The sequence below is a fragment of the Micromonospora sp. NBC_01412 genome (assembly GCF_045040215.1).
GTDB classification, from domain to species: Bacteria; Actinomycetota; Actinomycetes; order Mycobacteriales; family Micromonosporaceae; genus Micromonospora; species Micromonospora rubida.
Genome location: NZ_CP109528.1, coordinates 519,045 through 634,387, shown reverse-complemented (window position 1 = coordinate 634,387; position 115,343 = coordinate 519,045). Strand labels below are relative to the sequence as shown.

At 66.9% G+C, this 115,343-nt stretch carries 74 protein-coding genes and 26 pseudogenes (2 of these 100 cut by a window edge); 59 read left to right on the top strand and 41 right to left on the bottom strand.

The window, feature by feature from the left end:
• The 6 genes and pseudogenes from OG617_RS02655 to OG617_RS02630 form a co-directional block, all read left to right on the top strand.
• Positions 1–10,222, top strand: the 3' portion of a protein-coding gene (locus OG617_RS02655) for a protein-glutamine glutaminase family protein (RefSeq protein ID WP_405098352.1). It extends 3,572 nt beyond the left edge of the window; the window shows 10,222 of its 13,794 coding nt (coding positions 3,573–13,794); the start codon falls outside the window, past its left edge; its stop codon occupies positions 10,220–10,222.
• A 536-nt stretch (positions 10,223–10,758) separates the two neighbouring features.
• A pseudogene (locus tag OG617_RS02650) lies at positions 10,759–11,540 on the top strand (transposase family protein).
• Positions 11,541–11,946: 406 nt separating this feature from the next.
• The gene (locus OG617_RS02645) at positions 11,947–12,783 is read left to right on the top strand and encodes an IS5 family transposase (protein ID WP_405098350.1); all 837 of its coding nucleotides are present in this window, start codon (positions 11,947–11,949) and stop codon (positions 12,781–12,783) included.
• Positions 12,784–12,828: 45 nt separating this feature from the next.
• Positions 12,829–12,954, top strand: coding sequence for a hypothetical protein (locus OG617_RS02640; protein ID WP_405098348.1), 126 nt, complete (start codon positions 12,829–12,831; stop codon positions 12,952–12,954).
• 231 nt (positions 12,955–13,185) lie between these two features.
• Positions 13,186–13,572, top strand: a complete 387-nt coding sequence (locus tag OG617_RS02635; RefSeq protein ID WP_405098346.1) for a peptidase inhibitor family I36 protein — start codon at positions 13,186–13,188, stop codon at positions 13,570–13,572.
• Between the two features lie 53 nt (positions 13,573–13,625).
• A complete protein-coding gene (locus OG617_RS02630; RefSeq protein ID WP_405098344.1) occupies positions 13,626–14,591 on the top strand; it encodes a hypothetical protein in 966 nt (321 codons plus the stop codon).
• A 300-nt stretch (positions 14,592–14,891) separates the two neighbouring features.
• Here OG617_RS02630 and OG617_RS02625 read toward each other — a convergent pair.
• The 3 genes and pseudogenes from OG617_RS02625 to OG617_RS02615 all read right to left on the bottom strand — a co-directional run.
• A pseudogene (locus tag OG617_RS02625) lies at positions 14,892–15,522 on the bottom strand (IS630 family transposase); the annotation flags it as partial.
• A gap of 9 nt (positions 15,523–15,531) precedes the next feature.
• Positions 15,532–17,313 carry an ISAzo13 family transposase gene (locus OG617_RS02620; RefSeq protein ID WP_405098342.1) on the bottom strand — a complete coding sequence of 594 codons (1,782 nt, stop codon included), beginning with the start codon at positions 17,311–17,313 and terminating at the stop codon, positions 15,532–15,534.
• Positions 17,314–17,368: 55 nt separating this feature from the next.
• A pseudogene (locus tag OG617_RS02615) lies at positions 17,369–18,146 on the bottom strand (IS256 family transposase); the annotation flags it as partial.
• 416 nt (positions 18,147–18,562) lie between these two features.
• Here OG617_RS02615 and OG617_RS02610 point away from each other — a divergent pair.
• Positions 18,563–21,487 carry an ATP-binding protein gene (locus tag OG617_RS02610; RefSeq protein ID WP_405098340.1) on the top strand — a complete coding sequence of 975 codons (2,925 nt, stop codon included), beginning with the start codon at positions 18,563–18,565 and terminating at the stop codon, positions 21,485–21,487.
• A gap of 414 nt (positions 21,488–21,901) precedes the next feature.
• Here OG617_RS02610 and OG617_RS02605 read toward each other — a convergent pair.
• Positions 21,902–23,279, bottom strand: a pseudogene (locus tag OG617_RS02605) (IS1380 family transposase).
• A 224-nt stretch (positions 23,280–23,503) separates the two neighbouring features.
• Here OG617_RS02605 and OG617_RS02600 point away from each other — a divergent pair.
• Complete coding sequence (locus OG617_RS02600; protein ID WP_405104079.1) at positions 23,504–26,329, top strand: AAA family ATPase; 2,826 nt, start codon at positions 23,504–23,506, stop codon at positions 26,327–26,329.
• A 73-nt stretch (positions 26,330–26,402) separates the two neighbouring features.
• Here OG617_RS02600 and OG617_RS02595 read toward each other — a convergent pair whose 3' ends face one another.
• Positions 26,403–27,089 carry an IS6 family transposase gene (locus tag OG617_RS02595; protein WP_405104069.1) on the bottom strand — a complete coding sequence of 229 codons (687 nt, stop codon included), beginning with the start codon at positions 27,087–27,089 and terminating at the stop codon, positions 26,403–26,405.
• Positions 27,090–27,502: 413 nt separating this feature from the next.
• Positions 27,503–27,862, bottom strand: coding sequence for a hypothetical protein (locus OG617_RS02590; protein WP_405098338.1), 360 nt, complete (start codon positions 27,860–27,862; stop codon positions 27,503–27,505).
• Positions 27,863–28,150: 288 nt separating this feature from the next.
• Here OG617_RS02590 and OG617_RS02585 point away from each other — a divergent pair, with 288 nt between their 5' ends.
• Positions 28,151–28,849, top strand: coding sequence for a recombinase family protein (locus tag OG617_RS02585; protein ID WP_405098336.1), 699 nt, complete (start codon positions 28,151–28,153; stop codon positions 28,847–28,849).
• A gap of 196 nt (positions 28,850–29,045) precedes the next feature.
• Here OG617_RS02585 and OG617_RS02580 read toward each other — a convergent pair whose 3' ends face one another.
• Entirely contained in the window at positions 29,046–31,085 is a 2,040-nt protein-coding gene (locus OG617_RS02580; RefSeq protein WP_405098334.1) for a glycogen debranching N-terminal domain-containing protein, read from the bottom strand.
• Positions 31,082–31,459 carry an SCP2 sterol-binding domain-containing protein gene (locus OG617_RS02575; protein WP_405098332.1) on the bottom strand — a complete coding sequence of 126 codons (378 nt, stop codon included), beginning with the start codon at positions 31,457–31,459 and terminating at the stop codon, positions 31,082–31,084. Before OG617_RS02575 ends, OG617_RS02580 begins: the two co-directional genes overlap by 4 nt.
• A 208-nt stretch (positions 31,460–31,667) precedes the next feature.
• Here OG617_RS02575 and OG617_RS02570 point away from each other — a divergent pair, with 208 nt between their 5' ends.
• Positions 31,668–32,045, top strand: coding sequence for an SCP2 sterol-binding domain-containing protein (locus OG617_RS02570; protein WP_405098330.1), 378 nt, complete (start codon positions 31,668–31,670; stop codon positions 32,043–32,045).
• A complete protein-coding gene (locus OG617_RS02565) occupies positions 32,042–34,102 on the top strand; it encodes a glycogen debranching N-terminal domain-containing protein (RefSeq protein WP_405098328.1) in 2,061 nt (686 codons plus the stop codon). The genes OG617_RS02570 and OG617_RS02565 overlap by 4 nt, the downstream gene beginning before the upstream one ends.
• Before the next feature lie 47 nt (positions 34,103–34,149).
• Here the strand turns inward: OG617_RS02565 and OG617_RS02560 are convergent.
• From OG617_RS02560 to OG617_RS02550, 3 genes and pseudogenes are all read right to left on the bottom strand, one after another.
• Positions 34,150–34,239, bottom strand: a pseudogene (locus OG617_RS02560) (DNA-binding response regulator); the annotation flags it as partial.
• A 48-nt stretch (positions 34,240–34,287) separates the two neighbouring features.
• Positions 34,288–34,380 (bottom strand): annotated as a pseudogene (locus tag OG617_RS02555) (recombinase RecB); the annotation flags it as partial.
• Between the two features lie 51 nt (positions 34,381–34,431).
• On the bottom strand, positions 34,432–34,743 hold the full coding sequence (locus tag OG617_RS02550; protein ID WP_405098326.1) for a hypothetical protein: 312 nt from the start codon (positions 34,741–34,743) through the stop codon (positions 34,432–34,434).
• Positions 34,744–35,690: 947 nt separating this feature from the next.
• On the opposite strand from OG617_RS02550, the gene OG617_RS02545 reads away from it, so the two are divergent.
• The 3 genes and pseudogenes from OG617_RS02545 to OG617_RS02535 all read left to right on the top strand — a co-directional run bounded on the left by OG617_RS02545 (position 35,691) and on the right by OG617_RS02535 (position 38,563).
• A complete protein-coding gene (locus OG617_RS02545; RefSeq protein WP_405098324.1) occupies positions 35,691–36,080 on the top strand; it encodes a hypothetical protein in 390 nt (129 codons plus the stop codon).
• Positions 36,081–36,144: 64 nt separating this feature from the next.
• Entirely contained in the window at positions 36,145–37,395 is a 1,251-nt protein-coding gene (locus OG617_RS02540) for an IS4 family transposase (RefSeq protein WP_405098322.1), read from the top strand.
• A gap of 273 nt (positions 37,396–37,668) precedes the next feature.
• Positions 37,669–38,563: pseudogene (locus tag OG617_RS02535) on the top strand (IS256 family transposase).
• Positions 38,564–38,607: 44 nt separating this feature from the next.
• Here OG617_RS02535 and OG617_RS02530 read toward each other — a convergent pair.
• The 4 genes from OG617_RS02530 to OG617_RS02515 all read right to left on the bottom strand — a co-directional run bounded on the left by OG617_RS02530 (position 38,608) and on the right by OG617_RS02515 (position 44,179).
• The gene (locus OG617_RS02530) at positions 38,608–39,510 is read right to left on the bottom strand and encodes a DUF5996 family protein (protein ID WP_405098320.1); all 903 of its coding nucleotides are present in this window, start codon (positions 39,508–39,510) and stop codon (positions 38,608–38,610) included.
• Between the two features lie 755 nt (positions 39,511–40,265).
• Positions 40,266–41,090 carry an alpha/beta fold hydrolase gene (locus OG617_RS02525; protein ID WP_405098318.1) on the bottom strand — a complete coding sequence of 275 codons (825 nt, stop codon included), beginning with the start codon at positions 41,088–41,090 and terminating at the stop codon, positions 40,266–40,268.
• Between the two features lie 23 nt (positions 41,091–41,113).
• Positions 41,114–41,812: an alpha/beta fold hydrolase gene (locus OG617_RS02520; RefSeq protein WP_405098316.1), complete on the bottom strand. Its 699-nt coding sequence runs from the start codon at positions 41,810–41,812 to the stop codon at positions 41,114–41,116.
• Between the two features lie 99 nt (positions 41,813–41,911).
• A complete protein-coding gene (locus OG617_RS02515) occupies positions 41,912–44,179 on the bottom strand; it encodes an ATP-binding protein (protein ID WP_405098314.1) in 2,268 nt (755 codons plus the stop codon).
• 70 nt (positions 44,180–44,249) lie between these two features.
• On the opposite strand from OG617_RS02515, the pseudogene OG617_RS02510 reads away from it, so the two are divergent.
• A pseudogene (locus tag OG617_RS02510) lies at positions 44,250–44,890 on the top strand (IS30 family transposase); the annotation flags it as partial.
• Between the two features lie 122 nt (positions 44,891–45,012).
• Here OG617_RS02510 and OG617_RS02505 read toward each other — a convergent pair.
• The 6 genes and pseudogenes from OG617_RS02505 to OG617_RS02480 form a co-directional block, all read right to left on the bottom strand.
• Positions 45,013–45,462: pseudogene (locus tag OG617_RS02505) on the bottom strand (IS3 family transposase); the annotation flags it as partial.
• A 29-nt stretch (positions 45,463–45,491) separates the two neighbouring features.
• Positions 45,492–45,818: a transposase gene (locus tag OG617_RS02500; protein ID WP_405098312.1), complete on the bottom strand. Its 327-nt coding sequence runs from the start codon at positions 45,816–45,818 to the stop codon at positions 45,492–45,494.
• A gap of 174 nt (positions 45,819–45,992) precedes the next feature.
• The gene (locus tag OG617_RS02495) at positions 45,993–46,367 is read right to left on the bottom strand and encodes a transposase (protein ID WP_405104078.1); all 375 of its coding nucleotides are present in this window, start codon (positions 46,365–46,367) and stop codon (positions 45,993–45,995) included.
• Positions 46,368–46,414: 47 nt separating this feature from the next.
• A pseudogene (locus OG617_RS02490) lies at positions 46,415–46,735 on the bottom strand (transposase); the annotation flags it as partial.
• A gap of 20 nt (positions 46,736–46,755) precedes the next feature.
• Positions 46,756–47,019, bottom strand: coding sequence for a hypothetical protein (locus tag OG617_RS02485; RefSeq protein ID WP_405104132.1), 264 nt, complete (start codon positions 47,017–47,019; stop codon positions 46,756–46,758).
• A 19-nt stretch (positions 47,020–47,038) separates the two neighbouring features.
• Positions 47,039–47,182: pseudogene (locus tag OG617_RS02480) on the bottom strand (DUF6444 domain-containing protein); the annotation flags it as partial.
• A gap of 363 nt (positions 47,183–47,545) precedes the next feature.
• Here OG617_RS02480 and OG617_RS02475 point away from each other — a divergent pair.
• The 6 genes and pseudogenes from OG617_RS02475 to OG617_RS02450 all read left to right on the top strand — a co-directional run bounded on the left by OG617_RS02475 (position 47,546) and on the right by OG617_RS02450 (position 55,563).
• Complete coding sequence (locus OG617_RS02475; RefSeq protein WP_405098310.1) at positions 47,546–51,667, top strand: S8 family peptidase; 4,122 nt, start codon at positions 47,546–47,548, stop codon at positions 51,665–51,667.
• Between the two features lie 528 nt (positions 51,668–52,195).
• The gene (locus OG617_RS02470; protein WP_405098308.1) at positions 52,196–53,272 is read left to right on the top strand and encodes an ISAs1 family transposase; all 1,077 of its coding nucleotides are present in this window, start codon (positions 52,196–52,198) and stop codon (positions 53,270–53,272) included.
• Positions 53,269–53,508: an integrase core domain-containing protein gene (locus OG617_RS02465; protein WP_405098306.1), complete on the top strand. Its 240-nt coding sequence runs from the start codon at positions 53,269–53,271 to the stop codon at positions 53,506–53,508. Before OG617_RS02470 ends, OG617_RS02465 begins: the two co-directional genes overlap by 4 nt.
• 17 nt (positions 53,509–53,525) lie before the next feature.
• Positions 53,526–53,738, top strand: a pseudogene (locus tag OG617_RS02460) (NUDIX domain-containing protein); the annotation flags it as partial.
• Between the two features lie 36 nt (positions 53,739–53,774).
• Entirely contained in the window at positions 53,775–54,296 is a 522-nt protein-coding gene (locus OG617_RS02455; RefSeq protein WP_405098304.1) for a SigE family RNA polymerase sigma factor, read from the top strand.
• On the top strand, positions 54,289–55,563 hold the full coding sequence (locus tag OG617_RS02450; RefSeq protein ID WP_405098302.1) for a rod shape-determining protein MreC: 1,275 nt from the start codon (positions 54,289–54,291) through the stop codon (positions 55,561–55,563). Before OG617_RS02455 ends, OG617_RS02450 begins: the two co-directional genes overlap by 8 nt.
• Before the next feature lie 192 nt (positions 55,564–55,755).
• On the opposite strand, the pseudogene OG617_RS02445 reads toward OG617_RS02450, so the two are convergent.
• Positions 55,756–56,010: pseudogene (locus OG617_RS02445) on the bottom strand (transposase); the annotation flags it as partial.
• Positions 56,011–56,296: 286 nt separating this feature from the next.
• Here OG617_RS02445 and OG617_RS02440 point away from each other — a divergent pair.
• The gene (locus OG617_RS02440) at positions 56,297–57,661 is read left to right on the top strand and encodes a transposase (RefSeq protein ID WP_405098300.1); all 1,365 of its coding nucleotides are present in this window, start codon (positions 56,297–56,299) and stop codon (positions 57,659–57,661) included.
• An 86-nt stretch (positions 57,662–57,747) separates the two neighbouring features.
• Here OG617_RS02440 and OG617_RS02435 read toward each other — a convergent pair.
• Positions 57,748–58,209, bottom strand: a pseudogene (locus tag OG617_RS02435) (transposase); the annotation flags it as partial.
• Positions 58,210–58,284: 75 nt separating this feature from the next.
• On the opposite strand from OG617_RS02435, the gene OG617_RS02430 reads away from it, so the two are divergent.
• Complete coding sequence (locus OG617_RS02430; RefSeq protein WP_405098298.1) at positions 58,285–59,160, top strand: ISL3 family transposase; 876 nt, start codon at positions 58,285–58,287, stop codon at positions 59,158–59,160.
• Complete coding sequence (locus tag OG617_RS02425; RefSeq protein ID WP_405098296.1) at positions 59,142–59,366, top strand: hypothetical protein; 225 nt, start codon at positions 59,142–59,144, stop codon at positions 59,364–59,366. The genes OG617_RS02430 and OG617_RS02425 overlap by 19 nt, the downstream gene beginning before the upstream one ends.
• Positions 59,367–59,471: 105 nt before the next feature.
• Here OG617_RS02425 and OG617_RS02420 read toward each other — a convergent pair whose 3' ends face one another.
• The gene (locus OG617_RS02420) at positions 59,472–59,648 is read right to left on the bottom strand and encodes a hypothetical protein (RefSeq protein ID WP_405104131.1); all 177 of its coding nucleotides are present in this window, start codon (positions 59,646–59,648) and stop codon (positions 59,472–59,474) included.
• Between the two features lie 104 nt (positions 59,649–59,752).
• On the opposite strand from OG617_RS02420, the pseudogene OG617_RS02415 reads away from it, so the two are divergent.
• From OG617_RS02415 to OG617_RS02405, 3 genes and pseudogenes are all read left to right on the top strand, one after another.
• Positions 59,753–59,959: pseudogene (locus OG617_RS02415) on the top strand (hypothetical protein); the annotation flags it as partial.
• Between the two features lie 663 nt (positions 59,960–60,622).
• Complete coding sequence (locus OG617_RS02410; protein ID WP_405098294.1) at positions 60,623–60,859, top strand: hypothetical protein; 237 nt, start codon at positions 60,623–60,625, stop codon at positions 60,857–60,859.
• A gap of 145 nt (positions 60,860–61,004) precedes the next feature.
• A pseudogene (locus tag OG617_RS02405) lies at positions 61,005–61,606 on the top strand (IS6 family transposase); the annotation flags it as partial.
• 99 nt (positions 61,607–61,705) lie between these two features.
• On the opposite strand, the pseudogene OG617_RS02400 reads toward OG617_RS02405, so the two are convergent.
• The 6 genes and pseudogenes from OG617_RS02400 to OG617_RS02375 form a co-directional block, all read right to left on the bottom strand.
• A pseudogene (locus OG617_RS02400) lies at positions 61,706–61,975 on the bottom strand (AAA family ATPase); the annotation flags it as partial.
• Positions 61,976–62,132: 157 nt separating this feature from the next.
• Positions 62,133–62,570, bottom strand: a pseudogene (locus OG617_RS02395) (transposase); the annotation flags it as partial.
• Positions 62,571–62,724: 154 nt separating this feature from the next.
• The gene (locus tag OG617_RS02390) at positions 62,725–63,402 is read right to left on the bottom strand and encodes a hypothetical protein (RefSeq protein ID WP_405095772.1); all 678 of its coding nucleotides are present in this window, start codon (positions 63,400–63,402) and stop codon (positions 62,725–62,727) included.
• Positions 63,403–63,562: 160 nt separating this feature from the next.
• Positions 63,563–64,681 carry a hypothetical protein gene (locus tag OG617_RS02385; protein ID WP_405098292.1) on the bottom strand — a complete coding sequence of 373 codons (1,119 nt, stop codon included), beginning with the start codon at positions 64,679–64,681 and terminating at the stop codon, positions 63,563–63,565.
• Positions 64,682–64,717: 36 nt separating this feature from the next.
• A complete protein-coding gene (locus OG617_RS02380) occupies positions 64,718–65,029 on the bottom strand; it encodes a hypothetical protein (protein ID WP_405098290.1) in 312 nt (103 codons plus the stop codon).
• 420 nt (positions 65,030–65,449) lie between these two features.
• The gene (locus tag OG617_RS02375) at positions 65,450–66,046 is read right to left on the bottom strand and encodes a hypothetical protein (protein ID WP_405098288.1); all 597 of its coding nucleotides are present in this window, start codon (positions 66,044–66,046) and stop codon (positions 65,450–65,452) included.
• Here OG617_RS02375 and OG617_RS02370 point away from each other — a divergent pair.
• A complete protein-coding gene (locus OG617_RS02370) occupies positions 66,039–66,656 on the top strand; it encodes a response regulator (protein ID WP_405098286.1) in 618 nt (205 codons plus the stop codon). The two genes, OG617_RS02375 and OG617_RS02370, sit on opposite strands and share 8 nt — an antisense overlap.
• Before the next feature lie 89 nt (positions 66,657–66,745).
• On the opposite strand, the gene OG617_RS02365 is transcribed toward OG617_RS02370, so the two are convergent.
• Positions 66,746–67,669 (bottom strand): LysR family transcriptional regulator, encoded by a 924-nt coding sequence (locus OG617_RS02365; RefSeq protein ID WP_405098284.1) that lies wholly within the window; start codon positions 67,667–67,669, stop codon positions 66,746–66,748.
• A 70-nt stretch (positions 67,670–67,739) separates the two neighbouring features.
• Between OG617_RS02365 and OG617_RS02360 the strand changes: the two genes are divergently transcribed.
• The 12 genes and pseudogenes from OG617_RS02360 to OG617_RS02305 all read left to right on the top strand — a co-directional run bounded on the left by OG617_RS02360 (position 67,740) and on the right by OG617_RS02305 (position 81,995).
• Positions 67,740–68,780, top strand: coding sequence for a YeiH family protein (locus OG617_RS02360; RefSeq protein ID WP_405098282.1), 1,041 nt, complete (start codon positions 67,740–67,742; stop codon positions 68,778–68,780).
• Between the two features lie 111 nt (positions 68,781–68,891).
• Entirely contained in the window at positions 68,892–69,860 is a 969-nt protein-coding gene (locus OG617_RS02355) for an HAD domain-containing protein (protein WP_405098280.1), read from the top strand.
• 822 nt (positions 69,861–70,682) lie between these two features.
• Positions 70,683–72,251: an ATP-binding cassette domain-containing protein gene (locus OG617_RS02350; protein WP_405098278.1), complete on the top strand. Its 1,569-nt coding sequence runs from the start codon at positions 70,683–70,685 to the stop codon at positions 72,249–72,251.
• A complete protein-coding gene (locus OG617_RS02345) occupies positions 72,248–73,522 on the top strand; it encodes an MFS transporter (protein WP_405098276.1) in 1,275 nt (424 codons plus the stop codon). The genes OG617_RS02350 and OG617_RS02345 overlap by 4 nt, the downstream gene beginning before the upstream one ends.
• A gap of 275 nt (positions 73,523–73,797) precedes the next feature.
• Positions 73,798–74,705 (top strand): annotated as a pseudogene (locus OG617_RS02340) (IS3 family transposase); the annotation flags it as partial.
• A 281-nt stretch (positions 74,706–74,986) separates the two neighbouring features.
• A pseudogene (locus OG617_RS02335) lies at positions 74,987–75,673 on the top strand (transposase); the annotation flags it as partial.
• Positions 75,674–76,399: 726 nt separating this feature from the next.
• Complete coding sequence (gene ltrA, locus OG617_RS02330; protein WP_405094407.1) at positions 76,400–78,148, top strand: group II intron reverse transcriptase/maturase; 1,749 nt, start codon at positions 76,400–76,402, stop codon at positions 78,146–78,148.
• 72 nt (positions 78,149–78,220) lie between these two features.
• Positions 78,221–78,737, top strand: a pseudogene (locus OG617_RS02325) (IS30 family transposase); the annotation flags it as partial.
• Positions 78,738–78,741: 4 nt separating this feature from the next.
• A pseudogene (locus tag OG617_RS02320) lies at positions 78,742–79,035 on the top strand (integrase core domain-containing protein); the annotation flags it as partial.
• Between the two features lie 557 nt (positions 79,036–79,592).
• Positions 79,593–80,135: a hypothetical protein gene (locus tag OG617_RS02315; protein ID WP_405098274.1), complete on the top strand. Its 543-nt coding sequence runs from the start codon at positions 79,593–79,595 to the stop codon at positions 80,133–80,135.
• On the top strand, positions 80,132–80,494 hold the full coding sequence (locus OG617_RS02310) for a transcriptional regulator (protein ID WP_405098272.1): 363 nt from the start codon (positions 80,132–80,134) through the stop codon (positions 80,492–80,494). Before OG617_RS02315 ends, OG617_RS02310 begins: the two co-directional genes overlap by 4 nt.
• A 337-nt stretch (positions 80,495–80,831) precedes the next feature.
• Positions 80,832–81,995, top strand: coding sequence for an IS110 family transposase (locus OG617_RS02305; protein WP_405098270.1), 1,164 nt, complete (start codon positions 80,832–80,834; stop codon positions 81,993–81,995).
• A 283-nt stretch (positions 81,996–82,278) separates the two neighbouring features.
• Here OG617_RS02305 and OG617_RS02300 read toward each other — a convergent pair whose 3' ends face one another.
• The 5 genes from OG617_RS02300 to OG617_RS02280 all read right to left on the bottom strand — a co-directional run bounded on the left by OG617_RS02300 (position 82,279) and on the right by OG617_RS02280 (position 86,059).
• Positions 82,279–82,752: a GNAT family N-acetyltransferase gene (locus tag OG617_RS02300; protein WP_405098268.1), complete on the bottom strand. Its 474-nt coding sequence runs from the start codon at positions 82,750–82,752 to the stop codon at positions 82,279–82,281.
• 57 nt (positions 82,753–82,809) lie between these two features.
• Positions 82,810–83,646 (bottom strand): PfkB family carbohydrate kinase, encoded by an 837-nt coding sequence (locus OG617_RS02295; RefSeq protein ID WP_405098266.1) that lies wholly within the window; start codon positions 83,644–83,646, stop codon positions 82,810–82,812.
• A gap of 370 nt (positions 83,647–84,016) precedes the next feature.
• Positions 84,017–84,586 carry a 2'-5' RNA ligase family protein gene (locus OG617_RS02290; protein ID WP_405098264.1) on the bottom strand — a complete coding sequence of 190 codons (570 nt, stop codon included), beginning with the start codon at positions 84,584–84,586 and terminating at the stop codon, positions 84,017–84,019.
• Positions 84,587–84,719: 133 nt separating this feature from the next.
• On the bottom strand, positions 84,720–85,532 hold the full coding sequence (locus tag OG617_RS02285; protein WP_405098262.1) for a hypothetical protein: 813 nt from the start codon (positions 85,530–85,532) through the stop codon (positions 84,720–84,722).
• The gene (locus OG617_RS02280; protein ID WP_405098260.1) at positions 85,526–86,059 is read right to left on the bottom strand and encodes a helix-turn-helix domain-containing protein; all 534 of its coding nucleotides are present in this window, start codon (positions 86,057–86,059) and stop codon (positions 85,526–85,528) included. Before OG617_RS02280 ends, OG617_RS02285 begins: the two co-directional genes overlap by 7 nt.
• A gap of 1,247 nt (positions 86,060–87,306) precedes the next feature.
• On the opposite strand from OG617_RS02280, the gene OG617_RS02275 reads away from it, so the two are divergent.
• The 4 genes and pseudogenes from OG617_RS02275 to OG617_RS02260 all read left to right on the top strand — a co-directional run bounded on the left by OG617_RS02275 (position 87,307) and on the right by OG617_RS02260 (position 99,558).
• Positions 87,307–89,178, top strand: a complete 1,872-nt coding sequence (locus OG617_RS02275; RefSeq protein ID WP_405098258.1) for a BTAD domain-containing putative transcriptional regulator — start codon at positions 87,307–87,309, stop codon at positions 89,176–89,178.
• Positions 89,179–89,571: 393 nt separating this feature from the next.
• Positions 89,572–98,148, top strand: coding sequence for a DNRLRE domain-containing protein (locus OG617_RS02270; RefSeq protein WP_405104077.1), 8,577 nt, complete (start codon positions 89,572–89,574; stop codon positions 98,146–98,148).
• Positions 98,149–98,476: 328 nt separating this feature from the next.
• A pseudogene (locus tag OG617_RS02265) lies at positions 98,477–98,825 on the top strand (transposase); the annotation flags it as partial.
• 34 nt (positions 98,826–98,859) lie between these two features.
• Complete coding sequence (locus tag OG617_RS02260) at positions 98,860–99,558, top strand: hypothetical protein (protein WP_405098256.1); 699 nt, start codon at positions 98,860–98,862, stop codon at positions 99,556–99,558.
• Between the two features lie 80 nt (positions 99,559–99,638).
• On the opposite strand, the gene OG617_RS02255 is transcribed toward OG617_RS02260, so the two are convergent.
• The gene (locus OG617_RS02255; RefSeq protein WP_405104076.1) at positions 99,639–99,884 is read right to left on the bottom strand and encodes an ATP-binding protein; all 246 of its coding nucleotides are present in this window, start codon (positions 99,882–99,884) and stop codon (positions 99,639–99,641) included.
• 208 nt (positions 99,885–100,092) lie between these two features.
• Positions 100,093–100,299, bottom strand: a pseudogene (locus OG617_RS02250) (hypothetical protein); the annotation flags it as partial.
• A gap of 171 nt (positions 100,300–100,470) precedes the next feature.
• Here OG617_RS02250 and OG617_RS02245 point away from each other — a divergent pair.
• From OG617_RS02245 to OG617_RS02190, 12 genes and pseudogenes are all read left to right on the top strand, one after another.
• Entirely contained in the window at positions 100,471–100,815 is a 345-nt protein-coding gene (locus OG617_RS02245; protein ID WP_405098254.1) for a transposase, read from the top strand.
• Positions 100,812–101,237: a transposase gene (locus OG617_RS02240; RefSeq protein ID WP_405098252.1), complete on the top strand. Its 426-nt coding sequence runs from the start codon at positions 100,812–100,814 to the stop codon at positions 101,235–101,237. Before OG617_RS02245 ends, OG617_RS02240 begins: the two co-directional genes overlap by 4 nt.
• A 31-nt stretch (positions 101,238–101,268) precedes the next feature.
• Positions 101,269–101,610: an ArsR/SmtB family transcription factor gene (locus OG617_RS02235; RefSeq protein ID WP_405098250.1), complete on the top strand. Its 342-nt coding sequence runs from the start codon at positions 101,269–101,271 to the stop codon at positions 101,608–101,610.
• A 3-nt stretch (positions 101,611–101,613) separates the two neighbouring features.
• Positions 101,614–102,120 (top strand): SRPBCC family protein, encoded by a 507-nt coding sequence (locus OG617_RS02230; protein ID WP_405098248.1) that lies wholly within the window; start codon positions 101,614–101,616, stop codon positions 102,118–102,120.
• Positions 102,120–102,785, top strand: a complete 666-nt coding sequence (locus tag OG617_RS02225) for a dihydrofolate reductase family protein (RefSeq protein ID WP_405098246.1) — start codon at positions 102,120–102,122, stop codon at positions 102,783–102,785. Before OG617_RS02230 ends, OG617_RS02225 begins: the two co-directional genes overlap by 1 nt.
• Positions 102,786–102,984: 199 nt before the next feature.
• Positions 102,985–103,685, top strand: a pseudogene (locus OG617_RS02220) (transposase); the annotation flags it as partial.
• Between the two features lie 213 nt (positions 103,686–103,898).
• Entirely contained in the window at positions 103,899–105,578 is a 1,680-nt protein-coding gene (locus tag OG617_RS02215; RefSeq protein ID WP_405098244.1) for an ABC transporter substrate-binding protein, read from the top strand.
• The gene (locus OG617_RS02210; protein WP_405098242.1) at positions 105,565–106,494 is read left to right on the top strand and encodes an ABC transporter permease; all 930 of its coding nucleotides are present in this window, start codon (positions 105,565–105,567) and stop codon (positions 106,492–106,494) included. The genes OG617_RS02215 and OG617_RS02210 overlap by 14 nt, the downstream gene beginning before the upstream one ends.
• Positions 106,491–107,477, top strand: a complete 987-nt coding sequence (locus OG617_RS02205; RefSeq protein WP_405098240.1) for an ABC transporter permease — start codon at positions 106,491–106,493, stop codon at positions 107,475–107,477. The genes OG617_RS02210 and OG617_RS02205 overlap by 4 nt, the downstream gene beginning before the upstream one ends.
• Positions 107,470–108,504 carry an ABC transporter ATP-binding protein gene (locus tag OG617_RS02200; RefSeq protein ID WP_405098238.1) on the top strand — a complete coding sequence of 345 codons (1,035 nt, stop codon included), beginning with the start codon at positions 107,470–107,472 and terminating at the stop codon, positions 108,502–108,504. The genes OG617_RS02205 and OG617_RS02200 overlap by 8 nt, the downstream gene beginning before the upstream one ends.
• Positions 108,501–109,289, top strand: a complete 789-nt coding sequence (locus OG617_RS02195; protein WP_405098236.1) for an ATP-binding cassette domain-containing protein — start codon at positions 108,501–108,503, stop codon at positions 109,287–109,289. Before OG617_RS02200 ends, OG617_RS02195 begins: the two co-directional genes overlap by 4 nt.
• Positions 109,290–109,410: 121 nt before the next feature.
• A complete protein-coding gene (locus OG617_RS02190) occupies positions 109,411–110,286 on the top strand; it encodes an alpha/beta fold hydrolase (protein ID WP_405098234.1) in 876 nt (291 codons plus the stop codon).
• On the opposite strand, the gene OG617_RS02185 is transcribed toward OG617_RS02190, so the two are convergent.
• Positions 110,244–111,206 (bottom strand): LysR family transcriptional regulator, encoded by a 963-nt coding sequence (locus OG617_RS02185; protein WP_405098232.1) that lies wholly within the window; start codon positions 111,204–111,206, stop codon positions 110,244–110,246. The genes OG617_RS02190 and OG617_RS02185 overlap by 43 nt on opposite strands.
• Positions 111,207–111,300: 94 nt before the next feature.
• On the bottom strand, positions 111,301–112,659 hold the full coding sequence (locus OG617_RS02180; protein WP_405104075.1) for an IS4 family transposase: 1,359 nt from the start codon (positions 112,657–112,659) through the stop codon (positions 111,301–111,303).
• 115 nt (positions 112,660–112,774) lie between these two features.
• Here OG617_RS02180 and OG617_RS02175 point away from each other — a divergent pair, with 115 nt between their 5' ends.
• Complete coding sequence (locus tag OG617_RS02175) at positions 112,775–113,728, top strand: hypothetical protein (RefSeq protein ID WP_405098230.1); 954 nt, start codon at positions 112,775–112,777, stop codon at positions 113,726–113,728.
• 85 nt (positions 113,729–113,813) lie between these two features.
• Here OG617_RS02175 and OG617_RS02170 read toward each other — a convergent pair.
• Positions 113,814–114,035 (bottom strand): annotated as a pseudogene (locus OG617_RS02170) (transposase); the annotation flags it as partial.
• Positions 114,036–114,350: 315 nt separating this feature from the next.
• Here OG617_RS02170 and OG617_RS02165 point away from each other — a divergent pair.
• The gene (locus OG617_RS02165; RefSeq protein WP_405098229.1) at positions 114,351–114,839 is read left to right on the top strand and encodes a hypothetical protein; all 489 of its coding nucleotides are present in this window, start codon (positions 114,351–114,353) and stop codon (positions 114,837–114,839) included.
• A gap of 315 nt (positions 114,840–115,154) precedes the next feature.
• Positions 115,155–115,343: the beginning of a hypothetical protein gene (locus OG617_RS02160; protein ID WP_405098227.1), read on the top strand. The gene runs 1,560 nt beyond the window's last position; 189 of the gene's 1,749 nt are visible here — the first part of the coding sequence; the start codon lies at positions 115,155–115,157; its stop codon lies beyond the right edge, outside the window.

Here is a 115,343-nt window from a genome sequence, read left to right as displayed (position 1 = left end):
CGACCTAACCAAGCCAAACGCCGACCAGCAGCCCCTCACCAACCCGGTCCTCGCCAACCTGGCCGACTCCTACCGCCGCAAAGCCGCCACCGAGATCCACCGACTATACGAACGCGACAGCGCACCCACCTGGCTCACCCGTGAAAAGACCGCCGGGGATGCCTTCGCGGAGACCGCCAACCCCGACACCGTGACCGCCGACGTGGTAGACCTGGACCACCAGGGCAGAAACCTGCCGGCAGCCGGGCCCCTCATCCTAGAGAACAACGGCCCAGGAGTCGCCCGAACAGAGCGGAACAACTCCCCGACCGCGGAACCGCGCTTGAACGCCGGAACACGGCCGGACAGGGACCAAACCGCCGCGACACCGCTTGGCGTCGACAACCGGTACGAGGAGCACCTGCGCTCCGCCGCGCCGGTCGCATCGGCGCTACCGACGGTTGATGCCATCAGTCGCGGCGTACACGCGGCGAGTGAGTGGTTGGACAGGTTGCGCCTGGTCCATAACCCGGACGAACTGAAAGACACGCTGTTGGATCTGATGGGTGACTCATCCGTTAACGTTCGGCTGACTATCGCGGCGACCTACCTTCTTCCGACGCTCGCCAACCTGACTGAGGGACAGGTGGCAGCGATCGACCAGGCGATCGAGGACGAGGGGCCCGCCGTCGACAAGTTGGAGGAATTGTCGCGGCTAGGGGTTCCCACGGAGCACGCGCGATCGATCCAGTTCCTTCTGGCATTGGTCGAGGATACGAACGAGCGCATAACAATGCGTGAAATAGTTGAGGGCGTTGCTCGGCTTCATTCCCTGGTTTCCAATCATTTCCACGACGAGCTTGTGACCGTCTTGCGTGGGGTGGTTCATGATGCTTCTGCTCTGTCATCGCGGTTAACAATGGGGTTGAATATCGGGTGGCTCATCTCGGCGGCTGGAATTCCGATTGAAAATGCCAATCCCGCTTTTATGTTACTGCGACTGTTCGAAAATGTAGAGGATGGACAACAGCTCGATCTGCGTGGCCTCGCTGATCAACTGACTAGATTGAGGGCCGTTTCCGATGGATCGAACGCTATGTTCGCCGCGCTGCGTGCCGTGCTATCACGTGATTCGTATTCGAATACTGTGGGCGTTTATCTGACGAATATGGCGACGGGCCAGCTACCTGATGCCGTCAGATACGAGCTCATTTCTGCGGTGATCGGGTTGGTGGCCTCGTCGTCTCCGGAGCTCAGAGCTGATGCAGCCCGCCGAGTCGCCAATGCCGTGAATCTGCTTCCCGAGGGTGAGGCGGATTTTTCGGATCTCTATGAAGCAATATCGGATGTGCTTCCAGTAGCGCCTCACCGCGCCTTGCAGAGCTGGTTTACGCCGGTCGTGTATGGAGTCGACCTCGGGTCGGGGGCGGCTTCGATGATGCAGCATGCGATTGAAGTGGCTGCGGATTCTAGTCAGCCTTTCAGCGACGTTGACGTTGTGGATGTGTTTCGGCGGGCTCGTCAGGTGCTTCCCGATCGCCTCCAGAAGGGCGTTGTTGATGGGGCGTTGGATCTGGCCAGATCTTCCGATCAGGAGCGGTTAGCCCGGGCGTGGGTGTTGAGCGCGGTGTCGAAGGCGGATCCGCTACACGCAGCGCTTGAGCCGGTGTTGGCTGGTGGTGACGCAGGAGGAGAGCATCTGCCTCCAGGACTGACCTTTGCCCTGACGTCGGCGTCGGGGGACTCGGCGCGCATGGTGTTGGGTGCGCTCCGACAGGTCGACTCATCGCAGGCGGCGCAGACGGCTGCGGCCTATGTCATGAATCGGCTGGCGTTACCTGCGGGTGATCCGCGCGCGGGGAAGGTTCGCAGCCTGGTGGCTGACGTGGTCGGCGGCGATGCCCATCCCGTACTCGATCAGGGCTCGGCAGCACAGATAGCGGACCGGCGGGGGGCGTGGCGGAAGCTTCGGGATCAGCTATCGGCTGCCGAGTTGGCCAGGTTCGAAACGGCGGTACGGGATGCGCTCGACAGCCGTGACCATGCGAAGCTGATCTCGGTCCTCGCGCTGGAGCTGCAGGGTTCAGTGTCCTCTTCGGCACAGGAGGTGCTACAAGCGGCACTGGATGAAGGCATATCCGTGGAAGACCTAAAAGAAATGGCGAGACGGAGTTCGGAGGACCTGCCGCAGGTCGCCGAAGCGCTGGTGATGCTCGCCGACCAGATTTCCCCACGGCGGCTGAACCTGATTGGCGACCTGTTAGGCAGAATCTCGGATAAGACAATACCGCACATTACCGCAGCGCGATTGATCAGTCGTTTGAAGCTGTGGGCGGATTCGCCGATGGGTTCGCCGGACGTCGTTACGTTGCAGAACGTGGTTACGAACATCTTCGACGAGTCGAAGTCTGTCGACCGTATAGCCTTGGACCTCAACACGCTCTCGAGGGCGGTAACACCGGACGAGATCTGGGAGGCCATCCGGTTGGTGGACGCCGTCCTTCCGGCACGACGCCGGGTGGTGTTGGTGGCGGCCTGGCTCGCCTCTGGCATCGGCCTCGTCGGGACCGCGCACCTTGGCCTGCTGGAACAAGCACTACAGGCCATCGTGGCGAACCCGAGAGACCTGCGCCAGGTCGTCACGGCCCTCGGTGATCTCGCGGCGATCGGCCAAGGTGCGGGCACGCAGCTTCAGCGCCTCGGCGAGCTCCTCGCGGGGATGCTTCCTGCGGAATGGCTGGTGGGAGTGCCGGAAACCGGGCGGGTGATTCGGGTTGATCTGCTCCGTCATCTGACGCCTCGCCTGACAAACGACCTAGCCTTGCAGACGTCGGTGTACAAAATCCTGGACCGGGTGGAGAGGGATGGGTTCGACGGTCAGGCGATGCGCAACGCGGCCGAGGAGCTCGAGTCACTGATTTCAAACCGTCAGATGCCCGGCGGCATAGCGACGGCCAGTCCGGCCGATCTGGTGATAGGTGAAGTGGCCGAGAAACTCGAAGCCATCATATCGGGCCAGCAGCCCGAAGACGTCTCCGGAGTGCCTTGGTACATTCTGCGGACGAGTACGATGGATAGGGTAAGTGACCATTTTGCGTCACTTTCACAATCATCTACACGTACACCCCTGGAGATTCGTGCCTCGGCTGGCATGGACCTGCGCAAGGCCGTCATGGACAACCAGCTTGTGGATCGCGGGACCCGGGAAGCGGTTGCCGGGCTACGCGACCGGCACTATGAGGCTCCGGCTGGCCAAACCGGTTGGTCCGACAACTCGAAACCTCTGCCTGCCGAATGGTGGCAGGAGGACTGGCAGCAGCACAGGAGGCTGCTGCCAGTGCAAACCGTCAATACTATGTGGGCGACACCGACTCAGGTCTGGGACAGGGGTGCCTCAGAGACACGAGCGACCTCCACGCTGGTTGGCCAAGTATACGCGTATGATCTTCGGCGTGGTTGGGTGAGGCACCCCGAAACACACGAGATGCAGGTGGTGCGCGAATATACCATCAGACTCTATTTGCAACCGGAAGATGAGACGGTCACGGATGACCAGCTCGGGAGAGTTAGACGCACGACGGCTGAGGCGCTGAAGAAGTTCAACGTGGGCAGATTCTTCAAGCCGGTCGACTATCTGGGCGCGCGTGGTGACGAGTTCCGGTTAAACGTCGAATTCGTCGACGCCCCCTACAAAGCCCATCAAACGATCTTCGTCATCGATGGTGGCCCCTACAACGGCGCATCCCAGAACAAGTGGCCTGCGGGTGCTAGCCCTGACACGATCGCTCACGAACTGTTGCATTACCTGGGCCTTGGAGAGGAGTACGATAACCACGGCGCCGGTGCCATTATTTTCCAGGCGCCCTCTCTTGCATCGGTGAGTATGGGGCTTAAGGAAGCAGGGATCGACCGGCTGTTTGACGAGACGTGGTCGTCGCAGCCGCGTCCTGAGGGCGGCCGGAGCTGGACTCGGATCAGAACCCAGCGGGTGTACCTTCGACCGGACCCCACGCTGACACCGGACCAGAAGGAGCTGGTGCTCCAAGGCGCACGCCAAACTGTCGAAGACGGGTTGGCACAGCTCAACCAGCGTCTGAGCGTATCGTCACGTCTGAGGGAGGTTAGCAACGAGACCGAGACCGATTTCCACGAGCAGCGCTTGGACAATAGACCGTTCGCGGGGGTCACTCTCCGGGCCGAGATTGAGATTGTCGAGGATCCGTCTCAGTCTCACCTGATGGTCAGAGTTAAGCCCGGAACAGGTATGCCAGGTAAAGGTACCTGGTATGAGTGGTACTCGGAATCGGACCTGGACTCTTTTAGCAGGGAACTGCAGCAGCGGATCTTCCCAAACCTCCTTAGACGGGGAGCGCGAGGCGCCGCCCACTACGATGATTCGCTCATGTCCAACCTATTTGGAGTCGAATCCCATTTCAGGCCACGGCACCTGTGGCGTATCGACACAGCAATGCAGGGCGCAGTGCTGCCCGATGTGGCACCGGCGGGTTGGGAGACCGCAAACGGTGTCGCAGAGCGGATCGGGCACCTGGAGCGGAAGCTCGCCATATCGTCCACGATCGCGTTGGCGTCAGATGAGCTTACCCAGGATTCCAGCGGCGACGTTGGGAGTGATGCCAGCGATCGTTTCCGCCTGCGTGTCAAGCCGTTCGCTGAAGCGCTGGGTGAGTTCGCCGTCCTGCACAGCCATCTCGGCAATTGGGTTGACCTTGAGATCAAGACGCATTCAAGTATCGAGGGTTCACTTGCTGTCAATCTCGTGGAGCGAGCTCTCGGTAGCGAACTGTATGACAAGCTGACGGCGATAAATCCGCACGTCGACTACCAGTCGGACCTGATTGTCAGTCGCCGTTCCGAGACAGAGGACACCGTGGCTGAGGGTGTCGTCGAACTAGCTGTCTCGGTCGAAGTGGCGTCGACGCAGATCGTTGACGCGACTCAAAATCGCCTCAATAACACCGAAGATGCTGACGAGAGAACTGCGGATCCGTTTTACAGCGACATCGATTTGGACATCATTTTAGAAATCGAGGGCCTTGCCGATTCCGATGATTATTGGGAAGGCACTCAGGCGTGGAGTTCGAACAACTTGGTCCTTCCAGATCCCGGGGTGGACATCGACGCCTCCGCAGCGGATGCCGACGGGGTGATCACGCTAGAGCCGGCGGGACGACGCAACACGCAGGAGATGACGCCCGCCGAGATCCTGGTGGACCTGGATCACCCGGGCGGAGACCTGCCGGTAGCCGGGCCGCTCATCCTGGAGGATAACGGTCCAGGAGTCGTCCGAACAGAGCGGAACGACTCCCCGGTCGGGGAACCGCGTTTGGATGCCGGAACGCGGCCGGCCGGGGATCAGGCCGCCGCGACGCCGCTTGGCGTCGAGTTCGACCGCGGTGGGCTTGTGGTCCCGACAAGCGACGGATCGCATGTGCGGTGGGACGCAGGCAGGCTAGCGCAGTATGTCGAGGACAGTGGTTTCCTCGATCGGGTGGTCGAGCTTCATCCGATGGTGGGCGTGGGCGCCGAGAATCCGGAAGCGTTTGCCCTGCGGTTGGACGAGGAACTAGCCCGGCGCGATTTCGCGCGTGCCGCTGCTGAGGGACGGTCGATTCTGGCGGACCGGTCCTGGCTCCGGCGTGCTGATCTCACCGCGGATTGGTTTGCGCCCCAGGCCAGGCTGGATGAGTCGCTGTGGGCTGGCCTGCGATCTACCGCACCGCGGCGGATGGTGTCGACCGAACTGGCGGAGACGCTGGACACGGTCGATGAAGGAGGGCGACGGCTTACCCGGGCGGTGGACGTGCACTACGACATCCAGCAGTTCCGAGTGGCTGATCCGGCTACCGGGCTGGTCTCCCGGGTGCGGGAGCGCACGTTGCGGCTGGACGTGCGGCTGGGTGAGGGAGTGGACCACGCGGCGCTCGGCGGTGTGCGGGACAGGCTGCGTGAGGTTCTGCACCAGATGAACGCCGGCTACCGGTCCACCGATGGTGCGGTGGCCCACTTCGTGGTGGACATCGACGCCTCCGCAGCGGATGCCCACGGGGTGATCAGGCTAGAGCCGGCGGGACGACCCAACACGCAGGAGTGGACCGTCGGGATGACGCCCGCCGAGATCCTGGAGGAGGTGCTCCACCGCTTCGGTATCCGCGAGGAGTACTACGACCGGCCGGGTGGTGACGTGCTGCGCCAGCGGCGGATGCTCCCGGTAGACACCGGTTCACCAGCGACGGGTGACCCGCGTCGCCACGGTGACCGCAACCGGATCTTCCCTGCTACCGCGGCCGGTCGCTTCCTCGACGGTCAGGCCGTGCTTGCCCCTCGTCATCTGTTCGCCATCGATGAGATCGAAGTCGGGCAGGTGCTCAGCGGCGGCGACCTGATCCGGCGGCACGGTGCGGCGGAGCGCGGACCGGTCAACGACGACCGCCCGACCACCCGGGCAGGGTTCAATTCGCGGATCCCGGACGAGGGCGGCCCGGCACAGACAGCACCAATCGGCGACACTGACGGCCCGCCCTCATCACCGCAGGATGTGGCGCCGGATCAGAACCCGGCGGGACAGGCGGAGCCCGCACAGGAATCGACCTCGGCGGTCGCAGGGCCAGTCGATCCGAAGGTCGCGATTCCCGCCAGGCTCGAAAGCGACCCGAACCCGGATGTTATTCCGAGGCCCGACTTTCAGATCGACCCCGACTGGAACGGGCAGGAGCTTCCCACCGCGACTGAACCACTGATCGTCTTGGCCCCACACAGCCGGATAGTCGGGGAAATCTACCTGGCGGCCGGACTCTTCTGGGACGACACGCAGGAGAGGGCGGTCCACAGCTCCCTTGTAGATCGCTTTCGGGCAGCGCCCGACCGCTACCGTCATCTCGTCAACGGCGGGTATGGAAATGTTGATTCCCACCCCGATGACTTGCTCCTCGAGGAGATCGATCGGCGAGCGGTGGAGGACCTGCAGCATGGCCTGATGGTGACCGCGACGCCCCAGCTCGTGTACGTCCTGGTTGCTGAGCTGAACGACTGGAACCTGCTCTACATGGGCGAGGGCGAGGATGTTCCCGACGTGGTGACCGACACGCTGATCGTCCTCGATCGCCCCGACGGCAGTCATCGGTACGAGTTCGCGTCAGCCACTCCAGAATCGACCCGGTCGCTCGACTATTTGCTGAGCCAGGAGCTTTCCAGTTCTGTGGTCGACGCAACAGTGGTAATCAGCCTGTTGTACCGGGCCCACGCGATCTCTGTCACCGAACCTCCGTCATTCCGGGAGACCGTCCACAAGCGCATCTTCTCGGCGGTCGAGGAGGGGCGTATTGCTTTCGGCGGCGGTGATGCCCTGAATAGACTGGTAGACCAGAGGCCCGCAAAGCACGCGGGTTACGCACTGCCAAAATTGTCCGGCGCGATGGTGCTCGACAACCTGGAGAGTGGGCACCCCTCGGTGCACCTGCATGGGCACCCGGTAGTCCTGAAATGGGCCGAGGAATTCAAGCAGGTCGTCAACGGTGGACCGCGCAGATATCTGCTGAACTCCATGTTGGATGAAATGGCGGTTAACCGGCGCCAGGCATGGGCCATCAACGATGCCTACCGGCTGATGTCCGGCTCGCCGCTGCGAGAAGATCTGTTGGGCGTCGAACCATCAGCAGGCATCGTGTTGGACTACGCGCTTGAGGTGCCCAGGCAGGTCGCGCTTTCGCAGGCCGAAGCGCACCGGGCAATCGATGGCCTGGTGGACATGAAGACCTTCCACCTCCACCTCCATGATGGCGAATTTCTAGGGGCCTGGTCGGGACTCGGGAACTGGATGCTCGAGCGCGGATCCCATCTTCGCGCTCACCTGTGGGCGATGAGATTACTCGAAGGTGGCGTGACCGCGAGCAAGGTGTTCGCCACGGCCGGTTCGAACGGGGGAACGACCACTCTTTACTTCGAGGGCGGCGGCGACGGTCTTCCTCCCCACAAGAAAGTGGAATGGGAAAGCCATGCGGCGGTTGCGGTCAGCGTTCTCGGTTCCGACCGCCAGATCCGATTGATGGTATTGGACCCCTCGCTCGGCCTGCGCTCACCTGTGCCGATAGAGGAGTGGGCACAGCGGCTTAGCATTCCCACGGCCAGAACGATCCAGGCAGACACTGCGGCCGAGTTGGCGGCGCTGCTCGTGGAAGATCGAGCGAGTCACCCGACCAGTTGGGGAGCTGGTGGTGCCCCGGTGCGTCCGACGATCTTCATTGCCAGCATCGATGCCTATGACACGCCCTCACCGAGTCGACGTCCTCCGCAGTCGTTGCGGGAAACCGACTTCCGGGTTCGGAGCAATGTGCATAAGTTGGCGTACTACGAAGCCATGTCCGGGGTCCGGGAAGCAGCCACGATAGTGGAACACTGGATGCAAGCGGCGGAAAGCGCGTTGAGGAACGAAGATCGGATAGCCCTGGGCGAGCAGGCCAATCGGATCGAGGCGTTTCTCGAAAGTAAAAATGGGGTCCGACAGGGGCTCCTTGGGGAAGTCGATGGCCTCAAGGGCCGACTGGCCATGATTTTTATGGCGGCTGAAAATGAGGTGGCTCTCAGCCGGATGTTGAAGGATAGCTATCAGCCTTTGCGGCTGGTGGACCCGGACGTGCCAAAGTATTCGGATGACACTTTTCCGGGAATTGCTGACGTTGTTACGAGGCTGCACCAGGTGCTCAGCGACAGGGGCCCAGATCAGGCGATCATGGCGCTGGCGGGCGTCGAGCGTGATCCGGTAACCCTCGCTCAGCTGAACGAATCCTATGGGCTTCGGTACGGCAGATCCCTGTTCGAAGAGATTCCCGACGTACGGACAATGCTTGTGGCTAGTCCGACGGATGGCGGCGGCTCGATTGACGAGATCTATCGTATGATTGACGCCCTGCCCGACCAGGATGCGGCCAGTATTGAATTCACTATCGGTGTGAGACCTCCCGACAGCGTTGGCCTTGCTGAGACAGGTCATGCCAGTGTAGGATTTCGGTTCCCGATCGGCGATCTCGCCGCGCCATTCGCACTGGGGCGCAAGTTGACGTTGGGCTTCTATCCGACGCGGCCTCAAGGATTGTCGCGGTCCGAGTTTGTCAGGCGGTTTTTCAGCGGCCATGACTTCGCGCCTCGAATTTCCTCACCTGATCCGATTCCGCCGACGCAGACGCTGGCAATCAAAGTGAGCGGACGCCAGTTGAAGCGTGGGTTCGAATTCCTCCACGAAGCGATGGAAGCAAACTTCAATCTCTACCGAAATAACTGTACCGTATTTGCGAACCGCTTCCATCAGGCGGTCGTCGGTGAGCGGATATCGGCTGGCTCTCTCGTCATGCGCCCGACTGCCATGGCTGACACGATTGTCCGGCTAAACCGGAAGGACGAGTTTGTCAATTTTCGCGGAGGGATCCCGCGGCATGCTCCCGATGGATTGTCGATTTCCCTCTTTGACTCGATCGCATGGGTGCGTGACGCCGATGTCAGGGATGTGCCCACCAACCTCCTTGCCAAGGTCTTCGAGTTGGCTGATTCCGAGGGGCGGGTGATTGTCATCGGTTCTCCGGGAGCAGGCAGGCCGGTGACTCCGGCCGATGTCCAGTCGTGGCTGCCGGCGTTCAACGAGAGTGACGGCCCAACCGGGGTGGTGGTGCTGCAAGAGGATGCCCACGAGTTCGCGGCGATCCTCAACCGTCGGGTCACGGGTCCGAACGGGTTGCTGACACGGGAAGCGGACGGCACCTACCTGGCTCAGCGCAAGGTGCCGGAGGACGGCCAGTCCTGGGCTCCGATGGCCCAATGGCTGACCTGGTCGCCGGGAGAGAACGGCAGCGGGCAAGCCCGGGCGCAAATCAGGGAGGTTTTGCCAAGTAGCCGGTGGCTCGAGCGGGGGTCAGAGATCGAGCCGCTCCTGCCGCAGGTCCTGGTGCTCAACGGCGGCTTTGTCGCCGAGGTGATCCCCGCCGGGCTGCTCCTGCGGGACAACCGGGTGACTGGGCCGGAGAGCGAGATCAGGTCGAATCTCAGGAACGCGGTTCCGTTCGAGACCGGGCCCGTGCTCCTCATCGGCGATGTAGACAGTACTTTCGAGTCGATGGATCTGTTGGTCGCCGCGGCCGATACTATGAGGAAGGCGTTGCGGTTCGCCGACAGCGTCGTGCTGCACACGATCATGACCAGCGACCTGGCACGGTGGGGGGAGATTCAGGAATCTTAGTAGTGTTTGTTAGGTTGGTACTAGTTCATGGCAGGTTGGTGGCAGAGGGGGCACAACCCGAGCCAAGTCGCGAGCTGGTCGTGCAGGTCCCGGAGGGCGGTGTACAACCGCGACACCGTGATAACCGTCGACGCGCTGCACTGCCAACGCGACCACGTCACCTACCTCGCCGAACGCGGCGCGCACTGGATCCTCACCGTCAAAGGCAACCAGCCCCGCCCGCACACCCAACTCGCCCGCCTGCCATGGCATAAGCGGTCCCGGACGCTACCCGCGACACCGACCGCGGACACGGCCGCCGCGAGATCCGAACCCTCAAGATCCTGACGATCTCCACCGGGATCGACTTCCCAAACGCCGCACAGGCACTACAGATTCGTCGCCGCCGACGATGCCTCGACCAACCGAAACACTGAGCCCTTTTCATCGTGATGTGCCTGGTCGCGGTGGGCGCGGAGGAGAGCTGGTGTCGACATAGGGGCTCCCGGTAAGACAGCAGTCGACCAAGATCCGATGCCCCAACCGGGAGCCTCGCTGTGCTGTCTTACCCGTCCGCGGTCGCGCTGTCCAGCCGCGCCCTGAACCACCTGGTCGATCTCATCCGCGCCGAACGCGCCCGGCGTCGGGGCCGGTGGTGGCGCCTCGACGCCGGCCGGCAGGCCCTACTCGCCCTGGCTCATCTCCGCAATGGTGACACCATCACCCGTCTGGCCTGCGGCTTCGCGGTCAGCGTCACCACTGCTTGGCGGTACGTCCGGGAAGCCATCGACCTACTCGCCGTACACGCCGAGAACCTGAACGCGGCCCATACGGCGCATCGGCCGGCTCGCGTACGCGATTCTCGACGGCACTCTGATCCCGATCGAACGGGTCGCGAATCAGAGGCCGCACTACTCCGGAAAGCACAAGCGCCACGGGGTGAACGTGCAGGTCATCGCGGACTGCAAGGGGCGCCTGATCTGGGCATCGCCGGCCCTGCCCGGCACCGTGCACGACCTGACCGCCACCCGCACCCCCGACCTGACCGCCGCGCTGACCAACGCGAACGTCATGACCTTCGCCGACAAGGCGTACCAAGGCGCCGGCGGCACCGTTCGTACGCCGTCAAACGCCGTCCGCACCGGCCCCGACTGTCCCGCCGGCAGAAGACCGTCAACCGCCACCACGCCAAGATCCGAGCCGTCGGCGAACGCGCCGTCGCCACCCTCAAGGGCTGGAAAGTCCTGACACACTGTGCTGCTGCCCCCGACGCGCCACCACAATCGTCCAGGCCATCCTCGTCCTACATCACGTCCAGACCAGCCGAAACCCACGATGAAAAGGGCTCACTTCACCACCGAGACCATCTACGCCATCACCGGCCTGCGCATGCACGACACCAAACCCGCCCAGCTGGCCGGCTAGATCCGCAGCCACTGGTCGGTCGAGAACAAGGTCCACCGGGTGGGGGACGTCACCTACGACGAAGACCGCTCCCAGATCCGCACCGGCACCGGACCTCACTGGACGTTTGTTTCTCCTTCGCGCCAGTAGTGGCCGATTCACGTCTCGACCTCGGTAGCGCAAGATGTCCGACCCAACCCAGAACGAACACATCCCGCCCGAGGCAACCCTGACCGGAATCGGCGCGTTTCACCCCGCGATCGTGTCTGGTTCACTTTCACCCCGACATCGACGGACATGATGTCCGTCGCGCCGGCGCCCGGACGCCGTACGCCTGCTCCATGACCGAACGACGCGCCTATCTGTCCGACCTGTCCGACGCCCGGTGGGCGCTGATCGCGCCCCGCCTGTCCGCCTGGCGGCAGGCCCGCACCGACGCCGGCGTCAGCGGCCGCGCCCCCACCCACGACCTCCGCGAGATCCTCAACGCCATCCTGTACGTCAACCGCACCGGCATCGCCTGGCGCTACCTGCCCCACGACTTCCCACCCCACGCGACGGTCTACGGCTACTTCGCCGCCTGGAGCAAGGAAGGCATCTTCACCGAGCTGAACTACGACCTCACCGGCCTCGTGCGCGACCACCACGGCCGCGGAATCAGTCCCACGGCATCCATCATGGACAGCGAGAGCGTGAAGACCTCCACCAACGTCCCACCGTCCACACAAGGCATCGACGCCGGAAAGAAGATCGTAGGCCGCAAACGCGGCATCATCACCGACACCCTCGGCCTACTCCTCGCCGTCGCCGTCACCGCAGCCAGCACCAGCGACAACACCATCGGCATGAACCTGCTCGACCAGGCCACCACCACCCACCCCACCCCGACCAAAACCGGGGTCGACGCCGGATTCAAAAACCGCGTCATCGAACACGGCGCCCAACTCGACGTCGACGTCGAAATCGTCACCAAGAACCCGGAAGCCAAAGGCTTCAGCGTGGTCAAACGCCGATGGGTCGTCGAACGCACCCTCGGCTGGCTCACGCACCACCGCCGACTCGTCCGCGACTACGAAGCCCGACCCGACAACTCCGCCAGCATGATCACCATCGCCATGATCGACAACCTCGCCAAACGCCTCACCACCGAAACCACCCCAACCTGGCGACACAGCTAAACCCAATAACCGGCAAAATACGTGAATCAGACGTCCTCTCAGGTCATGGCAGCCCTGGGCAACGCCGCCATCGACGCACCCCGCATCACCGGCATCATCAACATCGCCGCCGCCAACCGCCACCACGCCCGCGACAGCACCCGCCCCCTGGCCCTGCTCGGCAGCACCTGACGACTTTGCCGGGGCCCTGGGTGTTCAGGAGGCATGCCTACCACCCTAGGCGTTGCTCCAGCTCGTCGGGAATACCACCGAAATTGGCTGCTACCCCTCATAGCGGCTAATCCTTTCGGTTCGCCTCCGAAAACCCTTCGCAATCTTAGGTGTGCTTCCTGTGGATCCAGGCCTCGCGTGTGCGTATGCTGCGGACACTGGTGATCACGACGATCCGAAAAGGAGCTAGCTATGTTATCCAAGCGTCGCCTTATCTCCCTTCTCTTGGCCGCGTTCTGTGGGTTGTCGGTCTCCGTTGTCGGTGCTACCGGTGCGCAGGCTGCTAGTCCCGGTGCGGAAACCTGCTGGTCTTACAACGTCTCCTGCTTGTTTGAGCACAATGACTGGCAGGGAAGTTACACCATGCTGCACCAAAACACCCCGGATCTTGGGGGCTGGAACGATCATACTTCCAGTGTCATTAACGACTCGTGGTACGTCAACTGCTACTACGAGCACGCGAACTACAATGGTTGGCGGTTGGTGAGACCTCGTGGCACCTGGTGGACGTCGATGGGGGATTACAACGATCAGATCACCTCGGTGCGATTCAGTGGCCGGTGGGACGACAGCTGCTGAAGGCTGAATCCACTAAAATCGGTGTGCCATGACGTGGCTCATCAGGCTGCGTCATGGCACCCGGAAAGATCGCGAAAATGCCCATCGGGGTGCGGGAGGATGGCATGACAGCGAGATTTTGGGTAGGGCGAGCGGCGACCCTGGTCGCATTGCTGGCATTGGGGGGGTGCGGTGCCGACAGCGGTGGAGTGTCGGTGGGGCCGCCGGAACTGAGTGAGGTGCCGGTACTGAAGACCGCCGACAACCTGGTCCTTCCCTTGGACGCCTACGTGCTGTCCGGGGACGAGCGGGTCGTGGTCAACCGTGCTGAGGCGGCCTTGGCAGAGGATTGCCTACGCCGATTCGGGATCTCGGAAAAGCTTCCAAATTTCTCCTCGGCGCAAGGTCCCTCTGAGGGGCGCTATGCACGCCGTTACGGCCTACTGGACATGGCGTTGGCGACAGCCAACGGTTATCGCCCTGCCAAGGAGGAAGCCTCGACAGAGTCGGACATCCAGCAACGACCAACGCTGTCTGCCGAGGCGGTTACCGTCTATACGGGAAGAGGTCCGAGCCACGTAAATGGAAAAGTGGTGCCGCAGGGCGGATGTCAGGGCGAGGCGCGCGAGAAGCTGGACGACGGACCGTCCCGGGCAAGAGCGGGTTCGCTCGTTGAATTGTTGGACAAACAAGCCAACGATAGCGCGGAAGACGACAAGCGGACGCGGGACGCCATGCTGCGATGGGGTGAGTGCATGGCGAAGGCGGGTTTCCACTACAAGGATGTTTGGGGACCCAATGGCGATCCCGCATGGCGTGAGACCACCGAGCCGAGCTCTGAGGAGATATCCATCGCCAGAGCCGATGTCGCGTGCAAGCACGAGGTCAATCTCGTGGGTGTTTGGCATGCTGTTGAAGTCGCCTACCAGAACCAGGCGATCAAGCAAAACCGGGAGAAGCTGGATGCGGAACGGATGCGCTTGACGGGTACCGTGGAGTTGGCCAGGGACGTACTCAAGGAGCGCCATCCAGAGCGCTGAGACGATCGTTCCAGCAGGGCACTCAGCGTCTCGTATTTGAGGTCTTCACCTGCCGTTGTTGGTGTAGGTCTGTGGGCACAGCCGGGCCCGGCTGGGATTCGTTGGTGGTGGCGGTGTGATGAAAGGTGGGGCGGCGGGGACCTACCAGCGCGGGCCGTCACGAGCCCAGCGGAGCACTTCTTCCGGCTGTCGAACTGGGCGTCAGCCGTTAGGCGGCGATCGGGGTGGGATCGGCTTGATCGGTGTCGTGTTGGTCGGGTTGGACGATGTCGAGGCGGGCTTTGGCAAGGATTTCCAGGCCCGTTGGTAGTCGTGGGTGCGGCGCTCGGGCATGCCGGGCATCATCGGTAGGACCGGCTGGGAGCGTTCCAGGGCCTGGATCTGGGATTTCTCGTCCACGCACAGCACCACGGCCCGTTCCGGCGGGTGGTGGTACAGACCGACGACGTCGACGACCTTCTCGATGAACTGCGGATCGGTGGACAGCTTGAACGTGTCGGCCCGGTGTGGCTTGAGGCCGAAGTCGCGCCAGATCCGGCCGATCGTCGACTTCGACAGCCCCGACTTCTCGGCCATCGACGTCCGTGACCAGTGGGTGGCGTTGCGCGGGGTCTGCTCGAGGGTCGCCACGACGACTTCTTCGACCCTGTCCAAGGCGATCGAGGGTGGCCGGCCGGGACGTTGCTCGTCGATCAGGCCGTCGAGACGATCGGCCAGGAACCGCCGCCGCCATTTGCCCACTGTAGATCAAGTGAACACGCAGATCTGTTGCCACATCAGTGTTCGAGGCGCCTTCGGCGCACGCCAGGATAATCCTCGACCGCATCGCGAGGATCTGCGCGGACTTCGCCCGCCGCGCCCAGCGGGTCAATGTCGTGCGTTCCTCGTCGGTCAACACCAGCGGTGCGGTGGGGCGCCCTGTTCGTGCCATCGCCCCACCCTACACCGACTTATAAGGCGAATTTCCGGCGCGGCACACTAGGTCTGCAAGCTCTGCCCGGCTCATCCCGGTCAGGGACGGGTGGGACAGCGTGTGGGGCAGGTCGGGCCGCGGCGTTGCGCTGCTGTCGCTGCTCAGGTAGTCGGTGATGGCTTGGACTGTGGTGAAGCGCAGGGTGGTGGCTGTGATGGTGTGACGCTGCTGGTCCAGGAGCCTTGTGGTCTCGGCGATGGCCTTGCTGATCGAGTTGGGGTTGATCTCGAGCATGTTCGATAGGACGCGCTGGGTGCAGCTCTGGCGCAGGTAGACGACGGTGATCAGGAGCCGGTCGGCGGGGCTGAGCAGAGGTCGGGCGCCGGCTCCCGGCGCGTTGATGCGGCGTCGCCCACGCTGCTCGTAGCAGCGCTGTTCGTCTTGAGCGGCTTGCAGCGAGGCCAACCGGGCGGCCAAGGCATCAAACTGCTGCCGGGTCATCCCGGTCAGGGCCGGGTGCGCCAGGGTCTGTCGGGCCTCGGCCCGTGACTGCGCACGGCTGGCGGACGTGCTCTGCTCGTCGGGAGCGGGCAGGGCCGGGACGATGGTGTAGTTCCAGGCGCCGCGATGCTGGTGCGGTCGGATCGGCAGAGCGTTCATGCGCTGCTTGCTGATGGACAGGCCGGTGGGATAGGCGCCCGTGTCCAGCTCGGCCCCCACCTGCAGGCCGGTCGCGGTCCGGGTGGCGGCGATCGTGTTGACCACTACTTCGTGGCTGGTCAGTGGCCTGCCGCGCCAGTTCATGGTGATGTGGGAGAACAACCGGTGCTCGATCTTGTTCCACTTCGAGGTGCCCGGCGGGAAGTGGCATACGGTGATCTCCACGCCTGCTTCGCCGGCGAAGTCTGCCAGCTCGGCCTTCCACAGCCGGAAGCGGTAGCTTTTGGACCCGCCCGCATCCGCGGTGATCAGCAGCCGTCGCGCCTGCGGGTAGTCGTGTCGGCCGCGGGCCTGCCACCAGCGGCGGATCGACGCGACCGCGAACGCCGACGTGTCGTGGTCGACTCCGACGTTGACCCAGCCCGTGTTGGCGGTGACGTCGTAGACCCCGTACGGGATTGCGTGGTCGGTGTCGGACCCGCTGAAGAAGCTGTGATCCTCGACCTGCACCGGTTCGCCTTTCGGGCGCCACTCCCGTCCTGCGGCAGGCAGGAGGCCGAGTTGCTCCTTCTTCTTGGCGTCCACGCTGATCACCGGTTCCCCGGCCGCCTGGTGCTCCTTGATCTGCTCGTTGATATACCGGAACTGGTCGTCGCGATCGGGGTGCTGCCGTCCTTCCAGCGTCTTGATGTTGGCCTGCAGGCTGAAACCGTTGGCCCGCAACAGACGCCCGACGGTCGGAGCCGACACGCTGTGACCCTGCCGCGCAAGCTCCGCGGCCAGGTGCCGCAGCGACTTCGTGGTCCACCGCAGCGGTGACATGGGATCGCCGCGCTCGTCCGGCTCGACCAACGCCAGCAGCGCAGGCACCAGGCCAGCGTCCAGGTCCTCGGCGCGCATCCGACCTCCGCCAGGCCGGCGCACCCGCCCGTCCGGCAGTGGATCGGCTGCCTGCTCCAACTCGAACACGCCCTTGCGGACCGTCGTCTCGCTCACGCCAGCCACTTCAGCGACAGCCCGCACACCGCCATGGCCGACCAGCCGCGCCTCCGTCGCCACCAGCAGGCGCCGCTGACGTTCGTTGAGATGCGGAAACAACACCTGGAACCTCAACGCGATGCGCCCGCGGGCCGCGCTCGGGATCGACATACCACACCGACGCGCCCATGAGCCGAAAAGATCAGTTTGTTTCTTTACAGCTTCAGTGGGTGCGGCAGCGCTGCCACGCGGCGCCGGGCAGGGCGGCGCCGATCGCGGCGACGAGGCCGGCGTGGGCGTCGGAGATGACCAGTTGGACGCCGGTCAGACCGCGGGCGGTCAACGACCGCAGGAACGCCAACCAGCCGGCGCCGTCCTCATCCGAGGCGACGTCCAGGCCGAGAACCTTGCGTTGGCCGTCGGCGTTGACCCCGACCGCGACCAGCGCGTGGACGTTCACGGTGCGGCCGTGTTCGCGGACCTTCATCGTCAACGCGTCCATTTACACGAACGTGTAGTGGGCGGTGTCCAGGGGCCGGTTGCGGAACGCCTCGATCTGGGCGTCCAGACGCGTGGCCATCTCCGAGACCTGAGACTTCGACAACTGCCGGATGCCGAGCTGCTCGACGAGTTTCTCCACCCGGCGGGTGGACACCCCGAGCAGATACGAGGTCGCCACCACCGAGGCCAGGGCCTGCTCGGCCCGCCGGCGGTGCGTTAGCAGCCAGTCCGGGGAAGTAGCTGCCGGTGCGGAGCTTCGGGATGGCCAGGTCGATGGTTTCGGTGCGGGTGTCCCACTCCCACTCCCGGGGCCGGTAGCCGTTGCGGGAGTTGATCCGCTCGTCGCTGCGCTGCCCATACCCGACGCCGCAGATCGCGTCCGCTTCGGCGGACATCGACGCCTGCGCGAACGCGCGCACCATCGCCTGCAACACGTCCGGCGACGCGCCCTCGATCTGCTCGCGCAGCAGGTCAACAGGGTTCCCACTCTCAGGTGCGGCCATCGCGTTCCTTCTCCTTCTCTGACTTGGTCGTCTTGAAGGATCACGCGTTGGCCGTCTCCCAGCTATGCAACAGGCCCATCACGGGCACGTCGCACACCACGTCCATGGACGCAACCTGGTCAAGGGCGAACAACGGCGGAGCACGTCGCGCCCGTACGACCAGGCCCGTCATCATGCGGACGCCGAGGAAGATCGAGCTGTAGGGCTTGGCAAGGCGACCCGCCCAGCGGACAGCGCGGCGAACGTACCCACACGCCACTGCCTCGATGAAACGGGCCGTTCGGATGATCTTACTACGAAGCAGAGACCGAGAAGATGAGGCACAGCGGCCGTGAGGACGTCGGTCTACCTGGACCAATACGACCCCTGGCCGGCGGGTCCACCACTCGCCGCATTCGAGCATCAGGAGCGACGCCATGGTGGGGGAAGCCAACACACACACCGTCACACCCGCCGCCGTGCCGTGCATGCCTGCGGCGAGGTCCAGCGACGCGGTGGCGGACATCGGGCGGGAGACCCTCGTCGGCCGCGAGCTCGAACTCCGACGCGCCGACGAACTACTCGCCGCCGGTCAGCTGGGCGAGGGTAGGCTGCTGATCATAAACGGTCTCGGGGGGGGCGGCAAGACGGCACTGCTGCGCAGTGTCAGACGGCGTGCCGCAGCGCTGGGCTATCTGACACTGTCCGCGTATTGTGATCCACTTGAGACCGACTTCCCTTTCGGTGTGGTGCGGCAGCTACTGGACCGCACCGTTCATGATCACGCCGCCGTCGACCTGCCCCTGTGGCAGGGGCCGGCCGCGATGGCCAGGAGTGTGTTCGACCTACGCACGGCGGCCGACCTCAGCACCTCCGTCCATGAGGCGACGATCTTCGCCAGCCTGCACGGTCTGTACTGGTTGGTGGCCGATCTGGCCGCCAACCGTCCACTGCTCCTCGCCATCGATGACGTCCAGTGGATAGACAAGCCTTCCTTGCGGTGGCTGCGGTACCTCAGCAAGCGGCTCGAAGGTCTACCGGTGGTCATTGTCGCCACCCATCAGGGTGGTGACAGTGTCGGAGAGCTGGAGCAGCTAGGCGGCGTCACCATCAAGATCGACGGGCTCGACCAGGCGGCGGTCGCCGAACTCGGCAGACGTACGCTGGGTGCCACCGGGGCGCCAGAGTTCTGGGCCAGCTGCCACGCCACGACCGGCGGTAACGCCTTTCTGGTGCACGCGTTGCTGCGCGACTGCCTGGCTAAGGGAACTCAGCCCACTAGCGTCTCTGCCACGCACCTTGGCCAGTTCGGGCTTGTCGAGGTGCAACAGTTTATCAGAGAGATCCTGTCCTCATCGGACCCGCTGGCGGCGGGGGTGACCGCAACGTTGGCGGTACTCGGCGAGCGAGTCTCGGTGGATTTGCTCGCCGAGGTTGCCAACCTGCCGCAACCCGAGGTTGTACGCCTGGTAACCATCTTGACCCAGCAGGACATCCTGCAGACGGATGCGGCCGGACTTGTCTTTTTCTCCCGTGCCATCGTTCGCGCGGCGATTCTCGCCGAGGTCGCCCAGCGTAGCCGAACCGAGCTACACCTGCGCGCCGCGCGCATCCTGCACGAAGCCGACGCACCGGTCGAACGCGTCGCCGCGCACCTGCTCGCCGCGCCGGCTTCATCAACGGCCGACACTGTGGACATCATGTGTCAGGCCGCCGAAGTCGCGATGCGTCGGGCGGCTCCCGAGAGCGCCGCACGCTACTGGGCCCGGGCGCTGGATGAGCCGCTGAGCCAGCGACGCCGCAACAACATCCTGCTCAGTCTCGGCCGAGCAGAGCTGAGCATCGACCTGCCGGCGGCGATCACCCGCCTAACCGCGGCGCTGGCCGGCGACCTGCAACCCGCCAAACGCGGTTACGCGGCCATCGATCTGGCCCGCGCCTATTGTGTCGTCGACGACTACGATCGAGCGATCGCCGCGTTGCGGCAGGCCCGCGACCAGATCCGCGATATCGAGCCCGAGCTGGCTTTCCGGTTGGAGGTCGAGGAGCTATACCTCAGTCTCCTGACGAACGGCGCCAGTAGCACCGCGACCCGGCCAAGATTGCGATCGCTGCAGTTGTCCGAGGCCGACGGCACCCGGACTGAGAACGCCTGTGCGGGTCTGCTGGCTCAGCGCGAGGCCGCCCTCGGGGTATCCCGCGCCGACACCCTCGCCCACGCCCGACGCGCACTACGATGTGGGATCTTCCCGTCCACCGACGAGTCCTTTGTCTTCAACGGCGCGCTGATCTCGATGATCGTGGCGGGGGCGCCGAATGAGGCATTGTCCCTGTGCGACGCGGCGGTCGCCGAGGCGACCCGGCATGGCTCTCGATTCAGCATCGCCGTGGGCCACACCCTGCGCTGCGAGGCGTACTTCCGGTTGGGTGACATCCGGCGTGCTCAGATTGAGGCCCAGGCGAGCCTGGAACTACGTGACGCACTGCAAATCGAACACAGCCTTAGCCACGCCATGATCACCCTTGCCCGCTTCGTCGACACGCTGGTCGAGCAGGATTCCGTCGAGCAGGCCTGGCGGATCGTCGACGGCGCCAACCTGTGGGGCGACCTGCCTGACCACCTGTTCTTCACTTGGATGTTGATGGCCCGGGGCCGGCTGCGGCATGCGACGGGCTGCATTCATGAGGCACTGGCGGACTACCTCGAATGCGGACGACGGTTGTTGTCCGCCGGCTTCGAAAACACCGCCTACTTCCCGTGGCGCTCACACGCGGCGCGGGCACACCGCGAGCTTAACGAGCACGACCGGGCCCGCGCGCTGGCCGGGGAGGATCTGGCTCTGGCCCGGCGGTGGGGCACCCGGGAAGCCGTCGGTATCGCGCTGAGTGTTAACGGTCTCCTTGCAACCGAGGGCAGATTGGAACTGCTGACCGAAGCCGTCGACCTCCTCGCCGCATCGCCTAGCCGGCTGGAGCACGCCAGGGCCACGCTGGAACTGGGCAGTGTGACCAGGGCAACGGGCGACCTCCAGCGGGCCAGACGCCAGCTCCGCACCGCTGCGGATCTCGCGGTGACGTGCGGATCCACCCGCCTGTTAACGGCTGCTGAGGCCGAACTCCGCGCGGCCGGGGCCCGTCCGCGTAGCCGCGCCTACTCCGGAATCGACTCCCTGACTCCGAGTGAGCGCCGGGTGGCGATGCTGGCGGCACGCGGCCACACCAACCGCAACATCGCTGAGCAGCTCTTCGTCGGCACCCGGGCCGTTGAGATCCACTTGACCAACGCCTACCGCAAGCTGCACATCTCCCGCAGAGGAGAACTCGTGTCGGTCTTCGACCCTCAGTCTGGCACCACGACATAGGAGCCGAGCAATTCGGTGGTGGCATTCCGTAGCGGCGTTGCGGGCGGGGCGCGAGCCTCTGACGCTGGCACTTCAGCGCTCGAAGGTCTGTGCGGGGAAGCTGCAACGATGATCTGCTACCCCTTCTGCGCCGATCGTGCAGATTTGGTCGGCACCGCTGCCCGGTCGGCTGGGCCGCTACTCCCTGCTACCACCGGAAGGGAGGCAGAGCCGAATGTGTGAGACAGAGCCGAAATCTACGCAGTCCCCGACGAGGGACCGAAGCTAACCTCGGTCTTTCATGTGAGCGCCTCCTAATAGTTGGCTCTCGATGAAGTGGTTCTTAAGGGTTTTCGCTGGTTTGTTGGCATGCTGATGGCCCGGCGCGGGGGCGGGGTTCTTCCGTGTAGTTGGTCGGGCGTGAGGCTACTGGGGTCAGCTGGCAGGTCTCGGTAGTTCGGTGAGGCGGTTGAACGCGTTGGTCAGGGCGCTTGTCCAGGGCCAGTCGGCGGCGATGGCGAGTCGGGTTTGTCGGGCGGTGCGGGCGGTGCGGGTGATGTGGGCGGCGACGTGTAGCAGCCGGTAACGCCCTTTCTTGGGTTCAGCGCGGGCGAGGTCACCGTCCAGGAGCAGGGTCTGGGTCCAGGCGAGCAGGTCGACGCCGGTCAGGGCGAGTTGCAGCCAGGCTTGGTTGATCGCGAGGACCCGGGACGGGAACCGTCCGAAGCCGGTGTCCTTGCCGGTGCGGATGCGGTCCTCGACCCGGGCATGGGCGCGGTGCCGGGCCTCCAAGTGCTGGACGCTGCTTTGCCCGTGCGGGGTGTCGGGGGCGACGACCGGGTGCCGCCAGCCTTCGATGGTGTCGAACAGCGACAGTTGAGCGCCGGGGTGCGGGCGTTCCCGACGGACCAGGAACCGGGTCCCGTCGGGCCGGCCGGGCGCCTCGAACAGGCCGGTGATCTCGCAGATCTCGGCGTGTTCCCGCAGGTCACCATCGACATCGACGGCAGGAACCCAGCCGGTCGCTGCGCGGATCGCTGCGCGGAGCGGTTCGGTGATCGGGGCGCCGACCGAGAACCGGATGTCCAGGTGATGCTGGCGCAGACCGCGGATGTGGGCGAGGAAGCCGTGGCTGGAACCGGCCGAATCACTGCGGAGCAGGATCGGGGTGCCGTGCCGATGCGGGTCGGGGATCTGGGCGAGCGCCTGGTCGAGGACCGTGATGTGGTCGGCGGTGGTGTTCGATCCGGCCCGGCCCTCACGCAGCAGGCCGGACAGCGCTTCGCCGGTGTTGTCCAGGAAGCAGAGCAGCGGGTGATATCCGAACGTCTTCTTCCAGGTACGCGTCGCGGCCTCCTTCTCCGAATGGCAGATCACGATCGACGCGTCGATGTCCAGGACCAGGCCCTGGACCTGCCGGCCGGCCACGCTCACCACCGGCAGATCCCCGCGGGTCTCGGCGTGCTGGGCCCAGGCCACCTCGCGAGCGTGGGCCCGCGCGGCCCGTAGTTCGGCCAACATCGTCTCGTCCAACTGCGACAACAGCCGCCACGCTGTCGGATCCGAGGCGACCGGCCCGAACAAGCCCGGCTGGTCACGCAACACCCGCCAGATCCGCGATGGCCTCGCCACCGTCGGCGAGCATCACCGCCACATCCACGGCGATCCGGCCCGGGTCGTGCCCGCCCTGCCGCTGCCGCAACCCGCCCAACGCTTGGCTGAACGCGCTGGTTAGCCCGGTCGCATCGGCAAGATCGGCGAGTAGCCGGGCACCTGCGTGACCGACCACGCCCCGCCCGCCACCGGTCACCATGATCTTCGGACGTGTTGCGGTAACCCTCACCCAGCAAGTACCTTCCGTGACAGGAACATGGGACTTTCGACAAGCCCTATTTTCCCTGATTAGAAGGCACTTCTTTGTTTTCAGCCCACTCCGTGGACAGCCCTTAACGAAGGGCCGAGGCTAGTCTCTCGGTCAACTTTTCGGTGCGCTGATGACTGGGCAGCTATTCGGCACGGAAGACTCTCGTAGTGCTGATGCAAATTGGGTCGTTCGGAGGACTGGACAACATGCTCGTCGGCCGTGATGCGGAGCTAACCGCGCTGCGCACCGTGCTCACCGGTGATCGGCAACTGACGGTGATCGAGGGTGAGTCGGGCATCGGAAAGTCGGCCTTACTGGCGCGCGCCCGTATGCTCGCCGAAGAGCAGGGCTTCACCGTCCTATCGGCCCGTGCCGACGCCCTCGAGCAAGATTTCGCGTTCGGGGTCGTACGACAACTGCTCGAGCTGCCACTGCACCGGATACACGGTCCTGGCTTCGCGCACAGGCTGGCTGGCCCGGCCTCGCTGGCCGCCACCGTGTTCGACCTGACGGCCGGGGTGGACACCGGTGGCGCGACCTACCCTGTCCTGCACGGGCTCTACTGGCTCGTGTCAGACATCGCCGCGAACAACCCGATGTGCCTGCTGGTCGATGATCTGCACTGCGCTGACGCAGCCTCACTGCGGTGGCTGCGATACCTGGTCCGCAGGCTCGAGGATCTGCCCGTCGCCGTCCTGGCAACCGTCGGCACGGGCGAGGTTCTCAGCGTCGAGTGCGCCGCCCTCGGGCGGCTCGCCGCCACCCGGATCACGCTCGGTGGAGTGGACGTGTCCGCCTGCGCCGAGATCGGCCAGGCGATACTGGGCGAAGCCGGGCATCCGGAGTTCTGGCAGCGGTGCCACGCAATGGCCAATGGCAATCCCCTCCTGTTGACCACGATCCTACGGGGATTCGTGGCAGCGGGGATGCACCCCACTGCACAGGCGGCGGGCGAGATCAACCGGTTCGGGCACGCGGAGGTCCGCAGGATGACGCGAAGCGCTCTGGCGGGGTACGGGGAGGTGGCACACCAGATCGTGACGGCGCTGGCCGTGCTGGGCGAGCAGGTCGACCTGGAGATGTTGGCCGACGTGCTCTCGGTCGAGCGCCCGGAACTCGACGACGTGCTGACTCGCCTGAACCACGGTTGGCTCGTCGACGCGGGGGACGGTGTGGCGTCGATCGGGCATCCCATCGTCCGCGAGGTGCTGACAGCAGACCTTCCCCGGCCGGTAGCCGACCAATTACACAAAGCCGCCGCCCAGGCACTGCGACAGCGGAACGCGACGCCCGAACGGATCGCCGCCCACCTGGTGGCCACGGATCCGGTCGGGGAGGCCTGGGCCGGCGAGGTCCTTCGGATGTCGGCCATCGAGGCGACCAGGCGAGGTGCGCCGGAGAGCGCGATCCGCTACCTCGACCGTGCGTTGGCCGAGCCCATGGATCCCCCATCGCGCGCCGCGCTTCTCGTCGAATTAGGCGAGATCGAGCGGGCGGTCGACCCCGCGTCGGCGATGCGCCGGCTCAAGGAGGGGCTGGACGGGCCGCTGCCCGCGCCGTTACGTGCCCGCGCTGCCCTCGACCTGATGCACCTCTGGAGCACCAACAATAACGAGAGCATCAGTCACCACGTCAACGCGCTTCGCCCGATACAGGCGATGATCCTGGCAGAGGATCCTGGTCTTGCCCTGCTACTCGAAGTCGAATGGATCTACGCCGCGACCGCGTCGGCGACGCTGCTGCCCGCGCTGTTGCCCCGGCTCAAGGAACTGACCCTTACCGACGGCAGGGGCACCCCGGCCGAGCGTTCCCTGGCGGGGCTGCTCGCGTACCGGGGTGTGATGTTCGGCGCGGACCGCGACGCCGCGCTAACCTGCGCGAGGATCGCGCTCCTACCAGGCCGCTACTTCGGCGATCAGGCATACGTGCGCAACCGGGCGCTGCTTTCCATGGCTGTTGCGGGTGAGCCGCTGACGGCGCTCGACCACTGCGACGCCATGACCGAGGAAGCCCAGCGCCACGGCTCACCTCAGTACTACGACTTCGCACGCACCATGGCCGCGGAGGTGAACTTCCGGCTCGGCAGACTCGACGACTGCCTGGCCGACATCAGGGCGGTGCAGGCGATCCGAATACCCGACCTGATCGACGCCGACTGCATCACCGCCTGCCGCGAGGTGGACACGCTGATCGAGCAGGACCGGCTCGAAGAGGCGGTTGCGCTGTTCACCAGCTTTCCTGAGCCTCCGAATGAGGACGACGTGCGTACCGGGCCGTGGTTGCTGTTCACGCAGGGAAAGCTGCGGGTGGCCCAGGGCCAGATCCGGGCCGGCCTTGACGACCTGCTGTCCTGCGGCGAGATCCTGCAACGGAAGGCACATCATCCGAACGTCGCGCTGTTTCCCTGGCGAGCGGAGGCCGTACGCGCGTATCTCGCAATCGACGATGTCGAGCCCGCCCGGGAGTTGGCCACGTCGAATCTCCAGCTGGCTGAGCGGTGGGGGTCGGCGGAGGCGATCGGCGCCGCGCTGCGCGCGATGGGCACGGCGACGCCCGGACGGCGCGGCCTCGACCTGCTCCAGGAATCCGTACGGGAACTGGCGAATTCGCCAGACCGGCTGGAGCACGCCAAGGCACTGATCGACCTCGGAACTGCCCTGCACCGGGCCGACCAGATCGAGCAGGCCCGGCTCGCCCTACGTCAAGCAATCGACCTTGCCACCACGTGCGCGGCGCACGGCCTGATCCGGCGGGCCGCCGATCGTCTACGCGCGACCGGAGCCAAGCCTAGGACTCGGCGGTTCACCGGGCTGGACGCCCTGACGCCAACCGAGCGCCGGGTGGCACGGATGGCCACCGAGAACCTGACCAATCGAGAGATCGCCCAACAGATATTTGTCGGCGTACGGACGGTCGAGATCCACCTCACCCACACCTACCGGAAGCTCGGCATCTCGGGACGGGCGGAACTTAGCGCAGCACTGAAAGGGAATCGATAACGCGGAGCCTTTCCAAGCGGCGCTGTTGCGTTGACGGTCGGGTGGGCGCGCTGAGCCGAGTCGGCGCTACTGTTCAGATTGCTTGGGCGAGTTCGGTGAACGCGGCGGCCACCCGCCTCGCTCTCGGGATGTCGGTAGTGAGTTCGTAGTGTCCGCGTCGTAGGTTCTGGATGAAGGCATGTCCGGTGATGATCGTCTGGGCGGTGCGGTCGGTACGTAACCCCCGCATCGGTCTGAGTCGGTGCTTGAGCTGGCTGTGATCGGCCTCGATCGGGTTGTTGGCGTGCCGCTCGACGTGATGCCACGCCGACGGGATCAGCTCGTCGAGCACCTTGGGATAGGCGGGCGCGGCGTCGGTGACCACCTCGCAAGGCGTGACCTTCAACGTCCTCAGCGCCCGTTGGAAGAACCGCCGGGCTGCGGTTGCGTCCCGACGTGCTGAGACGAGTACGTCAATGACCTGCCCGTGCTGGTCAACGGCCCGGTAGACGTACCGCCACACACCGTTGACCTTGACGTACGTCTCGTCGACATGCCACCGGTCGCTGGGTGAGTGGCGGGCGAAGGGGGCGGCGTCGGCCAGCAAAGGCGTGAAGCGCTGCACCCACCGGTAGGTGGTCACGTGATCGACTTCCACACCGCGTTCGACCAGCGGTTCCTCCGCATCTCGATACGAGAGGTTGAACCGTAGATACCAGCGAACCGCGAGAACGATTACCTCGGGCGGGAACCGGAAGCCAGCGAACGCCGACGGTGGCAGCGACCAGGACCGGACACCAGACGACGGCCTCACCGGCCCAGCTCACCACATCAGTCAAGCCCGTAATCGATCAAGCCCACGCTCAACGCAACAGAGCCCTGACCTGGACGCCAGGGATGACCCGTCGGGCACCGCGGCAGTGTGGGACTTGGGCGTGCACTCGGCGGTCGCCGCGGACGCGGTCCTGGCCGTGTTGGCCCGGCTGGTCACCCACCCGCCGACGACCTCGCCGCGGCGGTGGACGGGCTCGACGCGGCGATCGCGCTGCTCGTGCACGTCGGCCGTGCCGCCGCTGCGCTGCGCGAGCAGATCGGCATGGATCCCGCCTGCGTCGAAACCGCCTGAGAGGCGACCGGTCCCGCCCCCAGCAGGGGCGGGGACCAGTCGAGTATCAGCGGGTACGACGGGGTTTTCTAGGAGGGATGCGGGCGTTGCTCGACGTGCTGGCTGACCCGGTCGGACCAGTTCTCCCACCGGTCGAGCGCCGCGAGTAGGCGGGCGTCGCGAATGCTGGCTTGGTCGGCCTTGTCGATGCTCTTGGCGGTCTGCTCGGCCCGGTCGCGGGTCTCCTCGTAGAAGATCGGGCCGTCCCACGGCGTGCCGCCGGGGGCGCCGCCGGCCAACGTGAGCAGCACGATCCCGTCGTCGTCGGCGATCCAGCCCAGGACGAGCCGGACCGGGTCGGTGGTCAGCTCGAAACGGGCCGGGTCGTCGGCCCTGTTCAGCGGTACGGCGTAGAGCGGGTACGGCTGGGGCGCGAAACTCGCGGTCAAGATGAACGCCTTTCGGGTGAGGGATCGGCGATCCACAGTAGCCGGTGGTGACCGTGTCGACACGCGACGTCTTGCTCGGTCAGTGGCCGCGTTGGGCGGGGCAGCTGCACCTGCAGGACGTGGGCGAAGTCGCGGCGCAGGTCGGCGTCCCGGAAACGCTCCTTTGCGGGACGACTGACCAAGATTCGCAGTTGCCTGCGTTCGCGCAGGACGGCGAGTCCCGCAACCCGTCCCAGAACCGGCGTGTCAGAACCGGGATTACGGGACGTTTCCGGGACGATCAGCGGCGTGACTCCCGCCCCCGCTCGTACCGCCGCCGTGCCGCCGCGGCCGCACAACCGGATCCGCGTCGGCTACGCCCGGGTCAGCACCCGCGACCAGGGCCACGACTCCCAACTCGACGACCTGAACGCTGCGCACTGCCGCGAGATCATCATCGAGACCGCGAGCACCCGCGGCGACCGGCCCAAGCTGCGCGCCGTCCTGGACACCCTGCGCCCCGGCGACACCCTCGTCATCCACCGCCCCGACCGGGTCGCCCGCTCCATGAAGGAACTGCTCGTCTTCCTCGAAGACGAACTCCACGCCCGCGACATCACCCTGGAAATCCTCGCCGGGATCTGCGCCGGCGTGCACCGCCCCGGTGGGGCCACCCTCGCCGACCGGCTCCTGTTCGCCGTCGCCGCGCTCGCCGCCGAGATGGAACGCGAACTCATCCGCGAGCGCACCCTCGACGGACTACGCGCCGCGGCCGCCGCCGGCCGGCACGGCGGACGCCCCACCACCGTCACCGACGATGTCCTCGCCGTCGCCCGCGCCCGCCAGGCCCGCGGCGAGTCCGTCACCGCCATCGCCCGACACCTCGGCGTCGGCCGCTCCACCCTCTACCGGGCGCTGCAGCCCCCCGACGACCAACCCGATCCGCCCGCCACCAACCCGGTCGCGCCGCGCGCCCGCGCACCGCGACCCGACGACGCTGGAATATAGGCATGACCCCCGACGAAATCGACACCGAACCGCGGGGTGGGCGCTGGCCCGATCCCTCGCCCGCGACTTCTGGGCCGACGTCCGGCACCCCACCCCGATGACCGGAGGCGCGGCGGCACCGGGTGCGGCGCCTCGGGGTCCAGCCAGACCGCGAGGATCGAAACCGGCCCGGGGGCTTGGCGGGCACTCGCCGCGGTCAGCGTCGCTCTGGGTGGGCGCGTCCGAGGGCACCGGCCCTGCCCCACCGTCCGGGGATGTTGAGCAGTTCGATCCGGCCCATGCTGTGGGGTACGGCGGGTCTGGTCACCAGGTGCTCGCCGTGTGGCTCCATGCCGAGCATGGTCCGCAGCAGTAGTAGGGGGGTGCCGGTGGACCATGCCTGTGGGCTGCATGCGGTGGGGTAGAGCACGGGGTATCTGGTCAGCTCGCGGTCGTAGCCGCCGAACGCCTCGGGCAGGCGCCCCTGGAAGTGGTGGGATGCGTCGATGATTCCCTCGGCGATGCGTCCCGCCTGGTCGGTGAAGCCGTAGCGGCGCAGGCCCCAGGCGATGAACGCGTTGTCGAACGGCCAGACGGTGCCGACGTGGTAGCCGATGGGGTTGTAGCGTCCCTGGCCGGTGGCGAGGGTCCGCACCCCCCAGCCGGAGAACAGTCGGGGGCCGAGCAGGTGTTCGGCGATCTTCGCCGCCCGGGATTCCTCGACGATGCCGCTCCACAGCAGGTGGCCGATGTTGGAGGAGAGGGCGTCGACCTGGCGGCCGTCGCCGTCGAGGGCGAGGGCGTAGTACTCGCCGTCTTCGACCCAGAAGTCCCGGTTGAAGCGTTCCTTGAGTTCGGCCGCTTCGCGTTCCAGCCGGTCGGCGTAGGCGGGGTCGTTCCAGAACTGGCGGGCCAGCCGGGCGCCGCGGATCTTGGCGTCGTAGGCGTAGCCCTGTAGCTCGCAGGTCGCCCGGGGCAGGCTGGGCAGCCGGCCGTCCCGGAACGAGATGGAGTCCCAGGAATCCTTCCAGCACTGGTTGTCCAGCCCGGTCTTCTCGTTGCGGCGCTGGTACCAGACGTAGCCGTCGCCCATGATGTCGCCGTACTCGTCGATCCAGTCCAGGGCGGCTCTCGCGGAACGTTCGAGAGACCGAACCGTGGCGCTGTCGCCGGTCCACCGCTCGTACTCGTCGAGCAGGATGACGTACAGGGGTGTCGCGTCGGCGCTACCGAAGTACGGCGCATGCGGCTGTTCCTCGAACCCGGTGCTCTCCCCGTACCGCATCTCGTGGAGGATCTTCCCCGGCTCCTCCTCGCGGAAGTCATCCAGGACGGCCCCCTGCCTCAGGCCCAGCTGGCGTAGCGTGGTGGCGGCGAGGTCGGGCGCGAACGGCAGCGCCTGGATGCTGGTGAGGATGCTGTCCCGGCCGAAGATCGCCATGAACCACGGCAGGCCGGCGGCGGGGATGGCATGTACGCCGGCGCCCAACGGCCCGAGACGCAGCGCGGAGAGGTCAGCCAGGCTGCGCCGGTAGGTCATCGCCAACGTGGGGGAGCCGCAGGTCAGGCGGGGTGCCTCCGCGAGCCAGTCGTCCAGGTCCCGCCGTATCTGCTCTCCGGTCCGACCGGGTATGCCTTCCAGGCTCTCCCGAAGGTCGCGCCCGCCCAGGCCCAGCGCCCGCACGTGCAGGTCGGTGATCCACTGGCCGTGCGGTCCGAGCCGAACGTGGTACGTCAGGCCCCGCTCGTCGACGTGGGCCGGCGTAGTGGACGAGATCAGGGTCTCCCGGCAGTACCCCTCCCGCCGATAGCCGAGACGCAGGGATCCGTCGTCGATGCGGGTGTAGTACGTCCCCTTCTTGTTCCGCACATCCTTGATTTCGAAAAGGTCGGCGAAGTCGCTCTCGACGTCGATCCGGATCCGCAGGTCGACGGGCTCGGGTTCGTGGTTGATCACCGTCAGCCGCTCGGTGAAGCTACGGCCGATGGAGCGGTCGCGAATGGCCGAAACGCTGACGTCGAGCAGCGGAGTGGGCAGGGTCGGGACGACAACCATTCGGCACTCGAAATATTCGATCTCCTCGACGGTGAGCGCGTTGACCCGCTGGTCATTGATGGACAGGATCCATTTCGACAGGAATCGGGTGTCGAAGGAGAAGAAACCGGTCGGGAAGGTGGGGGACGCGGCGATGTCACCGGTCCCCTCACTGACCACGAACGTGTTGCCGTCCAGCAGCCGGACGAGACCGTCGCTCATGCCGCACTACTCCGCTCGCGGGCGAAATCCCGAGGGTGATGGGCTCCGGGCGCCCCCGGCACGAGCCGAAGGAAGATACGGGCCAGCCGGTTATCGCCCTCCGTTCTGACCTCGTTTCGCAACCACGCCGGGTAGAGCTGCGACTGGCCGGCGAAGACCCGGTCGAAGGTCGCCCGGCTGCCGCGGAAGACGCAGTCGGCCTCGCCCCCGTCCCGCGACACGCGGACATCGCCCCGTTCGATCGCCACGAACCAGCGGTCGACGCCCTGCTCGTGCGTGAGGTCGAACCGGATGGTCCCGGTGGCCTCCTCGAGAAGGGCTTCGTGGCCGCGACGGCTGAGCGCCTCGAAGAAGCTCGTGGTCGGATTCGACATGTCCGCCTCCCTCCGATGGGTCCCGAACGCGGATGAATCGCCCACCCAGAATGACGGGGAGCGAGGCGTTGCCGCATCACCCGGATCGGATGAGTTCACCGCGCCGCCCGCGGCCGCCAGCCACATTCATCCGTTCCGGGTGAGGTCGCGGCACCCTGACCCGAGTGATGCTGCCCCTTGTCCAGCGGATTTCTGCGGGGGTGGTGCCATGTCCGAGGAGACCAGGAAGTTCTTCGACGCGCTCGAACGCCATGGCCACGAACGTCTGCTGAAGAAGACGAACGGCACCATACGCTTCGACCTCGAGCACGACCACGAGATCGACCACTGGTTCGTGGAGATCCGCGAAGGTGCCGTCCGGGTGTCACAGCAGAGCAGCGACGCCGACACCGTCATCCGCTCCGACAACGCCTTGTTCGACCGCATGGCGCGCGGCGAAGTCAAACCGCTCCCGGCGTGGCTGCGGAACGAGATAACGACCGAAGGAGAACTTCGGTTCCTCGTCCTGTTGGAGCGGCTCTTCGCGCCGCCGCCCGGCGCGCGTCACCCGCGGATCGCCGCCCGTGACCGGGGGAGGCAGGGATGAAGACCGACCTCGTCAGGATCCTGGATGGCAACATCTTCGTGTTGAGCGACGGCAGTGGCGACATGGAGGCGACGCCCAGCGTCCCGGTTGGGTACTTCTCGTTCGACACCCGGTTCCTGTCGCTGTGGCGGCTGACCATCAACGGCGAACGGGTGAGCACGCTGGCCATGGACGACCCGTCGTACTTCGAGGTGCGGTTCTTCCTGGTGCCGGGGGCTCCGACGCACTACGTGGATGCCAAGGTGTCGGTGATCCGGGAACGGACGGTGGCCGGCAGCTTCGAGGAGCGGTTGACGGTGCTCAACCATTCCGGGGAGTGGGCCGAGTTCACGGTCCGGGTGGACGCCGCCTCTGACTTCACCTCGTTGTTCATGATCGGCCAAGAACGCACACCAGCCGGCCGGCTCTACCAACGCGTCGAGAACGGGCGCCTGCACCTCGGCTACGTGCGGGAAAAGTTTCACCGCGAGACCCAGATATCCACGACTGAGCCGGCACAGGTCGACGAGCAGGGGCTGACCTACCACATCCAGATCGAACCTCACGGGCAATGGACCACCACGCTGCATGTCCGCGGGCTGGTGCTGCGCCCGGACGGTCAGGACCTTCGAGAACACGTCTATCCGCGCCCTGACCGACAAGGCAAGTCGTGGCTCGAGAGCGACCTGCGGCACTGGCTCGGCCAGGCCCCGCAGCTGACCTGCGACTGGGAGCCACTGGAGCGGACCTACCGGCGTAGCCTGGTCGACCTTGCCGCCCTGCGGTACCCGGTGCTGGCGCTACGGGGCAAGGCGATGCCCGCGGCGGGCCTGCCGTGGAACGCCAACCTCGCCGGCCGCGACCCCATCCTCACCAGCCTGCAGGTCTTGCCGTTCACACCGGATCTCGCCGTCACCACCCTGCGCATCCTCGGCATGGTCCAGGGCGCAGTCCTCGACGATTTCCGGGACGAGGAGCCGGGCAAGATCCTGCGCGAGTGGCGCTACGGCGAACTGACCGCGTTCGAGGAGTACCCTATGTCGCCGTATTACGGTGCCGCCGACACCACCCCGCTCTACGTGATCCTGCTAGACGAGTACGAGCGATGGACCGGGGACGCCGCCGTGGTGCGCGAGCTCGAGGACGAGGCCCGCGCGGCCCTGCACTGGATCGACGAGTACGGCGACATCATGGGCGACGGCTACATCTGGTACCAGCGCCGCAACGAGCGCAACGGCCTGGACAACCAGTGCTGGAAGGAATCCCCGACGGCCATCTCGTTCCGGGACGGCCGGCTGCCCAGCCTGCCCCGGGCGACCTGCGAGCTACAGGGCTACGCCTACGACGCCAAGATCCGCGGCGCCCGGCTGGCCCGCCAGTTCTGGAACGACCCCGCCTACGCCGACCGGCTGGAACGCGAAGCGGCCGAACTCAAGGAACGCTTCAACCGGGACTTCTGGGTCGAAGACGGCGAGTACTACGCCCTCGCCCTCGACGGCGACGGCCGCCAGGTCGACGCCCTCTCCTCCAACATCGGCCACCTGCTGTGGAGCGGCATCGTCGAGGAATCCCGGGCGGCGAAGATCGCCGAACACCTGCTCGGCCCCCGACTGTTCTCCGGCTGGGGGGTGCGGACCCTCGCCACCGGCCAGGGACGCTACAACCCCATCGGCTACCACGTCGGCACCGTCTGGCCGTTCGACAACGCGTTCATCGCCTGGGGCCTGCGCCGCTACGGCTTCACCGACCAGGCGGGACGCATCGCCGAGGGAATCATCGACGCATCCCACCACTTCCAGGGGCGCCTGCCCGAGGCGTTCGGCGGCTACGACCGCGAGCTGACCGGGCACCCCGTCCAGCACACAGGAGCGAACAGCCCGCAGGCCCTGGCCACCGGAGCGCCCCTGCTGCTGGTGCGCACGCTGCTCGGCCTCGACCCGTACGGAGAGGATCTAGTGGTCGTGCCGGCACTGCCCGAACGGTTCGGCCGGATCGAACTGCTCGACATTCCCGGGAGGTGGGGCCGGGTCGACGCCATCGGGACCGTGGCAGAACAGGAGCCGGGAGCACGCCGGTAGGTGACCGAGCCGGCCTCGCCGCGCTGACCACACACAGGACGAGGCCATCACTGGCGGGGCCGGACCAGCCCCGTCTCGTACGCCAGCACCACCGCCTGCACCCGGTCCCGCAGCCCCAGCTTGGTCACACCAGCACCTCCCGCTCCCGCTCGGCCAGCCGAACCCGGCCTCCTCCGCGAGGCGGATCACTCATCCGTCCCGGGGGCGACCGGCCGGGACCGGGCGTCGGTCAGCGGGTCGACCGGACCGGTCACCGGGAACGGCGGCGGGGTGCCGCCGGCCCGTTGGAACGGCACGTCGGCGTGCACGGCGGCGGCCACGTCGGCAAGTCACCGGTCGAGAGGAGCACGCCAAGTGAGTGACTGGACACCGCTGTATTCGTCGAAGGGATAGCCGTTGATCCTGCGGTCCCGGGCCAGCGCGTCGAGCGGTAGGTAGAGCTCCAGCCTGTCGATGCCCTCATACCGGGATGAAAAGCCGCCACAGACCACCCGGTCGCCGGACGGCAAAGTCAACGTCCCGCGTAGGTGGCCGTGCTCGTGTAGCGCGGCCCCGCCCAGCTCGACGTCGATGAATCCGGACTCGTCGGACCCGTATACACGGCACTCCTGGACACCTGCGGCGCACCACAGGGACCGCACGGCCCGGTCGAGCCTGGCGTCGTCGGGTGCGCCGAGGACCAGGGACAGTTCCTACGTGGACAAGCAGCGGCCCCAAACAAGCAGGCTGACGCGGAACCCGGCCCATCACCGTGGCGAGGAACTGCACCGTCGACAGCTCCGCATCCGTCACCGAATCCGGGATCACCAACAGCGAACCCCGCTCGGCCCGATCCCGAGCCCGCTGGCGATTCCGATCGGGACGCTTCCGGCCGGCACCCCGGCCCCGAGAAACTGGCATGCACGGAAAGTGCCGGCCAAGTCGGCAAACGTGTCCAACCCTGACCAGCCGAGTCATGCCGGCCCGCAATCAAGGCTTAGCGCCGGATCCACTGAGGTGATCTCGTGTGTCCTGAACGCAAGGAGGAGCCGGTGTAGGTCGGGTTCTTGATGTGGTGCTGCGTGGGAGATGAAGGTTTGGCCCTTCGGAGCCATCCTGCGGAGGGAGGCTCCAAACCGCCTCATGCTGCGTTGGTTGATGACCGTCGTGGTGAGCGATGAGGAAAAGGCGTCGTTGAGGCGTCAGGTGGGGACCGGGAAGGCGAGCGCGAGCGAATCGTTGCTGACGTGTCGAAATCTCAACAGGTGACATCAGAACCGGGGCGTGAGATCAGTTCCGGGATGAGTCTGGCGGGTGTTCCGCTTATTGGCCAGGCGGTGTCCGGCATGTAGACGGCGCGAGTCCGGTCTGCGGCTTCCATGTGGAACAGGAGAAGGCGTGCCTCGACACTGCTTGCCCGGGTATGGGTAGGTGATAGGGAGTATCTCGAAGCGGGAAGACCGTGAGGGAGTGAGTACCGTCGCGGGGCGCGCTGGCGGACCGGTTCGTAGTAGCGGTGAAGGTTCTGTAACGGGACTGGAGCGAAGGGGCCGGGTTGTTCGTGGCTGTGTTCGTTCGATCAACCGGGCGGGAGCCCGGGAGGAGTCGCGTGGACGAGTTGAAAGCATCGGGCAAGTCGTTCGATATTTCGAAGCGGACTGTCTGGCAGGCGTGGGAGAAAGTCAAAGCGAACAAGGGTGCACCGGGTGTGGACGGGCAGTCGATCGCGGAGTTCGAGTCTGACCTCAAGGGCAACCTTTACAAGGTCTGGAATCGGATGTCGTCTGGGTCGTACTTCCCGCCGCCGGTGCGCGCGGTGGAGATCGCGAAGGCGCACGGAACGGGCACCAGGATTCTGGGGGTGCCCACTGTGGCCGATCGGGTCGCGCAGACGGTGGTAGCCGGGCAACTGGAGGGCAAGGTCGATTCGATCTTCCACCCGGACTCCTACGGCTATCGCCCGAAGCGCTCCGCTCTTGACGCAATGCCGTTCAGATAGGGCTTCGGCGCTGGTCAGGGTGGCTGGCTGAGGGCTGGGCGTGAGACCAGTACGGTTGCCGGTCGTGGCGTCCTCTGTGTCTGAGTCGTTGCCCCAGCTGTCGGGTCGGTTGATCGACCACATCGGGTTGGGGGTGTTGTCCGCCCGGTTCGATCGTGACCTTCTCGAGGAGGTGATCAACCGGACCGGGTGTCGGGAGAAGCGGTCCCGCCGGCTGCCGGCGCACGTGATGATCCGCTACGTGATCGCGATGGGCTTGTTCTTCGACGAGTCGTACGACGAGGTGATGCGTCGGCTGGTCGGTAGTCTGCACCGGTTGGGGTCGTGGGTCGACGACTGGCAGGTGCCCACCGCGTCGGCGATCACCCAGGCGAGGACCCGCCTCGGCGTGGAACCGGTGAAGGCGCTGTTCGAACGGGCGGCGGTGCCGCTGGCCGACCCGGGCGCCAAAGGCGCGTGGCTGGCACGCCGCCGTCTCTGCGCGATCGACGCGACCAGCTTCGACGTGGCCGACACTGCGGGCAACGTGGAACGGTTCGGACGGGCGGGGTCGGGGCCGAAAGCGTCGGCGTATCCGAAGCTGCACGTCGCCGCGTTGGCAGAGTGCGGCACGCACGCGATCGTGGGAGCGGTGCTGGGGTCGTGCCGCACCGGGGAACGGACCCTGGCCGCCGACCTGGTGACCGCCGTGGACCCGGACATGCTGGTCCTGGCCGACGCCGGCTTGTTCTCGTGGGAACTGTTCAACCGGTACGCCGACACGGGCGCCGACCTGGCGTGGAGGGTCGGCGCGTCGGTGTCGATCGGTCACGTCCGCTGGCTGACCGACGGCTCCTACCTCGCCCTGGTCTACCGGCCCGGCCTGACCGCCGACCGGCGCCGCCGTCTGGTCGCACAGGCCCGTGCCGGCGGCGACATCGGCGCCGATGCGGCCCGGGTGGTGCGGGTGGTCGAGTACACCGTCCCGGACCGCAACCCCGACGGCGAACTGATCGCCGTGGTCACCACCATCCTCGACCCGCACGAGGTGCCCGCCCTGGACCTCGCCGCCGCCTACCAGCAACGCTGGGAAGAGGAGTCCGCTCTCGGCGAGATCAAAACCGACCTACGCGGCCGAGGCGAAGTCCTACGGTCGAAGGCCCCCGACCTGGTCGAACAACAGATGTGGGGGCTGCTGCTGGCCCCCTACGCCATCCGGGCCCTGCTCGTCGACGCCGCCGACCCCGCCGGCTACGACCCCGACCGCATGTCGTTCACACAGGGCATCCGCGTCGTCCGCCGCCAGGTCACAGACCAGGCGGCCATCACCCCCTGAACGCCTGAACACCGCCCTGACCGACACCATCACCGAACTCCTGCACCACCGGCTACCCCCACGGCGGCACCGCACCTGCCCCCGCACCATCAAACGCGCCCGCCACAACTCCTACCGCGTCAAACGCCCCACCGACCGCAACACCCGCCGCCCCGGACCACCCACACCCCGACTGGCCAGCCCAAAGACCCTTAACTGAAGGGCATTGGGTCAAGCCCCGTTGCGTTGAGAGGCGCACGGCGGGTTCGGCGAGCGGTCCGCAGAAACGGGCCGGTGGCAACACCGGAACCGCGCTGCGGGCCGACTCGACTCAGTGCTCACTTCGCGGAGATCTACGGCGCCTCTGTCAGCAAGGAGACGATCTCGCGGAGCACCGACAAGGTGATCGAGGAGATGACCGACTGGTCGCACCGGCCATTGGATGAGATCTACGTGGCGGTGTTCATCGACGCGAAAGGTGCGAGATGGTCAGTTCGCGAACCGGCCGTTCTACGCCGCGATCGGGGTCACCCTCGACGGGGAGAAGGACATCCTCGGCTTGTGGGCCGGCACGGGTGGTGAGTGCGCGAAGTTCTGGATGAGCGTGCTGACCGACCTGCGCAACCGGGGCGTCAAGGACGTGTTCTTCCTCGTCTGCGACGGCCTCAAGGGGCTGCCGGAGGTGGTCACGAACGTGTGGCCCCGAACGGTGGTGCAGACCTGCATCATCCATCTGATCCGTAACACGTTCCGGCTGACCTCACGGCGGTACTGGGACGAGTTGAAGCGGGACATCAAGCCGATCTACACCGCCGTCAACGCCACCGCCGCCAGGGCGGCGTTCGACGACCTGGCCGACAAGTGGGGCGGCCGGTATCCGGCGGTGATCCGGTTGTGGGACAACGCCTGGGCGGAGTTCATCCCGTTCCTCGACTACGACCTGGAGATCCGCACCGTCATCTGCTCCACCAACGCGATCGAGTCATTGAACGCCCGCTACCGCAGGGCGGTGAAGGCCCGCGGCCACTTCCCGAACGAGCTGGCCGCGTTGAAGTGTCTGTACCTGGTGACCCGGTCCCTGGACCCCACCGGCGCCGGCAGAACCCGATGGACGATGCGCTGGAAACCCGCGTTGAACACCTTCGCCATCACCTTCAGCGACCGCTTCCCAGCCGCTGAAACCTACTAACCAAGATCGCCGGAAACACCCTTAGCGAGACGGGCCCTGCCGGGTCAGGGTGCGTACTGGGTGCGCAGTTTGCTCGTGTCCCAGCCGGCGCGGCGGGCACCGGCCTGGTAGGCGCTCTCCAGGAAGGTGAGGACCGTCGCGCGCGGGTCGGCGGCGGTGCGGGCATCGTCGTACGTCAGCAGCGCGAGGTGTGCACCCCGGTTTTCGATCCAGTGCGCCTGCGCGGGTCGCAGCGGTTCCTCGGTGAGGCCGTCGGGCTCGGGCGCGGTGTAGGAGTAGAAGGCTGGTTCGGGGACGTTCTTGTCGCCGAACCAGAAGCCGGCGCTGATCACCTCGTGCGAGTACGCTTCCCGGGTCACCGGGTCGACGGTGTCCGACTGCGGCACCTGCCGGCCGGAAAACCGGGTGACCGCGATGTCGAAGGTGTGCCAGAAGTGGTGCACCGGGCTGGTCTTGGCGTTGCACCGGGCAGCGTACTCCTCCAGCACCAGCCCCACCTGGCCGAGGACCTGCCAGTACCGGTTTACCCAGTACGGGTCGTACGCGGCGTGCGTGGTGTCCTCGGCGAACGGGATGCTGTCGGTCAGATCGTAGGGGCCGGCGCTGATGTGGACGCGGATGCCGAGGTACGAGAGCGCGGTGAACAGTCGCTCGTGGAACGCCGCGACGGACAGGCCGGGCAGCGGGAAGGAGACCGTCCGGCCGGCCAGGGTGTTGATGACCAGCCGGTGGTCGACGAAGTCGAAGTCGATGGCGAACACGACATCCCGGCCCATGGGCCGCGACGTGATGCCGCGGCCGGTCAGATGGAACGGCACGTGCCACCAGTGGTTGCGCGGCGGTGCCTGGTCCAGCCGGATCTTGCCGACGATCTGCGCGAACCGGTGGACGGTTTCCTTCGAGTCCGCCCAGGCGGACAGCGGGATCGGCGGGAACAACTCGGTCATCCGGACTCCTCCGTGCCATGCACCATTCTGGCCATCGTCGGCATTCTTCCCGATCCGCTGGCTGGACGGGCGCAAACCTCGCGTTTTCATGAAGCCTCGCCGTGGGGATCTGCGAGATTACCGGCAGGGTTCCCGCCGACGGCTACCCGGCAGGGCTGTCGCCGAGCACCCTCGTACACGTTTGCTGTCAAGGCCCGGACGCCGCCGGAAACACCTCTGCGGCGTCCTATCCGGTAACGGCGTCGGCATCGTTACCGTCCGTCAGTTTCCTGCGTTCGCCGCGAATCCATCATGGCCCGACGCGGCGGCTGGCCTGCGCCGGCGGGAGCCAGACAGCTCCGTGAACGTCGAGCAACTACCCACGTGGCGACTGGTGAAAGGGGCCATAGCTGCTCTTGCTGGTGGACGACTTCGACATTGTGGCCGATCGTGATAGCCCGCGTACGCCGCTCATGCCGTACCTGGCACAGGGTGCCGGCATCGGCCTGCACATGTGTTCACCCGAGGTACGACGTCATGCGCCTGTCGATCGATCCGCTATTCGGCGGCAGGCCGAGGCCAACGCGCCGGACGTGCTGCTGTCCGGTCCGCCCGGTCGGGCGCTGTTGGGCACTCGATGCGGCGGACGACAGATCCAGGCGGTACGCGCTGGACGAGTGACCGCAGCGGCTCAGGGCCCGGCGGTTGGAGTTGCCCTGCAGGGCCCCGAGGAGGACAGGGCCCCGCGTCTCATGGCTGGTTCCGGACGGATCGGGTCAGCGGGTGCCTCGGTCGGCGTCGACGATGAGCTGCGTCACGAGATCCGGGTGGCTGACCATGGCCACGTGGGAGGCGGCGACCTCGACGGTCTGTGAGCCGGCGCGCCGGTATTCGTAGCGCTGCAGCGCGGGCGGGATGGCCTTGTCGTCGGTGGCGATCAAGCCCCATGACGGGATCGTGTGCCAGGCAGCGGCTTGGGTCAGGTCGGTGAAGCAGGTGGCACTGAACGGCCGCTGCGTCGCCGCCATGATCTTCGTGGTTGGTGCCGGCAGGTCGGCGGCGAAGACCTGGCGAAGCTTGTCGGCCTGGAGGTACAGGTCGGTGCCGGTGGTGCCGTCCGGGTTCGGGTACGGGACCGGGTTGAGGGCGGCCTGGATCTCGCTACCCGGGTACTTGGTGATGAGCTCGCCGAGGGCCTCGCCGGTGTCTGGGACGAACGCGGCAATGTAGACGAGGGCCCTGACGTCGGGCGCGCTGGCGGCGGCGTTGGTGATGACCGCGCCGCCGTAGGAGTGGCCGACCAGGATGACCGGACCATTGATGCTGTGCAGCAGGCTGGCGATGTAGGCGGCATCGGAGGGCAGGCTGCGCAGCGGCGTCGCCGGTGCGATTACTGGATAGCGACGCTCTTGTAGCCGTTTGACGACGCCGCTCCAGCTGGCGGTGGCGTCGGCGAAACCGCCGTGGACGAGCACGACGGTGGGTTTGGTCGGGCGGTTGCGGCCGGCTGCGGCCGGACTGGCTGCCATCGCCATCGCGGAGGTGGCTACCGCGGCGCTGGCGCCGGCGATGAACGTACGCCGGGAGACGCTGGCAGGCATGAAAGCTCCTGACGTGGTGGTGATCAGTAGGTGGCCGATGCGGCGGCTTGACGGATGAGGTCGGCGACCGCGGCCGCCTGGGAGGCGTAGATGGCGTGGCTGCCGATCGCCTCGATGACAACGGCGCCGGCTCGGGTGGCCATCGTCCGCTGCGCGGCCGGCGGGATCATGCGGTCCTCGGTGGCGACCAGGTACCAGCTGGGCTTGTGCCGCCACGCCGGTTCGGTGACCGCACCGGCCAGTGCCCCGACGCCCCACGGCACCTGAGAGTCGGCCAGGAAGGCAGCCTCGTCGGCGGGCAGGTCACCGGCAAACGACGCGTGGAACTTGTCCCGGTCGAGGAACAGGAACCCGTCGCGGGGCGGCAGGATCGGCGGAACCGGGGCGCCGGGCGGTGGGTCGGCGATCAGGGTATTGACGGACTCGCCCTTGTCCGGGGCGAACGCCGCGATGTAGACGAGTGCGGCGACCCTTTCATGAGCGCCCGCTTCGCTGATGACCGCGCCGCCGTAGGAGTGGCCGACCAGCACGGCCGGGCCGTCGAGCCCGCCGAGGATGTAGCGGGTCGCGGCGACATCGCCCTCGAGTGACAGGGTGGGGTTCTGCACGACCTTGACGGTGAAGCCGTCCCGGGTCAGCAGGCGATGCACGGCCTGCCAGCCTGATCCGTCGACGAAGCCGCCATGGACCAGAACCACATTGCGGATGGTTGGTGTGCTCATGGAACGCTCCCGAGTACCGGGGCGGGCGGATCGCCCGCCGCTTCGCAGTCCATGCAAGCCGTAGCGCAGGTGCTGGAACAGGCAGAGCAGCATGCAGAACTACCTGCCGCTGCTTGCTCCTATCGCCGCGGCTCTGGCACGGCAGTGGTTGGCGCGGTCGTTCTGCCCGACCGACTCGTACAGGTCGGCCGCCTGTAGCAGGCTGGCTCGCGCTTGGGCGGCGTGATCCTCGTCGTAGAGTTCCTCGCCCAGTATCCGCAACCACGCCGCCTGCCCCATGAAGACCTGCAGGCGGCCGAAGAGATCCACCGCGCGCAGCATCATCGGTACGGCTTCGTCGCGGCGGCCGACGCGTCCAAGCGCCCGGGCGGTGAGGCCGAGGACATGCGGGAGTTCCGCTTCGGCGATCTCCGCTGTCATGCCGGAGGCGGGATCTTCCACCAAGGCCAGCGCACGCTGGTAGGCGGCAAGCGCTTCTGCCACGTCACCAAGGTCGAAGGCGATGGTGCCGCGGGCCAGCAATGCCTGGTTGACATCCCGCAGGTTTCCGCCCTGATCCAGCACAACGGCTGCTTGGCGTACCGCGGTCAGCGCGGCCTCGAGGTCGCCCATCCCACGGCGGGCGGCCGCGATGTACGTCAGAGCCCATCCCTCCTGCCGGACGTCGCCGGCCTGGCGGGCCAAACTCAGCGCCCGCTGCGCATAACCCAGTGCGGTTGGCATGTCCGTGCGCCACGGCAACGTGTGGGCCCAGGCAATGTGATTGAGGAATTCGGCCTGAAGTCCGGCGTCGCCGAGCGCGACCGCCGAGTCGAAAGCGAGCGTGAACACCTCGAGCCAGCGGGGCCAATGCACCCAGTGTTCGGCGAACCAGTGCAAGGCACCGGCGGCGCGAACCACGGCGTGGTGGTCCCCGTCGACCGCAGCGGCGCCGAGCGCCGGGAACCAGTGTTCCGCCTCGATGCGTATCCAGGCCTTGGCCTCCTCAGCCGAGGCGAAAACGGGATCCGCGGACCGCGCTGCGTCCGGCCCGAACCATCCCCCGGCGGAGGTAACGGTCGCTAGCAGCCAGGCGACCATCTGCCGGCGGACAGCAATCACACTGTCGGCTGAGTCCTCTTGCTCAAGCCGCTGCTGCGCATACAGCCGCACCAGGTCGTGGAACCGATACCGGTCGCCCTCCGCGATCCCCATCAGGCCCAGATCGACCAGATCGTCGAGCTGGTCCTCGGCGACCGGCACGGCGACGCCGCCGAGCACCGCCGCCAGGGCGGCGCTGTAATCCGGCCCGGGCACCAGCGCGGCGCGGCGAAACATCTGCCGCGCCGCGTCCGGCAGTTGCTCGTACGACATCTCGAAGGCCGCCGCGACCTTCAGGTCACCCGTGCTGAGCTGATCCAGCCGCCGCTCGTCGACCGACAGCCGCGCGACCAGCTCGCCCGCACTCCAGATCGGCCGCGACACCAGCCGGTTTCCCACGATGCGTACCGCCAGCGGCAGCCCGCCCAGCAAAGTCACCAAGCTCTGCAAGTCGCGGTCATCCGGCACGTCCGCCCGCTCGGCGAGGATCCGCCTGAGCAAGTCGGACGCGTCGGCCGCCGGCATCGGATCCAGATGAAGCCGGCGTACGCCTTCCAGCCCGGCCAGCAGACGCCGGCTGGTTACCAGGAGCTGGCTGTGCCCACCACCGGGTATCAGCGGGCGCACCTGTGCCTCTGACGCCGCATCGTCAACAACCACGAGCACACGCTTTTCCCGGAGCAACTGCCGGTAACGCCCAGCACGCTCGGCTGCGTCCTCCGGAATCTGCTGATCCCGTACGCCCAGCGCCCGCAGCACACGCGCCAGGACCTCGTCACTGCCGACTGGGCGCGCACTCATCCCCAGCGCATCGAGGAAGTACACCCCGCCGGGGAACCGGTCACGCAGACGGTGCACAGCCCGCACCACCAGGGTCGTCTTACCCATCCCGGCACCACCGGAGATCACCGCCGCATTGGATCGGTCGGCCGACTCTTCCAGCGCATCCACCAACCGGAAGATCCACGCCAGCTCGGCCGCCCGGCCAGTGAAATCCCCAATCGATCCCGGCAACTCACACAGGCCCGGCGCGGCGGCCGCGTACGCCGGCCGCGTACGTCCGGCCTTGGCGAGTGCGACGAACTCGTCCCGGCGAACGCCGCCAAGCTTGAGCGCGTCGGCGATCAGCGCCACCGTCCGCCGCTGTGGTCCAAGCGCCCGCCCGCGTTCCATGTCGCTCAACGCCCGCACGCTCACACCAGATGCCTCAGCCAACTCCTCCAGCGTCAGCCCAGCGGTATGACGCGCCAAACGAAGCGTCGCCGCGAACGAACCCTCGCCACTCATCCCACCGTCATACACCGCCCGGCCACCCAAACGGGGCAGTCGCGCCGGTCAGATGGCTGCTGGGAGCCACTGCGATGAGATCGCACGGCGGCTCGGCCGAGACCCGTCGACGGTCTCGCGGGAGTTGCGGCGCAACGCCTCGACCAGGACATACCGGTTGGACTACAAGGCCACGACCGGGCAGTGGCACGCCGAGCGTCGAGCCCGCCGGCCGAAGACCGCGGCTGCTCGTCAATGATCGGCTCCGAGAGTACGTCCAGGAGCGGCTCTCGGGCGCGATCCGGACCGCGGACGGCGTCCCGATCATCGGACCGCAGGGCCCGAAGTGGAAGGGCCGCAACAAACCCCACCGTGGCGACCGGGCATGAACTACCGGATGGAGTCCGGAGCAGATCTCCCGAAGACTCAGAGCCGAGTTTCCGGAGGATGAGTCGATGCACATCAGCCATGAGGCGATCTACCAGGCGCTCTACGTCCAGAGCCGCGGTGCCCTCAAGCGCGAACTCGTCACCTGCTTGCGGACCGGGCGGGCGCTTCGCGTCCCCCCGGGCACGCGTGAAACACGCGCGTGGGCGTACGTCACCAGCGACACGCTGATCAGTGAACGTCCCGCCGAAGCCGCGGACCGTGCCGTCCCCGGGCACCGGGAGGGGAGATCTGATCATCGGTATGCAGCGTTCCGCGATCGCAACTCTGGTCGAGCGGACGAGCCCTCGCCGAACATCTACAATCGCTCCAAGAACCCAGTGTTGCGACGACCAGTTGAATCCGCCCTGAACTCCGTGATCCGAGTGAATGATCGTGCCCGGTTGCGGTTGGCGGTTGCCGATCGCTATGCCCAGCGCGTTGGTGACCAGGGTGGCGGTCTGTGTGGCGTCGATTGACCAGCCAACAACCTTCCGCGAGTAGGTGGCCAGCACGACCGCGCAGTAGACCTTGCCCTCCCTGGTCGGGTGCTCGGTGATGTCGGTAACCCGGAGCCGGTTGGGCTCCCCACGGCTGAAGTCGCGGTTGACCGGGTCCGCCGCGGTCGGAGTTTGATGCTTCGGCCGGGGACGCCGTCGGTGGGGAAGGCCTTTGATCCCGGCCCGCCGCATCAACATCTCCACCGCGTTGTGGCCGACAACGATCCCCTGCCCGAGCCTCAGCTCCGCGTGGACCCGGCCTGCGCCGTACACGCCTCGCGACGCGACGTGGACCGCGCGGATCCGTTCGATCAGCCAGGCGTGCCGCAACGCCCGCGCCGACAGCGGTCGGCCGAGCCAGGCGTAGTAGCCCGACACGGACACCCTCAAGACGCGGCAACACACGTTCACCGGCAACCCTCAGCGGCCAGCTGTTTGATGGCCGCGTACCGGCCTTTTGGGGGCACCGCCTCCTTGAGCAACTCGGCGGCACGACGGTGGACCGCGAGTTCGGTCTCCAACTCGGCGATACGACGCCGCGCGGCGACCAGCTCGACCTGGTCCCTCGACGCGATCCCGGGTAGCCGCCCGGTGTCGATCAACTCCTGGCGGCGCCAGGTATAGACGGTCTGGTCGCTGATCTGCAGGTCCCGGACCAGGTCGGCCACCGATCGGCCAGCCTTCAGTAGATCAAGGACCTTGCGGCGGAACTCGGGTGGATAACTCCTCGGCACGTCACTCCTCAACGAGCGAAACGCGCGAAAGTCAACCAAACCGACTCCACCGAACCCGGGGAACATCACCCGCGTCAAAGGCATGTGCGACGCGGCCGAAGCCAGGGTCGCCTTTCCGCCGCCAACTACCCAACTACGGCAAGATCGCCCGTCGTACCCATCGATGGCACGTATTCAGCTTGAGGCAGCCGTTTGGGGCAACCATGGCCCGGTGCTGAATAGCTGCTTGAGCACGTCGAGGGCATCTACGCCGTGCTTGGCGGCGGTGGACAGGTAAGAGCGCAGGGTGGCGAAGTCGGCCAGGCCCCGCAGGGTGCGCCAGGTCGCGGAGATCTTCTGCTGGAGCTTGACAGGGCATAGGTCGCGTTCGGCCTGGTTGTTCGTGAACGGCACGGCCAGATCGACGGTGAACCGCAGGATCATGTCCCGGTGCGTGGCGAAACGTTCGACCAGCGTGCCGGCCCGCGACAGCCGGCCGTCCCGGTTGGGCGGGTTCTGTTCGCGGCCGTAGGCCACCGCCCCGGCGTAGCAGGCCCGGATGTGACGGATCTCGTCCGCGGTGAGCGTGTCGTGCCCGGCGGCGACAGCATGTTCGGTCAGCTGTTGGCCATCAGCAGGGTGCCGGCCATCACCTCGGCCCAGCCCTGGCCGGCCGGGTCCTGCTCGTGCACGCCGCGCAGGTCACGGATCAGATGCGCGCCGCACCAGGCGTGCTCAGCCTCGGTCAGATGCCGGTAGGCGGCGTAGCCGTCACGGACCAGGGTGCCGGTGAACCCGGGCAACACCCCACCGGCGTCGAGGTCGGCCGCGGACCGGCCCCCGACGTGGAACAACGTCAACCCGGGCGTGCAGGCCACGTGCACGTACTTGAACCCGCCGCCGACCCGCGCCGGGGTCTCATCGGCATGCAGCACATCCTGCACATGCAGCAGCGCGGTCAGCCGGGAGACGAACGGGCCCAGCCGCCGCGCCGCCTCGACTCGACCGCGATCAGCTGGTACTCGGTGACCACCGGCTGCGGATCCGGCAGCTCGACCACCTGCCGGCGCTGCCGCCCGTACTCGCGGCCACCGGACAGGTCGGCGCCGCAGGCAGGGCCGGCACACCGATCCGGCCGATGCTGCACCACCCGGTCCGGGTCCGCGACCCAACCCCAGCGGCGCCCCTGGCTGCTTACCCCGCCGCCGGCCACTGCCCTCACCCTTGCCCGGCTGCGGACGCGGCCGGGCCAGCCCGTCCGGCGCCGGAGGCTTGGAGGAGTTCGACGAGTTCAACCCCAGCCGACGCCGCAGTTCGGCGTTCTCGGCCCGCAGCCGCGCGTTGTCCGCCCGCCGTCGCTCAACCTCGGCCCGCAGCTCAGCCACCACCGCCACAAGCTGCTCAACCGAGGGAAGCTGCGGGCCCGGCTGCACGGCCAAGATCACGCCAGCCCCAGCTGCCACAGTGGACGGCAGCCCTGCTCAGCCGAGCATCTCAAGCTGGATACGTACCATCGATGGTCGGCTATTTCAACCCCGATCTGGCTAATTTGGTCAAACACACGTCGGTGCGGCGCAACCCGAACGGTGCCCGTCACACCACATCAGACGGTTCCTCGAAGAAGCCGCACCCATACGCTGTCCGTGCTTTGAAACTGGTTCTGACCAGCCCGACGAGCTGGAGCTCTTCCTGCCAAAAGAACGTCGTCATGATCAATTTGTCCCGGAAACCCGGGCTAGAGGAGCAACATGAGTAGTCGACATTGGCGGCGCCTAGGTGCTGTCACAGCGGTGCTGGCGGTCGCCGCGGCAGCCCCCACCGGGCTGGCCGCGGCGGCCCCCGGCGCGGGTCTTACCGGTGCTGCGGTTCCAGCGACACCGCTGAACCCGGTCACCCTCGGCGGCGCTGCTGGGGCGGCGGTCACTCCGGTGGAGCTCGCCCAAGGTTCGCTCTCGGGTGCGACGAAGGTGACGCTGGTAACCGGTGACGTGGTGTCGTACCTGGCTGATCCTGCGGGTGGTGCTCCGCAGGTGCAGGTGACTCCTGCGCCGCGGGCGAACGGGCGCCTGGTGGCGTTCACGCAGGTGAAGGACGGGGACGCGTTCTACGTCATCCCGTCCGACGCGCGGGGACTGTTGGGGTCAGACCGCCTGGACAAGGGCCTGTTCGACGTGGCGTACCTGGTGAATAACGGGTATGCCGACGACAAAGCCACCCAACTGCCCGTCATCGTGCAGTACCCCACGAGGACCTCTTCGGACGCGAAGGCGCTGTCCACCAAGGCCGACGCGCTGCCGGCGACGGCCAAGGTCACCGCACTGCCGGCGGCGCGTTCCGCTGCGGTGAAGGTGTCCAAGACCCAGGCCCGCGCGTTCTGGTCCGGTGTTGACGCGGTGAGCCCGACCTCGACCACGCTGGACGCGGGCGTGTCGAAGATCTGGCTGGACCACCGGACCAGGGCCACCCTCGATGTGAGCGTGCCGCAGATCGGCGCGCCCGAGGCGTGGCAGGCCGGCTACGACGGCACCGGGGTGAAGGTCGCGATCCTCGACACCGGTATCGACGAGAGCCACCCGGACTTCGCCGGGAAGATCATCGAAGCCCGCAGTTTCGTCGAGGGTGAGACCGCCAGGGACGGGCACGGCCATGGCACGCACGTCGCCTCCACGATCGTGGGTTCCGGTGCGGCGTCGGGCGGCAAGTACAAGGGTGTCGCCCCGGGGGCGAAGCTGCTGATCGGCAAGGTCCTCGGCGACGCCGGTACCGGTTCGGACACGGAGATCATCGTTGGGATGCAGTGGGCCGCCGAGCAGGGCGCGAAGATCGTCAGCATCAGCGTCGGCGGCGCGTTCTCCGACGGCACCGACCCGATGTCCCAGACGGTGAACGAGCTGTCCGCCAAGTACGGCATGCTGTTCGTGATCGCGGCGGGCAACAGCGGCCGCAGCGGCCCGCGCACGATCGAGGCGCCGGGTGTGGCCGACGGGGCGTTGACCGTCGCGGCGGTGACCAAGCAGGACGAGATGGCCGACTTCTCCAGCCGCGGTCCGCGGCTGGGCAACTTCGGTCTGAAGCCGGACATCGCCGCGCCTGGTGTGGACATCACCGCGGCGAAGGCCGACGGCACCGCCCTCGGACCGGTCGTCGACGACAGCTACACCACCATCTCCGGTACCTCGATGGCCACCCCGCACGTCTCTGGTGCCGCCGCGATCCTCGCCCAGCAGCACCCGGACTGGTCCGGCCAGAAACTCAAGGCGGTGCTCACCAGCACGAGCAAGGACGACGGGTTCAGTTCCTATGAGCAGGGCGCCGGCCGGGTCGACATTGCCCGTGCCCGCAGCCAACTGGTCCACGCGACCAACAACGTCGACTTCGGCCGGGTCGTGTTCCCGTACACGACCCCGGTGGGCAAGACCCTCACCTACGTCAACGACGGCGACGCACCGGTCACCCTGAGCCTGACGAGCAGCCTCACGCCCAACGGCGGCGGGACCGCGCCCGAGGGGATGCTCACCCTCGACCGCGACACCGTCACCGTCCCCGCGCACGGCAGCGCCGACGTGACGACGACGTTCGACGCCACCAAGGGTGGCGCGACCACCTGGTACGGCGGCGCGGTGGAGGCGATCGACGCGGCCGGCGCCGTTCGGGTGCGTACCGCGGTGGGCGCGTACAAGGAACCGAAGATGTCGAACATCACGACGCGCTGGGTCGACCCTGCCGCCGCCAACGACATCCAGTACTTCGGCATCCTGCTGCTGCGGCTCGACGAGGCGCCCGGCGTCGACAGCAACTTCGTGTCGCTGCCGGCCAAGGAACACACCGGCCGGATCCCGGCCGGCACCTACGCCGTCGCGTCCGACGCGAGCTGGCTCGACGCGAACGGCCAGCTCAACTACGCGATGGTCGGAGAACCCACCGTCGTCGTCAACGGCGACACCACCGTCACCTTCGACCTGCGTAGGCTCAAGCGGGTACAGGTCACGACCCCGAAGAAGTCCGTCCCCTACGAGATGCTGGTCGGCGCCAAAAGCGCCTCGGAGAACGCCAAGTCCGTCATGCAGGACTTCTGGAAGGTTCCCTACGGCAACGACCAGAACATGTGGACGTTGCCGTCGAGAAGCAAGGCCACGCTCGGCGATTTCACCTACTACAGCGAGTTCTTCCTCGGCCCCGACCCGGTCACCATGACGGTGCCCGGCCGGCGCGGCAGCAAACCGATCCGGCTGCACCCGAAGTACGCGAGTATTCACGCGGACAGCTACGGCCAGCCGGTGGCCATGCTCGACAGGCGGGGGTCGTTGCCGCTGGTCCACGCCGGACACGGGCTGCCGGAGGACTTCGCGAACGTCGACGCGCGCGGCAAGCTGGTGCTGCTCGACCTGTCCGACATCTGTCCCGCGGATGCCGAAAAGAACTTCGGCTTCCCGTGCGAGACCGGTGGTCTGGACCGGGTGGAGAACGCCCAGCGGGCCGGCGCTCTCGGGGTACTCGGCTACGGCGAGGTCGGGCGGTCGTTCCTCGGTGGGCTCGGCCGCAACGGCTTCTACCTCGGCTGGGAGCTCTACCCCATCCCGACGATGGGCCTGATTGCGGACGAGGGCAGGATGCTCGCCGACCTGCTGTCGCGGCAGCCGGTCACGCTCGATGTCACCGCATCGTCGACCACGCCATATGTCTACAACCTGTTCTACACCGACACCACGCGGTTCCCCTCTGCAGTCAACTACAGGCTCACCGACCGGCAGCTCTACGCGATCAAGAACCGCATGCACGGCGATGCTCCCGGCGAGGCGGGTCTGAGTTGGACGCCGAACACGGACAGGGGCCTCATCCTGCTGGGAGCGAGCCTGTCCCTTCGCGGCCAGAGCGCCGTCACGTCCTACCTCGGCCCGGTGGGCAGGGACCTCGGGTGGAACCGCGCGGCCGGTTATGTGTACGACACCGGTGGGCAGGCGTGGAGCGCCAGCACGAGCGATCGCCTCACCCGGGCGGGCAGCCGGGTCCAGGACTGGGGCGAGCAGCCGCTGGTGCCCGCGGTCCAGCGGATCGACCCGAAGCAGACCCGGCACGGCCTGTACTTCTGCACGTCATGTCGGTCCGGGGACATGTTCAACCCCGCACACGTCCTCACCCGCGACGGCGAGGGCGGCGGCCTCGCCCCCTACCGAACCAACGCGAACCAGCCGGAGTTCACAAAGGTTCGCCTGTACAAGAAGGACGGCATCGAGATCCCGCGCAAGGACGGGCTTTGGTTCTTCTTCCTCTCGGGTTTCCTGAACCCGTACTTCGACCTGCCGGCGGAGAAGGCCGAGTACCGGCTGGTCGAGCGCTTCGAGACACCCCTCGATCAGCGCTACGCCCGCACCGTCGACACGACCCGCACGTTCACCTCGCAGCGGGGGACCGGGGGCATCGTCGGACCGCGCAACGTCGAACGCGGACTGAACTGCTACTCGTGGTTCACCTACCTCCGCAACGCCGACGGCACGTTGAGCCCGCCGTCGGGAGAGAGTTGTCAGCCGAACAGGGAGTTGTACCTCGGGTACGACTTCGACCTGGATCTGGACAACACCCTGCCGGCGGAGAGCAAGCAGAAGTTCACCATCAACGGCTACTACAGCCCGTACCTGACGAACGCCCCGAGGATGACGTCGCTGAAGCTGTGGATTTCCACTGACGACGGCGCGCACTGGACCGCCATCCGGACCAAGGCGGCCGGAAACGGCACCTTCATCGGTACGGTCACCCACCCCGCACTGTCCCAGACCACCGGTGCGGTGAGCATCAAGGCCGAGGCCACCGACTCCGAGGGCGGCACCGTCTCACAGGTCATCCACCGCGCCTACGGCCTGCGCGCCAACTGACGACTCACCCGTGACAACTGACAACTGACAACTGACCGAGCTTCACCAGAGCACCACTTACGTACCAGACGGGCGCCGGGGTGGGGAATGATCCTCTCCACCCCGGCGCCTTGTCGTCTGCGGGCAGCCGTCACCGGCTGTGACCGCAGTCATCCTTTCCGCGGTCGCGAGTTTCTCGCCGGTCGTTCCGGCGGCACCGCCTGTGGGGGCTCTGTTGCATTGGCGGATCGGTGGACACGCCAGGGCGATTGCGTAGTCGGTTGGCGGGTGCCCTGAGCTGGTGATGTGCGCAGTGAGTAGCCTCTGTGGAGGCCGAGAGAGCGGGTGAGATCGCGTCGGTGATCATGGAGTTCTCTACGCTTCACGACACCCCGAGGACCTCACCCGCCGATGTCATCATGCCCGATCCCCGCACTGTCCGCCGTTGCCGGCACCTGTGACACGTCACCGCCTGTGGTCACCGAGGGTGAGTGCGCGGGGTTGTTGCACGCCTTGTCGGCGGTCCCGGATCCCCGCGACCCGCGTGGGGTGCGGTATCCGCTGTCGGGCCTGCTCGCGGTCGCGGTGTGCGCGGTCCTGGCGGGGGCATCGTCGTTCGCCGCGATCACCGACTGGCTGCACGATCTGGACGAGCAGGCCCGCGACCGGCTCGGTTTCGCGCACGGGGTGCCGGTGGGTACGACGGTGTGGCGGTTGCTGACCCGCCTGGACGACGGGCTGCTGTCCACAGTCCTGGCCGGTTGGCTGACCATCCGCGCCAGGCCGGTGACCACGCCTCGGCCACACCGGTACCGGACGGTGATCGCCGTGGACGGGAAAACCCTTCGGGGTGCCCGCCGAAGCGACGGCGGTCAGGTCCACCTGCTCTCCGCGCTGGATACCAGCACCGGCATCGTCCTGGCCCAGGTCACCGTGAGCGCGAAAAGCAACGAGATCCCCGCGTTCGCGCCGCTTCTCGACGCCGTCGAGACCGTGTTGGGCAGCCTGACCGGTCTGCTGTTCATCGCCGACGCGCTGCACACCCAGACCGCCCACGCCGACGAGATCGCCGCCCGCGGCGCCCACCTGATGATCCCCACGAAAGGCAACCAGCCCACCCTGTTCACCCAGCTCAAAGCCCTACCCTGGCCCGACGTCCCACTCGGCGACCGCCGCCGCGACACCGGGCACGGCCGCCACGAGACCCGCACCGTCAAAGCCATCACCGTGCACACCCCCGGCGGAATCAGGTTCCCCCACGCCGAGCAGGCCATCCGGATCATCCGGACCCGCACCACCGGCGGGAAGACCAGCCGCGAGACCACCTACTTCACGGTGTCCCTACCCGCCGAGCAGGCCCAACCCGCCGACTTGCAGGACTGGGCCCGCCGCGAATGGCACATCGAGAACCGCATACACCACGTCCGGGACGTCACGTTCCGTGAAGACCTGCACCAGGCCCGCACCGGCACCGGACCCGCCGTCCTGGCCACCCTGCGCAACACCTCGATCGGCTACCACCGCACAAACGGCGAGGCCAACATCGCCCGCGCCACCCGACGCGCCAACCGCCGCCCACACGACCTCATCACCGCCGTGACCAGCACCTATCCGACAACGCAATGACCCTGGGCCACAGCCTCCGCCAGGAATGCACCGACCAGATGCTGATCTACAACGAACGCCACGCACAGGCCGTGATCGACGAGTATGTCGACCACTTCAACAACCACCGACCACACCAAGGACGGCAGCAACGGCCACCCAACCATGACCCGGCCATCGTCATCCCCTTGGACAAGCCCGTACGACGCCGACGGCGACTCCACGGGGTGATCAACGAGTACCACCGGGCCGCCTAACACGATCTCCAAAACACCAGGTCACGGCCGTTAAACGAGTTTTGGCACGGTACAGGGCGCTGCCCGGCGGCCACAGCGAGCCGGGCGAGACCCCGGCCGACGCGGCGGCCCGGGAGCTGACCGAAGAGACCGGCCTGGTCGTCACCCTTACCGACCCGCGGGTCGAGATAATCGATCGTCAGAAGTTCCGGAGTCACGGCAACGTTTGCTGGGGTCGAGAGCGTAAGTAGTGGCCGTGAGATTGAAACTGAGGGTGCGGGTGGCTGATGCATGATCGCGAGGATAAGGAGGTGACAGCCTTTGTGCGGGCGCGTTACGGATCGCTGCTCCGGACCGCCTTCCTGCTGTGCGGAGACCGAGGGAAAGCCGAGGATCTGGTCCAGACGACGTTGGCCAAGACGGTTGTGGCGTGGTCTCGGCTGGAACGCTCAGAAGGCGTCGATCGCTACGTTCGGCGCATTCTAGTCAACACCTTCGTGACCTGGAGGCGGCGTCGATCCTGGTGGGAACAGCCCTTGGGTCGGCTGGTGGAGAATCAGGCACGCGACGAGTACGTGGGGGTGGAACAGCGGGACCTGCTCCGCCGGGCGTTGGACGGGCTGCCAGCACGACAGCGTGCCGCCGTCGTACTGCGCTTCTACGAGGACCTGTCCGAGCAGGACACGGCGCACGTACTGGGTTGTTCGGTTGGCACGGTCAAGAGTCTTTCATCAAGGGGTCTGCAGACTCTGCGCAAGCAGTGGGTTGAGGCCGCCGCTGTTGCTGATCAAGAGGTGCGCTATGCATAACACGACCGAGTTGCGTGACGGCCTGGCGGATCTGGCCGAGTCGGTGGTACCGACCGAGGGCTATGAAGGCAAGATCATGCGGCGGGCGGACCGGCGTCGCGGGCGGCGGCGTATCGCCGCCGGAGCCGCGGCTGCCGTATGCTTGGTGGTGCTGGTCACGATGTTTCGGGTTGTCGGATTCGGGTCCACGCCGCAACTCGCTGCACCGCCGCCGGATGGCCCGTTTCTAGGCTGGTCCCCGGTGGGAGACGTGGACGCTGGCCTGGTACGTGAGGCCACCAGTGTCTGGGACCGTACCAACTCGGCAGGCCCGCACACTGATGTTCGGGCCCTTGTCGCGACGCGCCATCCACGCCTGCGCTCGACGGTGGTCGTCCTGCAGGGAAACGACAAGCAGGGCGACGCGCGGTTGGCGTTCTTCACCGGTGATTCCGGTGCGGCGGACGCCTTGCGGATGCGGGTTGATCGGCCGGCGCCCGACCCGGTGAAGACTCAGGTGATAAGTCTGGTCAGCCCACGGTTGTCCGGAGCCGCCGGCGAGGTTAGTAATGACTCCGCGGGCACCTATGCCATTGCCCTCGCCATGCCGGGCGTGACAGCGGTGCGGGTGTCGAGTACCGCAGTCGATAATGAAATGATACAAGAACCGGACGGACCCACCAGTCGCCTTATTGTAAAACGATTCCCGATCGCTGCGACAGCGCAGACGACGACGATCGCGGGGTTCATCAAGCCGAAGCGACCGTTCGCCAGCCTCACGAAGGTGTTCGAGGTGCCTGGTGAGGACGGTGTGGACGGCGACGCGCAGGCCGTACCCGCTGAGGTAGTCGGCAGGAACGGCCAACAGATAATCGTGGCGTTCCCAAAAGATCAGGGAGTCCGGCGAGGGCAACTAGCCGTCGTCGCTGAAGGCTTGGTCGGACGCGTAACGGCAGTCGATACCGTCCGCGGCGAAGCCACTGTCGACCTCATTACCAGTACCGGATTCACCGGCCAGGTGTACACGAATATCAGTAATGTTCCGGGTTCCGTACGCGGCACCGGCGGAAAGCTAGTCATGGAAGGCGTTCCCGCAGACGGTGAGGTTTACCAGACCAACCGTGTCCTGATGCCGGATCCGTCCCAGCAAAGCAATCAGGTTGGCGCTGTCACGATCGGGCGAGCGTCTGCGGACAAGGCGGCAGGCGCGACCACGGTGGAGCTTACGCCAACAGCCGACCTTGCCAACCTGACTAGATTGTCGATCATGACGCCATCCGCCCCCTGACGGTGACCCGCCGACGCAAGGATGCGCGGAGGCGCAACCAACGAGCCAGCCCAAAACCCGATTCGCGATCAACTCGAAGATCCGCCACCTGGATTACCCGTTCAAGGCTGCATGACGAGGCACTAGAGCAAGCGATGTTCTTACTCTCCGATCTCGGGCCTGTCTCGCTAAGGGTGTTTCCGGCGATCTTGGTTAGTAGGTTTCAGCGGCTGGGAAGCGGTCGCTGAAGGTGATGGCGAAGGTGTTCAACGCGGGTTTCCAGCGCATCGTCCATCGGGTTCTGCCGGCGCCGGTGGGGTCCAGGGACCGGGTCACCAGGTACAGACACTTCAACGCGGCCAGCTCGTTCGGGAAGTGGCCGCGGGCCTTCACCGCCCTGCGGTAGCGGGCGTTCAATGACTCGATCGCGTTGGTGGAGCAGATGACGGTGCGGATCTCCAGGTCGTAGAGCCTGTCGCAGATTGCCGTGTCTCGCGGGGTCGTCAGCGGCGGTTCTGGGAGAATTGGGTATGGCCCGCGGTTATCGTCCTGTACTGCGTGATCAGGTGTTTCTTCTGCCACCGGACATGCGGGATTGGTTGGCTGAGGATCATCTGGTGTGGTTCGTCCTCGATGTCGTCGAGACGCTGGACGTCTCCGCGTTCGAGGCGTCTCGTCGTCGTGGTGGGGTCGGCGCGGCAGGGTATGACCCGCGGATGCTGCTGGCTCTTCTGGTCTACGCATATGTCGAGGAGTGCGTTCGTCTCGGCAGGTCGAGCGGCTCTGTCACACCGATGTCGCGTTCAAGGTCCTGTGCGCCGGAGATATCCCTGATCACGCGACGATCGCACGGTTCCGGGCAGGCTCCGAGGATGCGTTCGCTGGCTTGTTCACGCAGGTGCTGATGATCGCGGCGCGGGCAGGGCTTGCCCGGTTCGGCACGATCGCGATCGATGGCACCAAGATCCCCGCGAACGCGTCGATCGACGCGAACCGGGGACAGGACTGGTTCGACCAGCAGGCTACGCAGATCGCCACCGGCATCGTCGCAGAAGCAGCGGACGTCGATGCCCGCGAGAACGCGCAAGCGCCTCGCGACAGCGGCGAGCCCAACGGTGACCGTGTTCCCGCAGCGTTGGCTGACCGGTCGGGCCGGGCGCAGCGTATACGACGCGCGGCGGCGGAGCTGGCTGAGCAGCGGCAGCGTCTGGAGGCCGACGATGACGCGAGGAAGATGGCAGCCCAGGCTCGACTGGCGGCATCACGAGCCGGTCAACCGGTACGCGGCCGGATTCCGGATGGGCCACTGCGGCTTGCCGAGGCCAGAGCGCACTTGGAGCGCGAGCTGCGCGACCATCAAGCGAAACTCGACCGCAGGACCGCGTTGATCGCCGCGGGGAAGAAGCCGATGGGTGCTCCGCCTGTCCCGACCGAAGAACACTCCCGGATCATCAGAGCCCGCCGGGTCGTCGCCGCGGCCGAAGCCGCGGCCACAGCGGCTGGCGATCACCAGGCTCCCGCGAAATCTCTACCGAAGACCGTCGCGAACATCACCGATCCGGACTCGCGGGTGATGCCCACCCGTCGCGGGTTCCTCCAGGGTTACAACGCGCAGATCGCGGTCACCAGCGACCACGTCATCGCTGCTGTCGACGTGAACCGGAACCCCAACGACATGGGATCGTTCGTGCCGATGATGACCGCCGCGGTCGCCGCCGCCGCCGTCGCGCACCAGGCAACCGGTTCGCCCGATCACCAGATCGGGATCGTGCTGGCCGATGCCGGCTACTGCAGCAACAGCAACCTGAACGCACCCGGACCAGACCGACTCATCGCCCTGGGCAAGAGCCGCGAGCAGGCCGCCGCGGCATTGCGTTCACCCACCGATGGTCCACCACCTGTCGGCGCGACAACACGAGAGGCGATGGCTCACCGACTCAGGACCTCCGAAGGCGCCAAAACTAACAAGAGACGCGGCGCGACCGTCGAACCCAGCATCGGAACCCTCAAGACCATCCTGGACAGATTCTCCCGACGAGGAATCACGGCCGCCCGAAGCGAACTGAACCTCGCCGCAGCCGCCTACAACCTCCGCAAGATCTACACCTCAGCAGCCTGACGCGCCAGCACCGAGGGCCAGCCCAACCGACGGCGCAATCAAGCCAGCCCGCTCCGAAACGCCATCGGCAATCTGCGACAGGCTCCGTAGTCGAGGAACGGGATGAACTCCGCCCAGGCGTTGTCCCACAACCGGATCACCGCCGGATACCGGCCGCCCCACTTGTCGGCCAGGTCGTCGAACGCCGCCCGGGCGGCGGTGGCGTTGACGGCGGTGTAGATCGGCTTGATGTCCCGCTTCAACTCGTCCCAGTGGCGGCGTGACGTCAGCCGGAAGGTGTTGCGGATCAGATGGATGATTCAGGTCTGGATCACGGTGCGGGGCCGCACGTTCGTGACCACCTCCGGCAGCCCCTTGAGGCCGTCGCAGACGAGGAAGAACACGTCCTTGACGCCCCGGTTGCGCAGGTCGGTCAGCACGCTCATCCAGAACTTCGCGCACTCACCACCCGTGCCGGCCCACAAGCCGAGGATGTCCTTCTCCCCGTCGAGGGTGACCCCGATCGCGGCGTAGAACGGCCGGTTCGCGACCTGATCATCTCGCACCTTGGCTCTGTCGCCGATCTTGTGATGTGGACGGCTCGACCCCGGGTAGGGCAGTGATCATGTCCGGCGTGTTCGCTTGTGGAGCAGCTACTGCCGCATCTGTCGGGTCTGTCGATCGAAGTTGTTGAGCAGCGTGACGGTGTAGTGGTGCTGTCGGGTCGGGCTCGGGCCGCGACCGCGCGGTGCGGCCGTTGCCAGCAGCGGTCGGGCAGGGTTCATGGGCGTTATCAGCGGCGGCTGCGGGATGTCGCGATAGCGGGGGTGGCGCTGCTGCTTCAGGTGCAGGTCCGACGGTTTCGCTGCGACAACACCGGCTGCCCGGCGAAGGCTTTCGCCGAGCAGATCGATGGGCTAACCGCGCCGCATGCGCGGCTGACGCCGGGACTGCGAGGAATGCTGACACAGATCGGTTTGGCGTTGGCTGGCCGGGCCGGTTCCCGGCTGACGTCGGCCATCGGGGCGGCCGTGGGCCGTGACACGTTGTTGCGGCTGGTCAGAGCGTTACCCGATCCGCCGAAGACGCCGATCACGGTGCTCGGCGTCGACGACTTCGCGTTCCGCAGAGGGCGTCACTACGGCACCGTGCTGATCGACATGACCAGCCACCGTCCGGTCGACATGTTCGACGGCCATGACGGCGACAGCCTCGCCGCATGGCTGCGGCAGCACCCCGAAGTTGAGGTGATCTGCCGCGACCGCGCCGGCGGCTATGGCGAAGGCGCCCGCACCGGCGCCCCGGACGCGGTGCAGGTCGCGGACCGGTTCCACCTCTGGCAGAACCTGGGCCAGGCCGTCGAGAAGACCGTCAACGCGTATCGGTCCCGGCTCGTCGCCCCGGCACCGCCACCAGCCGACGACACCATGCCCGCCGAGGTGCAGCCGCTACCCGAGAAGAAGATCGTGACCCGCCTTCACACCACACCGCCGTTCACCAATTGGCTGCTCAGGGACTGAACAAGTCGGCGATCGGCCGCAAGCTCGGCCTGCACCAGGCCACGGTCCGCAAATACCTGAACGCCTCCAGCGTCGCCGAGCTGACCGCCGTCACCGAGCAACGCGCGCACCTGGTCGACGACTACGTCGCCTACCTGCACCAGCGCTGGAACGAGGGAGAACGCAACGCCACCCAACTGTTCCGCGAGATCAAACAGCAGGGCTAACCCGGCGGGGAACTGGCCGTCCAGCGTTACCTACGCCGCTTCCGCAAACGCCTCGGCCACGCCCCGCACCCCGGCCCGAAACCGCCGTCAGTGCGCCAGGTCACCTCATGGATCATGACCCATCCCGACCACCTCGACCCCCGCGACACGGCCAAGCTGCGCGAGGTTCGCAGCCGCGATCGGGACGTCAACTGGCTGGTCAAACACGTGCGAGCCTTCGCGGTCATGATGACCGGCCGACACGGCGAGCACCTCGACGCATGGATCACCGCCGTCGAACACGACACCCTCACGCCCCTGGCCGGGTTCGCCCGCAACCTACGCCGCGACCTCGACGCCGTCCGCAACGGCCTGACCCTGCCCCACAGCTCCGGCCCGGTCGAAGGCAACATCAACGCTACGCGATGGCAGTGCTCGACGGCGGCGACTACGTCGACCTCGAAGAGCAGGCGGAGGCCACCGGCTACCGCTCGGCTCGATCGGGGCCGATACCGGCGGTGGAAGACGTCGAGTCCCTCGTCGCCGAACTCGACGCGATTGCTGACCGTATCCGCTCCTGGCTCGACGGCGGGGCGGTACCCGAGACGATCGCCGCGTGACCGGCCCAGGCCGCCAGCACGACGTCGGGCACTCCGGCGCCGGCGAGGTAGGTCAGACACGCGTGCCGCGCGTCGTAGGGTCGAACCTTGAGTACGCCGACCTTCGCCATCAGCTCGTGCACGCGGCGGCGGAGCCAGTCGGTACGTTGCGGCTGGCCGAGCTCGTTGACCAGGACGTAGCGCTGTCGACGTAAGGTCGCCCGCCTTCAGCCGTTCCTTTTTCTCCAGAGTCTGGAACGCCTTCAGCGCCTTACGTAAAGCCGCATAACCGGCAAAATACGTGAATCAGAAATCCCCTTAAAGTAGGCATCCTCAGCAAGGACGAGGGCCTACGCGAGTCGAGCACCGGCACCCCGCAGGGCGGGATCTTGTCGCCGCTGCTGTCCAACATCGCTCTGTCGATCCTCGACGAGAACTTCGTCGGGCAGTGGAACAGATGGACCCAACGGGACCGACCGTGAGCAACGGCGTCGCAAAGGGCTCGGAACGTGGGTACCGGATGCCGGCGGGCACCGCCGGGCCAGCAAAGGCTGCGGCAACTCGGTCACCGGTCCGCGGCCTGCCGGAAGCCACGCGTTGGCTCTGTTACCCCACCTGTGGGATTCTTGCTATGCCGAACTTGCGAGGAAGCATGCATCGACATGTATCATGCTCGGCATGAAGCGGAGACTTGCTCTGTTCGTGATGTCGGCTACCGCCGTTGCCACGCTCGCCATCGCTAGCCCGGCGCATGCGCTGCTGTGGATCTCGATGGGGCCTTACCCGACCCAGGCCGCCTGCGAGGCCGACCGTTTCGAATTCAGCAACACCTACGTCGTGCAGCAGTGTCTGTACCGCGACCTGACGGGAACGCAGAACGACGGCTGGCACTTCAAGTACGCCCCCGAGTTCTAGCGATGGGAGGAAGCCGCCCGGTGATGCAGAGCGGGCGGTTTTCCCCCGGTGGCTACGGCCAGAGCGGCGATTGCTCTGTTGCATTCAGCGTGAGCGTGATCGATGACGGGCTTGATCGGTGGGGTCTGCTTGGCCGGTGAGGTCGCTGCCTCGTGTCCAGTCCTGGTCCCCGCCTGCGTCGGCGTTCGCGGGGTTCCGGTTTCCGTCCGAGGCGATCGTCCTTGCGGTCCGTTGGTACCTCCGGTTCAACCTCTCTTACCGGGATGTGGAGGAACTGCTGGTCGAACGCGGTGTGGAGGTGGATCACGTCACGGTCTACCGGTGGGTGCAGCGGTTCATCCCGCTGCTGGCCGACGCCGCTCGTTTCACCCGCCACTCACCGGGTGACGCTGGTTTGTGGACGAGACCTATGTCAAGGTCAACGGGGTATGGCGGTATGTCTACCGGGCCGTCGAACAGTACGGGCAGGTCATCGACGTGCTCGTCTCAGCGCGTCGGGATACCGCCGCGGCCCGGCGGTTCTTCCAACGAGCCCTGACCACGTTGAAGGTCACGCCGACCGAGGTGGTCACCGATGCCGCCCCGGTCTACCCCGGCGTGCTCGACGACCTGGTCCCGTCGGCGTGGCACCACGTCGAACGGCATGCCAACAATCCGATCGAGGCTGATCACAGCCAGCTCAAGCGCCGGCTCAGACCGATGCACGGGCTCCGCACCGACCGCACCGCCCAGACGATCATCACCGGCCGCGACGGCGATCCGGGTGGTGACCATGACCGCGACCGGGCGGCCCAACGCCGCCTCCCGCTGCTGGAACTTGGCGACCCGGTGCAGGTAGTCGGACTGGTGCAGGCCGGTGGCCTGCAGGAGCTCGTCGAAGCCGTCGAGCAGGATGACCGGCAGGGCGCCGTCGGCGTCGCGGGAAAGCTCTGCCCAGGACACTGTCTCGCCGATCGCGAGGCGCAAGGCCCGTTCGACTTGGTCCTGGATTTCGGCCTCGGCGGGCACCTCGCGCAGCGGGACCCGGCAGACGAAGAAGTCGCCGGCGGGCAGGCGGGCGGCGAGGATCCGGGTCAGCGAGGATTTCCCGGCGCCCGGTTGGCCGAGCAGCAGCATCGGAGCCTCGGTGGCCTGGGTTGTGGTCAGGTGGGCGGCGAGGAATCCGGCGAAGTCGTTGCGCACGTTGGCGCTGGCCCACCACTGGTCGCCTGCGGGACATCTCGTCTAGGACGCTGTCGGTGACCCGGCTGATCAACTCCCGGGACACGTCGGCGTCATACACGTCAGCCAGATGGGCGGAGATCTTCCCGGTCGTCAATCCTTTGGCATACAGCGACAGGATCGCCTCGTTGAACCCGTCCAACCTGCGGGCATGCTTCGGGACGATCCGCGGCGTGAACGACCCGGCCCGGTCCCGCGGAACCTGAATCCGTACCGGCCCAACCTCGGTCCGCACCGTCTTCGCCCCATGCCCGTTACGCACGTTGGTCCGTCGGCCGGTCGTCTCATCAACGCCGGCCTCGTCAAGATGGGCATCCAGTTCGGCGTCGAGCGCTGATTCCAGGACGGTCCGAGTGATCCCTGCGAGGAGACCACCCGGCCCGACCAGGGACACCCCGTCGGCCTTGGCCCGCTCGACCAACTGCTGAGCGAACTGCACCTCCGCCGCCGTCGGCCGCGGAAGCTGAACCGCGTTCTTCTTGTCTGCCATGACATGGTCCTTCCCGGACAGGATCAACGTCCTGTCCAACGGACCACACCCAGGTCAAACACGGAAATCTACGCAGTCCCGTGGGCTGTGCCGGCAGCAGCGGCGCCAGCACAGCCCACTCGTGGTTCGTCAGATTTCCTCGTGCCGCACGGGTCTATCGAGCGGGATTCATGATCCGCGAGACAGAATTTTGGGTGAGTGGACGCCGTACCGGTGGGCGGGTGTTACGGCTGGACCGGTCGCTCAAGAACGGCGACCACCTCCACATCGAATGCGCGGTCGTGTGGCCGTCGATCGGGAGGGTGTCTCGGTGGGTGTATCCGTGCTGCTGGAACAGTTCTCGGTCGGCGTCGGTGAAGGCCTCGGCGTATGTGGGGAGGCTGAGCTTGTCCATCCAGCGCTGCGCTCCGGCGAGGACCGCTGCGGCCCGGCCCGGCTCCGCGGGGCCGGGCGCGGCGAGCAGCGCCAGGTGGTTGTGCGCCTCGGTGGGCCGTCGGGCGGCGAGGGCCTGGTCGAGCTGAAGGAACCGGTCGAGGTATGTGCTGCACGCGTCGGTGAGCCGATCGGCGTATTGGGCTGGGGGCGGGATCGGCCGGTAGCGGTGGAACCAGACGGTTGCGGCCGTGCCGTCTGGGAGTAGGAACGCGTCGCCGAAGAGCAGCGCGTGTTCGGTCCAGATCCGGGCCACGGCGGCGAGGATGGTTGGCCGGTGTCGCTCGTCGGGGACGAGCCAGGCGCCGAGGTCGGTGGGTGCGAGGGCTTCGGTGACGAGATCGGCGATCCGGCCGATGTCGCACCAGCGGGCCCGGACGACAGGCGTGCTCATGTTCATGGGTAACTCCTGGTCACCATCTTGATCGGGTACGTCGTGGAGGATGCCGGCGTCGTCGCGGGACCGCCGCGCGGGCCGGCGTGGGCCACCAAGGGCCGTCAAGGCATACGGGTACGCAGAGGCCGCCGGTGCCGCGCAACGGCACGCAACGGCCCGCCGGTCAGGCGGGCCGGGTGCCCGGGCGGGGTGAGCGGGACGGGAGGGCGTCGCCACCGGTCGAGTGGCAGCGGCGCCCCGCCAGGCTGGGCGGCGTCCACACCGAAGCGGGGGCTTCGGCGGCGTGACCGTGGACGGTGCCGGACGAGCCGGATCCACTGGTGCTGGGAGAGGGCGCGGCTGGCGCGGAGTCGGCGTCCGGCTGGAGCGGGTCTGGCCTGTCCGGCCGGACGAGGCGCGGCGGGAACGAGAGCTCGGTTGCCGTCTGCGAGTGTGATGAAGTGCTCGTGGTGGCGGGGCCCGAAACGGGCCCGGCCGGTTCCCTGACTGATCCGGAGCCGGAACCGGCGCAGCAGCCCGGGCCGGTCTGCGGCGGCGTGGGTAGCGGCGGCGCCGGCAGGGTCGGCGCGGATGGTGGCGCGGCCGTCGGGCCGGTGGGCGGGTCCAAGAGGCCTGTCACCGGTTCGAGGGGCTTGAGCACGGGGTCCAACGGCTCGAGCAGCGGCTCCAGCCCTCGCCAGACGGGCGAGAGAACCGGGGCGAACGGCTGGGTCACCGGGCTGAGGGCGTCTGCCACGGGCGCTAGGACCCCGGTGCGTACCGGGTCGGTGACCGGGCGGAGTACCTCGGTCACCGGGGTGAGTACCCCGGCCTGGAGCGGCTTCGTGACCGGACGGAGAACATCACCCACCGGTGCCAGCACCTCCCCGCCACGCGGCCGGGTGGCCGGTCGGCTCGCACCGCCAGCGGCGGGCTTCGGCGTGCCGACCCGGACGGGCCGGGCCGGCGGTGGAGTGACTTGGTTGGCCGGCCGGGTTGCCGGTCGGGCCGGCGGTCGGGCTGGCGCCGGGAGAGGGTCGGCTCCGCTCGGCGGGGTGCCGGGGGCCGTCTCGTCGGCAGGTACTTCTGGAGCAGGCGGTGGTGCCGTCGTATCGAGGATCGGGCGGAGGACGCCGGTGAGCAGGTCGACGGCCGCGTCCACCGGCGCGGCCAGCGGACGGTCGGCGGCGTAGGCGACCGACGTGGTGGCGCTCTCGTGGACGCCCCACGCCACGACGACACCGCCGAGCAGCAGCGCGAGGCGCAGCGCGACCCGCGTCCACCGCCCGCCCCGTCGAGTCATCCCGGCACCCCTCCGACCCCCGGCCATCGCCTACGATCAACGCCCGTACCCTACCGAAAGCGGTCGGCCGATCACAGCCTGCCGCTGATCGAAGTCGGGCGCGTCGCGCGTCGCGCCATCGCGGCCCAGGCAGACCAGAACCTTGCCGGCTGGGGCGTAGAGAAAGCGCAGTCGGGTCGGCCGTCCCGCGGCACGCATCCGTTCCAAGGCTTCAACCAGCACGGCAGTGTCGTGGTAGTCCCAGATGCCACCGGAGCACACCAACTCGGTGGCGGTGGCAGTAACTCCTGAGGCCTCGGCTGCCTCGGCGCTGAACCCGACTGGCAGCAACGTGAGCAGGTGGCGCATGGTGCGAGATCGAGTGTGGTGGGCCGAGCCGGCCGATCGCCTGTACCGTGCCAAAACTCCGGTCGCTGCCGTGACCTGGCGCGGCGAGCATCCGGCGGGCTTGCGGATGCTCGCCGACCGGATCGGTCTGACCTCGGGAATCTCGACGGTTCTGGCCAGGGCGACGCCGGGCAACGTCCGAAGCAACTTCCGGCGATCGCCGCCGCACCGCTGCGCGGCACGCCACCGGAACCCGCCCAGCATTCGACGCACTGGAACAGCAGCCTCGGCCAACATGCACACGCGCTATCCGCGATGGCCATCGCGGACGCCTGTCCATCATGCAAATATTTCGAGGTCCTTGACGGCAACCATGACGGCAACGCAGACCGCCCCACACCCTTCAGCACACAGCGATGACGTGGAAGTTGCTTAGGGTGACTAAGATCGCCCCTTGTCGTCGGCGGTGATTCGCGGTTCCAATGTGTCGAGAAATTCGTTCGACGCAATGACTTCTACTCCCACGGCAGCATCACCGAATTGCCCGAATGCCCGTGCAACAAATACATAGCTGGCGAGCCTCCCCACAGCGACTGACAGCAGGGTGGACGTTTGGGTACTAGCCGAAATTAACGAGGGAGAAAGGCTCGCTAATGGGTCTGATGCTTGAGCATCCGTACCCAGACACACGGCATTCTCACGCCATGTGACTTCAAGAGCAACCGGAAGATCAACTGCGTCGACCCGAATGCTCCCACCGAAGCCAAGTGAGCCGTCCTCGTATTCAAACTTGATCTCTGAGCGACGACCCCCAGGAACACCCACCCCACGCTTTTGCATTGCGATCCATAGCCGGTCTCGCTCGACATGGTAGGCAGCCACACGGCTGAGCCCCTTGACCGGCTGACCGAAGGCCAGAAGCCAGAGTTGGTGCTGGCCAGAAGGCATCGCCGAAACGAGCGTCGAGCGGAGGGTCGTCGACGCATCTGCAACCACCGCGTCAACAGTCTCTTGCGGTGAACGGTTCAACATGACCATCGGCGTCGTCCCGAATCCTCACGGTACGAGTGCCACCGCCCGGCGCTGGAACAAGGCCGCCGACGGCATCGAAGCTATCGAACAGGCCACCCGCCAGCGCGTTGACGTCGCCCTCGTCGACGTCCGCATGCCCCGCATGAACGGCATCACCACCGTGTCGAAGCTACGGGCCCTCCCCAAAGCACCACGGATCATCACACTGACCACCTTCGACCTCGACGACTACGTCTACCACGCGCTCGCGGCCGGTGCTGACGGGTTCCTGCTCAAGGACACCGACCCCGCCGAGATCCTGCGCGCCGTCCACGTGGTCGCGGCCGGCTCGGCCATGCTGCATCCCGCCGCAGCCCGGCGCCTGCTCGACCGCTACCACGCCACCACCAAGCCGCAGACAGCCGCCGCGCAGCACCGGATCGACAGGCTCACCCCCCGCGAACGGGACGTCCTCGCCCTACTCGCGCAAGGCGACACCAACGCCGATATCGCCGTCCGGCTCGCCATGCGCGAGAGCACCGTTAAAGCCCATGTCAGCCGCATATTGGCAGCATTGGAGGTCACCAACCGCGTGCAGGCCGCGCTGTTGGCCCGCGACGCCGGAATCACTCCCTGACCGAGGCGTGTCCCGCCCCAGGTGGGCCAGCGCCCTCGCCTCGGTCGGGTCCAGAGGCGGCTCCTACGACAACCCGATGGCCGAAGCGTTCAACTGGGTCTGGCCGGCGACGGGGGCATGAGCGACGCGTCGATCGCCTGCAACAGGGCCGTGGCGGACCCGGTGAGGCGCCTGCCAGACGGCCAGACTGCCCGCAACGTCCGACTCAGCGGCAGGGCATCCACCGGCACGGTCACCAATTGGCCGGAGGTCAACTCCGTCTCGACGGCGTACCTGCTGAGCACTGCGGGCGCGGTGCCGGTCATGGCGGCTCCTTTGACGGCGGCGTTGGAGCCGAGAGCGAGGTGGGGCGGCAGCGGGTCCAGGTCGCGCAGAGCCAACTCCAGTGTTTCGCGGGTGCCGGAGCCCGCCTCCCGGACCACCAGCCGCGTGCGCGCAAGCTCAGCTGGCCGCAGCGGACGATCGAGCCGAGCCCACAGATGCTGCGGTGCCACCACGACGACCAGGTGGTCATGCCCGACGACGCGGTGGTCCAGTCCGTCCGGCACCGTCGGTCCTTCGACGAACCCGATGTCGACGCTCTCATCGGACACCAGCATCCGGGCGACCTCGGCGGAGTTGACGACGGTCAGACCGACCCGCACGTCGGGCTCCCGCTGACCGAGGCTGTGCAGCCAACGGGGAAGCAACGCCTCGGCAACAGTCATGCTGGCAGCGATGCGAAGCTGGGCCGCCCGCGCCTGCCGCATCGCGGTGAGGCTGCTCTGGAACTCGTCGGCGGCCGCCAACAGCCGTAGCGACCAGGTCACCACGACCTTGCCGTCGTCGGTAAGCACCGACCCACGCGGCGTCCGGGTGAGCAACGGAAGCCGGGCCTCGCGCTCCAGTGCGGCGAGCCGCTTGGTGGCCGACGGTTGGGCCATCCCCATCGCGCGAGCGGCCTGGCCGACGCTGCCCAACTCCGCCACCCGGACCAGGAGGCGGAGCGACAGCAGATCGGGAAGTCGACTCATAGCCACAGGCTATGACGTGCACCGTACCCCAGGACTACCGGTCACGATGCGCCGGCTTCAGGCTGTCTTCATGGCGATCAGGAATCTGACCAGAGCGGGCGACGACCGTACCCGGGCGCGGCGAGGCTCCGACCGGCTCGCCGCCGTGCTGCCGGGCCTGGTCGTCGCTGGCGCGGCCGCCGCCATCGGGTACGCCGTGAACCGCCAGATCGCAGTGGCCAGCCCTCTGGTGGTGGCGATCGCGCTCGGCATGCTGCTGAGCGCGCTGGGCGGATACCGCCCGCGGCTCCGGGACGGCCTGCGGCTCGCCTCGTCGACGCTGCTGCGTACCGGAATTGTGCTGCTCGGCCTGCAACTGGTCGTCTCCGACATCTACCGGCTCGGGGTCGGGCCAATCGTCGTGGTGCTCGTGAGCGTCGCCACGGCGTTCGTCGTCACCCGCTGGGTCGGGCGGCGGCTCGGCCTGACCCCGGCCCGCTCACTACTCGTTGCCACGGGGGTGGCCATCTGCGGGGCGGCGGCGGTGGCCGCGATGGACCAGGTCGCCGACGGAGAGGACGACGACGCCGTCACGGCGGTCGCCGTGGTGACCGTGCTCGGCACGCTGTCGCTGGCGGTCCTCCCCGTGTCGGGTCTGCTGCTCGGGCTCGACGACGCCATGTTCGGCATGTGGGTCGGGGCGAGCGTGCACGAGGTCGGTCAGGTGGTGGCCATAGGAGGAGCGGTTGGCGCGGCCGCGTTGTCCACCGCGGTGGTGGTGAAGCTGTTCCGTGTGGTGCTTCTCGCGCCGCTCGTCGCAGCGGTCGCGATCGGTCGCCGTTCGGCGGCGCAGAAGGAAGACGGCGCTGAGCTTCCGCCGGTCCTCCCGTGGTTCGTGGCCGGATTTCTCGCGATGGTGGCGCTGCGTACCACCGGTTGGATGCCCGCCGGAGTGCTCACTGCCGCCTCCACGGCGAGCACGCTTCTGCTGGCCACAGCCATGTTCGCGCTCGGCGCCGCGGTCAACCTGCGGGCCGTCGCCCGCGGTGGCCGCCCTGCGGTGAGTGCCGGCGCCATCGGCACAGCCGTCCTGGCGACCACATCACTGGCCGGCCTGGCCCTGGTGGGCTGACCGTGGAGTCCCCGTCGTCCGGCGAACGCCCCGGGTCGGCGGAAGGCAACCGATAAGCCAGGCCCAGCGGCGGTGCCGGGCAGCTGCCGCGCCGCACGCCGGGCGCGGCCGGTGGTCGCCATCGACGTCGACGGCGTCCTCAACCCCGACCACCCGCCCACCGCCCGCCAGCTCGGCTACCACCCGCACCACTACGACGGCCCCGGGCCCACCGGCCGACACGTCTCCGGCGAGGTGTGGCTGCACCCCGACCACGGCACCTGGCTGAAAGAACTCGCCCACCACACCGACCTCGTCTGGTGCACCAGCTGGGGCACGACCGCCGCCACCTGGATAGCGCCCCGCCTCGGCCTCCCAACCGACCTGCCCGTCATCGACACCGGACACAGCGGCGTGCGGATCGGCCGCCAACTCAAACTCGCTGCCCTCTACCACGCCATCAGGGATCGGCCGGTAGCTGTTCTCGATGACGAGTTCGGCGGCCGGGACCCGGCCGAGGCCGCCGAACGCACCGCACGCGGCAGCACCACCCTGCTGATCCCCGTCAACAGCGTCACCGGCCTACAACGCGACCACATCGACCAGGTCATCCACTGGCTCGACCAGATGCCCGCCGACGGCGGGTTGCCCCAGATACCAGGCGATACCGCGCTCGGGCGGACAGCAGCGCCTAATGAAGCAGACGCGTCACGCGACGAGGTCTGCGACCTCAGCGTGGGCGACCCGGTGCTGCGCAAGTCCCGGCTACTGTCCCGACAGTGCGACACATGCATCTTCCGCCCCGGCAACCTGATGCACCTCTCCGAGGGCCGCCTCCGAAATCTGGTTGCCGAGGCGCTGCGGGACGAGTCCTTCGTCATCTGCCACGACACCCTTCCCCACTACCGGAACCGGGACGTCAAGCCCGCCATCTGCCGGGGATTCGCCGACCGCTACTCCACCCAGGCCCTTCAGGTCATCGAACGGCTCTTCGGGTTCACCGAGGTCGACCCACCCGTCGACGATCTGGACCGAGCTGACAGCACCGTGACGACGGAGGACAGCGCCACCGAGAGGGGTAAGCCCGGCTCGGCCCGATAGATCGGCAGCGCCAGAGGTGGGCTGAGCGGACATCCGCTCAGCCCACCTCTGGGATCCGAGCAAGAGCCGGATTCTCTTTTGCGTTAATCGGCTGCAGCACGGCGGAGTCGCCTCACGAGCTACGGTCGGTTACCGTCCGGCCTGGCCGCCATCGCGGATCGCGGCAGATCAGTGCGTCTGATCTTGGCCGACTGTGGGCCAGCGAGTCTGTTGGCGTGGACCACGTCCGGGCTGTGAGCCGCCTCGGCTCGGTCGTCGCTGCGGGGATGTGGTCGACCATCTCGATCATGGTCAGGGCCTGCTGCAACGAGAGCGGAAGGCCTGATCCGCGATGTGCCGTCGGCCCATCCTCCAGATAAGGGTAGTCGCGGATCATGTGGCACCCGGTTACCACGCGGCTCCAGTTCAGGTCGACGCCGACGGGCATATTGCCCAACATGTCGTGCTAGGCGTGCCGGCCGCCCAGACCATCGCCAAACGTTGCCGAGGAGCGTGGCTGGATACGTCCGGCTGGTCGGGTATGGTTGGCGCATGTATTCAGGCACCGCCTCGATGATGAAGCCGTGGTCCCTCCGCTGACGGCGGCAGGGTTGACCAACTTCGTCTGATGTAACTCTGTTCCGCCGTCCTGGCGTTCCCGCCGGGCGGTGTGTTTGTGCTGCCCGGCTCCATGACGAGCTGAGAGCAACAGTGAAGAATCTTGAACGGACTTCATCACAAGACTTGACGGTGGGGCCTGACCTCGCCTGGGGCGGCCGGCTGCCGGCTGGGGATCGAGCGCATGTCCGAGCTGACGGCGTTCGGGTCGTGCTGGGTGGGCGCGTGGTTCTGTCCGACGTCAGCGTGACCGTCTCTGCTGGCTCACGCCTGGCGATCGTCGGCGAGAACGGCTGCGGCAAGACGACGTTGCTGCACGTGCTGGTCGGCATGCTCTCGCCTGACCAGGGCACGGTGGAGCGGATCGGCACGATCGGCGTCGCCCGGCAGGCGCTGGATGCCCGCAGCGGCGAGACGGTGGGCACCCTCGTCATGGGTGCGATGCGGGAGTCCCAACGCGCGCTGCGGGCACTCGATGCCGCCGCGGTTGCGGTGGCCGAGGGCGAGGAAAGCGCGGATACGGCTTACGCTGCCGCACTCGACGCGGCAACCCGGCTGGATGCCTGGGATGCGGAGCGGCGCGTCGACGTGGCGTTGGCAGGACTCGACGCATGCACCGATCGGGGGCGTCCGCTGTCGACGTTGTCGGTCGGTCAGCGCTACCGGGTCCGCCTGGCCTGCCTTCTGGGGGCACGCTATGACCTGCTGATGCTGGACGAGCCGACCAACCATCTCGACGCCGGCAGCCTGGCTTTCCTCACCACGCGGCTTCGTAAGCATCCGGGCGGGGTGGTGGTCGTGACCCACGACCGTGCCCTGCTCCGGGACGTGGCCGCGGAGTTCCTGGACCTCGACCCCAGTGAGGACTGGCGTCCGCGCCTGTTCGCCGGGGGCTACGTCGGCTGGCAGGACGGGCGTCGGCGTGAACGCGAGCGCTGGGTGCGAGACTACGAGGCACAACAGGCCGAGCACCAACGGCTGGCCGACGCGGTGAACGAGGCACAGGGCCGGCTCAGCACTGGCTGGCGCCCCGAGAAGGGACATGGCAAACACCAGCGTCAGTCCCGCGCCCCTGGTCTCGTCCAGGCGTTCCGGCGCCGGCAGGAAGCGCTCGAGGCCCATCGGATCATCGTGCCTGAGCCGCCACTGCCACTGCGCTGGCCCGACGTCGGCACACGTCCCGGTTTGCCTATCCTGCGCTGCCACGACGTCACCGTGACCGGGCGCCTCCACCAACCCGTCACGCTCACCCTCGATGGTGGGGACCGCCTGCTCGTGACCGGCCCCAACGGGGCGGGCAAGTCAACGCTGCTCGCGCTGATGGCGGAAGACCTCGAACCGTCGACCGGGGAAGTCCGTCACCTCTCGCGGGCACGCGTCGCGTACCTCGGGCAGGAAGTACCGGACTGGCCTCCGACCGTGCTCGCCCACGACCTGTACGACCAGCACGTCGGCCGGCTCCGGTCCACCGGACACCTCAGCGACAGGGACATCCTGCCCCTGACCGCGACCAACCTCCTCGACAAGGAAGCCCTCCGTACTCCCGTCGGGCGGATGTCCCAGGGGCAGCAACGCAGGCTGAACCTCGCACTGCGGCTGGCCGAGCGACCCGACCTACTGATCCTCGACGAACCCACCAACCACCTGTCGGCGCCCCTGGTCGACGACCTGACCGCCGCCCTGATCGAGACCCCGGCGGCCATCGTCGTCGCCACCCACGACCGCCAGATGCTCAGCGACCTCGCGAGCTGGCCCACCCTGCCGCTCACCGTCAACGCCAAGGACCTGTCATGACCACGCGCCCCCGCGTTCCCGTCCTCGCACCACTGCGACACCGGAACTACCGGCTCCTGTTCGCGGCCATGGTGCTCGACCTGTTCGCCACCGGGGCATGGAGCATCTACCTCGTCCTCCAGGCACTGGCCCTCAACGCCACCGCGACCGCACTGTCCTCGGTCGTGGCCTGGACCGGTATCGGACTCCTCGTCATGTCCCTCGTCGGCGGCGTCGTCGCGGACCGCATGCCCAAGAAGTTGATCCTGGTCAGCGCGCTGGCCTTCAACCTGGCCACAGCCCTCGTGATCGCGATCCTCTCGCTCACCGGCAGCGTCCAGATATGGCAGCTCAGCGTCTCCGCCCTCGTCATGGGCGCAACGACCGCCTTCTACTTCCCCGCCTACACCGCCCTGGTGCCCCACGTCGTGCCCACCGACGACCTCATGGCCGTCAACGGGCTCGAGGGCGCCACCCGGCCCACCATCCAGCAAGCACTGGCCCCAGCCGCCATCGGAGCTATCATCGGCGCCGTTGTTCCGGGCGCCGGCGCCGCCCTCATCGCCGCCGCGTTCGGCCTCGGTCTGCTGTGCGCGCTCGCCCTCCCCACCGACGCCGTCGACGGCGGAACGGAACGGGCCCATCCCCTCCACGACCTCGTGGGTGGATTCCGCTACGCCGTCCGCACCCCGTGGATCCTCGCCAGCGTCGTCTTCGCGGCCTTCATGGGACTCGTCGTCGCCGGACCAATCGAGGTAATTTTGCCGGCCACCATCCGCAACCAGCACGCCAACGGTGCCTCCGCCTACGGACTCCTCGTTGCCGCCCTCGGCGTCGGCGGCCTCGTAGGCTCACTCGTCGCCGGCTCGATCACCATGCCACGCCGCTACCTCACCGCGATGATCGGTAGCTGGGCACTTGGCTGCCTCCCTCTCGTACTACTGGCCATCACGAGCACGCTCTGGATCATCGGTGCGGCCTTGTTCATCTACGGAGCACTGATCGGCACCGGCATGGTCATCTGGGGCACCCTGCTTCAGCAACGCGTCCCCCTCGACATGCTCGGCCGGATCGCGAGCCTGGACTTCCTCATCTCCATCGCCTTCATGCCCATATCGATCGCCCTCGTCGGCGTCCTGTCCACGTACCTGTCAGCCGGCGTTCTATTCTCCATCGCCGGACTCGCACCCCTCGCCCTGGCAGTCATCGTCATCGTCGCCGCCGGACTGTATCGAGACGAGATCGCCAACCCGCTCAGCGACGCAACGCCAGAACAACACCCTACGAACTGAGAGCTGCGGGGTTGCGCGGCTTGCCCGCAACCCCGCCACTCATCGGGCATGACCATGCACAACACCGGGATCCGGTCCCGGTTTGTGTTGTCGGCAAATACCTCGGCGGACGCCTGGCGAACGGGAAGATCCGACACGGGGTGACTCACGCGCGGACTCGGCTGCGTCAAATACGTAGTCAACAGGCGGACCTTTGTGTCCGGGAGTTGCCCCCTGGTCCTGGACACTTGAGCCTTGGATCGTGATGGTCTGGGGAGATCAGGAGTCCCTGACAGATGGTGATGAAGCACTACCCGGCCGGGTTCAAGGCCGACGCGGTGGCGTTGTATCGGTCTCGGCCTGGGGCGACGATCGCGCAGGTCGCTGATGATCTTGGGGTCAATCGGGAGACGTTGCGTAGTTGGGTCCGCGCCGATGATCAGCGTCGGGGTGCGGTGGCCGGGCCGGCGGGGTCGTCGGCGGCCGGGTCGGTGGAGGACGAGAACGCCGTGTTGCGGCGGCGGGTGCGGGAGTTGGAGGAGGAGCGGGACATTCTGCGGAAGGCGGCCCGGTATTTCGCCGGGGAGACGCGCTGGTGAGCCGCTTCCAGTTCGTCGCCGACCATCAGCAGCGCTTCGGCGTGAAGCGGTTGTGTCAGATCATCGGGGTGTCCCGCTCGAGCTTCTACTACTGGCGCTCGGCCGCCGAAACGCGGGCCGCCCGGGATGCCGCGGATACGGCTCTCGTGGGTCGGATCCGGGCGGTCCACGCCGCTCACGACGGCACCTACGGGGCACCCCGGGTCACTGCTGAGCTGCGCGATGCCGGCCTGGCGGTCAACCGTAAGCGGGTCGCGCGGGTGATGCGCCGCTTCGGCGTGCAAGGGCTACGACTACGCAGGCGAACTCGTACGACGGTGCCGGACCCGGCCGCGGCCGCGGCGAGGGCCCCGGATCTGATCGGCCGGGACTTCACCGCCCCGGAGCCGAATCAGCGCTACGTCGGCGACATCACCTACCTGCCGGTCGGTGAGCGCGGGTTCCTCTACCTGGCCACCGTCCTAGACCTGCACTCCCGGCGTCTCGCGGGCTGGGCGATCGCCGATCACATGCGCACCGAACTGGTCATCGACGCCCTCCACGCCGCGCAGCAAACGCGAGGCACCCTGCACGGGGCGATCATGCATACCGATCACGGAGCTCAGGGCGGATTCAACTGGTTGTCGCAACACCTTGATCACGGAGGTTTGCGTTGGGGCGGGGTAAGAAGCAGATACCTGTGGTGTCGGCTGGTGCGCGGCGCCAGTGGGCGTCGGATCGGGCGTTGCGACCGCCGATGCGTTCACCGGGGCGGCCGGAGCCGTCTCGTGCGGTGCAGCGGGACTTCTGGCGGCGGATCGCCTCGGGAGTAACGACGGTAGAGGCCGCGGAGGCTGTGGGTGTGTCATGGCCGGTCGGGTCCCGGTGGTTCCGCCACGCTGGCGGCATGCCGCCGATCAGTCTGGGCGAGCCCACGGGCCGTTACCTGTCATTCGCCGAGCGGGAGGAGATCGCGTTGCTGCGCGTCCAGGGGGTCGGCGTGCGCGAGATCGCCCGCAGGATCGGACGCGACCCGGGAACGATCTCACGCGAGCTGCGCCGTAACCGTAACGCGGCGACCAGGGGCGGTAAGCCGGTCTACCGGGCTCTGGTGGCGCAGTGGAAGGCGCAGCAGGCCGGCAAGCGCCCGAAGACCGCGAAGCTCGTGAGCAATGGCAGGTTGCGTGAGTACGTACAGGGCCGGCTCGCCGGCAGCGTCCGCCGACCCGACGGCACGATCGTCACCGGGCCTGAGACGCCCGCGTGGAAAGGGCTGAACAAGCCGCATCGGCAGGACCGCCGCTGGGCGACGGCGTGGAGCCCGGAGCAGATCTCGCACCGGCTCCGTGTCGACTTCCCCGATGATGAGTCCATGCGCATCAGCCACGAGGCGATCTACCAGTCGCTGTTCATTCAGGGGCGTGGAGCGCTCAAGCGTGAGCTGGTCGCGTGTCTGCGCACCGGCCGGGCGCTGCGAGTTCCCAGAGCGCGGTCCCAGAACAAGCCGCAAGGGCATGTCACTGCCGATGTCGTCCTGTCCGAGCGCCCCGCCGAAGCCGCGGACCGCGCGGTCCCCGGGCACTGGGAAGGGGATCGTGCGACACGAAGTCGCACGAGTTTGAGTGGATTTGCCGCTTGGAGGTTCGTCTATTACTGATGGCAAGTCCCGGTCCTGTGTCCGTTGGCTCGTCCCCTCTCCTGACATGCGTTGCTGGTAACGGCGGGGTGTGAAGCTCAGGAGTCAAGCCCAAGGGTTTCCGTTCCGTCCGGGAGCTACAGGCTAAGGGGAAGACCGGACGGGTGAATGCAAATGAACCCTCGATGATGTCTCGTGATCCCAAGCCCTGTCGACGGAATGCGGTAATGGGGTACAGGGCTGGCCGTTGAGAAGCGGCAGGCGCTGGCTGGTAGAGGTCACTCCAGCCAGAAGGACACCGCCGCCTCGGGATAAAGAGGGCACCCACCCCGGTCGTGTCTCACTCGTGCGGAACGTGGAAATCCCGTTGGAGTCCGGGTCTCGATGACCGGTCGGCCGACTGCGAGGAAAGCTCAATTCTTCAGCGGGGACAGGAAGGCCCAAGAAGCGAATGCCGGTAGCCGAAAGGAAACAGGAAATCGGAGGAGTCATCCGATCCTCCATCGGATTCTTCCGTATAACTGGCCGGATACGGGCGATGCCCGGACTCGAAAGGGTGCTGACGTGGGTCTGGTGAGCCTGTGGAGAAACACTGAACAATGACACCGGAACCGAAGGACAAGTTGGACGTCACAGTGACGCAAGTGTTCACTCCGATTGGCTCGTGGTGAGTATGTTGCCGTGGTGAACGGACCGGAGGGCGATGTTATCGACTGGTCGTCGATCGCTTGGCGCCAGGCTGAAGATGCCGTGGGTCGTCTGCGTCAGAGAATTTTCGCGGCGTCGCAGGCGGGGGACCTTAAACGGGTCCGCAATCTGCAGAAACTGATGCTCCGTTCTCGCGCTAACACGCTGATCAGCGTGCGGCGAGTCACGGAGATCAACGCTGGCCGTAAGACGGCGGGCGTCGACGGGAAAGTCGTGCTGCACCCGGAATCCAAGGCTGAACTGGCCGACTGGATGCAGCACGACAGCGCCATGTGGACTGCCCGTCCCGTCAAGCGTGTCTACATTCCTAAGCCCGGAACCACGAAACGGCGTGGTCTCGGCATTCCCGTGATCGCCGACAGGGCCTTACAAGCCTTGACAGCGAACGCGTTGGAACCTGAATGGGAGGCCCGATTTGAGCCGAAGTCCTACGGATTTCGGCCGGGCCGCGGCTGTCACGACGCGATCGGGGCCATCTATTCCACGCTCAACGGTAAGAACCCGCAGCGGGTGTGGATCCTCGACGCTGACCTGACGGCAGCCTTCGACCGGATCGATCACCGGCACCTGCTGACATTGCTTGGCGCGTTTCCCGCCAGGGATCGAGTGGAACGATGGCTGAAAGCAGGTGTGATCGATAATGGCCGGTTCGCCCCGACCGGGGAAGGAACTCCCCAAGGCGGAGTGATCAGCCCGACGCTGTTCAACGTGGCTTTGCATGGAATGGAGAATGCCGCCGGGGTCCGTTACCTCACAGCCGGCAGAGATGCCGGCAGTGCGGTAACAGACAGTCCGGTGCTGGTGAGATACGCAGACGATTTCGTCGTGATGTGCCACAGCCATGAGCGGGCCGACCAGGCCAAGGAAAGGCTACGGCAATGGCTGACGTCCAGAGGATTAGCCTTCAACGAGGGCAAAACTCGTATCGTCCATGCTGGCGATGGGTTCGATTTTCTGGGGTTCAACGTCCGCCGCTATCACGGGAAACTGCTGATCAGACCGAGCAAGGCGGCATTGAGACGGATCCGGGAAAGGCTACGCGGCGAGATAATAGCTTTGCGAGGAGCTAACGCGGCGGCGGTGCTTTACAAGATCAACCCCATCGTCCGGGGCTGGTCTGCCTATTACCGGACGGTGGTGTCGAGCGAGATATTCACGGCGCTGGACAACTATGTGTGGATTCTGCTTTACAAGTGGGCGAAACACAGCCACCCGAATAAGTCGAAGCACTGGATCGTTGACAGGTACTTCGGCCGGTTCAACCAGGCCAGGCAGGACAGGTGGGTTTTTGGTGACCGTGACAGCGGCTCCTACCTGATCAAGTTTTCCTGGACGAAGATCGTCCGGCACCAACTGGTCAAGGGCACGGCGTCCCCGGACGATCCTGCTCTCAGCAAGTATTGGGCCGATCGGCGCTGCAAAGGACCTCCAGCAACGGGCAAAGCCACGCTGTATCTTTTGAAGAAACAGCAAGGTCGATGTTCGCTCTGCCGAGGGTTTCTGCTACACGCCGAGCACGCGCCGCAGACCCCAACCGAATGGGAACTGTGGACACGCACGATCCGGAAGGCGATCGTCAGACAACATGTCGTCGCCCCGATCGACGGTAAGCCGGACGCTATTCATTCCCGTCTCATACACGCGTACTGCCTCCGACGGCAGCCAGCCGGCGAAGGCCAAAGGCCAAGCATTCTGCCCGTCAGCGAGCCTCCAGGGCTTGCTTGAGCCGTGTGCGGTTAACGCCGCAAGCACGGTTCTGAGGGGGCCCCGGCGCAGCAATGCGCCGGGGCTACCCGACTGATCATCGGGACGGGCCGTTCCGCGATCGGCACGCTCGTCGAGCGCACCAGCCGCTGCACGCTCCTGGTGCATCTGCCTCGGCTGGAGGGCTGGGGCGAGAAACCACCCGTGAAGAACGGTCCCTCGCTCGGCGGCTACGGCGCCGTCGCGATGAACACCGCGCTGACGACATCGATGACGAGGCTGCCCGAGCAGCTGCGCAAGACCCTCACCTGGGACCGCGGGAAGGAACTCTCCGGTCATGCGCAGTTCGCCCTCGATACCGGCACGAAGGTGTTCTTCGCCGATCCGCACTCGCCCTGGCAGCGGCCGACGAACGAGAACACCAACGGGCTGCTGCGTCAGTACTTTCCCAAGGGCACCGACCTGTCGAGGTGGTCCGACGAGGACCTCGAAGCCGTCGCCCTCGCAGTCAACAACCGCCCCCGCAAGATCCTTGACGAAGACCCCGGCCGAGGTCTTCGCCGAGCAGCTACGCTCACTACAACAGCCCGGTGTTGCAACGACCGATTGAACTCGCCCAATTTCGGTCCCGGAAACTCATCCGCGCCCTCAACCAGCATCACATGACCGGGTCGATGGGCAGAGTCGGCGCCGCCGGCGACAACGCCGCCATGGAATCGTTCTTCGGCCTGCTGCAGAACAACGTCCTCGACCGGCGAACCTGGACCACCCGCCAGCAGCTCAGGACCGCGATCGTGACCTGGATCGAACGGACCTACCACCGCCGCAGACGACAGCGATCCCTGTCCCGGTTGACCCCTATCGAGTACGAGACCATCATGACCCCACCGGCCAGTCAGGCCGCGTGACTGAAACTGTCACCTACCGGTGCAGCAGACCCGTTCGGCGCCGAGAAGCTTGAGCTCGGATTGTCTACGAGGAAACCGCAGCGAGCCCGGGCTCGACGCAGTGTGACCGGTCTACCGAGGTGTCAGCGCACGCGATGCGGCAGATCCGCGCACCCGAACTTGGACTGGCCGCGTGACTCCATCCCCGGGAGATGGCGGGCTTTCCACCACATGGTGATCCACGATGACCGGCGGAGTCCGCTACACGCAGCGTGACGGCGTGGCGAGACGCTGGCGCGCGTCATATGCGGCTTCCGCCCGGCTTGCCAGCCGACGCTTGAACCTCGGCTCGCCTCGACCCAAGCTATGAACAGGACTAGAAGTTTCCCTCGCGCCATAGTTAGTACTAGCGCAAATAGGTTTGCTGTGGAAACCTATCGGCATGACCACTGATTCGGTACCCGCCGGCGGCGATCCCCGCCGGCTGCTGTCGGAGGTGCGCGGCCTCGCCCGCCGGGTGCGGGTCGACCAGCGGGTGGACCTGGTTCGCGCTGCTGGTGCTGGCCGCGGTGACGTTCGTGGGGATCCCGTTCGACTGGTATTTCCTCGTCCTCCACTGCGTGGGCGACGGCACCGTGTGCCAGTTCTCGCGTCAAGGGGTGCTGTACTACTGGCCGCCGGCGCTGCTGCTGGCGTACGCGGCGATCGCCGTCTGCTACGTGCGGGTCGCCCGGGCGCGGGGGCTGGGCGCCCGGGTGCTGCCCTACGCGCTCACCGGCGTCACGCTGACGGTCCTGTTCACCGCCGCGTGGGTGGCAGCGCGCCTGTACTTCCCGACCCACCCGCACCAGTTCCCGTACTGGGCGCTCGTGTTGGACCGACTGATCGCGCCGTGGGGCACGATCGGGGTGGCGCTGCTGGTGCTGGCCCGGCTGGAGCGCAACCTCGGGCTGCTGGTGTTCACCCTCGGCTACCTGACGGTGGCGCTGGTGCCGATCGACCTCGGCTGGCACTGGCAGGGCCAGGACAGCACAGCGTTCCTGCCGCAGCAGATCATCAACGGCACCGTACTGCTGCTGGGCGCGATCGGCTTCCGGCTGGCCCACCGGCGGCGCCGATGACCGCCGAGACCGGGGCCCCGGACCCGCACGAGCCATCCGCCCACCCGGTCACCGGCCTGGACGAGGTAGTGCACCAGCGGGTGCGGCTTGGGATTCTCACCATCGCGCACGAGGCGCGCCGGGTAGAGTTCGGCTACCTGCGCACCCAACTGGACCTCACCGCCGGGAACCTCTCCAAGCATCTGAGCGTGCTGGAGGCGGCCGGCCTGATCGAGGTCGAGAAGGGCTACGCCGGGCGGCGCGGCCGTACCTGGATCACGCTCACCGCTGCCGGCAGCACCGCGCTCGCCGAGGAGATCGGGCGGCTGAAGCTGCTCATCGCGCGGGTCGAGACCACCGACACCCTGGAGGACCGATGACCATCGCACTGACCCGTCGACGCCTGCTCGCAGCCGCGCTCGCAACCGGGGTCGCCGTGCCGGTCGGCGGCGCCTGATCGGCATCTACGAAGCCATCCTCATCTCGGCTACTTAGAGACTTTCCGCAGGATCGATGTCCGGCCAGACTCGGTCCAGGTGCTCGGCGAGACGCTCCCACATTGCGGCTGCCCACCGGTGTCATTGGTGTGGCTCTCTCATGGCCTGCGGTCTCGCCGGGCACCGCGCGAGGAGAGGCTGGAAAGGGGTTTGTTCTGCTCGAAGTAGCGGTGCCCTCCTTGCTGACAACTCCGTCCGAGTTCAGCCAAGGGAGGCGCCGATGTCGGTGATCATCGGGATGGACCCGCACAAGCGTTCAGCAACCATCGAGGTCGTCGACGAACGCGCCCGGGTGCTCGCAGTGGGCAGGTATGGCACGGACAAGACCGGCTACGCGGAGATGCTCGCCGCCGGCCGCAAGTACGCCGATCGGGTGTGGGCGGTCGAGGGTTGCAACGGCATCGGGAAGCACATCGCCCACCGCCTGCTGCATGACGGTGAGACGGTGCTCGACGTGCCCGCGAAGCTGTCTGCGCAGGTGCGGGTGTTCGCCACCGGCAATGGCCGCAAGACCGACCCGGTCGATGCGCACTCGGTCGCGATGGTCGCACTGCGCACCCCGAACCTCGTGCGGGTCCAGCTCGACCCGGACCTGCAGGTGATGGGGATGCTGGTCGACCGCCGCGACGAGCTGGGCCGCGCCAGGACGCAGACCATCAACCGGCTGCACCGGCTGCTGCTGGAGCTCTTCCCAGGCGGGGCAAAGCAATTCCTGTCCGCACGGCAGGCACGTGCGCTGATCGCGACCATCAAACCCCGCGACATTGTCGGTAAGACCCGGCGCCGCCTCGCCGTCGAGCTCATCGGTGAACTTGAGGGCATCGACAAGAAGATCAAGACCGCGGAGAAGGACCTCAAGGAGCTTGTCGTCGCCCGCGGCTCCACGCTGATGGACCTGCACGGGATCGGCCCCTCAGGCGCAGCCCGGCTGCTGGCAGACGTCGGCGACATCCGCCGCTTCGCCGACCGCGACCGGTTCGCGTCCTGGAACGGCACCGCACCGCTGGACGCCTCCTCCGGCGACCAGAAGCGTCACCGGCTCTCCCGCGCCGGCAACCGGCGGATCAACCGGACGCTGCACATCATGGCCGTGGTCCAGCTGCGCAACCGCACCGAAGGCCGAGCCTACTTCGACCTGAAGAAAACCTCCGGAAAGACCTCCATGGAAGCCATGCGCGCGCTGAAACGGCGACTGTCCAACGTCGTCTACGCCCGCATGGTCGCCGACCAGAAACGCAGGCAGGCGGCGGATCCGGGAGGGCAGTCGGGGACGACTCTGCTATCCAGTGTGACCGACCTGACCCCGGGAATCGGCCCTTCGGACAAGCCACTTCCCAGACCCGCCACCAGCAAGCCTAAACCCGCCCTCCGAGCGGTGTCTTGACATAAAGGGGTGCCATGACCGGAAGCCGAGGACTCGTCTGGGGCCCAACAGTATCGCTACGTAGAGTCACTATTTGGTCTTGTTGTTCGATGACGCGCCCCGCTCGTCGGACATAGATCGGACTGGTAGACGGTCTGCATTTGCAGCCGTACCGACCTCTGCACTTCAAGCCGTACCCCGACATCAGGTGCTCGCGCAAGTTCACGACGAACGCAACGATCGCCCTTGGCGTGCCCATCAGGAAGGCCAGCGTGACTACGGCTAACGCGGCAGTTCACTCAACTCACGACGGCGGCAGCGGGTGGCCCTCAAACCGGTAGAAGATCTTGTTGTCGTTGGGCGCGACGCCAATCTTCGCGTAGAAGCGCTGCGCGAGGGTGTTCTCCCGATCGGTGGTCCACTCGATCCTGCTGCACGAGTTCGAAACGGCCACGTCAATCAAGCCATCCACGAGCAGCTTCCCGACGCCCCGTCCCCTTGCCGTCTGCGCCACGTACAGCTCCTTGAGGTAGAGCGAGCGGGTCAGGCCGACGGCTGGCCACAGGAAGGAGTACGTCGCGAGCCCGGCGAGTGCCTGCGCGTCCCAGGCGAGCACGGCATGGGCCAGGGGCGGGTCACCAAAGAGCGCCTCGTTGATCTGACAGATCCGCACGTTACGGGGCTCAACCTCGGTCTCACCGTAGAACGTGTCCAGCTCTTCAAGAAGCGCGGCGATCGCATCGACATGGACGGGTTCGGCGGCTACGACTGGGGTCACGACGTGCATCCTTCCTGTCGGTCTTGACCTTGATAGTTCAGGACGCTTCGTCTGTTGCTACCGCTGCACGCCGTCGCACACGAGGGTTGTCGCGGCGGCAACGCCGTCGGCGACTGCGTGGGAGAGCGGATGCTGGTGGACGAGCCGTGCGGCGAGAGTGCCGAGGAACGTGTCGCCCGCTCCGCTGGTGTTAATCACGTTGACCTGCTGTGCGGGCACGAGCGCGGTGTCGTCGGCGTCACTGTAAGCGGCACCGCGCGAGCCAGCGGTCACCACGGCTGCTCTGGGGCCCAGCTTGCGCAGTTCCCGTGCGGCGACCGTCGGGTCGTCGTGGTGGCGGCCGAGTACCGCCGCCGCCTCGGCTTCGTTCGAGACGAACAGGTCCAGTGGGGCCAGCGCGGCCGACCCGAGGGTGGAATGCGGTACCAGGTTGCCGATGAGCGTCTCGGCGCGGTGGTGTCGGAAAACGGCGTCAACGGCGTCGGGCTGGAGATCAAGTTGGGCCACCACGACCGAGGTGCGCAGTCCTGCCAGCCTGGTGCGTACCTGTTCGCCGGTGAGTTCGGTTTCCAGGGCACGCGCGAGGATGATGCGGTTCTCGCCGTCAGGATCGACTTCGATGACCGCGATTCCGGTCGAGGCCGATGGCACGAGTTGGAAGGAGGACACGTCAATGGCAGCGTCGGTGAGGGCCCGGTACAGGAAGGCGCCCCAGTGGTCGTCGCCGGCGTTGCCGATCAGGCTGGTGCGCGCACCCGCCCGGCTGGCGGCCAGGGCCTGGTTGAGGCTCTTGCCGCCGGCAGTGGTCGTCGCCGGCGACGAGGCGAACGTCGTGCGGCCAGGAACCGGCGGTCCGGGGATCCGCACAGTGATGTCGATGTTGGCACGGCCCACGACGACGACACACGGTGGACCCGGCACCTGAGCCGGACCGGGCGAGTGGTTCATCCTGCCGTGGCCAGTTGGTCAAGCAGATGCCGCACATCCCGCTGGCCGCGGAAAGGTTCGAGCTGCCGGGCCATGGCGGCGACGTCTCGGCGGACCCGCGCCGAGCCGGTGCTGGTCGCCACCGTCAACGCCCCAGCGGCGGCATGGCCGGGCTCCAAGGCCGAGGTACACGTGCGCCGTGCGGGAGAGGTACACGCCCCGCTCGCGCCGGTAGCGCTCCGGCCACTCGTTGACGGCCGCTGTGAAACTGCCGATGGCCTTGTCGGGCTGCTGGAGACGGTCACCGCAGTTGGGCGGGCATGGGAGGTTCGGGGAGTCATGATCCGGCGGGCTGTTCGTCGTCCCCGAGCGTGCCCGTGGCCAGTACATCCCACGCGTAGCTGCGGGGTTCTCGGCGTAACTCGACAAGCTCGACGCTGTGAATGGCCGTCGTCACGGATGCGACGGAGCGGAGGCTGGCCACCAAGTCGATGACCGGTGCCGCGTCGGTCGGCGTGTTGTTGTAGGCGATGCTGACGTGGGGGACGAACTCGGTGGCACGCGCGGGAACCGCACGCTCGCCCCTGACCTCCGCAAGCGCCCGCCGCAAGGCCTGACGAACGCTCCGCACTGGAGGATGAGGGCCCGCACTGAACCGAACAGCTCCCGCTGATCCCGCCAGGGGCCCCACCCGAAGTGAGAACGGGGAGAGGCCCTCGAGCCGCCGCCGCGCTGCTGCCACGATCTGGTCGAGCTGCGCGGCAGGCACTTCATCTGTGAAGCCAACCTTCTGCACGGTAAGGTGCAGCCCTTTCAGGGGGACCATGTCCAGGGTAGGGATATGGCCAAGACCGGCCTGACATACCGTTGCGAGCGCGCGTAATGCTTCGCTCTCGCCGAGACACATCATCCAATGGTAGGAACGTCGACCTTGGCGCCAGCCTGTCCGTTCCCAGTGATTGACCAGAGAATCGAGCGCGCGGTAGCGCGCCCAGTCCTCGTCGACGTAGCCGTACCGTCCATGCCCTTCCCAGGATCCACTAGAAGGAGTTGCCATTGTCCGGCTTCCGCTCGCACAACCACTGACGCACTTCATCGGCGAAGGCATTTACGGGCGCGTAGTCCGAGTATTCTTGGAGCCCTGCGACGAAGGTTCGCAGTCGCTGCTCGATCGACTCGATGCGATTGTCTTCCGAGGCGGCCATTGCCGCGCGTGTCAGCGCTAGTGCCTGGTCCAGGTCTTTTTTCGGCGCGCCGATCAGGGCGGATGCCATGTCCAGGCGCACCAGAGCCTGACTCCACCGTGACGGCGAGCTGTCCACAATGTCAAGCGCACGTCCAGCGAATTTAAGGACCGGCCCGGCGTTCCCCAACCCAAGAAACGCGGTGGCGGCATTCGACGCAGCATGTGCTTCGCTATAAACACCGAACGATATGCACGGAGTCATACCGGGCTCCGGAGAGAAGGCGGCAAGAAGATCATAGGCGTCACCGACGGCCTCCGTGACCGCCCGCCGGTCACCCAGCCTCCCATGCGCCCTGGCCTCGCCATTCACCGCAAGTCGCACCGCTTGACGTCCCATGCCAGCGAAGCGCCGGCCGTCCTGCGCGAAGGCGAGAGCGTCACGGTAGTTGCCCGCATAGAACTCAGCCAGACTCTGCGTACCACGCACCCACGCCTGAAGATCACGATCGTCGGCCTGTTCCGCCAACTGGAAGCTCTCGAGCCCATACGCGCGAGCGGAGTCGAAGCGACCCAGGTTGACCGACATGTAACTCAGCAGCCCGGAAAGACGACCCGCAACGACCAGCAGACGCTGCTGCTGCCTCGGACGCGCACGGCCCATCAGCATCGGCTGAACACGCCGCCGCTCTCGGACCAAGATCGGCGCGAGGACCCGCGCCCCCGCAGCTCGTACGAATCGACCACCTCAGCGACGAACGCCTCCACGGCACCGAGGAACGACTCGTCGAGCACGTACGCATGCTGGTCGCGGACCCGCGCTTGCACCTCCGCAACAGGCTCGACCACCTCTTCGCGGTGACCGACCACCACTCCCGAGGCCGGGCCAAGCGATGCCAATGCTCCCCAGCGGGCATGCCGAGCCGCTTCCGCCTTCTCCTTCTGATGCCGGGCATCAAGGGACCGGTACTCGTCGTAACCGATGAGCAATTCGCCGCCGGCCTGAAGAAGCGACTCGCACTGCGCCCAGAAGACCCGGTCCACCACCTGCCGGCCACTCTCGACGTTGGCCACCGTGCTCCGCGTGCTGTGCACCAGCCGCGCGACATCGTCCTGAGTCAGTCCACGCTTCCTGCGCCAGGTCCCGAGCCTCCGCCCGAGTGCCCGCTTCACGTCACTGAGTCCCTGCGGATCCATGAGGACGTCCCCCCACGTCATCGGAGGGGCTGATCACCATTCGCTACTGACCCCTCACGGCACGCTGACAGTAGACGATTGCGGCAGCAAGGGGCCATCCCCACCCGAGGGCGCCACCGCACACGGCCCACAAGTCGGGCGACGCCAGCACCTCCAGGTTCGACGTCGAACCCAAGGAGATTCTGTGTTCCGGAATGTGGACACCTGCAGCGGTAGGCCCAACCATGGTCAAAACCCACTCGGACAGACCAGCCGCCCGCCGGACAGGGCCGGACGTGAGGGATGCTCGTCGCACGAGCACCCACCGAGCACCCAACCGACCACAAGGGACGGACAAGCAAAGGGGCCTGACTGCCATTCAGGCAGGTCAGACCCCTGTTGATCTTGTGCGCCCGAATGGACTCGAACCCCTAACCTTCTGATCCGTAGGCGTCCGTCCGTGAGCATCCATGCAGGTCCACGCCCCGCACTCTCATTACATTCGGAAACCTCGATGGACCCACCGCTTCGCGAGTGGCCTCAAAATCCGCCCGCGTCCCCGTGCATCCGCTCCAGTTCCCCGACGTCCGAGCAGCCACGGAGCAGACAACCGGGGCCGGATGGCGCGCCGAAACGGCGTTTGGGCTAAGCGGCCACGCAACGACCAGCACCAGCGACCACGGACCACCTACGCTGATTCGCCGGTACCGGAAGCCCAAAAAAACAGGGGCATCGGCCGCGAACGGCGGATGCCCCTTCATGTCTGCCTCGACTATACACCTCAGCCCGAGAACCCGTGGACTACGGTGCCTTCGTGAACCGGACAGCCCCCGCCGAGACGCGGAAAAGCTCAGTTGCGTCGCCGGATCGGTGGTCGGTGGCTGCGCGACCGGCCAGCCGCATCTCGCTGATCGGCTCACGCCACCCGACTGGCGGAGATGTCATGCCCGGATGGTGTCTTCCCATGCCCATTCGGCTGCTTGGCGTACTGGGCTCTGCGGTGTGGACTGGCCCGGATCGCTTCTCCTTGAACCGTCGTTTCAAGGTGCCACATCGGGGTACTTCGCCGATTCACGCGAACCTGCGGCGCCGAGGGCGACTCTGCGTGATGTTTTTCGGGAGCGTCGCCGAGGCGTTTTTCGTTACGCCGACACGCCGTTCATTCATATAGACATATGTCACCGTAAGGCATCGGCTTTCTGTCTTGTTGCACCTGAAGCAGCCCACTTAGCCTGGGCGCGCTCGGGGTTCAAGGGGGGAGCGGCGCCATGAAACTGCAGATTCGGCTTCTCGGCGGCGTGGAGCTGCGCGTGGATGGTCAGGTCGTCGCGTCCGGTGCGGCGAAGCGGCGTGCCGTGCTGGCCGGTCTGGCGTTGGAGGCCAACCGGGCGGTCTCCTTGCCGCGATTGGCGGAGATGGTCTGGGCTGCCTTCCCGCCGGCGTCTGCGGTGGCGAATCTGCGGTTGTATGCCGCTGGTTTGCGGCGGGCGGTGGGCGGGCGCCTGATCGCTCGTCGCCACGCGTACGAGTTGCGGCTGGCACCGTACGAGCTGGACGTGTCGGAGTTCGGCCGGCTGGCGGAGGAGGGTCGTGCCCTGCTGGCCGCTGGGGACCCGGCGGGAGCTGTCACCACCCTTACCGCCGCGTTGGTGCAGTGGCGCGGCCCGTCCGGCGAGGGCGTGCCCCGGGGCACCGCGTTGGACAACCGGTGGGCCAGTCTCGACGAGCAGCGGCTGCAGGTCTTCGAGGAGCTCGCGGAGGCGAGGCTGGCGGTTGGCGACCATGGGCAGCTGCTGCCTGAGCTGCGTGGGCATCTCGCTGCCCACCCGCTGCGTGAGCGGGCCTGGGGTCAGCTGATGTTGGCGCTCTACCGGTGCGGGGATGCTTCGGCGGCGCTGACAGTCTACCAGGACGCCCGGGCTGTATTGGGGGAGCAGATCGGGATCGAGCCTGGTGAGGAGTTGGTTTCTCTGCACCGCGCTGTGCTCGATCGGGCGGTCGAGCTGGCGTATACCCCTGCGCCCGCGCCGGTCACTATGGCGAGCGTTGGTTCGCCGCCGGCACAACCGGTATCGCTGACCGAGCGCACCGGGGGTGCCAGCTGGGCGGTGCCGCGGGAACTGCCCGCTAACCTGGTCACCTTCGTCGGCCGGGAGCGGGAGATGACCGAGGTGGTCACCGCCCTGCGTGCTGGGGCTCCTGCCACCGTGGTCGTCACCGGCGCGTTTGGCAGCGGCAAGACGGCCTTGGCGGTACGCGCCGCGCACGCCGTCGCTGCGGAGTTCCCCGATGGGCAGGTTTTTGTCGACCTGGGCAAGCGGACCTCGGTGACCCCGGGGGAGGTGCTGGCCCGGGTGCTGCGCGCGCTCGGCATTGCCCCGGCCGAGGTGCCGGAGGACACCGATGAGCGGGCCGGCTGGTTCCGATCGCTGGTCGCCGACCGCCGGCTGCTCATGGTGGTGGACGGGGTCACCCGGGCCGCCCAGGTTCGCCCGCTGCTGCCTGCTGGGCCTGGTCCGGCACTGTTCGTGGTCGGGCAGCGTCGGCTGGGCGGCCTGGACGGCGTGTGCCATGTGGCTCTGCGTCCGCTCGCCGCCGTCGATGCGCGTGATCTGCTGGAGGCGCTGGTCGGCCGCGAGCGGCTGGCCGTCGACCCGGCGGCCACGGGTGAGCTGGTACGTCTGTGCGCCGGGTCGGTGCTGGCCGTGCGGATCGCCGGCACGCGACTGGCCGCCCGTCCGGCCATGTCCGTGGCGGCCCTCGTCGCTCAGTTCGCCGACGGGCGGGAGCGGTTGGATCTGCTGGACTACGAGGACCTGTCGGTGCGGCGCAGCATCGACACCGTGGTCGCCGCCACCCACACCGAGGACGAGACGGCCGGGCCGCTGCTCACCATGCTCGGCGCGGTGCCCGACGCCCTGCTGCAGCCCGAGCGGGTCGCCCAACAGCTCGGGATCTCTTCCGCCCGGCTGCGCCGCACCCTGGACGATCTGGCCGACGCGCATCTGGTGCACCTGGACGAGTCTGGGGGCTACCGACTGCCGGCGTTGGTCCGGGAGTACGCCGCCGAGTTGGCGGCCATGCCCACTGTCGCGGCTTGCTCGCTTGACTGGTCGGCGGGCCGACCACTGGCCGCCTGACCAATCAGGAAACGGCCACGCCGATCGGCTCTCGTCGGGATGGTCCGACGAGCGTGATGCCGGGTCGTGATGTGTCAGGCCCTGGCCAGCGATACGAAGGCGCCTGCGACACCGGGCCAAGTCACCGGGCGTCGGTGACGACAGCCGTCGGTCGGGGTTTCCGCGCCGGGTTGGGCGAGGAGGTGTTCAGCGCGGGCTGGCCCGAGCGCCCCCGGTTGGGTGCTACCGGTTCCCGCCTGGCATCACCCCAGGGTCAGGGCCGGAGTGTATGTGGAATATAGCTCTGCGTATATCGACGATCTTTAGCATGCACCCATCGTGTCTCCAACAGCGCGGAGGGTGACAATGAAGGGGCGATCACGAGGCCTTCTGATCGGGGGGCTAGTGGTGACCATGGTGGCCACGCTGGGCGGAACGACGGTCCTACCGGGCCGCGATACCGACCGCAGCGACCAGGCCGCCGCACACAACGACGATGGCGGTCTGCTGTCCCGACTCGGCGAGGCCGCGCGGGATCTGGTCGGCGGGGGATCAGGCCGGACGAAGCCCGAGGCGGCGAGCGCGGCCCCGGCGGCGCTGAAGAAGCCGGCGGAGCCCAAGGTGCGGCCGCCGCACAAGCGGGTGCGGGAGCTGACGGACAAGCGGACGGCGACCAGCCGGGTGTATCTGATGTCCGACGGCCGGACCCAGGCGGAGATCTCCGCGGTGCCGGTGCACTACAAGGACGCGAAGGGCCGGTTGCAGCCCATCGACACCACCGTGCGTCCGACGAGTGAGAAGGGGTACGTGCAGGGCAACCGCACGAACACCTTCACCAGCCTCTTCGGTGACGACTCGCGGGACCTGGTGCGCTTCGAGGCCGGCGGCCGCAGCATCGAGCTGGGGTTGACGGGCGCGGACAGGACGCTCACGCCAAAGGTGTCCGGCTCGACGGTCACCTACCCAGGTCTGGGCGACAACGCGGACCTGGTGTACGACGTGACGTCGACAGCGTTGAAGGAAAAAATCGTCCTGCGGCAGCGGCCGGACGGTCCGGTGTCGTACACGTTCACCCTCGACACGGCGGGCCTGACCGCGCAGCAGCGCACGGACGGGTCGATCGCGTTCGTGCGCGCCGACGGCGGATCCCCGGTGTTCGTGATGCCGCCGCCGTTCATGTACGACAGCAAGGACGACGCGGGCTCGCCGCACGGGAAGGTGTGGAGCGACCAGGTCACCCAGCGGGTGCAGCAGATGTACGGCCAGACCACGATCACCGTGCAGGCCGACGGGCGCTGGTTGCGGAATCCGGCACGGGTGTACCCGGTGGTGATCGACCCCACGATCAAGATCCAGCCGAACCCGGGCGAGGCGCAGGACGTCGAGCTGTACTCGGGTGATCCGGACACGGTGGGCAGCGGCTGGCCGCTGTCGGTCGGCACCGACGCCTCCCACGTCTACCGGTCGTTGCTGAAGTTCCCGCTGTCGTCGGTGCCGGCGGGCACGGCGTTGGACTCGGCGCAGTTGAAGGTGTACTACGACCAGACCCACACCACGTCCGACTACGACGTGGCCGTCGAGGCGCGCCAAGTCACCCAGCCGTGGGACGAGACCACAGCGACGTGGACGTCGATGAGTGGGAACTTCGCCGCGGCGGAGCCGAACAACGGCGACCAGGTCGACGACGCCGACACCCCGAAGGTGACAACGGCCGGGTCGTGGCCGTCGTCCGCTGACGCCGGTGCGATCGGGGGCAGCCTGCGGATCAACCGGGACACCACCACCGGTGACACCTTCACGTGGGTGCCCAGCATCCCGGTGTCCGGGGACTACCTGGTCCAGGTGCATTACGTCGCAGGCAGCGACCGCACCACGGTGCCCTACACCGTCCACTACAGCAACGGTCAAACGAGCACCTACCAGGTGGATCAGCGGTTGGGCAGCGGCGGGGTGTGGAAGACCCTCGGCACACACAACTTCGGCGCCTCCGCCGCCGGTCAGAAGATCGTGCTGGGGGACGTGTCGGACGCCTCGAAGGCCGTCGTCGCCGACGCGGTGCGGCTGATCCGTACCGCCGTCGACACCAAGCTGCGGAACGCTTCCAGCAGGTGGCACACCTTCGGCGTGCGCACCACCGTGCAGTCCTGGCTCGACGCCCCGACCACCAACCACGGGTTCATGCTCAAGGCCGTCGACGAGGCGCCGCTGGCGCGGGGCGGCCCGCGCTACGAGGCGGCCGAGTACGCGTACATGGCCAAGGGGCAGCAGGACAACCACCCGAAGCTGCTGCTGACCTGGGGCCGGCCCGGGGTGACCCTGGCCCCGCCGACGACGGTCTACTCCACGGGCGCGCAGCTGACCTGGAGCGCCTACACCAACCCGAGCGGCGACCCCGATGGTGACAAGATCCAATACCAGGTGCACCGCAGCCTGAAGCAGCACTTCACCCCGTCGGCCGATAACCTGGTCGCCCCGGTGGATGCGCAGGTCACCACGTACACCGACACCAGCGCCGAACCGACCGCGGCGGATGACCCGGACCCGTTCGGCCGCTACTACTACTACATGGTCGCGGTGAAGACCCGCGATGGCACACTCATTCCCGCACCCACGGAGGGGGCGCGGCTGCCGAAGGCCGGCCGCGTGACCCGGATCTTCCAGGGCGACTCCCTCGACACGACCCTGTCAGTGGCCAAGCCGAACAACAATCTGAACGTCTTCGACGGTGATCCGTACCTGGGGGTCGGGAACAACTCCCCGACCTACGGCGACACCCGCGCGCTGGTGAAGTTCCCGACCATCAGCGGCATCCCGGCGACCGCGATGGTGGTGGACGCGCAGCTGCAGCTGTGGGTCACCGGCCACAGCGGGGCCACCAGCGGGTGGATCGACGTCCACAAGCTGAACCGCGACTTCGAACCAAAGGCCGCGACGTGGAACAACGCCAACGCCACCACCGCGTGGACGACCCCGGGTGGGGACTTCGACCCCGTGGCGGAGAGTGGCTTCGACGGCGCGAACACCAACCCGGAGTTCGGCCGCTGGACCACCACCGCCACCATCCGCGAATGGCTGGCCAACCCGAGCAGCAACCACGGCTTCCTGCTGAAGATGCGCGACGAGGCCGCCAACACCGAGCGCACAACGCTGCTGGCGACCGAGGGCACCGAGGACATGCTGCGACCCAGGCTCGCCGTCAGCTACCTCGAAAAGACCTCCGAGTCGACTTACTACGTCCCGTACACCCCGGCCCGGGTGCTGCCCAACGACCAGCAGACCGTCGCTGTCACCGTGTCGAACACGACCGCGGCGGCGTGGCAGGCCGCGGACTGGGTGCTGTCGTACGCGTGGACGGCGCCGGACGGCTCCCCGGTCAACGCCAGCCCGGCGTTGCAGACCGCGTTGCCGAAGAACGTCGTCCCGGGTGACACGGTCACGATCGACGCCCCGTTCAAGGCGCCGAACCAGTCGACGGACGGCAACAAGCGCACCGACTACGTGCTTACCTGGCAGCTGTACAACAAGACCACCGGCAAGTGGCTGTCCGAGTCCGACGGCATCCCCGGCCTGAGCCAGAACGTGACCGTGGAGGAGGCCACCTCCGACCAGCTCGGTCTGGAGAAGTACTACTCCTATGCGGGGAAGAACACCGGCGCCGGCGGCACCCTGATGAACAACCTGTACGCCGGAAACACCGTCTGGTCGTACAACGCGCTCACCAACCCGTCCCGCGGCCTTTCCACGTTCGTACGCCTGGCCTACAACTCCCTGGACACCAGCGACACCGTCGCCGGATACGGGTGGTCGCTGCAGGCCAGCTCACTGATGCGGCTCGGCACACCGCTGGACTTCCATCCGAACCCGAACCCGACCACGGTCACGCTGACCGATGGTGACGGCACCAGCCACAAGTTCACCTGGGACGCGGCCACCAGCGAGTGGAAGAGCCCGGCGGGTGTGCACCTGTACCTGCAGAAGGTGACCGAGCTTGACTGCAAGCCCAACACCGAGGAATCCCGGGCGTGGCGGCTGACCAAGCCGGACCGCACGGAGTTCTTCTACGACTGCGAGGGCTACCTGTCCACGGTGGTGGACAACAACGGCAACGAGATGCGCTTCACGTACGAAGAGCGCAAGTCCAACAACAAGCCCACCAAGTTCCTGCGCTACCTGACCGACGCGGCCGGCCGGCAGACCCTCACGGTCGACTACTACGCCAAGGGCCAGACGTACGAGTACATCGACGACACCGCCTGGACCCGCCAGTCCGCGTCGAACCTGACCAACCCGAAGATCATCGACCACGTCTCGCAGATCACCGACATCTCCGGGCGGAAGCTCACCTTCACCTACACCGACAAGGGCCTGCTCGGTGAACTCGTCGACGGCGCCGGCTCCACCGGGCCGATGGGTGAACCGAAGGTGTTCAAGTTCCGCTACGACATGACGCAGGGGAACAAGAACGTCAAGCTCGTCAAGGTCACCGACCCGCGCGGCAACGCCACCGACCTGACATACAACTACCCGCAGACCGGCGACGACCCAAAGTGGCACTGGACCACCAAGTCGTACACCGACCGGCTCGACCACCTCACCCAGTTCGCCTACGTCGACCCGGACGGCCCGCAGGGCAGCACCATCCACACCACGGTCACAGACGCGGAGAACCACGCCACCCAGTACCAGATGGACGGCTACGGCCGGCCCACGCAGACCACCAACGCCAAGAACGAGGTCACCAAGCTCGGCTGGGACAGCGACCACAACGTCGAACGGCTGGAGGAGGCCAACGGGGCCGTCTCCACCTGGGCGTACGACCAGAAGACCGGCTACCCGACCGAGATCAAGGACGCCGAGACGGTCCGCAACAGCTGGCCGGGCACGGCCCTGACCTACCAGCGGCAGCTCAACGGCCACATCGCCGACCTGACCGAGAAGACCAGCACGCAGGGCCGGAAGTGGACCTTCGGCTACGAACCCGACGGCGACCTGTCCTGGGTCATCGACCCGGTCGGCAACACCACCCCGGCCGCGGATGACTACAAGACCTCCTACACCTACGACGAGTGGGGTCAACTGCTGACGGCCACCGACGCCAACGGCAACACCACCACCAACAGCGACTTCGACCCCAACGGCTACCCGAACACCATTACCGACGCCGAGAACAGCCAGACGACGTTCGCATACGACGAACGCGGCCAGGTCCTCAAGGCCACCGACGCGCTCGACCACGACACCACCCAGACGTACGACACATTCGGACGTCCGCTGGAGAACAAGGTGGCCGTTGACCAGACCGCCAACAAGTGGATCACCACCCCGGCCCCCAAGTACGACGCCAACGACAACGTCTACGAGTCGTACGCGCCGAACGGAGCCACCTCGACCGCCTCGTACGACGAGGCCGATCAAGTGCTCTACATGACGGCGCCGGTGGACGTGGCGGGTGACCTGGAGCGGAAGACGTCCTTCACTTACGACAAGGTCGGCAACCTGCTCACCGCCACCGAGCCGAAGGGCAACCTGACCAGCACGGTCGGGGACTACACCACCACCACCGCCTACGACGCGATCTACCAGCTCGTCAGCGTCACCAACGCCCAGAGCCAGAAGATCACCTACGAGTACGACAACGTCGGCAACGTGGTCACCGTGGTCGACCCGCGCAAGAACGCCACCACGGACACCGCCGACTACACCCGCAAGATGGAGTATGACCTCGCGCACCGGGTTACCAAGTCCATCGACGCGCTCGGCAAGTTCACCCGCAGCACCTACGACCGCGACGGTCTGGTCACGGCCACCACCGACCAGGTGGGCACCACCACCGAGGTCACCCTCGACCCTCGGGGGAAGCCGACGCAGGTGAAGGTGCCGCACAAGAACGACGCGGGCACCATCACATACCGCGTCAACCAGTACAAGTACGACCAGGTCGGCAACCAGACCAAGGTGGTCAGCCCACGGGGTGTCGCAACCACCGACGACCCGGACGACTTCGCCACGGTCACTATCTACGACAAGCTCAACCGGGTCAAGGAGACCCGTACCGCGTACGACAAGGACGACACCCGCTACACCAGCGCGGACGTCACCACCTACACCTACGACGCGGTCGGCCGCCTGACCACCCAGTCCGCGCCTCCGTCGTCGGGCGAGTCGGTGCGCAACGACACCACCTACACCTACTACGACAACGGGTGGACGAAGTCGTCGTCGGATCCGTGGGACATCGTCACCTCGTACGACTACAACGAGCTCGGCGCCCAGACCACCCGCACGGTCACCTCGGCCGGCGGATCGTCGAACCGCACCATGACCTGGTCCTACTTCCCCGACGGCAAGCTGAAGTCCCGCTCGGACGACGGCGTCCCGGTCGGGAAACAGGTCGTGCTGGTCGACAACTCCGACTTCAACAACACCACCGCCACCGGGACCTGGACCACGGCCAACACGGCCACCGGCAAGTACGGCACCAACTACGCCACCGCGCCGGCGGGCACCGGCACGAACACCTTCACCTGGCAGCTGAACGTGCCGCAATCCGGCACGTACGAGGTGTTCGCGCAGTACCCCCAGGTCACCGGCGCGGCCACCGACGCCACATACACGATCAGCCACGGCAACGGCGACACGACCAAGACGGTCAACCAGAGCACCAACGCCGGCGCCTGGGTCAGGCTCGGATCCTACAGCTTCACCGAAGGCAACACCCACAATGTGTCGCTGTCCGACCAGGCCACCGGAACCGTGGTAGCCGACGCGATCAAACTCGTCCGCGACAACTCGACCGACGTCGACAACGAGAAGCACGACTACAGCTACCGCTACGACCCCAACGGCAACCTGACCACCATCACCGACGCCTCCCCCGGCGCCCGGGTGGACACCTACTCGGTCGACTACACCGACCTCAACCAGGTACAGACGGTCAGCGAAAGCAAGTCCGGGACGGCCACCAACACCACCACGTTCACATACAACGAGAACAGCGCACCGCTGACCAACACCCACGACAAGCAGTACGCCAGCTACAGCTACGACCCGCGTGACCTGGTATCCACGGTCATCAACGGCAAGTCCGCCACCGACCCCGGCAAGAAGACCACCACCTTCACCTACACCGACCGCGGCGAAAAGCTGAAGGAGGTCAAGGGCAACGGCAACACCGTCGACTACACCTACCACCTCGACGGACTGCTGAACACCCAGGCGGAGAAAAAGCCCAACGGGACGCTCGTGTCGGACCACACCTACACCTACGACCTCAACGGCAACCGCACCCGTGACATCGCCAAGAAGATGAACGCCGACAACCACTCGGCGTACCTCAACACCACCAGCGACTATACCTACGACCCCCGCGACCGCCTCGCCGCGTTGACCAAGACCGGGGACGGCGCGGGCACCGAAACCTACATCCACGACGCCAACAACAACGTCATCAACCAGACCATCAAGGGCACCACGACGACGTTCAACTACGACCGGAACCGACTCCTCACCGCCAGCACGGGAGGCGCGACCGCGTCGTACAACTACGATCCGTTCGGCCGCCTCGACACCGTCACCGCGGCCGGCACGGTTATCGAGCGCAACTTCTACGACGGCTTCGACCACGTCATCGAGAACCGCAAGAACAACGGCACCAGCACCTCTACGACCAAGTACACGTACGACCCGCTGGACCGGACCACCACCAAGACCACCGACGCCGGTAGCAGCAAGGAGAAGACCACCACCTTCAACTACCTTGGGCTCTCCATCGAGGTCCTAGATGAGGAGGTCGCCGGCAAGCTCACCAAGTCGTACCAGTATTCACCGTGGGGACAGCGCCTATCCCAGGTCACCCACAAGGACGACGGCACGGAGGAGAAGGCCTACTACGGGTACGACCAGCACGCCGACGTCGAACAACTGACCGACGACACCGGCGACACCAAGGCTACCTACGGATACACCGCGTACGGCAAGAACGACGACGCCCAGTTCACCGGCATCGACAAGCCAGACGCGGCCGACCCGACCAAGGAGGTGTACAACGCCTACCGGTTCAACGCCAAACGCTGGGACCAGAACTCACAGTCCTACGACATGGGCTTCCGGAATTACAGCCCAGGCCTGAACCGGTTCCTCACCCGCGACAACTACAACGGCGCGCTCTCCGATATGAAACTCGGCCTCAACCCCTGGACCGGCAACCGATATGCCTTCGGCGGCGGTAACCCGATCAGCATGGTGGAGATCGACGGACATACGGTCGTCCCCATCGGCCCAGCCGTTGGTGCTGCAGTCGCTGCAGCTGCAGCCGCTGGTGCCGCTGCTGCTGTTGGTGCCGCTGCAGCCGCGGCTGCGCCGTGGATCGCCGGGGGCGCGGCCGTGGTGGGCATCGCGTGGCTGTTGGCGAACATTGACGGGGGCGACCTGTCCGCCGATGACAAGGCGGACCAGGCCGGAATCGCCGGCACTGAGGAGGGGGCCGAGCAGGCGGCCAAACTCGCGGAGGAGCTAAACGGCACGAGGAGAAAATGGTTGGCCAAAAACGGAACCACGGCCGTGGTCAAGGTGTGGGACTCGGAAACGAATACGTACAAGATCAAGGTTTCGGCTGCGCAACCGGATCCCGGTGAAGACGTAATGCCGGAAGGCTGGGAGGAAAAGATTCGGGCAGTTTACGGAGACGAGATCGCAATCGAGTACGTCAAGAATTCGGGTGAAGGGATACATGCCGAGGAGAATATTATCGATAGCCTGAGCGACGGCGAGGTGATCGTCGAGGGCGGCGCGAACCGTAGCGTCTGCATGTATATCTGCAATGCCGAGCTGGGGCCTAGGATGCAGCTTGGTGGTAAGTATGCCTCCAGGTCGAGGGGCACCACGAAGCACCGCGCCTTCTGGCGGCCCTTCATGCCCTGGATGTCACCTCCCGCATCTACAGCTCCTGCGGGTCCATCAGTGCCCAACCCCGCACCAGCACCCGTACCGTAACCGCGTCGGCAGCCCCATCGGTAGCCGGGGCAAGAAACGCTGCACGGCTTGAGTCCCTGTAGCGGCGAACGGTGCCACATCGATACGACAGTGTGGCACCGTTCGCATGCGTGGTGGCTGCGCACAAGTCCAGACGAGCAGAGAAGTTGGTCGCGAGTAGAGAGGAAGTAGTAGTCGCAAGTCGCGGTTGCGTCCACGGACGTAGTGCACGTTTTACCCGTTATGAGCCTGTTGCGGAGATAGGAGGCGGCCATCGCGTGTCCTTCCAGACGACCAAGTCAGAGAAGGAGAGCAAACGCGATGGCCGCATTTCAGACTGTGAACCCCGTTGAGCTGCTGTGAGCAGATCGAGGGCGCATCGCCGGACGTGTTTCAGGCAATGGTCAAGGCGTTCGCGCAGGCCTTGATGCCCGCCGAAGCGGACGCGATCTCGTCGCGGCCTACGGGCAGCGCAGCGACGAGCGGGTCAACTCCCGCAACGGCTACCGGATGCGGCAGTGGGACACCCGCGCCGGCACGATCGACCTGGCAACTCCGAGACTGCGCTCCGCAACTACTTCCCGGACTGGCTGCTGACGGGCCGCCGACGGGCCGAGCAGGCCCTGGTCTGGATCGTTGCCACCTCCTACCTGCTCGGGGTATCCACCAGACGCGCGGAGAACGTGGCGAGCAGGCTTTTGTGATCCAGGGCGAAGTGGCATGATCTAGGACGTGATGATTGCTGGTTACGAGGAATTCCCGTTGATCGATGGCGCACCGCTGCTGAATAACCCGCTCTTCTGGCCGACCTACTTGGCCGCCACGATGGCGCCCCACCGCGATACGCTGGTCGCCGCGGCTTTCGAGGTTGATGTAGAGGATTGTTTCGAATATTTCGACCACCTAACCGACCCTGACGCGTGGCCAGCGTTTCGGCTTGCACTACGTGACGGATACGAGATCGATATGGTCTACTGGAACGAACCCAACGAAAATTGCACGGAATATGTCCTGTGCCGATCCGGCCAGAAGTACAAGGTGGATCTGGCGAACGTGGGAGGGCACGAATTTCGCCCGGGGCTGAGCTGGCCAGAGCTCGTCACCGCGGCAAGCTGGCCGGGAGCGCCATACGGGATCGTCGATCCGCATGCCCGGCTACTGCTACTGCTACCCGCGTTCGGAGACGCGGATCTGCCGGCGGAGGCAATGGCGACGGTGACCGCCGCGTTGACGAGTTGCGGCGCACGGTCGGGGGCCGGTGACCTCGCCGCATACATGCTCCGGCAGCCAGAGAGGTGGCCGCACTGGCGGCCGCACGTCAATGGTGCTCTCGTCTGTGATGGCCGGTACAGTCGGCGTAACCCTGAAGGGCCAGCCGCGCATTCACCTGCCGACTTGCTCGAGATCTCATCGGCACTCGGGACCAGTTGATCGATCGGTGGCGATCAGCGACCGGCCGGCGTGGGCCCGTTCGGAGATCAGCTCGTAGAGGTCGTCGGCTTGTTGGGCGGTTAGCTCGCGCATGGCGAAGTCGTCGAGGATGAGCAGTGCGGGTCGGGTGAGTTCGGCGAGGCGGCGGGGCCAGGTGCGGCCGGCGTGGCCGCCAGCGAGGTCGGCCAGGGCGCGGCTGGTCTTGTGAAGCGGACGTCGGCGCCGCGGCGGACGGCGAGGTGGCCAAGGGCTTGTGCGACGTGGGTTTTCCCGACGCCGACGGGTCCGTGCAGGATGACTGACTCGCCTGCTTGGAGCCAGCGCAGGGCCGGCCAGGTCGCGAATCTGCGTGGCGGGCAGCTTCGGGCTGGCGTGGAAGTTGAACTCCTTCAGGGTCGTAGTGTGGTCGAAGCGGGCGCGGCGCAGCCGGCGCTGGATGCGGTGTGCAGCATGCCGGAATGCCGCCGTCCTTGGTGGTCGGTGGTTGTTGAAGTGGTCGACATACTCGTCGATCACGGCCTGTGCGTGGCGTTCGTTGTAGATCAGCATCTGGTCGGTGCATTCCTGGCGGAGGCTGCGGCCCCAGCGTTCGATGAAGCAGTTCGCTCGCGGGGTGCGGGGTGGGGTCTTGACCACGGTGATGCCTTCGGCGGCGAAGACGTGGTCGAAGGCGGTGGTGTGCTTGGCGTCGCGGTCGCGGATGAGGAACCGGAACCGGCCGGCATGCTCGCCGAGGTCCATGGTGAGGTTGCGGGCCTTGTACCTGCCGAAAATCCCATCCGGGTAGGTCAGGCGGCGTTCTCGTACTCGTGCAGGATGCCTGTACGGTGCCAATACCTGTCGCACCTGCTGTGAGCTGGGCTTTGTGAGCTTAAGGCACCGTCGTGGTCATGGTATTCGCGCTGATCTATCGTGGACGGCCGCAACAGCACCGGCATCCGGGGCTGGCTCGACGCCCGCACCCCGGCCTGGCGGGACCGGATCGAGGTCGTCGCGATCGACCCCTCCGCGACGTTCCGGTCCGCCCTCGAGACCGCCCTCCCCGCAGCGCGGATCAGCGTCGACCACTGGCACCTGGTGCGGCTCGCGAACCTGATGGTCACCAAGGTCCGCCAACGCGTCGCGCAGGAGACCAAGGGCCATCGGGGCCGCAAGGACGACACTCGCCTGGGCCCACCGCATGCTGCTGCTCCGTGCCGGGGACCGGCTGTCCGAACGTGCCGTGCACCGCCTCGACCGCGTCTTCGCTCACGATGACGCCACCGGCGAGATCGGCCGCCTGGGGCGTCAAGGGATGCGTCCGGATGCTGCTCGCGTGCACCGACCTCGACGCCGCGGACACCGCCCGCGGCCAGCTCGGCATCACGGTGCTTGCCGCCGACATGCCCGAGACCTGGCGGCTGTGGGAGACCATCAACGACTGGTGGGACGAGATCGAGACCTTCATCGAAACCAGAGTCACGAACGCCCGGACCGAGGCCGCGAACACCGGCATCAAGCACATCAAGCGCACCGGACGGGGCTACCGCAACCACCACTACCAGCGCCGTATCCGGCTACGCAGCCACCGGCAGACACGCCGGCGGCGCACACGCTTGAATCAGCAGGCCGCCGCGGCGAACTGCGAACAGCCTGCAATCGTCATCCGACAAGACTCACCCGATTCCCAACCGGCTTGACGTATTCCATTATGGGAATATGATGGCTGCCGTGGCACGAGCAGCGACGACGTCGGACGCGTTCAACGCGATCGCCGAGCCGCAGCGCCGGGACATCCTGGCGCTGCTGCGGGCGGGTGAGCGGCCGGTGACCGACCTGGCTCAGGAGTTGGGGATGAGCCAGCCGCGGGCGTCCAAGCACCTGCGGGTGCTCCGGGAGGTGGGGCTGGTGCGGGTCCGCGGGGCGGGCAAGCAGCGCCTCTACGGCCTGGATGCCCGGGGGCTGCGGCCGGTCCACGAGTGGGTCGGCGGATTCGAGCGGTTCTGGAACGAGAGTCTCGACCGGCTGGATACCTACGTGCAGGACCTCAAGCAGACACGGCAGGAGGAATGACCGATGGCAGGGGCAGGGCAAGAAACGCGGGCGGAGCCGGCGACGGCCGACCGGGAGATCGTGATCTCCCGGATTATCGACGCCCCGCGGGAGCTGGTGTTCGAGGCGTTCACGCAAGTCCGGCACCTGTCGCGGTGGTGGGGTCCGGAGGGGTTCACCACCACCACGCGGTCCTTCGAGTTCCGCGAGGGCGGAGTCTGGGACTTCGTGATGCACGGGCCGGACGGGACCGACTACTCCGAGTGGATCACCTGGACCGAGATCGTCCCACCGGAGCGGATCGCGCTGCTGCACGGTGAGTCCCGCGACGACCCGAACGCCTTCGAGTCGACCCTGGCCTTCGCGCCGCACGGCACCGCGACCCGGATCGTGATGCGCACGGTCTTCCTCACCAAACAACTGCGCGACCAGGCCGCGGAGGAGTACCACGCGATCGAGGGCGGCGAGCAGACGCTGAGCAACCTGGCGGCCTACGTCGCCGAGATCGCCCAGAAGAAGGAGGGCCGCTGATGGCCGGGAAGGTGTTCTTCAGCGTGTCGATGTCGCTGGACGGCTTCAGCGCGCCCGAGTCAATGGAAGGCATTCTCGCCACGCCCGAGCAGCGGGAGCAGGACCCGAGGCTGGAGCGCTGGATGGCGCAGTGGATGGAACTACAGGCGTGGATCTTCCCGCAGCGGTTCTTCCGGGAGAACCTCAACCTGGGCGAAGGCGGCGAGGAAGGGCGCGACAACGACATCGTCCGGGAGACGTTCGAGCGTACCGGCGCGAGCGTCATGGGCAAGCGCATGTTCGACCTCGGCGAGCAGGCATGGCCGGAGGAGGCGCCCTTCCACACCCCCGTGTTCGTCGTCACCCACCAGCAGCGCGACCCCTGGGAACGGCCGGGCGGGACCACCTTCCACTTCGTCAACGACGGCATCCACAGCGCGCTGGGCCAGGCCCGCGAGGTCGCCGGCGACCGGGACGTCCGGATCGCAGGCGGCAGCGAGACGATCCTGGAGCACCTGAACGCCGGCCTGGTCGACGAGTTCTCGATCGCGCTCTCACCCGTGCTGTTCGGCGCCGGCACCCGCCTATTCGACGGCGTGGACGCGTCCAGGGTCGCGCTGGAGCCGGTCCGTTCCGAGCCGTCGTCGCGGGTGACGCACCTGACCTACGCCGTGCACCCACGATAGTCGCGCCACCACTCCACCAATAGCGACCCGAGCACCCACGGCGCACACGCTTGAATCAGCAGGCCACCACGGCCAACTGCGAATAGCCGCTTTGGCAACACAGAGGTAGCAGACCTCATCGGCATGAGCGCACGTTCGTTGTTGCCGACGTGCTCCTTGGGCGGGTGGTAGCGCGTGGCGACCCCTGGGCCTACCTCACCGCGCCACAGGCGAGTCGCGCGAGCGCCGACGCCAGGCCCCACCCACCCGCCGAAGGTCAAGCCCGAACTGGTCGCCCACGCCCCCGGCGAGGTCTACAGCTGGGACATCACCAAGCTGCGGGGACCACTACGCGGCGTGTACTACGACCTGTACGTGATGATCGGCATCTTCAGCGGCTCCGTCGTCGGCTGGATGCTCGCCGAGACCGAGACCGCCGAATTGGCCACCGAGTTCATCGACGATATGATACGGACCTATGGCAAGATGCGGGTGGTGCACGCCGACCGGGGCACGTCCATGACCAGCAAATCCGTCGCCCAACTACTCATCGACCTGGACGTGGTCCGCAGCCATTCCCGGCCCCACGTGAGCAACGACAACCCCTACAGCGAGGCGGCGCTCAAGACTCTCAAGTACTGCCCCGCCTTCCCCGACCACTTCGACCACGCCCGCGCGTTCTGCAAGCAGTTCTTCGACTACTACAACCACGAGCACTACCACTCCGGGCTCGGTCTGCACACCCCCGCATCCATCCGCTTTGCAACCGCCGAGAAGATCCGCGCCGACCGCGTGGAGGTCCTCGCCGCCGCCTTCGCCCGCAACCCCGAGCGGTTTAGCCGGCGCTCCGAACCACCCAAACTGCCGACCGTGGCCTGGATCAACCCACCCAGCGAGCCCACCCAACTACAGAGCAACTGACAACTCGGTGTCCAAAAACCTTGACAGATTCCACGTCGCGCGCGGATCTCCGCGATCTTTCAGATTTTCTGAAAGGTTCCCTGCAGAACTCCTCGATGGACGCGCGCTCTCGCCCGCCAACAGACTGCCTTCCTGAGATCCAAGCCGCGGACCGGACCGATCGGGACCGCCTCACAGGAAGCGCGATCTATGGCGAATCGATCCCGGAGAGTGGTGCCCGCAGGGCTCGTGCTCGTCCTAGCCCTCGTGATGGCGGGCTGCAACGCGAACTCGCAGTCCACCGAGTCGACGAAGGGCAAGAACACGACGGCGCTCGAGTCCGTGCCCCAGGGCGGGACCCTGCACTACCTCTCGCGGCGCGCGACCGAGTCCTTTGAGAGCGCCAGCGCGCAGATGGTGCCGACCAGTCGGCTGCGGTGGGTGCACCGTGGGCTGACGTCGTGGCAGACGTTCCCGGACAAGGACACGACCCTCGTGCCGGACCTCGCCACCAACACCGGTTCGACGGACGACGGCGGCAAGACGTGGACCTTCACGCTGCAGGAGGGCCTGAAGTTCTCCGACGGCAGCCCGATCACCGCGCAGGACGTGAAGTACGGCATCGAGCGGTCGTTCGCGCCGATGTTCCAGGGTGGCCTCGGCTACCACAAGACGCTGTTGGTCGGCGGCACCGACTACGACGGCCCCTACGACGGCAAGGAGCTCGACTCCATCGAGGTCGTCAACGACCACAAGATCGTCTTCCACCTGACGCGTCCGTTCGGCAACTGGCCGTGGATCGTCAGCATGCCGGCCTTCGCGCCGGTGCCGGCCGCAGCCGACACCAAGCCGGAGACGTACGGCGAGCACCCGGTCGCCAGCGGCCCGTACAAGGTGACGAGCTTCCGCAAGGGCTCGCAGGCGGTGCTGGAACGCAACCCGAACTGGAAGGCCGACACCGACCAGGCACGGTTCGCCGGCCCGGACAAGATCGTCCTCGACATGGGCCTGAACAACGACACGATCGTGCAGCGCCTCATCGACGACAAGGGCGAGGATCAGACCGCGATCAGCAACGCGCTCATTTCGCCGTCGCAGTTCCAGCGGATCGAGTCCGACCCGTCGATCTCCCACCGCATGGCCAACAGCCCGTCAGGCTACTTCCGTTACCTCGCCATGAACGTCAAGCGCCCTGGCCTCTCCGACGTCCGCGTGCGGCAGGCGATCAACTACGCGATCAACAAGGCCGAGCTGCAGAGCGTGTACGGCGGCCCGAAGTTCGGCGGCCAGATCACCTCGACCATCATGACGCCTGGCATCCCCGGCTACACCGAGTACAACCTGTACGACGGTGGTGACACCGGCAACGTCGACAAGGCGAAGGAACTGCTCGCCGGCGTCGGCGTCTCCAACCTGAAGCTCACGCTGACCTACCCGACCGACGTGAGCGCGATCGAGGAGAAGGAAGCCCAGAGCATCAAGAACTCGCTGGCGCGGGTCGGCATCAAGGTCGAGCTCAAGGGCCTCGATGGCGACACCTGGCACGAGCTCGTCTCGTCCGCCGACGGCAACTACGACATGACGACGAACGGCTGGGGAGCGGACTTCCCGAGCGGCATGAGCACCATCCAGCCGCTGTTCGCGTCCAGCGAGATCGGCAACGGCGGCGGCAACGCCTCGCAATACTCCAACCCCAAGGTGGACGCCGCGATCGACGCCGCGACCTCGGAGCCGGACCTCGACAAGGCCGCCAAGATGTGGGCCGCGATCGACAAGCAGATCATGGAGGACGCCCCCGTGGTGCCGATCCTCGTGCAGCACACGCAGGCCCTGGCCGGTTCGAAGATCCTGAACTACTTCATCCCCGCCTACCCCCCGTTCGCGAACGAGTTGGTCGTCGGTGTCGATCACTGAGATCCAGCAGGCGGAGGGCCGGCATACGTCGGTCCTCCGCCGCTTCCTCCGGAAGCCGTCCGGCGTCGCCGGCCTGGTCATGCTGGTCGTGCCGCTCGTCGCGGGGCTCTGCGCCCCGCTGCTCGCGCATCTCGAGGGACAGGACCCGAGCACCTTGCACACGAACCTGCTCGACCCGGACGGCGGCCGTCCGCTGGGCGCCCTCGGTGGCGTCAGCGCCGACCACTGGCTCGGCGTCGTCCCGGTGACGGGCGTCGACCTGTTCGCCCAGATCGTCTACGGCATCCGCTCGTCCCTGTTCATCGCGTTCGGGGCGAGCATCCTGTCGATCGCCTTCGCCGCCGTCCTCGGTACGGCGATTGGGTACTTCGGCGGCTGGCTCAACGCCGTTGCGGGGCGGGTGATCGACTTCATGTTCGGCTTCCCGGGCCTGATGTTCGTCATCGCGATCATGGCGATCGTGCCGCCGGAGATGCCGCGGGGCCTGGTCCTCGTGCTGGTGCTGGCCTTCTTCGGCTGGACCGTCCCGGCCCGGATCATCGGCGCCCAGGCCGGCGCCATCAACGCCCGCGCCTTCGTCGAGGCGGCGCGCGCGACTGGGGCTCCGCCCTGGCAGATCATCCGCCGCGAGATGCTGCCGCACCTCTTCGGCCTGGTCGTCGTCCTGTTCGCGATGTCGCTGCCCGGCAACGTCAGCGTCGTCGCAGGACTCTCGTTCCTCGGCGTCGGCCTGCGTGGCGACGTCCCCGACCTCGGCAAGCTGCTCTCGGACTCGCTGCCGTGGATCTACAGCGGTGCGGACGTCTGGTACATGCTCTTCCCGGGCGCCGTGGTGTTCCTGATCGTATTCGGCGCCACGCTCGCCGGAGACGCGCTCCGCGACGTCCTCGACGTGCGCACGGAGGATGCCGCATGATCGCCTACATCGCCCGCCGCATGGCCACCGCGGTGTTCATGCTCCTCGCGATCGCCTTCGTGACGATCACCCTCTTCTTCGGGGCCTCGAAGGACCCGGCCCGCGCCATGTGCGGCAAGCCGTGCCCGCCCGAGACCCGGGCCAAGGTCAGCGCCTACATGCAGACCGACCAGAGCGTGGTGTGGCAGTACACCGAGTTCGTGAAGGGCCTCTTCGTCGGCCGTACCTACGGCGAGGGCGCCCGGCAGGTGCACTGCCACGCACCGTGCTTCGGCTACTCCTTCCCGAACCGCAGCGACGTCACGACGCTCATCGCCGAGCGGCTGCCCGTCACGTTGTCGCTCGCGTTCGGTGCGGCCGTCCTGTGCCTCGTCGTGGGCATCGGCCTCGGGGCGTTGTCGGCGATACGCAAGGGCGGGATCGTCGACCGGTTCTCGACCGGCTTCGCGATGTTCGGGCTGTCGGTGCCGACCTTCCTCGTCGGTCTACTCGTCGTGCAGGTCTTCGGCTTCATGCTCAACGCGCTGCCGTACTCCGGCTTCGTGTCGTTCTCGGAGTCACCGACGGACTGGGCCTGGCACCTGATCGGCCCGTGGATGGTATTGTCGTTCATCCTCGCCGCCAGCTACATCCGGGTCACCCGCACCCAGCTCCTCAACGAGCTCTCGGCCGACCACCTTGTCGCGATGACCGCGCGCGGCGCGTCGACCCGGCAGGTGAACCGGCACGCCGTCCGCGGTGTGATGGTGCCGGTCGTGGCGATGTTCGCGCTCGACGTCACCGCTCTCCTGGGCGGGTCGGTGATCGCGGAGAGGGTGTTCAGCCTGCACGGGCTCGGCGACCTGCTGCTGTCCGGCGTGAACGAGTCCGACCTGAGCATCGTCGTCGGGGTGACGCTCTTCTCCGCCTTCCTCATCATCGTCGGCAACCTGATCGTCGACCTGCTGATGCCGCTTCTCGATCCGAGGATCCGCCGTGCGTGACCCCGTGCTCCAGGTCGAGGACCTGTCTGTCTCGTTCACCAGCGGCGGCGTCACCACCGATGTCGTCCGGGACCTGTCCATGAGGCTGGACGGCGGCCGCACGCTCGCCGTGGTCGGCGAGTCGGGGTCGGGTAAGACGATCACCGGCCGGGCGATTATGCGGCTGCTGCCGCGCGGGGCGAGCGCCCGGGGCCGGATCGTCGCCGCTGGCAGGGAGATGCTCTCCGCCGACGAGCGCGAGCTGCGCCGGGCCCGCGGCTCCGACGTGGCCATGGTGTTCCAGGACTCGATGTCCGCGCTCAGCCCGTACCTCGACATCGGCGCGCACATCGCCCAGGCGGTCCGCCTGCACGACCCATCGGTCACCCGACGCGCTGCGCGGGCCCGTGCGGTCGAGATGCTCGACCGGGTCGGCATCCCCGAGCCCGCGGACGCCGTACGCCGCTTCCCGCACGAGTTCTCTGGCGGCATGCGGCAACGCGCGGTGATCGCGATGGCCCTGGTGAACCGGCCGGCGCTCCTCATCGCCGACGAGCCGACCACCGCGCTCGACGTGACGGTGCAGGCGCAGATCCTGGCCCTGCTCCGCGAGCTCCAGCAGGAGTACGGCATGGCGATGCTCCTGATCAGTCACGACTTCGGGGTGGTGGCGAGCGCGGCGGACGACGTCCTCGTGCTGTACGCCGGGCGCCAGGCCGAGTACGGCAGCCTCCGCGACATCTTCGATCAGCCCGCCCACCCGTACACCGCCGGTCTTCGTGCTGCCACGCCGCGGCTGGACGCTCGGCTCGACTCTGGAGGGAAGCGGACCCGGCTCCGCGCCATCCCCGGCGCGCCCACGTCGCTGCGCGACGCCGGACCGGGTTGCGCCTTCGCGCCGCGCTGCGGCCTCGCGGACCAGGTCGGCGAGCGTTGTGTCGTCGAGGTACCGCTGCCCACCGTCCGCCCGACCAGCGAGGACGGCGGCCTGCACCTTGCAGCCTGCCACCTCGATCGTCTACCCGCACTGCAGGAGGTCGCCCGGTGAGCGAGCCGATCCTGGAGATGACCGACGTCAGCAAGCGCTACCGCACCGCCGGTGGCTTCGGCCGCGGGCGCAAGGGCTTCCTCGCCGTCGACGGCGTCTCGCTACACGTCGAGCGGGGCGAGGCGCTCGGCCTGGTCGGCGAGTCCGGCTCGGGCAAGTCCACGCTGGCGCGGATAGCCAACGGCCTGGTGGTGCCGACGTCCGGCACCGTCCGTACGGACGGGCAGGACGTCGCCTGCCTCGGTCGGCGAGGACTGCGGCGGCTGCGGCGCAACGTCGCCATGGTCTTCCAGGACCCGCTGGCGTCGCTGAACCCGCGGCAGACCGTGCGGCAGACGCTGGCGAACGTCTTCCGTGCGCACGGCGAGACGACGTCGACCGCCGAGCTGGTCGCGCTGCTGGAGTCGGTCGGCCTCGACGCCGACTACCTGGGGCGCTATCCGCACGAGGCGTCCGGCGGGCAACTCCAGCGCGTCGCCGTGGCGCGCGCGCTCGCCCTCAAGCCGGACCTGATCATCGCGGACGAGCCGACCTCGGCGCTCGACGTGTCGGTGCGTGCCCAGATCCTCAACCTGCTGGCCGACCTGCAGCGCGACCAGGGGATCTCGTTCCTCCACGTCAGCCACGACTTGGCGGTGATCCGGCTCTACAGCGACCGCGTCGCCGTCATGCAGCGCGGCCGCATCGTCGAGACCGGCCCGTCCGACGAGATCTTCCGCTCCCCGCAGCACTCCTGCACGCGCGCGCTGGTCGAGGCGACACCGGAGGCGGAGCTGCCGGCCTGACCTGCGGGAGCGCTGCGCGATGCCGACCAGGCCTGCCACGATCATGACCATGACTCACCGAACGACCACCCCGTCGTGAGCCGGCCGGAGGCCGACGCGACAGAGTACTGAAAGGGGACACGTGGGAACCGACCTGTTCGTCCGAAAGTTCGGGCGGGACGCAGCAGATGCGCCTGCCATCCTCATCCTGCACGGCGCCGTGGAGTCCGGCGCGTGCTACGGCGACGCCGTCGACCGCTGGTGCGGCGACTACCACATCGTGGCGCCGGACGCCCGGGGCCATGGGAAGTCACCCAGCCGCCTGCCCGAGCACGAGGGCGTGCCGTCCACCGACGTGATGGTGCAGGACGCGATCGACATCCTCAAGGACATGCTCGACGAGACCGGGCGCAAGACGCTCGTCGTCGGGCATTCCATGGGCGCGCGGATCGCCGCCTTCGTCGCCGCCGACGCCCCGTACCTCGTGGCCGGCGTCGTGCTCGAGGACCCGCCGTGGTGGGTGCCGGAGGCCGGTCCCAACCCGTGGCTCAGCGTCGAGCAGACCACCATCGATCCCTTCGACTACGCCGACACGGCGTCGGTCGAGGAGCTCATGGACATGCAGCGTGAACTCAAGCCCCACTGGGCGGAGCAGGAGCTGCGCCCGCTCGCCGAGGCGATGAAGGCCGTCCACATCGACTACATGCAGCAGCGGGTCCACGAGAAGCGCCGGATCTGGACGCCGACCGCGCGGCAGATTACGGTCGGCCCGGCCGCCGTACCGGCGCTGCTCGTCACCGGCACCGGCGACGTCATCGTCGACAAGCACTCCCGTGAGCGCCTCACGGCCGTCGCGCCCGGCTTCGACGTCGTCGTGATTGAGGGCGCCCACCACTGCGTGCGCCGCGACAAGCCGGACGAGTACCACCGGCACGTCGACGCCTTCCTCCGCGAGAGCGCCGTTGGCCGGAGCCGTCACTCGACGCTGAAGGTGTCGGACCGCGCGAGCGGGCCGTAGATCTCCGAGTCCGGCTCGGCGACTGCGGCCCGCATCGCCTCCAGCCCCGCGCGTACGACGGGGTGGCCCTGGTTGTCGCGCCGCGTCGTCATGATCACCTTGCGCAGCGGTGCGACGCCGCGCGTCGGCAGGATCGTAACCCAGTCGGCGTCGCGGGCGGAGAGCGCGGACTCCGGCACCAGGCAGATCCCCGCCTCGGCGGCGACCAGCGCCAGCGCGGCGCGGTAGTCGTCCGAGACGTGTGTGATCGGCGGGTGGAAGCCGAGCTCGGCGCACGCCTGCAGCACCATCATGCGGCACGGGTTACCGGGCGAGGGCATGATCCAACCTTCCTCGGTGAGCTGGGCGAGCCCGATGCCCTCCTCGCCGGCCAGCGGGTGGCTGTGGGGGAGGACGGCCTTGAACCGCTCGATGTAGAGCGGGAACTTCACGATGTCGGGGGAGTCGCGTTCGGGGTCGGACTCGTACTCCAGGCTGACGGTCACGTCGATGTCGCCGCGCATCAGCATCCGGTGGCTCATGTGCGCCTCCGCGTCGACGACCGTGACGTCGACGCCCGGTGCCTGGCGGCGCAGCTCGACGATGGCGGGCGCCACCAACCAGCTGATCGCCGTGGGAAAGGCGCCGATCCGGAGCTGCCCGAGGACACCGCCCGCGTGCGCGGCCAGGTCGGCCTCGGCGATCTTCAGCCGGGAGCTGATCTCTTCGGCGTGCCCGGCGAGGATGCGCCCGGCCGGCGTGAGCGCCAGCTTGCGCCCCGTGCGTACGACGAGCACGTGGCCGACCTCGCGCTCAAGCGCCGCGAGCTGCTGCGACACCGCGGACGGCGTCAGGTGCAGCGCCGCCGCAGTCGCGGTGACCGAGTCGGACAGCACGAAGGCACGCAGGATGAGGAGACGTCTGGGGTCGATCGTGGGCACGCGGGCTCCCCTCGCGAGTCGGCCGAGCGTCCGTCGCGGTGCGGGATTCGCGAGGCGGACCGGGGGACCCGATGCTAGCGGTAATGCCGGGTAGTTAAGGTTCCGGGTTGGTTGTCAAGACGGGTCCGGCGAGGACGTTTATGCTGATGGTGGCACGGTAGGTGCGTCGGTCGATGGTCGGGCCGCGGGCGTTGTACTTGGAGATCGCTCGTTTCACGGTGCGGGCGTTGATACGCAGTCGCCGGTCGGGTAGGAGGTTGTCCAGGACGAGGCGGCCGATGGTGCCGATGAGGTCGATGACGGTGTCGGCGATGATTCCGGCGGCCTGCACGATCTGGTCGCGGGCGGCGTTCAGGGCGATGGTGAAGCTGGCTCGGTCGGGGTCCAGGCTGGGGTCGTGGTTGGTGGCGTCGGTCATCGCGGTGCGCAGGATCTGGTAGGTGGCCAGCAGGGCGTAGATTTCCTGTTCGATGCCGTCTGGGGTTCGGGCGCGTAGGACCCGTCCGCCGAGGATGCTGGGCTTGATCTCCAGGTAGGCGGTTTCGATCTCCCACCTCTGGTGATAGAGCCGCAGCAGGGCGATGGCGGGGTAGTTGTCGACGTCCAGCAGGCTGGTGATCAGCCGGTAGACGCTGGTGGTCTTTCCCGTGGTGGTGGCGATGTTGATCTCGGCGTCGATGATCCGGACCGGCTGTCCACCGAACACCGACCGGTAGGAGCCGTCGTGGTAGCGGTGCAGCACTGGTAGTTTCGGCCCGCCCCGGCCGGTCTTGGCGCGGACCAGCAGGTGGGCGTGTTGGCCGGTGATGGTCTTGAGGAGGTGCCCGGCGGCGAAGTTGCGGTCTGCCAGGATCAGCACGCCTGGCCGCGGCTTCGCCAGCAGGTCGGCGGCGTAGGTGGTCTCCCCGGACGTGATCGGCCCGAACACGGCGTCGATGATCGACCAGGTGCCGCAGGCCATGATCGTCACCAGGCGCAGCATCGGATAGCTGGAACCGCCGGTGATGCCGCCACGCTGCTTGCTGAACCGGGCGAGATTCGCGGTGCTGTCCGCGACGCTCAGGGTGGTGCCGTCGATCGCGCAGACCAGTAGCCCTCGCCAGCGGACCGGCCCCGCAGTGGTTGCGGCCGGTCCGCGCAGCAGGTCGAACAACGCCCGCAACGGTGCCGGACCGACCCGGCTGCGTGCCTTGGTCAACGCGGCCTCGCTCGGGTCCGCGACCGGCAGCCCGTCCAGTCCGGCGATCAGACGCTGCCACACCTGCCGATATCCCAGTTGCGCGAACAGGCAGCCCGCCAGCAGCAGATATATCACCACCCGTGACGGCAGATCCCGGACCCGCCGCTGCATACGGCCGGTCTCAGTGAGGACCGCATCGACCATTTCGAACGGCACCTGCTGGGTCAACTCGCCCAGATGCCCCGGCGCGAACTCCTGGAACGTCGGCCCGATCCGTTCGGCCCCTGACCCGGCGCGGCTTCCCTGGGCGTCCCGCGCCGCGGGACCATCCGGTCGGTATCGATCAGATACGATATGTCGGCCGGTCGGTCATATCAAGGAGTGACGTATGGGTCGTCGACGGAGGATCACCTGGCGGTATCTCGCCGCCGCGCTGCTGGCGCTGACCATGGGAGCGGTCGTCCTGCCGGCGCCCGCGCAGGCGGTCGATTACCCCGGCGGGCGGCGCATCTACAGCGTCGCGCTCGGGGCCATCCCCGCCGCCGGCGCGCCCGCCACCGGTCCGGTCTGGGCCCGGCTGGCGACCTACTACTTCTTCGGCGACGGCACGGTGACCGAGAGCTTCTGGTACTGGAACCGGGCCACCGTCGTCGGGGCCGCCGGCACGGGCGTCCGGACGACCGGCTGCATCGGCCACGACTGCGAGGTGCGGACGGCCGCCGGGTTCCAGCCCGGTGGCGTCGTGAAGTCCCTGGGCGGCACGTACACCAACTCCGGTGACAGCATCACCATCACCTGGAGCGGGGGCGTCCAGGAAACCTGGGCGGTCAGCCAGCCCGCCAGCGACCTGGCCCGGCTCGACTTCGTCAGCTCCAACTACGGGGTCACCGTCGGCTGGGGCTTCGGCAGTTCCGCCTCGAACGACGCGTACACGCCGGTCAGCAACATCCCGCTGGCCCAGTACACCGGCCGGTACGCCGGCTATAGCGGAAGCACCGGTGCCGCCGGCCCCAGCGGGATGGACCTCCGGTCGTTCGCCCGATGCAACGGGAACTGCCTGAGCTGGCTCAGCCCCCCGACCGCCACCTGTTCGTCCTGCCCGAACGGCGCGACCTCCGCCCCGATCCGCTACTACCTCGCGGGAGCGGGCCGGCGGAACTTCTACGAGCACTGGTGCACCTGCCTGACGTCGAGCACCTGCTACACCGGTGGTTCGCACCGCAAGCCGCAGCTCCAGGTGATCGGCGACACTGGGACGTTCCACGGGTGGGTCGGCGTGGAGGCGTCCAACTCCACGGCGAACACCGGCTACTTCGCGGTGCACTTCCACGTGAACGTCTGACCGGCCGGGAGTCCACCGACACCAGCCAGTCGATGTCCCCGGCCGCGTCCGCGTCGGCCTGGACCCCGGACAGTATCCGCTCGAACGTGCCGTCGAGGGCCCACCTGCGGAAACGGGTGTAGATCGACTGCCAGGACCCGTAGCGGGCCGGCACGTCCCGCCACGCCGCCCCGGCCCTGATCTTCCACACGATCCCGTTGAGCACCCGCCGGTCATCGGCCCGGGGTCGACCACCGGTCACCGTCGAGGGTAGGTACCGCGACAGGGCTTCCCACTCGATGTCAGACAACTCGTAGCGACGACCCACGTCCTACATCCATCCGATACCAAGATCCTTTGAAGACACCGCCTAACGTCACAGCCCCTACCAGACGGTTGGATTACACGAGCCTGCCAGTCGGACAGGCCCAACCAATCGATTTTTCATAACCAGATCGTCATATACGACAGGAGAGTATTAGATCACCCGTTTTTTAGCTGATAGGCCTGGATTGAGGGTGGGTCGCTATGGCAGGGTGGCGGACGGAGCGCATCGACACGAGTCGAACCTTCAGCGCTCAATCGTTTGGCCCGTGGTGGAGTCAGCCCGTGGCCTAAATCGTTGCTTGCCTGGGAGGCGTAGATGAGGAAGTCCGTCGGTACGTTCGCCGTGATGTTGGGCATGATTGGCGTGGTGGGTGTCGCTGCGCCGGCCTCGGCGTCTGAGGAGAGGCGGCCCTCCGCGCAGCACTGCATCAGCAACCTCGACACGGGCCGGACCACGTGCGCCAGCAACCCGCAGAAGGCCCGACAGCTCAGCGACGTCGAACCCGCGGCTCTGACGATCGCCATCTTCTACGACGGCACCAGCTATACCGGGGGCACGCACACGTGGGTCCAGTCTCGTCAGTGCACCAGCACCTACGACGAAGAGTGGCAGTGGGGCGATCTCGGCGCCATTGGCTGGAACAACCGGGTCAGCTCGGTGCGCACCTACAACCTGTGCGACGTCAAGTTCTACGACGGTACGAACTTCAGCGGTGCTGTCTCAACGTGGATCGACGCGTCGGCGAACCTGGCTGCCGTCGGTACCGGCTGGAGCAACCGGGCGAGCTCCGTCAAGTTCTCGTAGACCCGCGGGCCTGTAGTCGTATCTATCCAAAAGGAATTTCAGGCTTCCGCTGCCTCTGCCCGGATCGGCCAGAGGCAGCGGAAGCTTTCGGCCCTGTCACGCCAACCCACAGCCAAAACCTGTTCGCCCGAGAGGTATAGATGATGAGGAGTTCCGCCGGTACGTTGGGGTGCTGGTAGGAACCGTGATGCCAGGGGCCAAATAGTTGATCTTCACGGGTCGCCTTGAGTGGGTGGTTGACCTGCTGTCCCGTTAGGGGATCGCCCAACCGGGGCCCCGGAGCTACTGCTGGCCCTACGCGACCAGCGCGCCAACGTGCGCACTGCCACCAACCGCGACGCCCGCTGGCTGTTCCCCGGCCGCCGCGCCGGCCAGCCCTGCGGGTGCCGAAAACCTCGTCCGCGCCCGTGGCTGCAGAAGGTGACCACGCCGGAAGGCGTGGTGCGGAACACCACCTACAACTGGGTGGGTGAGCCGCTGACCGAAACCGACGGAGCCAACAAC

Coding starts and splice junctions, on each gene's coding strand:
- OG617_RS02175 (WP_405098230.1), top strand. CDS start 112,775: ATGGGTCGTCGACGGAGGATCACCTGGCGGTATCTCGCCGCCGCGCTG.
- OG617_RS02225 (WP_405098246.1), top strand. CDS start 102,120: ATGGCCGGGAAGGTGTTCTTCAGCGTGTCGATGTCGCTGGACGGCTTC.
- OG617_RS02165 (WP_405098229.1), top strand. CDS start 114,351: ATGAGGAAGTCCGTCGGTACGTTCGCCGTGATGTTGGGCATGATTGGC.
- OG617_RS02635 (WP_405098346.1), top strand. CDS start 13,186: ATGTTATCCAAGCGTCGCCTTATCTCCCTTCTCTTGGCCGCGTTCTGT.
- OG617_RS02240 (WP_405098252.1), top strand. CDS start 100,812: ATGACGCCACCGGCGAGATCGGCCGCCTGGGGCGTCAAGGGATGCGTC.
- OG617_RS02290 (WP_405098264.1), bottom strand. CDS start 84,586: ATGTGTCTCGGCGAGAGCGAAGCATTACGCGCGCTCGCAACGGTATGT.
- OG617_RS02285 (WP_405098262.1), bottom strand. CDS start 85,532: ATGCTGATGGGCCGTGCGCGTCCGAGGCAGCAGCAGCGTCTGCTGGTC.
- OG617_RS02455 (WP_405098304.1), top strand. CDS start 53,775: ATGCATGATCGCGAGGATAAGGAGGTGACAGCCTTTGTGCGGGCGCGT.
- OG617_RS02205 (WP_405098240.1), top strand. CDS start 106,491: ATGATCGCCTACATCGCCCGCCGCATGGCCACCGCGGTGTTCATGCTC.
- OG617_RS02645 (WP_405098350.1), top strand. CDS start 11,947: ATGACCGAACGACGCGCCTATCTGTCCGACCTGTCCGACGCCCGGTGG.
- OG617_RS02475 (WP_405098310.1), top strand. CDS start 47,546: ATGAGTAGTCGACATTGGCGGCGCCTAGGTGCTGTCACAGCGGTGCTG.
- OG617_RS02450 (WP_405098302.1), top strand. CDS start 54,289: ATGCATAACACGACCGAGTTGCGTGACGGCCTGGCGGATCTGGCCGAG.
- OG617_RS02640 (WP_405098348.1), top strand. CDS start 12,829: ATGGCAGCCCTGGGCAACGCCGCCATCGACGCACCCCGCATCACCGGC.
- OG617_RS02360 (WP_405098282.1), top strand. CDS start 67,740: ATGGCGATCAGGAATCTGACCAGAGCGGGCGACGACCGTACCCGGGCG.
- OG617_RS02310 (WP_405098272.1), top strand. CDS start 80,132: ATGACCGCCGAGACCGGGGCCCCGGACCCGCACGAGCCATCCGCCCAC.
- OG617_RS02385 (WP_405098292.1), bottom strand. CDS start 64,681: ATGACTCGACGGGGCGGGCGGTGGACGCGGGTCGCGCTGCGCCTCGCG.
- OG617_RS02600 (WP_405104079.1), top strand. CDS start 23,504: ATGCAAATTGGGTCGTTCGGAGGACTGGACAACATGCTCGTCGGCCGT.
- OG617_RS02375 (WP_405098288.1), bottom strand. CDS start 66,046: ATGGTCATGTTGAACCGTTCACCGCAAGAGACTGTTGACGCGGTGGTT.
- OG617_RS02575 (WP_405098332.1), bottom strand. CDS start 31,459: ATGTCGAATCCGACCACGAGCTTCTTCGAGGCGCTCAGCCGTCGCGGC.
- OG617_RS02365 (WP_405098284.1), bottom strand. CDS start 67,669: ATGAGTCGACTTCCCGATCTGCTGTCGCTCCGCCTCCTGGTCCGGGTG.
- OG617_RS02280 (WP_405098260.1), bottom strand. CDS start 86,059: ATGGATCCGCAGGGACTCAGTGACGTGAAGCGGGCACTCGGGCGGAGG.
- OG617_RS02520 (WP_405098316.1), bottom strand. CDS start 41,812: ATGAGCACACCAACCATCCGCAATGTGGTTCTGGTCCATGGCGGCTTC.
- OG617_RS02410 (WP_405098294.1), top strand. CDS start 60,623: ATGAAGCGGAGACTTGCTCTGTTCGTGATGTCGGCTACCGCCGTTGCC.
- OG617_RS02525 (WP_405098318.1), bottom strand. CDS start 41,090: ATGCCTGCCAGCGTCTCCCGGCGTACGTTCATCGCCGGCGCCAGCGCC.
- OG617_RS02620 (WP_405098342.1), bottom strand. CDS start 17,313: ATGTCGATCCCGAGCGCGGCCCGCGGGCGCATCGCGTTGAGGTTCCAG.
- OG617_RS02465 (WP_405098306.1), top strand. CDS start 53,269: ATGACCCTGGGCCACAGCCTCCGCCAGGAATGCACCGACCAGATGCTG.
- OG617_RS02580 (WP_405098334.1), bottom strand. CDS start 31,085: ATGAGCGACGGTCTCGTCCGGCTGCTGGACGGCAACACGTTCGTGGTC.
- OG617_RS02565 (WP_405098328.1), top strand. CDS start 32,042: ATGAAGACCGACCTCGTCAGGATCCTGGATGGCAACATCTTCGTGTTG.
- OG617_RS02530 (WP_405098320.1), bottom strand. CDS start 39,510: ATGACCGAGTTGTTCCCGCCGATCCCGCTGTCCGCCTGGGCGGACTCG.
- OG617_RS02370 (WP_405098286.1), top strand. CDS start 66,039: ATGACCATCGGCGTCGTCCCGAATCCTCACGGTACGAGTGCCACCGCC.
- OG617_RS02270 (WP_405104077.1), top strand. CDS start 89,572: ATGGTGGCCACGCTGGGCGGAACGACGGTCCTACCGGGCCGCGATACC.
- OG617_RS02390 (WP_405095772.1), bottom strand. CDS start 63,402: ATGAACATGAGCACGCCTGTCGTCCGGGCCCGCTGGTGCGACATCGGC.
- OG617_RS02345 (WP_405098276.1), top strand. CDS start 72,248: ATGACCACGCGCCCCCGCGTTCCCGTCCTCGCACCACTGCGACACCGG.
- OG617_RS02570 (WP_405098330.1), top strand. CDS start 31,668: ATGTCCGAGGAGACCAGGAAGTTCTTCGACGCGCTCGAACGCCATGGC.
- OG617_RS02380 (WP_405098290.1), bottom strand. CDS start 65,029: ATGCGCCACCTGCTCACGTTGCTGCCAGTCGGGTTCAGCGCCGAGGCA.
- OG617_RS02630 (WP_405098344.1), top strand. CDS start 13,626: ATGGCACCCGGAAAGATCGCGAAAATGCCCATCGGGGTGCGGGAGGAT.
- OG617_RS02275 (WP_405098258.1), top strand. CDS start 87,307: ATGAAACTGCAGATTCGGCTTCTCGGCGGCGTGGAGCTGCGCGTGGAT.
- OG617_RS02305 (WP_405098270.1), top strand. CDS start 80,832: ATGTCGGTGATCATCGGGATGGACCCGCACAAGCGTTCAGCAACCATC.
- OG617_RS02610 (WP_405098340.1), top strand. CDS start 18,563: ATGGTGGGGGAAGCCAACACACACACCGTCACACCCGCCGCCGTGCCG.
- OG617_RS02515 (WP_405098314.1), bottom strand. CDS start 44,179: ATGAGTGGCGAGGGTTCGTTCGCGGCGACGCTTCGTTTGGCGCGTCAT.
- OG617_RS02230 (WP_405098248.1), top strand. CDS start 101,614: ATGGCAGGGGCAGGGCAAGAAACGCGGGCGGAGCCGGCGACGGCCGAC.